Source organism: Streptomyces sp. NPDC045701, from assembly GCF_056432045.1.
On sequence record NZ_JBWKJV010000004.1, the window covers coordinates 115991 to 227385 of the forward strand.

At 73.4% G+C, this 111395-nt stretch carries 110 protein-coding genes and 3 pseudogenes (1 of these 113 cut by a window edge); 61 read left to right on the forward strand and 52 right to left on the reverse strand.

Features of this window, described 5'->3' with window-relative positions:
• Window positions 1-168 precede the first annotated feature (168 nt).
• Window positions 169-2769 carry a PP2C family protein-serine/threonine phosphatase gene (locus tag AC07DW_RS06470; protein ID WP_478856482.1) on the reverse strand — a complete coding sequence of 867 codons (2601 nt, stop codon included), beginning with the start codon at window positions 2767-2769 and terminating at the stop codon, window positions 169-171.
• Between the two features lie 79 nt (window positions 2770-2848).
• Entirely contained in the window at window positions 2849-7357 is a 4509-nt protein-coding gene (locus AC07DW_RS06475; RefSeq protein ID WP_478856483.1) for a HAMP domain-containing protein, read from the reverse strand.
• A gap of 415 nt (window positions 7358-7772) precedes the next feature.
• Between AC07DW_RS06475 and AC07DW_RS06480 the strand changes: the two genes are divergently transcribed.
• Window positions 7773-8123, forward strand: coding sequence for a PRC-barrel domain containing protein (locus AC07DW_RS06480; protein ID WP_478856484.1), 351 nt, complete (start codon window positions 7773-7775; stop codon window positions 8121-8123).
• On the opposite strand, the gene AC07DW_RS06485 is transcribed toward AC07DW_RS06480, so the two are convergent.
• Window positions 8092-8607: a MarR family winged helix-turn-helix transcriptional regulator gene (locus tag AC07DW_RS06485; RefSeq protein WP_478856485.1), complete on the reverse strand. Its 516-nt coding sequence runs from the start codon at window positions 8605-8607 to the stop codon at window positions 8092-8094. The two genes, AC07DW_RS06480 and AC07DW_RS06485, sit on opposite strands and share 32 nt — an antisense overlap.
• A 104-nt stretch (window positions 8608-8711) precedes the next feature.
• Here AC07DW_RS06485 and AC07DW_RS06490 point away from each other — a divergent pair, with 104 nt between their 5' ends.
• A complete protein-coding gene (locus tag AC07DW_RS06490) occupies window positions 8712-9878 on the forward strand; it encodes a PP2C family protein-serine/threonine phosphatase (RefSeq protein WP_478856486.1) in 1167 nt (388 codons plus the stop codon).
• A 100-nt stretch (window positions 9879-9978) separates the two neighbouring features.
• Here AC07DW_RS06490 and AC07DW_RS06495 read toward each other — a convergent pair whose 3' ends face one another.
• The 5 genes from AC07DW_RS06495 to AC07DW_RS06515 all read right to left on the reverse strand — a co-directional run bounded on the left by AC07DW_RS06495 (window position 9979) and on the right by AC07DW_RS06515 (window position 16710).
• Complete coding sequence (locus tag AC07DW_RS06495) at window positions 9979-10416, reverse strand: ATP-binding protein (protein ID WP_478856487.1); 438 nt, start codon at window positions 10414-10416, stop codon at window positions 9979-9981.
• 269 nt (window positions 10417-10685) lie between these two features.
• Window positions 10686-11348 carry a DUF5825 family protein gene (locus AC07DW_RS06500; protein ID WP_478856488.1) on the reverse strand — a complete coding sequence of 221 codons (663 nt, stop codon included), beginning with the start codon at window positions 11346-11348 and terminating at the stop codon, window positions 10686-10688.
• 44 nt (window positions 11349-11392) lie between these two features.
• Window positions 11393-13306, reverse strand: a complete 1914-nt coding sequence (locus AC07DW_RS06505) for a RiPP maturation radical SAM C-methyltransferase (RefSeq protein ID WP_478856489.1) — start codon at window positions 13304-13306, stop codon at window positions 11393-11395.
• Window positions 13307-13450: 144 nt separating this feature from the next.
• Entirely contained in the window at window positions 13451-15349 is a 1899-nt protein-coding gene (locus AC07DW_RS06510) for an alpha/beta hydrolase family protein (protein ID WP_478856711.1), read from the reverse strand.
• A gap of 62 nt (window positions 15350-15411) precedes the next feature.
• Window positions 15412-16710 carry an MFS transporter gene (locus AC07DW_RS06515; protein ID WP_478856490.1) on the reverse strand — a complete coding sequence of 433 codons (1299 nt, stop codon included), beginning with the start codon at window positions 16708-16710 and terminating at the stop codon, window positions 15412-15414.
• 492 nt (window positions 16711-17202) lie between these two features.
• On the opposite strand from AC07DW_RS06515, the pseudogene AC07DW_RS06520 reads away from it, so the two are divergent.
• The 3 genes and pseudogenes from AC07DW_RS06520 to AC07DW_RS06530 form a co-directional block, all read left to right on the forward strand.
• A pseudogene (locus AC07DW_RS06520) lies at window positions 17203-17337 on the forward strand (RICIN domain-containing protein); the annotation flags it as partial.
• A 162-nt stretch (window positions 17338-17499) separates the two neighbouring features.
• Window positions 17500-18126, forward strand: coding sequence for a hypothetical protein (locus AC07DW_RS06525; protein WP_478856491.1), 627 nt, complete (start codon window positions 17500-17502; stop codon window positions 18124-18126).
• A gap of 369 nt (window positions 18127-18495) precedes the next feature.
• On the forward strand, window positions 18496-19233 hold the full coding sequence (locus AC07DW_RS06530; protein WP_478856712.1) for a S1 family peptidase: 738 nt from the start codon (window positions 18496-18498) through the stop codon (window positions 19231-19233).
• A 139-nt stretch (window positions 19234-19372) separates the two neighbouring features.
• Here AC07DW_RS06530 and AC07DW_RS06535 read toward each other — a convergent pair whose 3' ends face one another.
• Window positions 19373-19504 (reverse strand): hypothetical protein, encoded by a 132-nt coding sequence (locus AC07DW_RS06535; protein ID WP_478856492.1) that lies wholly within the window; start codon window positions 19502-19504, stop codon window positions 19373-19375.
• Window positions 19505-19873: 369 nt separating this feature from the next.
• Window positions 19874-20626, reverse strand: a complete 753-nt coding sequence (locus AC07DW_RS06540) for an alpha/beta fold hydrolase (RefSeq protein ID WP_478856493.1) — start codon at window positions 20624-20626, stop codon at window positions 19874-19876.
• A gap of 173 nt (window positions 20627-20799) precedes the next feature.
• On the opposite strand from AC07DW_RS06540, the gene AC07DW_RS06545 reads away from it, so the two are divergent.
• The 5 genes from AC07DW_RS06545 (at window position 20800) to AC07DW_RS06565 (ending at window position 26681) form a co-directional block, all read left to right on the forward strand.
• Window positions 20800-21162, forward strand: a complete 363-nt coding sequence (locus AC07DW_RS06545) for a tetratricopeptide repeat protein (protein ID WP_478856713.1) — start codon at window positions 20800-20802, stop codon at window positions 21160-21162.
• A 368-nt stretch (window positions 21163-21530) separates the two neighbouring features.
• Window positions 21531-22424 (forward strand): alpha/beta hydrolase, encoded by an 894-nt coding sequence (locus AC07DW_RS06550; RefSeq protein WP_478856494.1) that lies wholly within the window; start codon window positions 21531-21533, stop codon window positions 22422-22424.
• A 66-nt stretch (window positions 22425-22490) separates the two neighbouring features.
• Window positions 22491-23753 carry a serine hydrolase domain-containing protein gene (locus AC07DW_RS06555; RefSeq protein WP_478856495.1) on the forward strand — a complete coding sequence of 421 codons (1263 nt, stop codon included), beginning with the start codon at window positions 22491-22493 and terminating at the stop codon, window positions 23751-23753.
• A gap of 207 nt (window positions 23754-23960) precedes the next feature.
• The gene (locus AC07DW_RS06560; protein WP_478856496.1) at window positions 23961-25370 is read left to right on the forward strand and encodes a serine hydrolase domain-containing protein; all 1410 of its coding nucleotides are present in this window, start codon (window positions 23961-23963) and stop codon (window positions 25368-25370) included.
• Window positions 25371-25493: 123 nt separating this feature from the next.
• Complete coding sequence (locus AC07DW_RS06565; RefSeq protein ID WP_478856497.1) at window positions 25494-26681, forward strand: spore photoproduct lyase family protein; 1188 nt, start codon at window positions 25494-25496, stop codon at window positions 26679-26681.
• Window positions 26682-26753: 72 nt separating this feature from the next.
• Here AC07DW_RS06565 and AC07DW_RS06570 read toward each other — a convergent pair whose 3' ends face one another.
• Together AC07DW_RS06570 and AC07DW_RS06575 are read right to left on the reverse strand one after the other, a co-directional pair.
• Window positions 26754-27962 carry an alpha/beta hydrolase family protein gene (locus AC07DW_RS06570; RefSeq protein WP_478856498.1) on the reverse strand — a complete coding sequence of 403 codons (1209 nt, stop codon included), beginning with the start codon at window positions 27960-27962 and terminating at the stop codon, window positions 26754-26756.
• A 325-nt stretch (window positions 27963-28287) separates the two neighbouring features.
• A complete protein-coding gene (locus AC07DW_RS06575; RefSeq protein WP_478856499.1) occupies window positions 28288-29031 on the reverse strand; it encodes a hypothetical protein in 744 nt (247 codons plus the stop codon).
• A 511-nt stretch (window positions 29032-29542) separates the two neighbouring features.
• Between AC07DW_RS06575 and AC07DW_RS06580 the strand changes: the two genes are divergently transcribed.
• A complete protein-coding gene (locus AC07DW_RS06580; RefSeq protein WP_478856500.1) occupies window positions 29543-31366 on the forward strand; it encodes a serine/threonine-protein kinase in 1824 nt (607 codons plus the stop codon).
• 50 nt (window positions 31367-31416) lie between these two features.
• Here the strand turns inward: AC07DW_RS06580 and AC07DW_RS06585 are convergent, their stop codons facing one another.
• From AC07DW_RS06585 to AC07DW_RS06595, 3 genes are read right to left on the reverse strand one after another with little or no spacing between them, the layout of a single operon-like run.
• A complete protein-coding gene (locus tag AC07DW_RS06585) occupies window positions 31417-31974 on the reverse strand; it encodes a hypothetical protein (protein WP_478856501.1) in 558 nt (185 codons plus the stop codon).
• Window positions 31971-32648, reverse strand: a complete 678-nt coding sequence (locus tag AC07DW_RS06590) for an RNA polymerase sigma factor (protein WP_478856714.1) — start codon at window positions 32646-32648, stop codon at window positions 31971-31973. The genes AC07DW_RS06585 and AC07DW_RS06590 overlap by 4 nt, the downstream gene beginning before the upstream one ends.
• 22 nt (window positions 32649-32670) lie before the next feature.
• Complete coding sequence (locus AC07DW_RS06595; RefSeq protein WP_478856502.1) at window positions 32671-33159, reverse strand: sortase-dependent protein; 489 nt, start codon at window positions 33157-33159, stop codon at window positions 32671-32673.
• A 199-nt stretch (window positions 33160-33358) separates the two neighbouring features.
• Here AC07DW_RS06595 and AC07DW_RS06600 point away from each other — a divergent pair, with 199 nt between their 5' ends.
• A complete protein-coding gene (locus tag AC07DW_RS06600; RefSeq protein ID WP_478856503.1) occupies window positions 33359-33826 on the forward strand; it encodes a hypothetical protein in 468 nt (155 codons plus the stop codon).
• A 220-nt stretch (window positions 33827-34046) separates the two neighbouring features.
• On the opposite strand, the gene AC07DW_RS06605 is transcribed toward AC07DW_RS06600, so the two are convergent.
• A complete protein-coding gene (locus tag AC07DW_RS06605) occupies window positions 34047-35339 on the reverse strand; it encodes an SWIM zinc finger family protein (RefSeq protein ID WP_478856504.1) in 1293 nt (430 codons plus the stop codon).
• Complete coding sequence (locus AC07DW_RS06610; protein WP_478856505.1) at window positions 35336-38398, reverse strand: DEAD/DEAH box helicase; 3063 nt, start codon at window positions 38396-38398, stop codon at window positions 35336-35338. The genes AC07DW_RS06605 and AC07DW_RS06610 overlap by 4 nt, the downstream gene beginning before the upstream one ends.
• 257 nt (window positions 38399-38655) lie before the next feature.
• Here AC07DW_RS06610 and AC07DW_RS06615 point away from each other — a divergent pair, with 257 nt between their 5' ends.
• The 4 genes from AC07DW_RS06615 to AC07DW_RS06630 all read left to right on the forward strand — a co-directional run bounded on the left by AC07DW_RS06615 (window position 38656) and on the right by AC07DW_RS06630 (window position 40954).
• On the forward strand, window positions 38656-39762 hold the full coding sequence (locus tag AC07DW_RS06615; protein ID WP_478856506.1) for a fatty acid desaturase family protein: 1107 nt from the start codon (window positions 38656-38658) through the stop codon (window positions 39760-39762).
• Between the two features lie 84 nt (window positions 39763-39846).
• Window positions 39847-40029 (forward strand): hypothetical protein, encoded by a 183-nt coding sequence (locus tag AC07DW_RS06620; protein ID WP_478856507.1) that lies wholly within the window; start codon window positions 39847-39849, stop codon window positions 40027-40029.
• Between the two features lie 137 nt (window positions 40030-40166).
• On the forward strand, window positions 40167-40709 hold the full coding sequence (locus tag AC07DW_RS06625; protein WP_478856508.1) for an MOSC domain-containing protein: 543 nt from the start codon (window positions 40167-40169) through the stop codon (window positions 40707-40709).
• Window positions 40710-40759: 50 nt separating this feature from the next.
• A complete protein-coding gene (locus tag AC07DW_RS06630; RefSeq protein WP_478856509.1) occupies window positions 40760-40954 on the forward strand; it encodes a hypothetical protein in 195 nt (64 codons plus the stop codon).
• 35 nt (window positions 40955-40989) lie between these two features.
• Here the strand turns inward: AC07DW_RS06630 and AC07DW_RS06635 are convergent, their stop codons facing one another.
• From AC07DW_RS06635 to AC07DW_RS06650, 4 genes are all read right to left on the reverse strand, one after another.
• On the reverse strand, window positions 40990-41853 hold the full coding sequence (locus AC07DW_RS06635; protein WP_478856510.1) for a hypothetical protein: 864 nt from the start codon (window positions 41851-41853) through the stop codon (window positions 40990-40992).
• Window positions 41854-42029: 176 nt separating this feature from the next.
• Window positions 42030-42371 carry a hypothetical protein gene (locus AC07DW_RS06640; RefSeq protein WP_478856511.1) on the reverse strand — a complete coding sequence of 114 codons (342 nt, stop codon included), beginning with the start codon at window positions 42369-42371 and terminating at the stop codon, window positions 42030-42032.
• 187 nt (window positions 42372-42558) lie between these two features.
• The gene (locus tag AC07DW_RS06645; RefSeq protein WP_478856512.1) at window positions 42559-43158 is read right to left on the reverse strand and encodes a class I SAM-dependent methyltransferase; all 600 of its coding nucleotides are present in this window, start codon (window positions 43156-43158) and stop codon (window positions 42559-42561) included.
• A gap of 149 nt (window positions 43159-43307) precedes the next feature.
• On the reverse strand, window positions 43308-43985 hold the full coding sequence (locus tag AC07DW_RS06650) for a dienelactone hydrolase family protein (RefSeq protein ID WP_478856715.1): 678 nt from the start codon (window positions 43983-43985) through the stop codon (window positions 43308-43310).
• 543 nt (window positions 43986-44528) lie between these two features.
• On the opposite strand from AC07DW_RS06650, the gene AC07DW_RS06655 reads away from it, so the two are divergent.
• The gene (locus tag AC07DW_RS06655; protein ID WP_478856513.1) at window positions 44529-44942 is read left to right on the forward strand and encodes a roadblock/LC7 domain-containing protein; all 414 of its coding nucleotides are present in this window, start codon (window positions 44529-44531) and stop codon (window positions 44940-44942) included.
• A gap of 92 nt (window positions 44943-45034) precedes the next feature.
• Entirely contained in the window at window positions 45035-45946 is a 912-nt protein-coding gene (locus tag AC07DW_RS06660; protein ID WP_478856514.1) for a DUF6397 family protein, read from the forward strand.
• Window positions 45947-45969: 23 nt separating this feature from the next.
• Here AC07DW_RS06660 and AC07DW_RS06665 read toward each other — a convergent pair whose 3' ends face one another.
• Window positions 45970-47034, reverse strand: a complete 1065-nt coding sequence (locus AC07DW_RS06665; protein WP_478856515.1) for a phosphatidylinositol-specific phospholipase C domain-containing protein — start codon at window positions 47032-47034, stop codon at window positions 45970-45972.
• A gap of 453 nt (window positions 47035-47487) precedes the next feature.
• Between AC07DW_RS06665 and AC07DW_RS06670 the strand changes: the two genes are divergently transcribed.
• Window positions 47488-49044 carry an ATP-dependent DNA ligase gene (locus AC07DW_RS06670; RefSeq protein WP_478856516.1) on the forward strand — a complete coding sequence of 519 codons (1557 nt, stop codon included), beginning with the start codon at window positions 47488-47490 and terminating at the stop codon, window positions 49042-49044.
• A gap of 97 nt (window positions 49045-49141) precedes the next feature.
• Here AC07DW_RS06670 and AC07DW_RS06675 read toward each other — a convergent pair whose 3' ends face one another.
• Window positions 49142-49675, reverse strand: a complete 534-nt coding sequence (locus AC07DW_RS06675; protein ID WP_478856517.1) for a DUF6328 family protein — start codon at window positions 49673-49675, stop codon at window positions 49142-49144.
• Between the two features lie 377 nt (window positions 49676-50052).
• Between AC07DW_RS06675 and AC07DW_RS06680 the strand changes: the two genes are divergently transcribed.
• Entirely contained in the window at window positions 50053-50727 is a 675-nt protein-coding gene (locus AC07DW_RS06680; protein WP_478856518.1) for an HAD family hydrolase, read from the forward strand.
• A gap of 16 nt (window positions 50728-50743) precedes the next feature.
• On the opposite strand, the gene AC07DW_RS06685 is transcribed toward AC07DW_RS06680, so the two are convergent.
• Window positions 50744-51070 carry a plasmid stabilization protein gene (locus tag AC07DW_RS06685; RefSeq protein ID WP_478856519.1) on the reverse strand — a complete coding sequence of 109 codons (327 nt, stop codon included), beginning with the start codon at window positions 51068-51070 and terminating at the stop codon, window positions 50744-50746.
• 164 nt (window positions 51071-51234) lie between these two features.
• On the opposite strand from AC07DW_RS06685, the gene AC07DW_RS06690 reads away from it, so the two are divergent.
• The gene (locus AC07DW_RS06690; RefSeq protein WP_478856520.1) at window positions 51235-51633 is read left to right on the forward strand and encodes a hypothetical protein; all 399 of its coding nucleotides are present in this window, start codon (window positions 51235-51237) and stop codon (window positions 51631-51633) included.
• A 218-nt stretch (window positions 51634-51851) separates the two neighbouring features.
• Here AC07DW_RS06690 and AC07DW_RS06695 read toward each other — a convergent pair whose 3' ends face one another.
• Entirely contained in the window at window positions 51852-52457 is a 606-nt protein-coding gene (locus AC07DW_RS06695; protein ID WP_478856521.1) for a cysteine hydrolase family protein, read from the reverse strand.
• 10 nt (window positions 52458-52467) lie between these two features.
• Window positions 52468-53439, reverse strand: coding sequence for an LLM class F420-dependent oxidoreductase (locus AC07DW_RS06700; RefSeq protein ID WP_478856522.1), 972 nt, complete (start codon window positions 53437-53439; stop codon window positions 52468-52470).
• Window positions 53440-53625: 186 nt separating this feature from the next.
• Between AC07DW_RS06700 and AC07DW_RS06705 the strand changes: the two genes are divergently transcribed.
• The 4 genes from AC07DW_RS06705 to AC07DW_RS06720 all read left to right on the forward strand — a co-directional run bounded on the left by AC07DW_RS06705 (window position 53626) and on the right by AC07DW_RS06720 (window position 57742).
• Window positions 53626-54366 carry a polysaccharide deacetylase family protein gene (locus tag AC07DW_RS06705; RefSeq protein WP_478856523.1) on the forward strand — a complete coding sequence of 247 codons (741 nt, stop codon included), beginning with the start codon at window positions 53626-53628 and terminating at the stop codon, window positions 54364-54366.
• A gap of 482 nt (window positions 54367-54848) precedes the next feature.
• Window positions 54849-55523: a transcriptional regulator gene (locus tag AC07DW_RS06710; protein WP_478856524.1), complete on the forward strand. Its 675-nt coding sequence runs from the start codon at window positions 54849-54851 to the stop codon at window positions 55521-55523.
• 90 nt (window positions 55524-55613) lie between these two features.
• On the forward strand, window positions 55614-56051 hold the full coding sequence (locus AC07DW_RS06715) for an SRPBCC family protein (RefSeq protein ID WP_478856525.1): 438 nt from the start codon (window positions 55614-55616) through the stop codon (window positions 56049-56051).
• Entirely contained in the window at window positions 56048-57742 is a 1695-nt protein-coding gene (locus tag AC07DW_RS06720; RefSeq protein WP_478856526.1) for a phytoene desaturase family protein, read from the forward strand. The genes AC07DW_RS06715 and AC07DW_RS06720 overlap by 4 nt, the downstream gene beginning before the upstream one ends.
• A gap of 56 nt (window positions 57743-57798) precedes the next feature.
• Here AC07DW_RS06720 and AC07DW_RS06725 read toward each other — a convergent pair whose 3' ends face one another.
• Window positions 57799-58776, reverse strand: a complete 978-nt coding sequence (locus AC07DW_RS06725; protein ID WP_478856527.1) for a hypothetical protein — start codon at window positions 58774-58776, stop codon at window positions 57799-57801.
• Window positions 58777-58964: 188 nt separating this feature from the next.
• Here AC07DW_RS06725 and AC07DW_RS06730 point away from each other — a divergent pair, with 188 nt between their 5' ends.
• Window positions 58965-59783 carry a DUF2382 domain-containing protein gene (locus tag AC07DW_RS06730; RefSeq protein WP_478856528.1) on the forward strand — a complete coding sequence of 273 codons (819 nt, stop codon included), beginning with the start codon at window positions 58965-58967 and terminating at the stop codon, window positions 59781-59783.
• Window positions 59784-60022: 239 nt separating this feature from the next.
• Here the strand turns inward: AC07DW_RS06730 and AC07DW_RS06735 are convergent, their stop codons facing one another.
• Window positions 60023-60460: a subtilase-type protease inhibitor gene (locus AC07DW_RS06735; protein ID WP_478856529.1), complete on the reverse strand. Its 438-nt coding sequence runs from the start codon at window positions 60458-60460 to the stop codon at window positions 60023-60025.
• 530 nt (window positions 60461-60990) lie between these two features.
• Between AC07DW_RS06735 and AC07DW_RS06740 the strand changes: the two genes are divergently transcribed.
• The gene (locus AC07DW_RS06740; RefSeq protein WP_478856530.1) at window positions 60991-61575 is read left to right on the forward strand and encodes a carbonic anhydrase; all 585 of its coding nucleotides are present in this window, start codon (window positions 60991-60993) and stop codon (window positions 61573-61575) included.
• A gap of 83 nt (window positions 61576-61658) precedes the next feature.
• Complete coding sequence (locus AC07DW_RS06745) at window positions 61659-63164, forward strand: SulP family inorganic anion transporter (protein WP_478856531.1); 1506 nt, start codon at window positions 61659-61661, stop codon at window positions 63162-63164.
• On the opposite strand, the gene AC07DW_RS06750 is transcribed toward AC07DW_RS06745, so the two are convergent.
• On the reverse strand, window positions 63137-63346 hold the full coding sequence (locus AC07DW_RS06750; protein WP_478856532.1) for a hypothetical protein: 210 nt from the start codon (window positions 63344-63346) through the stop codon (window positions 63137-63139). The genes AC07DW_RS06745 and AC07DW_RS06750 overlap by 28 nt on opposite strands.
• Window positions 63347-63532: 186 nt before the next feature.
• On the opposite strand from AC07DW_RS06750, the gene AC07DW_RS06755 reads away from it, so the two are divergent.
• A complete protein-coding gene (locus AC07DW_RS06755) occupies window positions 63533-63997 on the forward strand; it encodes an SPW repeat protein (protein ID WP_478856533.1) in 465 nt (154 codons plus the stop codon).
• A 130-nt stretch (window positions 63998-64127) separates the two neighbouring features.
• On the opposite strand, the gene AC07DW_RS06760 is transcribed toward AC07DW_RS06755, so the two are convergent.
• On the reverse strand, window positions 64128-65843 hold the full coding sequence (locus AC07DW_RS06760; RefSeq protein WP_478856716.1) for an ATP-binding SpoIIE family protein phosphatase: 1716 nt from the start codon (window positions 65841-65843) through the stop codon (window positions 64128-64130).
• A 692-nt stretch (window positions 65844-66535) separates the two neighbouring features.
• On the opposite strand from AC07DW_RS06760, the gene AC07DW_RS06765 reads away from it, so the two are divergent.
• Both AC07DW_RS06765 and AC07DW_RS06770 read left to right on the forward strand, forming a co-directional pair.
• Complete coding sequence (locus AC07DW_RS06765) at window positions 66536-67828, forward strand: MFS transporter (RefSeq protein ID WP_478856534.1); 1293 nt, start codon at window positions 66536-66538, stop codon at window positions 67826-67828.
• 211 nt (window positions 67829-68039) lie between these two features.
• Entirely contained in the window at window positions 68040-70316 is a 2277-nt protein-coding gene (locus AC07DW_RS06770) for a catalase (protein WP_478856535.1), read from the forward strand.
• 16 nt (window positions 70317-70332) lie between these two features.
• On the opposite strand, the gene AC07DW_RS06775 is transcribed toward AC07DW_RS06770, so the two are convergent.
• From AC07DW_RS06775 to AC07DW_RS06785, 3 genes are read right to left on the reverse strand one after another with little or no spacing between them, the layout of a single operon-like run.
• A complete protein-coding gene (locus AC07DW_RS06775) occupies window positions 70333-70917 on the reverse strand; it encodes a cupin domain-containing protein (RefSeq protein WP_478856536.1) in 585 nt (194 codons plus the stop codon).
• Window positions 70914-72137 carry a cytochrome P450 gene (locus tag AC07DW_RS06780; RefSeq protein ID WP_478856717.1) on the reverse strand — a complete coding sequence of 408 codons (1224 nt, stop codon included), beginning with the start codon at window positions 72135-72137 and terminating at the stop codon, window positions 70914-70916. The genes AC07DW_RS06775 and AC07DW_RS06780 overlap by 4 nt, the downstream gene beginning before the upstream one ends.
• On the reverse strand, window positions 72130-73299 hold the full coding sequence (locus tag AC07DW_RS06785; RefSeq protein WP_478856718.1) for a type III polyketide synthase: 1170 nt from the start codon (window positions 73297-73299) through the stop codon (window positions 72130-72132). The genes AC07DW_RS06780 and AC07DW_RS06785 overlap by 8 nt, the downstream gene beginning before the upstream one ends.
• A 292-nt stretch (window positions 73300-73591) precedes the next feature.
• Between AC07DW_RS06785 and AC07DW_RS06790 the strand changes: the two genes are divergently transcribed.
• The 5 genes from AC07DW_RS06790 to AC07DW_RS06810 all read left to right on the forward strand — a co-directional run bounded on the left by AC07DW_RS06790 (window position 73592) and on the right by AC07DW_RS06810 (window position 76537).
• Window positions 73592-73813, forward strand: a complete 222-nt coding sequence (locus tag AC07DW_RS06790; protein WP_478856537.1) for an acyl-CoA carboxylase subunit epsilon — start codon at window positions 73592-73594, stop codon at window positions 73811-73813.
• 3 nt (window positions 73814-73816) lie between these two features.
• The gene (locus AC07DW_RS06795; protein ID WP_478856538.1) at window positions 73817-74359 is read left to right on the forward strand and encodes a metallophosphoesterase family protein; all 543 of its coding nucleotides are present in this window, start codon (window positions 73817-73819) and stop codon (window positions 74357-74359) included.
• Window positions 74360-74377: 18 nt separating this feature from the next.
• Entirely contained in the window at window positions 74378-75238 is an 861-nt protein-coding gene (locus AC07DW_RS06800; protein WP_478856539.1) for a hypothetical protein, read from the forward strand.
• A 60-nt stretch (window positions 75239-75298) separates the two neighbouring features.
• Window positions 75299-75598 (forward strand): hypothetical protein, encoded by a 300-nt coding sequence (locus AC07DW_RS06805; protein WP_478856540.1) that lies wholly within the window; start codon window positions 75299-75301, stop codon window positions 75596-75598.
• A 126-nt stretch (window positions 75599-75724) separates the two neighbouring features.
• Window positions 75725-76537 carry an SAM-dependent methyltransferase gene (locus AC07DW_RS06810; RefSeq protein WP_478856541.1) on the forward strand — a complete coding sequence of 271 codons (813 nt, stop codon included), beginning with the start codon at window positions 75725-75727 and terminating at the stop codon, window positions 76535-76537.
• 19 nt (window positions 76538-76556) lie between these two features.
• Here the strand turns inward: AC07DW_RS06810 and AC07DW_RS06815 are convergent, their stop codons facing one another.
• Window positions 76557-77462, reverse strand: coding sequence for a helix-turn-helix domain-containing protein (locus AC07DW_RS06815; protein ID WP_478856542.1), 906 nt, complete (start codon window positions 77460-77462; stop codon window positions 76557-76559).
• Window positions 77463-77545: 83 nt separating this feature from the next.
• Complete coding sequence (locus AC07DW_RS06820) at window positions 77546-77779, reverse strand: DUF397 domain-containing protein (protein ID WP_478856543.1); 234 nt, start codon at window positions 77777-77779, stop codon at window positions 77546-77548.
• A gap of 164 nt (window positions 77780-77943) precedes the next feature.
• Between AC07DW_RS06820 and AC07DW_RS06825 the strand changes: the two genes are divergently transcribed.
• A complete protein-coding gene (locus AC07DW_RS06825) occupies window positions 77944-78420 on the forward strand; it encodes an ATP-binding protein (RefSeq protein WP_478856544.1) in 477 nt (158 codons plus the stop codon).
• Between the two features lie 93 nt (window positions 78421-78513).
• On the opposite strand, the gene AC07DW_RS06830 is transcribed toward AC07DW_RS06825, so the two are convergent.
• The gene (locus AC07DW_RS06830) at window positions 78514-78750 is read right to left on the reverse strand and encodes a hypothetical protein (RefSeq protein ID WP_478856719.1); all 237 of its coding nucleotides are present in this window, start codon (window positions 78748-78750) and stop codon (window positions 78514-78516) included.
• A gap of 33 nt (window positions 78751-78783) precedes the next feature.
• On the opposite strand from AC07DW_RS06830, the gene AC07DW_RS06835 reads away from it, so the two are divergent.
• From AC07DW_RS06835 to AC07DW_RS06850, 4 genes are all read left to right on the forward strand, one after another.
• Window positions 78784-78972 carry a hypothetical protein gene (locus AC07DW_RS06835; RefSeq protein WP_478856545.1) on the forward strand — a complete coding sequence of 63 codons (189 nt, stop codon included), beginning with the start codon at window positions 78784-78786 and terminating at the stop codon, window positions 78970-78972.
• The gene (locus tag AC07DW_RS06840) at window positions 78969-79259 is read left to right on the forward strand and encodes a hypothetical protein (protein WP_478856546.1); all 291 of its coding nucleotides are present in this window, start codon (window positions 78969-78971) and stop codon (window positions 79257-79259) included. The genes AC07DW_RS06835 and AC07DW_RS06840 overlap by 4 nt, the downstream gene beginning before the upstream one ends.
• 539 nt (window positions 79260-79798) lie before the next feature.
• Window positions 79799-80263: a hypothetical protein gene (locus AC07DW_RS06845; RefSeq protein WP_478856547.1), complete on the forward strand. Its 465-nt coding sequence runs from the start codon at window positions 79799-79801 to the stop codon at window positions 80261-80263.
• Between the two features lie 72 nt (window positions 80264-80335).
• Window positions 80336-81337, forward strand: coding sequence for a DUF3048 domain-containing protein (locus AC07DW_RS06850; RefSeq protein WP_478856548.1), 1002 nt, complete (start codon window positions 80336-80338; stop codon window positions 81335-81337).
• A gap of 25 nt (window positions 81338-81362) precedes the next feature.
• Here AC07DW_RS06850 and AC07DW_RS06855 read toward each other — a convergent pair whose 3' ends face one another.
• From AC07DW_RS06855 to AC07DW_RS06865, 3 genes are all read right to left on the reverse strand, one after another.
• On the reverse strand, window positions 81363-82223 hold the full coding sequence (locus AC07DW_RS06855; RefSeq protein ID WP_478856720.1) for an aldo/keto reductase: 861 nt from the start codon (window positions 82221-82223) through the stop codon (window positions 81363-81365).
• A gap of 85 nt (window positions 82224-82308) precedes the next feature.
• Window positions 82309-83199, reverse strand: a complete 891-nt coding sequence (locus AC07DW_RS06860) for a LysR family transcriptional regulator (protein ID WP_478856549.1) — start codon at window positions 83197-83199, stop codon at window positions 82309-82311.
• 59 nt (window positions 83200-83258) lie between these two features.
• Window positions 83259-83657: a helix-turn-helix domain-containing protein gene (locus tag AC07DW_RS06865; RefSeq protein WP_478856550.1), complete on the reverse strand. Its 399-nt coding sequence runs from the start codon at window positions 83655-83657 to the stop codon at window positions 83259-83261.
• A 284-nt stretch (window positions 83658-83941) separates the two neighbouring features.
• Between AC07DW_RS06865 and AC07DW_RS06870 the strand changes: the two genes are divergently transcribed.
• Window positions 83942-85489 carry an MFS transporter gene (locus AC07DW_RS06870; protein ID WP_478856551.1) on the forward strand — a complete coding sequence of 516 codons (1548 nt, stop codon included), beginning with the start codon at window positions 83942-83944 and terminating at the stop codon, window positions 85487-85489.
• A 279-nt stretch (window positions 85490-85768) separates the two neighbouring features.
• Window positions 85769-86047, forward strand: a pseudogene (locus tag AC07DW_RS06875) (pyridoxal phosphate-dependent aminotransferase); the annotation flags it as partial.
• A 1-nt stretch (window position 86048) separates the two neighbouring features.
• Here AC07DW_RS06875 and AC07DW_RS06880 read toward each other — a convergent pair.
• The 4 genes from AC07DW_RS06880 to AC07DW_RS06895 form a co-directional block, all read right to left on the reverse strand.
• Window positions 86049-87896, reverse strand: a complete 1848-nt coding sequence (locus AC07DW_RS06880) for a transglycosylase domain-containing protein (RefSeq protein ID WP_478856552.1) — start codon at window positions 87894-87896, stop codon at window positions 86049-86051.
• A 245-nt stretch (window positions 87897-88141) separates the two neighbouring features.
• Window positions 88142-88390: a hypothetical protein gene (locus AC07DW_RS06885; protein ID WP_478856553.1), complete on the reverse strand. Its 249-nt coding sequence runs from the start codon at window positions 88388-88390 to the stop codon at window positions 88142-88144.
• A gap of 196 nt (window positions 88391-88586) precedes the next feature.
• Window positions 88587-89276, reverse strand: coding sequence for a formylglycine-generating enzyme family protein (locus AC07DW_RS06890; RefSeq protein ID WP_478856721.1), 690 nt, complete (start codon window positions 89274-89276; stop codon window positions 88587-88589).
• A gap of 72 nt (window positions 89277-89348) precedes the next feature.
• Window positions 89349-90317, reverse strand: a complete 969-nt coding sequence (locus AC07DW_RS06895; RefSeq protein ID WP_478856554.1) for a helix-turn-helix transcriptional regulator — start codon at window positions 90315-90317, stop codon at window positions 89349-89351.
• 106 nt (window positions 90318-90423) lie between these two features.
• Here AC07DW_RS06895 and AC07DW_RS06900 point away from each other — a divergent pair, with 106 nt between their 5' ends.
• The gene (locus tag AC07DW_RS06900; protein WP_478856555.1) at window positions 90424-90831 is read left to right on the forward strand and encodes a DUF3224 domain-containing protein; all 408 of its coding nucleotides are present in this window, start codon (window positions 90424-90426) and stop codon (window positions 90829-90831) included.
• 109 nt (window positions 90832-90940) lie between these two features.
• Window positions 90941-91411 (forward strand): hypothetical protein, encoded by a 471-nt coding sequence (locus tag AC07DW_RS06905; RefSeq protein WP_478856556.1) that lies wholly within the window; start codon window positions 90941-90943, stop codon window positions 91409-91411.
• A 129-nt stretch (window positions 91412-91540) separates the two neighbouring features.
• Here the strand turns inward: AC07DW_RS06905 and AC07DW_RS06910 are convergent, their stop codons facing one another.
• Entirely contained in the window at window positions 91541-92005 is a 465-nt protein-coding gene (locus tag AC07DW_RS06910) for an SRPBCC family protein (RefSeq protein WP_189552384.1), read from the reverse strand.
• Between the two features lie 320 nt (window positions 92006-92325).
• Between AC07DW_RS06910 and AC07DW_RS06915 the strand changes: the two are divergent.
• The 6 genes and pseudogenes from AC07DW_RS06915 to AC07DW_RS06940 form a co-directional block, all read left to right on the forward strand.
• Window positions 92326-92604: pseudogene (locus AC07DW_RS06915) on the forward strand (response regulator transcription factor); the annotation flags it as partial.
• A gap of 112 nt (window positions 92605-92716) precedes the next feature.
• Window positions 92717-94087 (forward strand): S1 family peptidase, encoded by a 1371-nt coding sequence (locus tag AC07DW_RS06920; RefSeq protein WP_478856557.1) that lies wholly within the window; start codon window positions 92717-92719, stop codon window positions 94085-94087.
• A 101-nt stretch (window positions 94088-94188) separates the two neighbouring features.
• Entirely contained in the window at window positions 94189-94596 is a 408-nt protein-coding gene (locus AC07DW_RS06925) for a hypothetical protein (protein WP_478856558.1), read from the forward strand.
• Between the two features lie 177 nt (window positions 94597-94773).
• The gene (locus AC07DW_RS06930) at window positions 94774-95013 is read left to right on the forward strand and encodes a hypothetical protein (RefSeq protein ID WP_478856559.1); all 240 of its coding nucleotides are present in this window, start codon (window positions 94774-94776) and stop codon (window positions 95011-95013) included.
• The gene (locus AC07DW_RS06935; RefSeq protein WP_478856560.1) at window positions 95013-95387 is read left to right on the forward strand and encodes a toxin Doc; all 375 of its coding nucleotides are present in this window, start codon (window positions 95013-95015) and stop codon (window positions 95385-95387) included. The genes AC07DW_RS06930 and AC07DW_RS06935 overlap by 1 nt, the downstream gene beginning before the upstream one ends.
• A gap of 157 nt (window positions 95388-95544) precedes the next feature.
• Window positions 95545-96135, forward strand: coding sequence for a phospholipase A2 (locus tag AC07DW_RS06940; RefSeq protein ID WP_478856561.1), 591 nt, complete (start codon window positions 95545-95547; stop codon window positions 96133-96135).
• A 36-nt stretch (window positions 96136-96171) separates the two neighbouring features.
• Here the strand turns inward: AC07DW_RS06940 and AC07DW_RS06945 are convergent, their stop codons facing one another.
• A complete protein-coding gene (locus AC07DW_RS06945) occupies window positions 96172-96717 on the reverse strand; it encodes a VanZ family protein (RefSeq protein WP_478856562.1) in 546 nt (181 codons plus the stop codon).
• Window positions 96718-96880: 163 nt separating this feature from the next.
• Between AC07DW_RS06945 and AC07DW_RS06950 the strand changes: the two genes are divergently transcribed.
• On the forward strand, window positions 96881-97069 hold the full coding sequence (locus AC07DW_RS06950; RefSeq protein WP_478856563.1) for a DUF6381 family protein: 189 nt from the start codon (window positions 96881-96883) through the stop codon (window positions 97067-97069).
• Window positions 97070-97163: 94 nt separating this feature from the next.
• On the opposite strand, the gene AC07DW_RS06955 is transcribed toward AC07DW_RS06950, so the two are convergent.
• On the reverse strand, window positions 97164-97592 hold the full coding sequence (locus tag AC07DW_RS06955) for an Asp23/Gls24 family envelope stress response protein (RefSeq protein WP_478856564.1): 429 nt from the start codon (window positions 97590-97592) through the stop codon (window positions 97164-97166).
• Between the two features lie 295 nt (window positions 97593-97887).
• Between AC07DW_RS06955 and AC07DW_RS06960 the strand changes: the two genes are divergently transcribed.
• The 3 genes from AC07DW_RS06960 to AC07DW_RS06970 all read left to right on the forward strand — a co-directional run bounded on the left by AC07DW_RS06960 (window position 97888) and on the right by AC07DW_RS06970 (window position 99012).
• Window positions 97888-98091: a cold-shock protein gene (locus AC07DW_RS06960; RefSeq protein ID WP_478856565.1), complete on the forward strand. Its 204-nt coding sequence runs from the start codon at window positions 97888-97890 to the stop codon at window positions 98089-98091.
• 158 nt (window positions 98092-98249) lie between these two features.
• Complete coding sequence (locus tag AC07DW_RS06965) at window positions 98250-98621, forward strand: hypothetical protein (RefSeq protein WP_478856566.1); 372 nt, start codon at window positions 98250-98252, stop codon at window positions 98619-98621.
• A 43-nt stretch (window positions 98622-98664) separates the two neighbouring features.
• Entirely contained in the window at window positions 98665-99012 is a 348-nt protein-coding gene (locus AC07DW_RS06970) for a DUF6233 domain-containing protein (RefSeq protein ID WP_478856567.1), read from the forward strand.
• Window positions 99013-99189: 177 nt separating this feature from the next.
• On the opposite strand, the gene AC07DW_RS06975 is transcribed toward AC07DW_RS06970, so the two are convergent.
• On the reverse strand, window positions 99190-100092 hold the full coding sequence (locus tag AC07DW_RS06975; RefSeq protein ID WP_478856568.1) for a S41 family peptidase: 903 nt from the start codon (window positions 100090-100092) through the stop codon (window positions 99190-99192).
• 130 nt (window positions 100093-100222) lie between these two features.
• On the opposite strand from AC07DW_RS06975, the gene AC07DW_RS06980 reads away from it, so the two are divergent.
• Both AC07DW_RS06980 and AC07DW_RS06985 read left to right on the forward strand, forming a co-directional pair.
• Window positions 100223-100726 carry an FBP domain-containing protein gene (locus AC07DW_RS06980; RefSeq protein ID WP_478856569.1) on the forward strand — a complete coding sequence of 168 codons (504 nt, stop codon included), beginning with the start codon at window positions 100223-100225 and terminating at the stop codon, window positions 100724-100726.
• Window positions 100727-100834: 108 nt separating this feature from the next.
• A complete protein-coding gene (locus AC07DW_RS06985; RefSeq protein WP_478856570.1) occupies window positions 100835-101125 on the forward strand; it encodes a DUF3040 domain-containing protein in 291 nt (96 codons plus the stop codon).
• Between the two features lie 147 nt (window positions 101126-101272).
• Here AC07DW_RS06985 and AC07DW_RS06990 read toward each other — a convergent pair whose 3' ends face one another.
• Entirely contained in the window at window positions 101273-101698 is a 426-nt protein-coding gene (locus tag AC07DW_RS06990) for an Hsp20/alpha crystallin family protein (protein ID WP_478856571.1), read from the reverse strand.
• A 532-nt stretch (window positions 101699-102230) separates the two neighbouring features.
• On the opposite strand from AC07DW_RS06990, the gene AC07DW_RS06995 reads away from it, so the two are divergent.
• Window positions 102231-103640, forward strand: a complete 1410-nt coding sequence (locus AC07DW_RS06995) for an RtcB family protein (protein ID WP_478856572.1) — start codon at window positions 102231-102233, stop codon at window positions 103638-103640.
• Window positions 103641-103662: 22 nt separating this feature from the next.
• On the opposite strand, the gene AC07DW_RS07000 is transcribed toward AC07DW_RS06995, so the two are convergent.
• From AC07DW_RS07000 to AC07DW_RS07015, 4 genes are read right to left on the reverse strand one after another with little or no spacing between them, the layout of a single operon-like run.
• Entirely contained in the window at window positions 103663-104118 is a 456-nt protein-coding gene (locus AC07DW_RS07000; RefSeq protein ID WP_478856573.1) for an archease, read from the reverse strand.
• Window positions 104108-105979 (reverse strand): IclR family transcriptional regulator domain-containing protein, encoded by a 1872-nt coding sequence (locus AC07DW_RS07005; protein ID WP_478856574.1) that lies wholly within the window; start codon window positions 105977-105979, stop codon window positions 104108-104110. Before AC07DW_RS07005 ends, AC07DW_RS07000 begins: the two co-directional genes overlap by 11 nt.
• A gap of 5 nt (window positions 105980-105984) precedes the next feature.
• The gene (locus tag AC07DW_RS07010; RefSeq protein WP_478856575.1) at window positions 105985-106578 is read right to left on the reverse strand and encodes an RNA polymerase sigma factor; all 594 of its coding nucleotides are present in this window, start codon (window positions 106576-106578) and stop codon (window positions 105985-105987) included.
• Window positions 106575-106844 (reverse strand): hypothetical protein, encoded by a 270-nt coding sequence (locus AC07DW_RS07015; RefSeq protein WP_478856576.1) that lies wholly within the window; start codon window positions 106842-106844, stop codon window positions 106575-106577. Before AC07DW_RS07015 ends, AC07DW_RS07010 begins: the two co-directional genes overlap by 4 nt.
• A 476-nt stretch (window positions 106845-107320) precedes the next feature.
• Between AC07DW_RS07015 and AC07DW_RS07020 the strand changes: the two genes are divergently transcribed.
• The 3 genes from AC07DW_RS07020 to AC07DW_RS07030 all read left to right on the forward strand — a co-directional run.
• A complete protein-coding gene (locus tag AC07DW_RS07020) occupies window positions 107321-108259 on the forward strand; it encodes a GNAT family N-acetyltransferase (RefSeq protein ID WP_478856577.1) in 939 nt (312 codons plus the stop codon).
• Window positions 108260-108427: 168 nt separating this feature from the next.
• Window positions 108428-108871 (forward strand): MarR family winged helix-turn-helix transcriptional regulator, encoded by a 444-nt coding sequence (locus AC07DW_RS07025; RefSeq protein ID WP_478856578.1) that lies wholly within the window; start codon window positions 108428-108430, stop codon window positions 108869-108871.
• 192 nt (window positions 108872-109063) lie between these two features.
• A protein-coding gene (locus AC07DW_RS07030; RefSeq protein WP_478856579.1) for a hypothetical protein crosses the window boundary here: on the forward strand, window positions 109064-111395 show its start. 2357 nt of this gene lie beyond the right edge of the window; the window shows 2332 of its 4689 coding nt (coding positions 1-2332); its start codon is at window positions 109064-109066; its stop codon lies beyond the right edge, outside the window.

The following is a 111395-nucleotide window of genomic DNA, read 5'->3' on the forward strand; positions in this document are numbered from 1 at the left end:
AAGACACGGTCTCGGGGGGGGCGGGGGAACCACGAAGCGGCCTGTTCGACTTTTGTACCCCCTCCTTTTGTTCTGTCTGGCCGTCGGGTCGTTCCCCGGCCGGGCACGGACCGGACGGCAGGCTCCGACGACGCGGCCCGCGGCCCGCGGGGCCGCGGGGACGGCGTGTCACACCACCTGGATACCGATGAGACAGGTGTCGTCGTCGGTGTCCGACTTGCTGTGTGTGAGCAGACCGTCGAGCCGCTGCTCGAGCGTGGTGGTCGGTATGCGGGCGTTGGTGAGCAGCTGGGCCAGGGAGTCCTGGACGGACTCGTCCCGGCGCTCCACCAGACCGTCGGTGTACATCAGCAGGGTGTCGCCGGGAGCCATCTGCAGCTCCTCCTCCTCGTAGGAGGTCTCCGACACCGCGCCCAGCAGGATGCCGCTGACCGTGCGCAGCGTGGTCGCCTTTTGGCCCCGGATGAGCACGGGCGGCAGGTGGCCCGCCCGCGCCCAGCGCAGGGTGCCCTTTTCCGGGTCGTACAGGCCGCACACCGCCGTGGCGGTGACGGGTTCGGTGAGGTAGTGCGCCACCAGGTTCAGCCAGGACAGCAGCTGCCCGGGTCCTGCGCCGGTGATGGCCAGACCGCGCATCGCGTTGCGCAGCACCACCATGCTCGTGGCGGCCTCCATGCCGTGACCCGCCACGTCGCCCACGCACAGCATGACCTGCTTGGAGGGAAGGACGACGGCGTCGTACCAGTCACCGCCCACCATGGACTCCGACTCCGCCGGCCGGTACCGCACGGCGATCTGCAGTCCCGGGCTGTCCAGCGGCGCCTGGGCGGGCGGCATGATGGCGTGCTGCAACTGAAGGGTGAGCCGGTTGCGTTCGGCCGCCTGCTGCTCGGTCTGGGCGAGCTGGTCGCGCGTCGCCGCCAGCGCCACCTCGGTCCAGTGCTGCGCGGAGATGTCCTGGTAGGCGCCGCGCACCGCGAGAAGTCGCTGGTCGGCGTCGAGCACGGGCTCGGCGATCACCCGGATGTGGCGGGTCACGCCGTCGGAGCGCTGCAGCCGGAAGGCCGCCGACGCCGCCCGCCGGTGGTGCAGCACCCGGCGCAGGAAGCGCCCGATGGACACGGCGTCGTCCGGGTGGGCGTGCGCGGCCAGCTCTTCGAGGGGCACGGGACGTGTCGTGCTGTGACGGCCGTAGAGGTCGAAAAGCTGGTCGTTCCAGACGATCTGCCCCGTGACGACGTTCTCCTCGAAGCCGCCGATCCTGCCGAGGCGCTGAGCGTGCTGGAGGAGGTTCGCCAGGCGCGCCGACTCGTCCTCGACGCGCCAGATGAGCAGCACGCTGCTGCCGTGCCTGCTGACGCTGATGTCGGCGACGGCGTCCAGCGGCACTTGATCGACCAGGGCGGTCAGGGTCATCCGCCGGGCGCGGAACGGTTCGCCGGTCGCGTAGACGCGCTCTATCTTCTCGAACAGCTCGCTGCCGCCTATGGCCATGGGGTAGGCCTCGAGGAGCATCGCTCCGCTCACGGCGCTGCGCGGCCGGCCGGCCGGGTCGACGAAGTGGCTGTTGACGTGGTGGATACGGAAGTCGGCGAGCTGGCCGTCGGACTCCAGGCAGGGAGTCAGGACCAGTGCCGGGTCGTACAAGCCTTCGGCCAGGTGTACCAGCTCGGACAGGTCGGGGGTGGTCGTCCAGGCGTCCGCGGAGGGGGAGAGGGCGGAGCCCGGCCGGCCTTCGAGGGTGTGGGCGCACAGCTCGGCCAGTGCCTCGATCTGCCGCTCGATCTGCGGCGGTTGTGACTCCAGGCGTCCGGGCCAGCAGATCTCCAGGATCCCGTGGACGCGTCCCCCGGTTCCCGCCGGAACGGCGACGCGCCCGCCGGCCGGGTTGTCGGCCCAGCCGATGGAAGGCAGCCCCAGCGCGGACTGCGAAGCCGCCCGCACGGCCTGCCGTTCGCTCAGCGCCTGACGGGCCAGGGTGGACACGCCCGGCGGTACGTAGCGCCAGCGGACGGCCTCGTCGGCGGGGAACCCGGCGTGTCCGGCCAGGGTCAGTGACGCGTCGGAACCGGCCGCCCACACGGCCACCGCGACGGCCCCCAGGGGGGTCAGGGCGTGGTCGAGCAAGGACTCCGCGACCGCTTGGGTGTCTCCCGCCGCCAGCGCGCCGCTCTCGGCCGTGCGCAGCCGTACGCCGACCGACGCGCCGTCCTCGGCGTCGTCCTCCTCGGGGTTCCGCGCCTCACCACTGGTCCGCCGGACGAAGCCGGTGGCGACCTCGGTGACGTGGTCCCGTGCCGCCTGGTTGACGATGTCAGCCGCCAGCTCCAGCTGCGACAGCCCCGACTCCTCGGCGAGGGCGGCCAGCTGCTGGGCGGCGACCGTGGGGCCGCACTGGAGCCGCTCGATCAGCACGCCCTTGGCGAGTTCGATCAGGGCACGCCCGTCCGCCGCCGCCTGTGCCGCCCGGATCTCGCGGCGCAGCCGCTCGACCGTCGCGGCCAGCCTGCCGACGCCCGTCGTCTCCCTCGCGGAAACGGCCGGCGCCACCGCCCCGTCGCCGGCGCCCCGTGCCGGGAGCAGAGCGTCGCGCGCCGGCTCCTGCCCGCAGGGGACGACCGCGGAAGGCAGGACGGCGCCGCTCACGACATCCGTCTCCGGCGCCGTACCGGACCGGACGGGCAGGTGGGGCCCGGACGCGTCCGGTCGTCCCGACGACAACGTCCCGTTGTCGTGGGCGGACTGCCCGAGGTGTTCAGGAGTGCTCATTGTGGTGCTGACTCCTCGGTCGGAAGCGGACGGCGGGGGTGCGGGAGGTGCCGCGGGCCGCACGGGCCCGCGGGCGGACTCACGCCGGGAGCCAGCGCCCGATGCAGGCGATGAGGTCGTTGGCGTCCACCGGCTTGGTGACGTAGTCGCTCGCTCCCGACGCCAGGCTCTTCTCCCGGTCGCCCGGCATCGCCTTGGCCGTCACCGCGATGATGGGCAGCTGGGCGTAGGCCGGGTCCTCCCTGATCGCGGAGGTCGCGGCGTAACCGTCCATCTCGGGCATCATCACATCCATCAGGATCAGGTCGATCTCGGGGTGCTCACGCAGCGCCTCGATCCCCTTGCGTCCGTTCTCGGCGTGCAGGACCTCGATGCCGTGCAGTTCGAGGATGCCACTGATCGCGTACAGATTGCGGGCGTCGTCGTCCACCACCAGCACCGTACGCCCGGAGAGGGCGCCGTCGACGGGCTGGGAGGGCTGCTGGCGGGTCTCCTCGGCACGCACCAGCGGCAGCACGTCCCCCGGCTCCTCCGCCGACAGGTGCAGGGCGATCCGCTCGCGCAGCTCGTCCAGGCTGGAGATCAGCTCCAGCGGCCGGGTGGCCGAACGGGACTGCAGCTTCTCCTCCTGCGCCCGCTCCAGGCGCCGGCTGTTGTGCGCCAGGACCGGCACGGTCGTCCCCGCCGCGTCCCCGTCCATGGCGTCCAGGAACCGCAACGCCGCGTCCTTGGGCATGTCGAGCTCCAGGACGACGCAGTGGAACGGCCCGGCGGCCAGGCTCTCGGCCGCCTCCTGCGCGCCGACCGCGGTGATGACCTCGATGTCCGCCGTACGCTTCGGCAGGTCGTTGTTGCCGGAGAGGTCGGCCACCGCGCTCTCGGCGACCAGGGACAGCAGGCCTCTGCTGCGCTCCTCGACCACCAGCAGCCGCCGCTTCTGCCGCGGCGCCGGGGCGGGGCGGACCGCCGGGTTGTTCAGCGCCGGGTCGAGGGCGTGGTCCAGCGCGGTCCGCGACGGTCCCACCGCCACGGTGCCGACCTCCCAGTCGGCCCGCGTCACGGGCAGGTACAGGGTGAACGTGCTGCCGCGGCCCTGCGTGCTCTCCGCGGTGACCGCTCCACCGAGCAGGTGCGCGATCTCCCGGCTGATGGACAGCCCGAGACCGGTGCCCCCGTACTTGCGGCTGGTGGTGCCGTCGGCCTGCTGGAAGGCGCCGAAGATGGCCTCCAGATGCTGCTCGGGGATCCCGATGCCGGTGTCCTTGACGCGGAAGGCCACCACCGGCCAGCCACGGTGCACCGAGGGCGGCAGCTCGTTCTCCGCGGCCATCTCGATGCGCAGTTCGACGCTGCCCCGCTCGGTGAACTTGACCGCGTTGGACAGCAGGTTGCGCAGGACCTGGCGCAGCCGGGAGTCGTCGGTCAACAGGTCGGTGGCCACGCCGGGAGCGGTGCTGAGGGTGAAATCGAGGTTCTTCTGCGTGGTCATCGGCCGGAAGGTGGCCTCGACGTAGTCGAGGAGCTGCTGCAGCGCCACCACTTCGGGGTTGATGTCCATCTTGCCGGCCTCGACCTTGGACAGGTCCAGGATGTCGTTGATGAGCTGGAGCAGGTCGGATCCCGCCGAGTGGATGATGCCCGCGTACTCGACCTGCTTCGGCGTGAGGTTGCGGGTGGGGTTCTGCGCCAGCAGCTGGGCCAGGATGAGCAGGCTGTTCAGCGGGGTGCGCAGCTCGTGGCTCATGTTGGCCAGGAACTCCGACTTGTACTTGGAGGCGAGCGACAACTGCTGTGCGCGGGTCTCCAGTTCCTGCCGGGCCTGTTCGATCTCCAGGTTCTTCGTCTCGATGTCGCGGTTCTGGGCGGCCAGCAGCGCGGCCTTCTCCTCCAGCTCCGCGTTGGAGCGCTGGAGCTCGTCCTGCTGCACCTGGAGTTCCTCGGAACGCGCCTGGAGCTCGGCCGTCAGCCGCTGGGACTCGTCGAGCAGCTCATCGGTACGGGCGTTGGCGACGATGGTGTTGACGTTGACGCCCAGCGTCTCCATCAACTGCTCCAGGAAGTCCCGGTGCACGGCGGTGAACGACGTGAACGACGCCAGCTCGATCACGCCGAGGACCTGGTCCTCGACGACGATCGGGAGCACGATCAGGCTGGCCGGGGTGGACTCGCCGAGTCCGGAGGAGATGCTGACGTAGTCGCCGGGCAGCTGCTCGACGGCGATCGTCCGCCGGCTGCGCGCGGCCTGGCCGACCAGCGACTCACCCAGCTTGAAGCGGGCGTGGTCGGTGAAGTCGGCGGGACGGCCGTAGGAGCCGACCAGCGTCAGCTCGGTGCCGCTCCTGGCCTCCTCGGCCAGGTAGAAGGCGCCGTACTGGGCCGACACCAGGGGCGTCAGCTCGTCCATCACCAGCTCCGCGACGACGGCCAGGTCCCTGTGGCCCTGCATCAGACTGGAGATGCGGGCGAGGTTGGACTTCAGCCAGTCCTGTTCCTGGTTGGCCATGGTGGTCTCGCGCAGCGACTCCACCATGGAGTTGATGTTGTCCTTGAGCTCGGCCACCTCGCCGGAGGCGTCGACGGTGATGGAGCGGGTCAGGTCGCCCTCGGCCACCGCGCTCGCGACCTCGGCGATGGCACGCACCTGCCGGGTCAGGTTGCCCGCGAGTTCGTTGACGTTCTCGGTCAGGCGCTTCCACGTGCCCGAGACGCCCTCGACCTCCGCCTGCCCGCCGAGGCGGCCCTCACTGCCCACCTCACGTGCCACACGGGTCACCTCGGCGGCGAACGCGGAGAGCTGGTCGACCATTGTGTTGATGGTCGTCTTCAGCTCCAGGATCTCGCCCCGGGCGTCGACGTCGATCTTCTTCGACAGGTCGCCATTGGCGACGGCGGTGGTGACGAGGGCGATGTTGCGCACCTGGTTCGTCAGGTTGTTCGCCATCGAGTTGACGTTGTCGGTGAGGTCCTTCCAGGTGCCCGCCACATTCGGGACCCGCGCCTGGCCGCCGAGCATGCCCTCGGTGCCCACCTCGCGGGCCACGCGGGTGACCTCGTCGGCGAACGCGGACAGGGTGTCGACCATGGTGTTGATCACCCCGGCCAGCGCGGCGACCTCGCCCTTCGCCTCGACGGTGATCTTCTGCGAGAGGTCACCACGGGCGACCGCGGTCGCCACCTGCGCGATGGAGCGCACCTGTCCCGTCAGGTTGGAGGCCATGACGTTGACGTTGTCGGTGAGGTCCTTCCAGGTGCCGGACACACCCCGGACGGTCGCCTGTCCGCCGAGGTTGCCCTCGGTGCCGACCTCGCGGGCGACGCGGGTGACCTCGTCGGCGAAGGCGGAGAGCTGGTCGACCATCGTGTTGATGGTCTCCTTCAGCTCCAGGATCTCGCCCCGGGCGTCCACTCTGATCTTCTGCGACAGGTCGCCCTGGGCGACGGCGGTGGTCACCTCCGCGATGGACCGCACCTGGGCCGTCAGGTTGTCGGCCATCACGTTGACCGACTCGGTGAGGTCCTTCCACGTGCCCGAGACGCCCTTGACGTCGGCCTGGCCGCCCAGTCGTCCCTCGGTGCCGACCTCGCGGGCGACGCGGGTGACCTCGTCGGCGAAGGCGGAGAGCTGGTCGACCATCGTGTTGATGGTGTTCTTGAGCTCCAGGATCTCGCCCCGGGCCGTGACCGTGATCTTCTGCGAGAGGTCGCCCTTGGCCACGGCCGTGGCGACCTGGGCGATGGACCGCACCTGGGCCGTGAGGTTGCCGGCCATGAAGTTCACCGAGTCGGTGAGGTCCCGCCAGGTGCCGGAGACCCCCTTGACGTCGGCCTGGCCACCGAGGATCCCCTCGGTGCCCACTTCCCGCGCCATGCGGGTCACCTCGTCGGCGAACGAGGACAACTGGTCGACCATCGTGTTGATGGTGTTCTTCAGCTCCAGGATCTCGCCGCGCGCGTTGACGGTGATCTTCTGGGAGAGGTCGCCCTGGGCGACGGCGGTCGTGACCTGCGCGATGTTGCGGACCTGGTCGGTCAGGTTGCCGGCCATGAAGTTCACCGAGTCCGTCAGGTCGCGCCAGACGCCACCGACCCCCGGCACCTCGGCCTGGCCCCCCAGCCGCCCTTCACTGCCGACCTCGCGGGCGACGCGGGTGACCTCGTCGGCGAAGGCGGAGAGCTGGTCGACCATCGTGTTGACGGTGTCCTTCAGCTCCAGGATCTCGCCCCGGGCGTCCACGTCGATCTTCTGTGACAGGTCGCCCTTGGCCACCGCGGTCGCGACCTGCGCGATGTCGCGGACCTGGGTGGTCAGGTTGCCGGCCATGGCGTTCACCGAGTCGGTGAGGTCCGCCCAGGTGCCGGACACCCCGGGGACCACGGCCTGCCCGCCGAGGGTCCCCTCGGTGCCGACCTCCCTGGCCACACGGGTCACCTCGGAGGTGAACAGCGACAGCTGGTCGACCATGCCGTTGAAGACGGTGGCGATCTCACCGATCAGCCCGTCTTCCTCGTCGGGGAGCCTCGTGCCGAAATCCCCGTCACGTACCGCTGTGAGGCCGGCGAGCAACTGCCGCAGCTCGGACTCCCCCACTTTGCCGCCCCCGCGAGAGGGCCGTGACCGCGGCACGGCACGGGAACCTTCGACCGCCGTCTCAGCCATGACCAACCTCGTTCCGCTCAGATGCCGCGACGAAAAAGACCGAACAGACGCACGCCCGGATGCCCGGGTGGCCCCATGCCACTCTTTCGACACTTAACCATTGCCGTACGACAAATACGCCGCAGGCTAACTCACGCGGCATCAGCAGGGCAATCGGACCCCAAGGCGTACAGCGCGCCGGTCATGGCCGGATCTGTAGCCTTCCCGCGCGCCCCCGCGACCGGGTCCGTCACCATGCGCCGGGACACCCCCGCGCATGAGCGGTCCTCGCCGGGGAACCAGCGGAGCCAGGAGCGCACAATTCTACTGACCAGGCCCCCGCCCGGGGCCGCACCGAGGAAACGTCATGGCCGGAAATCTGTGGGAGTACCCCTCCGTCGTCAGCCGCATCGATCACGCCCGGCTGGTCGGCTACGGCGTCGAAGCGGCCGACGGCAGCATCGGCACGGTGGACGAGCACTCCGACCAGGTCGGCGCCGCCCACCTCGTGGTGGACACCGGACCGTGGATCCTCGGCGAGCGCGTACTGCTGCCGGCCGGCACCGTGACCGAGATCGACCTCGAGACGTATACGATCCGCGTGGACCGCACCCGGGAGGAGATCAGGAACGCTCCCGGGTTCGACCCGGACAAGCACCCGGGAGACCCGGCGTACCACCGGCTCATCAGCGGCCACTACGGCGGCCCCGCCACCTGACGCACTCCGCCGTCCCGCCCTCCGCGCGCCTCTCGCGTTCCTCGACGGCGTGACGGAAGCCGTTCAGGCCCGCGGTGAGAGCGGCGCGCAGCGCCGGAGCCATGGCGTCGACCACGTCGAGCAGCGCCGCCTCCCGCCGGGCCCGCAGGTCCTGAAGGTGGGCTCGGCCGCGGGCGGAGAGGCGCAGTTCCAGTTCCCTGCGACTGCCGCTGCTCGGGGAGCGCTCGATGTACCCGAGGGCGTCGAGGCGGTCGCACAGCCGGCTCACGGAGGACGGCGCCGACCCCAGGAGCTCCCCCAGGGTGCGCAGGTTGATGGGCACGTCACGGTCCAGCACGTACAGCACGCGGAGCTGCGAGGGGGACACCGGGGCCGGTGACGTCAGGTCCCGACCCCGGTTCCAGAGCACTTCGAGCAGTTCGGTCACCTCGCGGGCGTGCGCGGCGGCATCCCGGCCCGTGCCCGTGACAGTGTCGAAAGGCATGGTGTCAACTGTGACACTTGAAGATGGCCTTGTCAGCGACGGAGACCGCGGAGGCCGTCACTTCCTTCCTTTCTCCTCTTTCTCGAACAGGTGGTGAGCGAACGATGGACAGATTCGCGGCCGTGGAGCGCGCGGTGCGCGACGCCCCGCCCCACGCCCTCCTCGAAGCGGTGAGGGACGTGCTCGCCACCCACTACACGGCCGTCTCCGTCGACCTGCTCATGGCCGACTACGCGATGACCATGCTGCAACCGGTCAGCGCCCTCCCGTACACCACCGAGCCCCTCCCCGTGCACGGCAGCGCGCCGGGGCGGGCCTTCGGGGCCCAGCAGCCCCACGTGGAGAAGCACGCCCCGGACGGCGACGTCACCGCGCACTTCCCCGTCAGCGTGCGCGGCGACCGCGTGGGCGTCCTCACGGTCCGCCTGCCCGGTGACCACTGGAGCCCGCGGTCCGAGGAGGAGCTCCAGGGCGTCGCCCAGCTCCTCGGCCGCGAGATCGTCCTCGCCGAGCGCGAGACCGACCTGTACCTCCAGGCCCGCCGGACCGGCCGGCTGACCCTTGCCGCCGAGATGCAGTGGCAGCTGCTGCCCGGCTCCTCCACCTCACGTCCCGAGTACGAGATCGGGGCGCAGCTCGAACCGGCGTACGCGATCCACGGCGACAACTACGACTGGTCCGCCTCCGCCGATCACCTCACCCTGACCGTCACCAACGGCATGGGCGAGGGCGTCGAAGCGGCCCTTCTGACCAACCTTGCGATCAACGCGCTGCGCAACGCCCGCCGGGCGGGTCTGTCGCTCGCCGACCAGGCGTGCCTCGCGGACCAGGCCGTCCACGGCCACTACCACGGGCTGGCGCACCTCGCGGTCCTCCTCCTGCGGTTCGACCTCGCGACCGGGGAGGCGGAGGTCGTGGACGCCGGTTCGCCGAGGATGTGGCGCCTGCGACAGGGGAAGGCGGAGCCCGTCGAGTTCGAGGCGCAGCTTCCGCTCGGCATGTTCGAGGACACCCTGTACACGCCGCAGCGCTTCAGTGCGCTGCCCGGCGACCGGCTGTTCTTCCTCAGTGACGGCGTGTACGACGTCGCCTCGCCGACGGGTGAACGCTACGGCGAGAAGGCCCTCATGCGGGCGATGACCGCCACCCGCCTGCTGCCGCCCTCGCAGGTGCCGCGCGCGGTGCTGCGGGAGCTGGCCGGACACCGCGGGGCCGAGGACGCCGCCGACGACGCCCTGGTGGTCTGTCTCGACTGGCGGGGCCGGCCCTAGGGGGTGACCGGACGTATCGACGTCCGCCCGAAGGACGGGCGTCGCCGGCCGGGCGGGACTCCACGGACGCGACCTGGTGCGGGCGGTGGCCGCGCCGCGCTCACCAGGGCAGGAACACGTGCACCTCCTTGCCGTCGCGCTGGAGCAGTACGTTGACCGTCCCCAGGGCCTGCACGATGTGCCAGCCCAGCCCGCCGGGCTTCCCGGCCCTCCGGGACGGCACCGGCTTCGGCGGCGCCGGGTTGGTGTCCCGCAGCATCACGTGCACCCCGTCGAACGTGCGGCGTACCCGCAGGGTGAACGGCCCGGGCGCGTACTGGATGGCGTTGGCCGCGAGTTCCGTCACCACCAGCATGATGTCGTCGCGGCTGTCGGCCTCCGCAGGCGGATCGGCGGCCGCGACGGAGTCGAGGAACAGCCCCGTCGCCAGCCTCGCGTCCGTGACGTCGCCGAGCTCCCCGTCGAAATGCGCACTGAGACCTTCGGCGATGTCGCCGTGCACTCCGTTCCAGTCGTCCCTGAGCGGTCCCGAGACCATGCTCGACCTCCCACCTGTCCGTCTGGCGTGAATTGTCCGCCTTCCCGGTCACCGGTCGTCTACTCGCGCCGGTTGCCCGTCTCACGCGACTGGCAGACGGCCGGCCTCCGCCGGGACCGGAACCCCTCTCCGGTCCCGGCGGCGACCGACGCACAGGTGCCGGCATGCGTTCCGGGGCGCCGTCACGAGTAACCGCTGAGGCGCCCGTCAATCGGCCGACATCGCGGAGCGCGGCCCCCGGGCCGCACGGGGACGCGGCCGCACGGGGATCAGATCGTCATCGACTCCTGGAGCCAGCGGTTGATCCGGTACGGCAGCCACCAGGCGAGCGGGCCCACGTCGAGGACGAGATCCTCGCCGCGGAAGTCGTCCAGGACGGCCCGGGGCACCGAGTCCGCGGGCGCCCCGGGGGCGAGGGTCTCGATGGCCCGCTCGTACTCCGGCTCGTCGGCGGTGAAGCGGCGCAGCTCACCCCAGCGCCGGTCCCGGATCTGCACGAAGCCGGGGCCCTTGCGCCACAGGCATTTGCACAGGTAGTGACCGCGCCGCCACGCGCCCAGGGCGTCGTCGGCCCCGTCGGGCCCCTCGATGCGCCGGGGTGGCTGGAGGTGACTGAGGAGCCGCCAGCCCTCACCGGACGCCGGGTCGAGACGGAGGTCCCACTCGACCAGGACCGCCCGGGCCGTCAGGTCGCGCACCAGGCACAGCGCGCCCACGGCCGCCGCGGCCCGGCCGGCGTCCGGGGTGCCCGCGAGGTCGACGACGCCCGGCAGCCGAACGCGCCGGGCGCCGAGCTGCCACAGCCGCTCGCTCTCGCCCCCGGCGGGCCCGGGCAGGGCGAGTTCGCCGAGGAACATCCCGGGCAGCTCGCAGGCTGCGGGGTCGTAGTCCCGCCAGGCGAGGACGGCGGGCGGTCCGGCGGTGGTGCTCATGGGGCGTACTCCTCCTCGGGACGCGGTCGTACGCGGGGTCGCGGTCATACGCGGACGGGCTCGGCGGGCGTGCCGGCCGCGGCGTACGCGTGGCGCATGAAGTCCAGTCGCAGCAGGTCCTCGTTGACGGCGGCGGGGGCGACGTGGACGTACTGTCCGCCGTCGGTGAAGACGATGCCCATGGCCAGCCACGAGTCCAGGACCCGCTGCACACCGGTCTCGTCACGGGCGGCGTCCGGCGCCTCGCGTGCGGCCTTCCTGGTGAGGGCGGCCGGGGTGTGCGGCTGGTCGAGGAGGCGGAAGAGGGCCTGCTCGAAGGGATCGGTGAGCTCCAGCGTCCGCCAGTCGAAGGCCCGGCGCCGGGAGACCAGGACGATCCGGTCGCCCAGGTCGGCATGGGTGAGCCGGGCGTCGGCGTGGTGCTTCTTCCACGCGCCGAGCGCGTCGTTCAGGGCGGTGACGGTCGGCTCGCCGATGCCCCGGGGCGGTGCCTCGAAGACGTAGGCCAGGTCGTACAGCTCCTCCTCCGGCAGGTCGTAGGTGAAGCGGTAGTGCTCCTCCGGGCGCAGACCGGTGAACCCGAGTTCGGGGCGTTCGAAGTACGGGCTGAAGCGCTCGATGGCGATCCGCGCCGACAGGTCGACCGGCGGGTCCAGGTGTTCCAGGGCCGGGATCTGGGCGATCACCGGCTCGTAGTCCCGCGCCGTCTCGCCGGGGAACCCGTGCAGGTAGTTCCAGGCGACGGACAGGCCGGTCTCGGCGCCGTCGCGGAGCATGCGCACGTTCTGGCAGCCGCTCACCCCCTTGTCCATCAGGTCCAGGACCCGGTGGTTGAGGGACTCGATCCCCGGCTGGACGTAGATCATCCCCGCCTCGGCGAGCGTACGGAGCTGAGGTCGGCGCATGTTCGCCTTGATCTCGATGTGCAGCCGCAGGTCGTACTCGCTGTCGATGATCCTGGGCAGCACGGTCGTGAGGTACCCCATGTCGAGGATGTTGTCGACGACGTACATGTCCAGGACCCGGTGGCGGCGGGCCAGCTCGACGATCTCCTCGTAGAAGGTGTCCGGGCTCTTGGAACGGAACTCCATGAAGGAGCCGTTGAGGCCGCAGAACGTGCAGTGGTGCTTCTCGCCCCACCAACAGCCGCGGGCGCCCTCGACGACGAGCTTGGGCTCGACCCAGTTGCGGGCCACGGAGGCGGCCAGGCGCTCGAAGTAGCCGCTGTAGTCGGGCGGCAGGATCGCGGCCGGAGGCAACGGGCGGGTGGCCATCGGATTGGCGCGGCTCTCCCCGCCGGGGCCGCGGTGGCACAGGCCCGGCACCCCGGAGAGGTCCGACCCGTCGGCGAGGGCGGTGAGCAGCCGCGGGAAGGCGGCCTCGCCCTCCCCGCGTACGACGTGGTCGACGAAGGGGAAGTTGCGGTGCACGGCGGCGCCCTGGGCCCCGTCGCAGTTGGCCCCGCCCAGCACGGTGACGATGTGCGGGGCGAGCTGCTTGACCCGGCGGGCGGCGGCGAGCGCCGCGGTGTTCTGCTGGAAGGTGGAGGTGAACCCGACGACGTCGGGGGCGTACTCCACGATCCGCCCGGCGATCTCGTCGACGAACTCCGGGACGGCGTGGTGCAGTGCCAGGGTCATGGACATGCGCGACTTCTTGAGCTTCCCGCGCATCACCGCGGTGAACTCCTCCTCGCGCCAATGGGGGTCGTCGTAGAGGGCTGAGGAGAAGACCCAGTCGCCGCAGCCCATGAAATAGGAGGAGAGGGCGTAGTACTCGTAGTCGTCGCCGCTGAACTCGGTGCGGGCGGTGATCCAGTCGGTGAACGCGAGATTGGCGTGCAGGACCTCGGCCTCGGCGCCGGGCACGCGCTCGTCCACGCTCCGTTTGAGTATTCCCAGGGCGAGGGACGGGAGGTCGATGGGCGACCAGGGCATGTTGACCAGCAGGACACGCATGTCGGCTCCTCGGGGATAAGGGACCGGCCGGCCCGGCGGTGCACCACCGGGCCGGCCGGCGGGGGTCAGTCCTCTTCCGCGTCCTCGGCGTTGCGGAACGGGACGGTGACGGTGATGCCGACGCTCGGCTTGCGGTTCTCCTCGTCACCCGCGAGCGGGTCGTTGTGGATGATGTCCTTCTGCATGGGACCTTCTCCTCTCCGTGGTGCGTTCGGTGGTGCGGTGCTCCCCGTTCCGGGTGGAGCGGGGCGTCTGGGGGCGGCGCGCGGGGCCGCGCAGTTCCCGGTCGAGGAAGGCCACGGCGCGGCGCAGTACGGCGACGTGGTCGCCGCCGTCGTAGCCGTCGTGGCCGGAGTCGAGCCACATCGCCTCGTGGCGGACCCCGGCGGCGCGCAGCGCGGCGAGGTAGCCGCGGACCTGACCGGGCGGGCATTTGGCGTCGTGGGTGGCGGCGGCCACCAGCAGCGGGGCACGGACCGCGGTCGCGTAGTGGATGGGGGAGCTGCGCGCGTACCGGTCGGGCACCTCGTCGGGGGTGCCGCCGAAGAGCCGTTTGTCCAGGGCGCGCAGGGCGGGCGTCGTCGTGCGGTGGGCGGCCGCGCAGTCGGCGACGGGTTTGACGGCGACCCCCGCCCGCCATAGGTCCGGGCAGGTGCCGAGGGCGAGCAGGACGAGGTAGCCGCCCCAGGAGGTGCCCCACAGCCCCACGGCGTCGGGGCGGATCAGCCGACGGGCGACGAGGTCGGCCCGGACGGCGGCCAGGTCGTCGACCTGGGCGAGGCCGACGCCCCGTCCCGGGGCGCGCCGCCAGCGGGGCCCGTACCCGGTGGAGCCGCGGTAGTTGACGCGCGCGACGGCGAAGCCGGACGCGACGAGGGAGTGGACGACACCGTCGTAGGCGTCGCGGTCGTGGTCGGCGGGGCCGCCGTGGACCAGGAAGACGGCGGGTGCGGGGGTTCCGGTGGACCCGGTGGACCCGGTGGACCCGGTGGGTCCGGTAGCCCTGGTGGGTCCGCCGGGCCCGGCGGGTCCGATGGGTCCGATGGGTTCGACGGGCTTGGTGGACCCGGTGGTTCGGCCGGGCTCTTCGGGCAGGCTGAGCAGGGTGTGTACGGGGCCGTCCGGCCCGGGGGTCCACAGGTCCCGGTGCGTGCCGGGGACCCGGCCGGCGACGGTGGGCAGCGGCGGGAGCGGTGTGCCGCGCGAGGAGTGCAGCCTCGGCGGGTGACCGGTGTCCGTCCACAGGTAGTGCAGGTCGCCGCCGCGGCGGGTGGCGGCGTCCAGCAGGGTGCCCGCCGGGGTGGGGACCGGGGTGAGGGTCCGGTCGTCGAGGCGGGCGCGGTGCAGGGCGGAGCGGCCGTGGCGGTCCTGCCGGACCAGTACGGAGCGGCCTTCGGCGTCCCAGCGGGCGGTGATCTCGGTGTCGAAGGCGCACCAGTCGTGGGTGACGGTCCCGGTGCCGGGCCGCCAGGTCTCGAGGACGTACCGGTCGTCGCGTTCCCGGACCAGGAGGAGTTCCCCGGCCGGACCGGCCGGGGCGAAGCCCAGGGCCCAGAGGCGGCCGGAGCGGTCGCCGCCCCGCAGGACGGCGCGGACGGTGCCCCCGGCGGTGAGGACGGTGACGCCGTCGGCCCGGCCGAGCGCGAGCAGGTGGCCCCCGGGCGTGATGCCGGTGAGGGTGGCGTGGCCGTCGGCGTGGGCGACCGTGCGGGCGGTGCCGCCCCGCCGGCCGAGGTGGACCGTGGTGGTGCCGCCGTTCCCCACGGCCAGGGCGACGGTGCCGTGGTCGCTCACCGCGAGACCCCGGGGGAGCCCGGAGGGTACGCCGGTCAGCCCGGGCAGGTCCGGACCGCCGCCGAAGGGCTGGAACCGCCAGTGGCCGCGGCCGTGTTCGTCCTCGTCGAACCACCACACGTGCGCATCCCGGTCGATGGCGCCGTGCAGGGTGCCGCGCGGACGCCGTGTGACCTGCCGGGCCCGGCGGGTGCCGGCGTCCCAGGTGAACACCTCGCAGCGGCCGTCGGCGTCGGCGGTGAAGACCATCCGGGCCGGGTCGGCGGCGCACACCTCGGGCAGCGCGGCCCGGTAGACCTGGTAGCCGCCGGTCACCCGGCCACCTCCACCGCGAGGCCCCCGCGCACCGAGCGCCGGGAGGTGTGCGCCGCCAGCAGGGCGAGTACCACCCCGCACGCCAGCGCGGGCGCGGTCGTGGACACCCGGTCGGCGAGCGCCCCGGCGAGTACCGGCGCCGGCGCCGCGCCACCCGTCGTGGCGGTGGCCAGGACCGCGCCGGTACGCGCCTGCAACTCCGGAGCGGTGACCTGGAGCGCGCGGGCCTGGAGCGCCACGGAGGCGACCGGCATCAGCAGGCAGACCAGGGCGAACAGCACCCCGTACGCCCACGCTCCCACGATCGGGGCCAGCGTGGCCGGCGCGACCGTGAGCGGGACGAGCAGCCAGGTCACGCCGATGACCGCAGGCGGGGCGCCGAATCGTTTCGCCAACCCGGGGGCGGCAAGCGCCCCGGCCAGCCCGGCGGCGCCCGAAGCGGCGAGGACCGCGCCGAGGACGGCGCCGCCGTGACCGTCGCCCTGGAGGGCGAACACGGCTCCGAAGTAGAGCGTCACCACGACGACGTTGACGGTGGCGCTCCACACCAGGAGCAGCCGCAACGGCGGGGAGGATCGCACCAGCCGCAGCCCGGCCGCCCCCTCGCGCAGCAGGTCCTTCCCGCGTCCGCGGGGCGGGTCCTCCGCAGGTACGCGGGACGCGGCTGCCGCCCGTCCCCGGGACGCCGGCGCGGTGAGGTCCGCCCGCATCGCCCGTACGCACAGGGCGGTGACGACGTAGGACAGCGCGTCGGCGAGGAACGGGAGCGCGCGGGCGGCCTGGTAGAGGGCGCCGCCCAGGGCCGGGCCGACGATCAGCGCGCCCTGGTCGGCGGCGGCCAGCCGCCCGATCGCCCGAGGCTGCTCCGGCCCCGAGCAGATCAGGGCGACCGTGCCGCGGGCGGCCGCCTCGAAGCACGCCGTGGCCACCCGTTCGGCCAGGACGGCGGCGAGGAGCAGTCCCAGTGGCGGATCGCCGGCGGCCAGTGCGAGGGTCACGCCGCCCATCGCCACGGCGGAGACGGTGGCGGACCCGAGCATCACCCGCTTGCGCGCGCCACGGTCGGCCGGCACGGCGACGAACGGCCCGAGGAGGAGCCCGACGGCGGTGGAGACGCCGGCGATCAGCCCGACCACCTGGGCCGAGTGGCCGAGCCCGAGGAGGAGGAGCGGAAGAACGGCCCCCGACGCCTGGGTGCCCACACCGTCGGCGGCGTTGGCCCACCAGAGGAGCCTGAAGTCGCGTGCTCCCGACCGGGAGGGGGACGGTGGTGCGGTTGACGCGGGCCGTTCCACGGAGCACCTCACCGACTTGGCGAAAGCGTGCAGGAAGTGTGTCGGAAACGAAACGAGCGGGATCCTAATCACGCCCCGATGAGCGCCACAAGACGTCATTGCGGGTGGCTGAATTCGTGCAGCGGGGCGGCCGGGAACGCCCGCTGGGTGAGGCGGGGAAATGAGGGGAGATCATTCCGTCGGCTGGCGGGAAAAGACTCCACCGGCGCAGGCGAAAAGCGGAACCCGCCGGGGGGACCGGCTGGAAACAGCGGTCCGGCCGGTGTCGTGAAGGTGTCGGCGGTGCCGACCACTCGACAGTCGCCTGCGCGTCCCTTTCGGCCGAGAACGTTCGTCGCAGTCGCAGTCGCAGTCGCAGTCGCAGTCGCAGTCGCGGCTGCGTCGTCGCCGTCGCCGGCGCTGCGGTTGGCCGCCGCTGTCGCTCAGGTCGCCGTGGACGTCGGTCGAGTCGCATCGCCGTCGGTGGCATCGGCGTCCGGTGAGACCGCGCCCACCCACGACCTGGTGAACATCACCGCCGACAAGTGCCTCGACGTCACCGGGAACTCGTCGGCGGACGGCACCCGGACGCAGATCTGGAGCTGTACCGGTGGGGCCAACCAGAAGTGGACCCACCACGCCTCCTGAGCCGTCATCCGGGACGCCCGCTTCGCCCCCCCCCGGCTGGCGGCCGAGCTGTCCGATCCACCGGTCACCCTGTCGATCGGTCACCGCCCAGCGCACCCACTGACCCACGACACGGGACGCGTCAGGACACTCACCGCGAAACCGGCCCTGCGCGCCTTCGCCGTGAGCCTCTTCCGCGAGCGCGGCCGGCGGGCCGCCGAGGGCGGTGTGCTGCCGCTCCACACGGCACTGTGCGGTCTGGAACCGTTCGCCGTCCCGGCGGCCCGCCGGCATGTGGCCGGCGAGATGGAGCACCTGCTCACCGTCGACCCGGCCGTGGCGCTGGCGCACACGCTGCGTGCCGGTGTACCCGACGAGTTGGGTTCCCGGAGGAGGGCGAGCGGTGGCATACGGGCGACTGGGCGGAAGTGCGGGACGGCGCTGCCGCCCTGTTCATGGTGGGGGCGCGGCCGGGCGGTGGCCGTGGAACGCGAGGGGATGCGGGCGTTGTGGGCGGACGGGACGTACGACCACCGCAAGCCGTGGCACACCGGTATCCGGTGGGAGGACGGCGCGTTCGTGACCACCCCGTTCGCAGGGGGCCGGCGGGTCCGGTCCCTGACGGAGCCGGCCGACCGGGAGACGGTGCTGTTCCCCGGCGACGACCGGGCGGCCGTCCGCCCGGCGGTCGACGCCCGTTCCACCGACCGCCCACGGCGTGATCGGTCGGGCGGCCGATCCGCGGGGCGGGCTCACATTCTTCGGCATTCGATGACGCGAACCGAAGATTATCGTTTCTGCATTCCCTGACACGCATATCTACGCGGATAGCCGGTCCGGCGAAGAGGGGTGGCGCCGGGCCTGCTTGGTATCCGGCGGTGCTGCGCTCGACGCGGGGCCCGTCAGTCGGGCAGTGTGTGCCGGTAACTGCTCGGCGGCATGACAAACGGCGTTGAGCAGGGCAGACGCCTGCGATTCATCGACGTCCGAGGCCGGTTGGCAAACTTTCGCAACTCAACCTCTTGCGGGGGTGACGACCCGTCTGCCACATTCACCACAGCCGAAATGGCATGCACGCGACAGGCTTACCCCGGCCTGAGTGTGCGCCTCTGCCGCATACCTATGCGGCGCTTGTGTCCTCACCGAGGACGTTCCCACCCCCACACAATGGAGACGAACGTGCGAATAGCCAGACTGGCCCCTGCCCTCGCGATCGCCGCCCTTTCCGTCCTGGGGCTGGCTCCCACGGCGTCGGCGCAGGCCTCGCCCGCCCCCGGCGCCCCGGCTGTCGCGCCCGGCACCGAGGTCCAGCCGATCATCGGCGGCGGCTACGCCAGCAACGCCCCCTGGGCGGCCCGCCTGTTCTCCAACGGCCGGCAGACCTGCAGCGCGACGATCATCGCACCCACCTGGATCCTCACCGCGAAGCACTGCGTCGGCGGCGGCGGACTGTCGTTCCGGATCGGCAGCCTCGACCAGACCACCGGCGGCACCGTGGCCAACGGCATCAGCGTGCAGAACCACGCGTCCGCGGACCTGTCCCTGGTCCGGCTCGACCGCTCGGTGTCCGGTACCTACGCCCGCCTCGGCCAGCCGGGCTCCGTATCGGTGAACCAGACCGTGCAGGTCTACGGCTGGGGCGCGACCTACCAGTGCGGTTCGGAAGCCAACTGCCAGTCCCAGTACCTCAAGGTCGCCGACGTCGTCGTCACCGGCGCCTGCCGCGACGCGTACAACGGGTCCGCCATCTGCGCCCGCCGCGGCAACGGCATCACGGCGGGCGGCGACTCGGGCGGCCCCATGATGGCCAACGGCCTGCAGGTGGGTGTCGCCTCGACGAGCGACCGCCAGACCACCACCGCGTACACGAACGTCACGGCGTACCGCTCCTGGATCCAGAGCATCGCCGGCGTCTGACGCGTCACCGGCCTGCCGTCGGTGCTCGGCGCAGCGTGAAACCGACGCAACCCGTAACCGACGCGACGTGAGACCGCCCTCCACCGCGCCGCGGTGGAGGGCGGTGCCGTGCCGGCGGCGCGCTCGTGGACGCCGCCGGTCACCCGTCGCTCTCGCCGCTTCCGCCGGTGGAGCGCCGCCGCGCCCGGGTCACCGCCAGCACACCTCCCGCGATGGCGATCACCGCGATGGCCAGGGCGATGCTGACGCCGCCCTCGGTGTCCCAGTACACGTCCTCGAGGCTGATCAGCAGCCGCCTCGTCCACGACCAGGGCCAGCCCGACCCCGTACGCCAGCCCCATCCAGGCGCGCGCCCGCGCGGAACGCTCGACCAGCCCGGCCGCGCCCACCGCCACCAGCAGCAGGATGCCCCACACGTAATGGTGGAGGTGGACCCCACCGGCCTGGACGTCACCCACCCCGGCCACATCGATGTGGATGAGCCAGGTCAGCAGACGCATCCCGCCGAAGGTGAGGGCGAACCCCCACCAGGCCAGCACGAAACCGCGCCGTTCGGGGGAGATGCCGGGCAGCAGGCGCAACCAGGGGGACGGTCGGTCGGTGTCCTGGCGCTGCGAACCACCGGACGTCCCTGTCGTCTTCACGCATGCCCTCCTGCGGTGAACTGCTCGATCAGCGCGGCCACGGCGCAGGGCGCGCTGTAGTGCGCCGCGTGCGCGGCTCCCCGGACCTCGGCCGCGCGTCCGTCGACGACCACGTCGGCCACCCGCCGGGTCCAGTCCCTGGAGGCGATCGTGTCCCCCGCTCCGCGCACCACCAGGGTCGGCGCGACGACCCGGGCCAGATGCCCCTCGAACGACTCGGCCGCGTCCCGCAACGCGTTCCGGAAGGAGGCGGCGAACCGCAGGGGGCCGGTCACCAGATAGTCGCTCGCCGCCAGGCCGATCAGGGAGAGCGGTTCGCGGGGTGCGTCCGCCAGGAGCCGCCCGCACTGCCGCCAGCCACCGGCGCCCGGTTCCAGCGCCGGACCGACCATCACGATGCGGCGGACCAGGTCCGGGTGGCGGGCGGCGAAGGCCGCCACCACCTGGCACCCCACCGAGTTGGCGACCAGCAGGCTCGGTCCCAGGGCCAGTCCGCGGTGCCAGCGTCGCAGTGAGGCGGCGAGTTCGCCCACGTGCGGTGCGCGGCGCACGACCGCCCGCGACCGCGCGTTGCCCGGCAGGTCCGGTACGAACACGGTCACCCCGCCCGCCGCCAGCCGCCGCGCGAGCGGCACGAAGTACCGTCCCGAGAGCCCCAGCCCGTGCACCAGCACCACATTGGGGGAGCCGGTACGCGGCGGTGGCCCGAACCTGCGGGTGAAGATCCCGGCGTGTGTCGACTGTTCCATCCTTCCACCATCCCCCGCCACGGCCCGTTCACCGCCCGGGCCACGCATTCGGCGCAGGGCGGGCGGCAGGGTGGCGGGGCGGCCGCGCTCGCGCCCGATGCCGCCCGGCCGAACCCGTGGAATATTCAACCATCGGTCGCGGTTGACGGCGCCGAAGGAGGTCACCAGTGGACATGACCCACGGCGTCTCCAGCGACGCCTACTACGGCCACGGGACACCGGCGGAGCGCTGGGAGCGGGCGCAGCTGTTCTTCGAGGCGAAGGACTACGCCGTCGCGGCACGGGTGCTCGGCGGGCTGGTCGAGGAGGTGCCCGAGCAGACCGGGCCTCGGCTGCTGCTGGCTCGCGCCTACTACCACTCGGCTCAACTGCGGCGCGCGGAGAGCGAGTTGCGAACCATCCTGGAGCGCGACCCGGTCGAGCACTACGCCCGGATGATGCTGGGCCGCACCCTGGAGCGCCAGGGGCGCACCGAGGAGGCGCGGTCCCACCTGCGCGTCGCCTCGGCGCTCGCCGGTGACTTCGGGGACGTCTGAGGCGTACGGCGCGAGCGGGTCCCGGCCGTAGCGACACCGCCGCCCGGCGGGCGCGTACCCCGAAACCGGTGTCGCGCCCGCCCGATTCCCCCGGCCCGGGGCACGGACAGCCCTCCACCCCTCCGCCGCAGGCCGGCACACCTGCGGCTCCCGTAGCTCCCGCGGCCCGACAGGACGACCGAAGGCGAGAACGAGGGTGCTCGGTGACAGGGCGACGCCCTACGCCCTTGATGACGATCCGAGCCCCGTCGGTCCACCGCGGTATGGCCGGGAGGACGGTCCGAGGCCGCCGATCGGTGCGAAACCCGGGCCGGATGCCCGACAGTCGGCGGGTGATCCCGGGCGCGGCGGCCGACAGGATGACTGACATGGATCCCGAACTCGAAGCGTTCATCCCGCTGTTCCCTCAAGTCAACCTGACCGACCCCGTGTCCGACCGCGAGAGCTTCGCCGAACTGGCGGCCAGGTTGCCACCCCCGGACATCCCGGGCCTGGAGGTCGAGGACCGTACGGTACCCGCCGATCCGGACGTGGCGGTACGGATTTACCGTCCGCGGCACGCCCGGGGCGCCGTCGTCTGGCTGCACGGCGGGGGGTTCGTCATGGGGAACCTGGACACCGAACACCCGTGGGCCGCACGACTGGCCGCGGGATCGGGCGCGGTGGTGGTCTCGGTGGCGTACCGGCTGGCCCCGGAGAACCGGTTCCCGGCCGCCCTGGAGGACGCCCACGCCGTACTGGCCTGGACGGCCGAGCACGCCGCCGGGCTCGGCATCGACCCGGAGCGGATCGCCGTCGCGGGCCACAGCGCCGGCGGCTGCCTCGCGGCCGGCCTCGCCCTGTACGCCCGCGACCGGCAGGGCCCGCCGATCCGGTTCCAGCTGCTCAACCAGCCCGGGCTCGACGACCGGCAGGAGACCTGGTCGCAGCGGCACTTCACCGACACGCCCTGGATGAACCGCGACCGGATCGCCGCGACGTGGCGCCACTACCTGGGCTCCACGCCCGCCACTCCGTACGCCGCCCCCGCGCGGGCCACCGACCTGTCCGGCCTGCCGCCCACGTACATCGCCACCGCCGAACTCTGTCCCAACCGCGACGAAGGCATCACCTACGCCCTGCGTCTGCTGCAGGCGGGCGTCCCGGTCGAGCTGCACCAATGGCCCGGCACCTTCCACGGCTCACAGGCGATCCTGTCCGCCGAGGTGTCACAACGGCAGATCGCCGAACTCGGCGCCGTCCTGCGCCGCGCCCTGGCCTGAGGGCCCGCACTGCCGAGGCGCGGGGAGGGTCCCCGTCGCACTCATCGATCAGGAAGGACACATGTCATGAGGATCGCACTGGCGCTGTGTGCGAGCGTGGCCGCGCTGAGCGTGTGCGCGGGCACCGTGGCGGCCGTTCCCCCGTCCTCCGGGACGCGGACCGCGACGGCCGGCAGCACGAGCCCGTCGAGCGGCGTCGACCCCGTGCAGCTGGGTTCCGCCCTGGACGGCGTCCACCGCGCCGGCATACCGGGCGTGTTCGCCGAGGTGCGCGACGCGGACCAGGTGTGGCGCGGGGCCTCGGGGGTCGCCGACCTCCGTACCGGACGTCCCGTCACGGCCGGCATGCGTCACCGCGTCGGCAGCATCACCAAGACCTTCACCGCCGCCGCGGTCATGCAACAGGTCGAGCGGGGCCGGATCCGGCTCGACGCGCCGATCGGCCAGTACCTGCCGCGACTGGTCCCGGGGGAGCGCGGCAGGAGAGTCACGGTCCGGATGCTGCTCAACCACACCAGCGGCATCCCCGACTACATCCCGTACGCGTTCCCGTCCCTCCAGGGGTTCCCCTCCGACGTGTCGGCCAAGAGCCTGGACGACAACCGGTTCAAGCGCTTCCGCCCGGCCGAACTGATCGAGCTGGGGCTCGCGGCCCCTCCCGCCGGCGAGCCCGGAGCACCCACGGGCGTGTACTCCAACACCAACTACGCGCTCCTCGGCCAGCTCCTGGAACGGGTGACCGGCGACACCGCCGAGGAGTACATCACCCGGAACGTCATCGAGCCCGCCGGACTCCGGCACACCGGGTTCCCGGCCGAACCGCGTATCAAGGGCCCGCACTCACGGATGTACGAGGCGCTGTGGGGCGTGCTCGACCCGCCGCGCGACTACAGCGTCTACAACATGTCCTGGGTGATGACGGGAGCCGGTCTCGTGTCGACCATGGAGGACCTCAACCGGTTCTACGGGCGGTTGCTCGACGGCAGGATCGTCGGCCGCGACTCACTGGCGCAGATGCAGCGCACCATCCCGGTCCGCGCCCTGGACGGGACGACCATCCACTACGGTCTGGGCCTGCACAAGGTCGACCTGGGGGAGTGCGGCACCTTCTGGGGCCACGACGGCACGGTCTGGGGAGCCGGGACGATGTCCCTGACGCGGGCCGACGGCCGGCGCCAGATGTCCGTCGCGATCAACCTCATGCGGTGGAACGCGCCGGACTCCTCCGGACAACCGCGGCACCACCCCATCGACGACGCGCTGTCGACACTGCACCGGCAGGCGTTGTGCGGCGACCGGCCGGAAACCGGTGTGCCGCACACGCGCTGACAGCGAGCACCGGTGGGAGCGACGAGCCGGCTGGCGCGGCGCGCGTCGTCCGCCGGCTCGTCGTCCGCCGGAGCGGGCGCACCTGACAAACGTCATCAATTCTCGTGCGCGTGATCGGACTTGAGGTGGAGGAGCCGACACCTGCCGCGCGGCGAGGATGGCGGGAGCGCGCACGCCCGTGTGCCGTCGACCGTGCAGGGAGAGACCATGGACCCGACCCTCCGTCCCGCCCGCCCCGCTCCGCGCCGAAGGCCGCGCCCCGTCGTCCTGACGTCGAGTGCCGTCCTCCTCTCGCTCGTCACCGGCGTGCTGCCCGCGCACGCCGCCCCGGCCGGGCCCGCTGCCTTCGCCGGGCCCGCCACAACGCCCCGGACCGCCGCGACGGCCGCCGTCGCCGGCACCCCCGGCCACGGTCCGGACCGCGGGGCGTTGCGCACCGCCCTCGAAGCCATCCACCAGGCCGGCATGTACGGAACCTACTCGGCCGTCCGCAACGGCTCGGCACAGTGGCGCGGGGGCGCCGGCGCGGCCGACCGGAAGACGGGGCGTCCGGCCCGCCCCCAGCTGCGGCACCGGGTCGGCAGCATCACCAAGACGTTCACCGCCGTCGCCGTGCTCCAGCAGGTCGAACGGGGACGCATCGCGCTGGACGCGCCCATCGCCCGCTACCTGCCCGGGCTGATACCGGGCGAACGCGGTCGCGGCATCACCGTCCGGATGCTGCTCAACCACACCAGCGGCCTGGGCGATCACGTACTCGGCGCGTTCCCCGGCCTGGTGGAGGACCCGGGCAGGGCCCTGGACGCGAGGCGTCTGCACCGGTTCGTCCCGGAAGAGCTCGTACGCCTCGGACTCGCCGCACCCGCGCCGGTGCCGCGCGGCACCTACGCGTACTCCAACACCAACTACGTGATCGCCGGGTTGCTGCTGCGCGAGGTGACCGGACAGGAACCCGAGCGCTACATCACCTGGCAGGTGATCAACAAGGCCGGACTGCGGCACACCTATTTCCCCCGGACCCCGTATCTCACCGGCCCGCACGCCAAGATGTACGAGTCGATGTACGGCCTCATCGAGCCCGCCCGCGACTACAGCGTCTACGACATGTCGTGGTGCGGTACCGCCGGGTCACTGGTGTCGACCGTCGACGACCTCAACGCCTTCTACCGCCGGTTGCTGAGCGGCGGGCTGCTCGGCCGGGCGGCGCTGGAGGCGATGAAGACCACGGTCCCCGCGTACGAGCCGCCGCCCGGCGAGCAGGTCGCCCTGCGCTACGGCCTGGGCCTCTACACGATGCGGCTCCCCGACGGCCGGTGGTACTGGGGCCACGACGGAGGCGTCTTCGGCGCCGGCACCTGGGCCCTGTCGACGGAGGACGGGCGCCGCCAGGTCGCGATCGGCTACAACCTCATGAAGTACCAGCGCTTCGACGAGCAGGGCAGGCCGCTGCACCACCCGATCGACGAGGCGATGCTCCGGTACGTCACCACCGCCCTCGGCGGCACCGTCAAGGGCGCCCGGCGCCCGGCCCCGGCCGGCGGGCTCCTCGTGGCACCGTCGTCCGCCGTCTCCGACGCCCTCCGCCGCCAGGCGTCCGGGGCCCCGGCACACCGGTGAGGCGTACGGTGACGTCACCGTACGCCCCCACCCGTTCACCGACCGTTCGGGGTACGCCGGCGACCGCTCGGACACGGTGCCGACTCTCGTAGGGTGGAGGGGTAACGACAGACCGGAGCAGTCATGCCCACCCCCCACCCCCTCGGCAACCCCACGGACGAAACCCCCGACGCGCTGTTCGGCCTCGACGAACTGCGGACGGGGCCAGAGCCCCGTTCCTCGGGAAAGCCGCTGTTCCGCGACTCGGCCGAGGCCCGGCGGATGCTCGCGGTACGGGAGATCCACGCGGAACCGGGAGCCGCGGCGTCCCCGCGCGGCAAGCAGATCCTCGCCGCGTTCCCCGACGCGGAGGTCCTCCCCGTCGACTCGCACTGGCGCATCCCGGACCTGCACGGCAACAGGGGCAACGCCGAGCGCTGGGTCCGCATCAAGAGCACGGTCCTGGTGCTGGGGGAGAAGAAGACCCTCACCGTGCGACCCAACGGCCGCTCCGCCGACTGGATCGCCCCCGGGGCCGCGAACGGCTGCGCCATGGCCTGCGCGTACTGCTACGTTCCCCGGCGCAAGGGCTACGCCAATCCGATCACCGTCTTCACCAACATCGACCGCATGATCGCCCGGCTGCGGCGCCACGTCACCGAGCAGGGACCCAAGCGGGAGCCCAACCAGTGCGACCCGGCCGCGTGGGTCTACGACATCGGGGAGAACAACGACGCCTCCGTCGACGCGTTGATCAGTGAGAACACCGCCGACCTGGTCCACGCCTTCACCCAGTGGCCGACGGCCAAGGCGTCGTTCGCCACGAAGTTCGTCAACCCCGACCTCCTGCTGCTCGACCCACGCGGCCGGACACGCATCCGGTTCTCCGTGATGCCACCGGACGACTCGCGGCTCCTGGACATCCGTACCAGCCCCGTAAAGCAACGGATCGCCGCCGCCGGCGACTTCCTGGAGGCCGGGTACGAGGTGCACTTCAACCTCTCTCCCGTCGTGGTCCGGCCCGGCTGGGAGCAGGCGTGGGCCGAGCTGCTCCAGCACATGGACGACGTGCTGCCGGCCGCCGTGAAGGAGCAGGCGGCGGCCGAAGTGATCATGCTGACCCACAACCGGGACCTGCACGAGGTCAACATGGAGTGGCACCCGCGCGCCGAGGAGGCGATCTGGCGCCCCGACCTGCAACAGGCCAAACGCTCCGAGAACGGCAGCTGGAACGTGCGCTACCGCAACGCCGTCAAGGCCGAGGCGGTGGAAACCGTACGCCGCCTCGTGACGGCCCACGCCCCCTGGCTGACCATCCGCTACGCCTTCTGACCCGCCCGGGCGGCCGACCGGCCCGGGCGGCGGAGCGCCCGAGCCGTGTCGGCCGTCACCGCTCGGGTGCCGTCACCGCTCGTGGTGGTTGAACCGCACCTCCGGGTTCTCCGCCGTCGGGCCGTCGAGGACCGGCCGGTGCCGGTCGCGCAGGTGGAGGTCGAAGAAGGCCCCCGTGTACGTGCGGACGAGACCGATCGCGCGGTCGGCACGGATCGTCGGCTGAGCATCGGGGTACGGCAGACGCAGCTGCTCGAAGAGGACGGGCAGGTCCGAGAAGGTGAAGTGGTGCGTCCCCGCCACGGCGAGCCACCGCTTCCAGCCGTCCAGGTTCCGCCACGCGGCTTCCCAGGTCACGTCCTCGCCCCCCGGCTGGTGGGCGGCGTCGCCAGTTCCGAGCATCATGAACGGCCGACCCCCGAGCCCTCGCTCCGGTACGGGATCCCCGAAGGCGCCGTCCATGTTGACGCCCGCCCGGAAGCGGTCGTCGTGCACCATGGCGGAGGCCGACGCCGCGCCACCCAGCGAGTGACCGGCCGCGCCGACGCGTCCGCGGTCGATGAGGGAGGCATGCGGCCAGGCGGGGCGCGGGCCCGTCAGCCGGTCCAGGACGAACGACAGGTCCCGCGCGCGGTTGACGGTCGCCTTCCGCATGTCTTCCTGCGTCTCGGCCTTCCGGCACGCCACACAGGTGAGGATCCGGCCGCCCGGGAACACGGTTCCGGTCGCTTCATAGGCGTGGTCCACCACGGCCACCACATAGCCGCGGCTCGCGAAGTCCTCGGCGAGGGTGGTCAGGGTGAACCGGGGTGCCCCGAAGCCGGGGGAGAGCAGGACCAGCGGATACTTCCCGGGCTCCGGCCTGGCCCGCACGACGCTGTGGGCCCGCGTCGCGCCGAGCCTGTCCACCAGCGACTCGTCCCGCACCCCGACGTCCTCCAGCAGCAGCCGCGCCTCACGCCGGTCCACGTACGGGGAGGGCGGGCGCGCCGTGGACCGCGCGGGGTAGTACACGTCCACCATGAGCTCGCGCGGCCGGTCGGGCACCCAGAGGTCCTGCCGGGAGCGGTCCACGAGGTGGAGGGCCGACCGGCCGACCTCCGCCTCCCCGGTGGGCTCCGGCAGCAGCAGACCGGATGCGGGGGCCTGCCGAACGGTACCGGGGACGGAGGCGACGGCCTGGCCGGACGGTGCCTGCGCGTGAGCGACCGGGGCGGCCGAGGCGACGGCGAGGGCGATCACCGCGGCGGTGGCCGGACGCAGCATACGTAACGTGTTCATGGCGAAGACGGTAGGCAGCGCCCGGGCCCGCCGTCGTCAGCCGCAGGTGCCGCGCCCGTACGACCAGGGGCTGATCTTCACCGTTCCTCGGTCAGGCGACATGGTGCACACGCCACGGACGCCCGGCTGCCGGGCGTCAGTCCGTGCTGACCCGGTCCGACCTGCCGGCCTGGTCCATCAGCCGGCGGACGTGGTCGGCGACGGGAAGGGCGGTGCCCCCCGCCGCCTTCCCGGCTCACCACCCGAGGACCGCGGCGCGGCAGGTCCGCAGGCCCCCACCCGGCGGGCCGAAGCTCCCCGCCCCGACGTGTCCGCGCGCTCGCCCCTACGCCACCGGCCGGCCGGCGGAGCCCCAGGCCGTGGTGAGACCCTCCAGCCACGCGGGCGGCAGTTCGGCGGCGTCCCACTCCTCCCACAGCGGCGACGGCGCCGCGGCGAGTCGTTCGAGCACGGCGACGCTGGTGGGGGAGTGCATGAGCGAGTAGCGGCCGTGGATCGCGATGGTGCCGCCGGGCCCGTACTCCGCGTACAGCCGTTCCAGGTGCGCGCGGTGGGACGAGGCGAACTCCGCGAGACGCCCCGGGTACGCGGCCCTCTGCCTGGCGCTCATCGTGCCGAGCACGGCGGTGAGCACCTGCTCGGAAACCTCCGGATCGAGCTCCGACTCGGTGGTGAACGAGAGGTAGATGGGTACGACCGCCACCTTCGCGCGCTCCACCTGCATCCTCCGTACGGGCGTCCGGACCTCCGCGGCGGGTGCCGACGGATCGGAGGTGACGGCGTGCCGCAGCGCCCGTTCGGCGAGGTCGCCGAGTGCGTCGGTGACGGCCTGGCTGCCGTCCAGCCAGCCGGCCTCGTACAGCTCGCCCTTGTCCCCCGGCGCGCTCCGCCCGATGGTCCCGGCCTCCTCGTGCGCGAGGGCCAGTGCGCCGGCCTCGACCAGGCCGATCAGTTCCTCCGCGTCGCCGGTGTAGACCCCGGCCCGGCCGAGGAGCTGGAGGAGCGTCTGCTTCGCGTTGAGCACGCTGATGGCGTCCAACTCATGCCGTCCTGCTTCGGCGGCGTTCACTGGGTCCTCCTCATCGCCTGGCCGTGTGGTGTGCGCGTACACGGAACGCTCCGGTGGAGGGTCCAACGTCCGGTGGGCGTGCGGAGATCCCGCCGGGGCCCGGACCTGCGTGCGCCCGCGCTCGTTCCGGGGCGGTGGGAGCCTCCTCGTCGCACCTCATCCCGTCTCGTTCGTGTCTCGCCGTCTCGCCGTGTTCGCCGTGCGGTGACCGCTTCCGCTCACCCCTCGATGGCCACACCCTCTCACGGCACGGACGTCCCGCCCGGAACCATCCGGGTGCCGGACTGTCATGTGCCGACACCGCCGCGCGCAGGCCTCCGCGAGCTGTGTGCCCTCCGGCGGGTGCGTCCATGCTCCCGTGGCGGCCGCCCGCCGTCCGGCTCTCCCCCCGGCGCAACGGAGCGGTACCCACCGCTGGTTGCGTGGCGCCTCGGTCGCCGGCGGTGACGGCCGCCCCCGGCATCCAGGCCGACGCGCGTGCGGGTGCGCGCCGCGCCTACGATGACCGGTCATGAGCATGAGCGAGGGCGGCAGACCACTGGTCGACGCACGGTTCGAACTGGTCTCCCGCCTGGGCAGCGGCGGCATGGGTACGGTCTGGCGGGCGCGCGACGTCGCGCTGGACCGGGAGGTCGCCCTCAAGGAGGTCCGCCCGCCCGACCCGGCCGTCGAGGAGGCCGACCCCGGCCTCGCCGCGCGGCTGCGGGAACGCGCGGTACGTGAGGCCAGGGCGCTGGCCCGGCTGTCGAACCCGCACGTCGTGACGATCCACCACATCGTCGAGCCCGCCGACGGGTCGCATCCCTGGATCGTCATGGAGCTCGTCGAGGGATGTTCCGTGTACGACCGGCTGGCGCGGGGCCCCATGCCCGTGTCCGAGGTGGCCAGACTCGGGCTGGAGGTCCTGTCCGCGCTGCGCGCCGCGCACGCGGCGGGGATCCACCACCGTGACGTCAAGCCCGCGAACGTACTCCTGCGCCCCGACGGCAGTGCCGTCCTGACCGACTTCGGCATCGCCACGCTGTCCGAGACCACGTCCCGGCTCACCTCGACCGGCGACCTCATCGGCTCCCCGGAGTTCATCGCTCCCGAGCGCGTGCGCGGCGAGGAGGGCAACCCGGCCTCCGACCTGTGGTCGCTCGGCATGCTGTTGTACGTGGCGGTCGAGGGCCACCACCCGTTCCGGCGGGCGACCAGCCTCGCGACCGTGGTCGCCGTGCTGGACGACCCGATCCCGCCGCCGGTCAGGTCAGGGGCGCTCGGCCCCGTACTGGACCGGCTGCTGGTCCGCGACCCCGCGCAGCGGCCCGACGGCGGGGAGCTGGAGCGCCTGCTGCGGCAGGCCGCCGCACGCGAGGCGGGCACGGCCCCCGCGGACGGTTCGCGGCCGGACTCCCGGCCGGGCGACCGGCCCCCCGCCACCACCGGACCCCGCGACGCCGTCCCGTTCGCTCCGCCCGGTCACGCCACCGCGCCCGGCCGCGCCGCCCTCGGCCGCGCCTCGGCCACGCCCGCCCACGGGCAGGCCGCGGCGCAGCACGGGCAGCACCCCGCGTACGCGGGACCGCGGGACCACCACGCCCCCTGGACCCCGCGGACCACCGGGCGAAGGGGGGCGTTCGGACCTCCCGTACCGCCCGGCCGCAGGTCGGCGGGCCGACGTGCCGTCACCGTCTCCCTCGCCGCGGCGGCGACCGCGCTCCTGGTCGTCGCCGCCCTGAACTGGCCGACCGGCGCGAACACGGGCGACGAGGGCAAGGGCAAGGACACGACGGCGTCGTCGAGTCCTGCCCCGCGCACCCCGGCGTCCGGCGGACCCGGCACCACGCCCGGCACCGGAACTGCCCCGTCCGCCGGCAGCGCCGGTGCCGCCACCCAGGGCACGCTGCTCACGACGGCGAACATCCGCACCGTCCTCGGGGCGTTCCGCGAGGCGAGCGGCAACCCGCAGGTCAAGGAGGTGACGTTCTACGAGGACTACGCGCTGGCCGACATCCCCACCGGGCCGGCGGCCAGGACGTACGACGAGTACCAGTACCGTGACGGGGTCGCGACGCGCACCGGGCCCGGCGGTGGAATCGACCCCGACGCCCCGGACGAGCAGCCGTTCGACGCCACCGCCGTGGCCTGGGACACCCTCCCCGCGCTCATGAAGCGCGGGGAGAGGGAACTCGCCGTGGACGACCCCACCACGCGGTACGTCGTCGTCGGTCGATGGACGTTCAACGCCGACCGGCCGACCGTGCGTTTCTACCTCTCCAACGCGTACACGCTGACCGGCTACCTCGCCGCCGACACCCGCGGCAAGGTGGTGTCCTCCCACCCGGCGTCCTGACGCCGGTCCGCTCGCCGTCCAGGTGGACCGAGGCGAAGCGGACGGGTCCCTCAGGCGCCGGGGCCCGTGGAGGGTTCCGCCGACCGGTTGATGGGCATGGTGACGCTCGGCCGGGGGCTGGGCGTCGCGCTCGGGGTGGGACCGGCAGCCGTGTCCGCCGGCGTGCCGGGCGTCGCCTCGGCCGCCGGGTCCGGCGTCGCGTCCGTCGGGCCGCCCGGAGTCGCCTGTGCCGTCGTGGGCGGGCTCGGGACCGGGTGCGGGGGTGGGCCCGGCGAGCCCGACGGGCTCGGGACCCGGCTCGGGGGTGGTGACGTGACGCCGGGCGGCGGCCCGGCCGGGGGCGCTGGGCGCGGGTCCGCCGGAGCGGAGGAGCCCAGGGTCAGATGGACGGTGCCGGCGACGACGACCGCGGCCACGAGGGCGGCCGGATACGCGAGGCGGCCCCGAAGGCCCGCCGCCCGCCACGGCCACGGCCACAGCCGCCCGCCGGCCCGCCGGGGCGGTGCGGCCGGGCGCAGGTCCCGTACGCCCACCGACTCGGCCCGGGCGCCGAGCGCCTGACGGAGCCGGCGCTCCACGAGACGTTCGCGTTCCCCGCCGGCGCTCATATCCGTCCCTCCAGAATCCGTTCCAGCGCGTCAAGGGCGCGGCTGGCGTTCGACTTGACGGCCCCCCGGCTGATCCCCAGGGTCCGGGCGATCTCCGCCTCGCTGAGGTCGGCCCAGTACCGCAGTACCAGCACCTGGCGGCGGCGCGGGGTGAGCCGGCCCAGGGCGGCCAGCACCTCGCGGTGCGCCTCGTCCATCACGACGTGCTCCTCGGCGGAGGGCACGTCGGCCGGGGCGGGCGGCGCCCAGGCGCGGGCGGTCCGCCGCCGCCTCAGCACCGAACGGGAGGTGTTGACGACCGCCGTGCGCAGGTAGCCCAGCGCGTTGTCGACCTCCGTGACGTGCTCGCCGTGCCGCCGGTAGAGGGCCGTGAAGGCGTCCTGGACGACGTCCTCGGCGGTGGCGAGGTCATCGACGAGGAGCACGGCCAGCCGCACCATGCCGAGACGGTGGGCGTGGTAGAGGTCGGTGACGGTGGGCGGCGGGGAAGCCGCGCCGCCGTACGGGCCCGTGACCGGCCGGAGGTCCGCACGCGGACGGTCGGCGGGCGGGGCCGGCTGCTCGCGGCGCGGCAGCAGTTCGCGGAGTGCCGCACGCACGCCCCACCCGCCGCCGGGCCGTACCCGTGGGAACACGGGCTGGGCCGGGCGGAACGGCAGGGCGTGGTGCGGCACGGGGGTCCTCGGGTCGAGCACGTCAGCGGGAAGCGCGCCGCCGAACGGCGAACAGGGTCCCGGCCCCGAGGGCGACGAGCCCCGCCGCGCCCGCGCCCATGGCGGTGTTGGTGGCGCCGGGGCCCCCAGTCTGCGCCAGCTCGGGCCCGGCGGAGGGCTCACCGGTCGCGGGCCGGCCGGTCGGGGGCTGTGCGGTACCGGGGGTGCCGCCCCCGTCCGGGGCGGGAGCGGCGGACGGGACGGCGCTCGGCGGGAGGCTGGTCGCCGGGGCCGGCGCCGGCGTCGCGAGCGGTACGGCACCGGGCGTGGCCGACGGCACGGCCCTCGGCGCGCTCGGCGGTACGGGACTCGGGGTGGCCGGCGGTATGGCGCTCGGCGCGCTGTCGGCGACCGGCGACGGCACGGGCGATGGCGTCGCGCTCGGTCCGGCCGCCGCCCAGGACGGCACGGCTGTCGCGGCCAGTGCGCCGGTGACGGCGGCGGTGACGACTGCGCGCTTCAGGTGGGACACGGTGGTTCTCCCGACTGGGTCCGGGGGCGCGGGTTCACGCCCTTCACCCCGCACGACGTGCGAGTGGCCGGGAGGTTGCCGCCCACCGCGGGAATCTTTTCGCCGGGGCCGGTCGAGGCGCGTGTCCGCGCCGGTGCTAGGAATGGGGCGGGGTCGCGGTACGCGGCCCGATCCGTTGCACACCGTGGGGGATTGCCGCGTGTACGTCGAGAAGCTGCCCTGGAAGTGGACCGCCTTCTGCGTCGCGGTCTACCTCGTCATGGTGGGCCGGCTCGGTGCGGACGCCCTGCCCGAGGACCTGGGTCTCTGGCTCGGGGTCTCGGCGGCGTTCCTGCTGGTGCTGGTCCCGTGCGTCGCCGTACCGCTGTCGAAGCGCGTCTACCACCGCATCCGCGTCGACCCGGCCGCGGGCGTCCTGCGGGTGGGCCGCGAGCGCATCGCCCTCGCCGACGTGGACCCCCGGTCGGTACGGGACGCCCGCGGGAGCGGCCGCCCCGACGCGCTCCCCCAGGGGAAGCCGCGCCTGGTGGGCGGCGGTTGGGCCGTACCGATGGGCATGGACAGCGTCACCATCACCACCCGGCGGGGGGAGGCCCTGACCATCGCCACCCACGACCGCGGCGCCCTCCTGGACGCCCTGCGGCGGGCGACGGCCTCCGGTACCTGAACCACGTCCCGGACCCCGCCCCGTTTCCGCCGCTGGGCGCCGTGCGGCGCGTGTACCGGCCGGGTGTCCCGGCTGCCGGGTGGACGCCGTCCGGGTGGACGCCGGGCGTGGTGCCGGTGGTCGGCCGTCGGATGCCGGCCGCTGCGGGGCCACCACCCGGGGGCGGCCCACCGGGCATGGCCGAACAGGCGCTGCTCCCGGTGGGCCGCCCCCGGCAGCGTCACGCGTCGTCCGCCAGGGCGCCCGCCAGGGCGGCGGCCGGGTCGGGGTCGGGCGGGCCCACGGGTGCCCAGCGGCCGGCCTCCTCGCGGTACGGCCACCATCGGCCGTTCCGGTCCAGGCGGAGCTGTACGTCCGCCCCCGCCACCGTCCAGCACCCCGGGCCGTCCGCCCGCAACGCCGGCCGCTCGTCGTCCTCCCAAGCGGCGGCGAGCACCGCCTCGGCCCGCGCCCGCTCCTCCGCGCCGGGCGTCAGGTCCCCGTCCAGCACGCCCAGCGCATCGGCGCCGCCCAGCCGCCACGCACGCGTGGCGACGTCCAGGCCGGCGCGCCCGCGCCCGGCCCCGGCGGCCAGCCGGTCCAGCGCGGCCGGCGTCCACGTCCCCGAGGCGGCCAGCCGTACCGCGTCCTGTTCCGCCGTCAGCGGTGCCTCCACCGGCCGGTCCTCATGGCCGGCCGTGAGCGCGTCCGCCAGCATCCGGTACGCCCGCGCGGCCGCGTCCGCCGCCAGCGTCTCCAGCGCCGCCGGGTCGACGCCCGGCGCGGGCCGGGTCTCGGTGTCCAGCGAAGGCGGCTTCCCGGGGGCCGCCGGCAGCGGAGGCGGCGCCGGCAGCGGCGGAAGGATGTCCCGCGCGGCGAACGCCTCGTCCGCCCGTACGCCCTCCGGCCCGTCCGCGTCGCCCGGCGCCGCATCCTCGTGGCGGCCGGCGCTCCCCGCCCGCGCGGTACTGCGCTCCTGCAACTCGTCGAGCAGCCACTGTTCCCCCCGGCCCCGCAGCAGGAAGAGCACGAACGGATCCTGGTCCAGCAGCCGTGCCACCTGGTAGCACAGGGCCGCCGTGTGCGGACAGTGGTCCCACGCGTCGCACGCGCACTCGGGCTCCAGGTCGCCGATGCCCGGAAGCAACTCGACGCCCGCCGCGGCGGCGTCCTCCACCAGGTGCGGCGGCACGTCCCGGTCCAGCAGGGCGGCGATGTGTCCCGCCCGGTCCACCGCCATGTCCAGGAAGCGGTCCCACTCCTCCTCGGTCAGCTCCCGCCACAGCACGTCGCTGCGCTGCGCGGTCCCGTCCCGGTCCCGCACGACCGCGGTGATCCGCCCGGGCCGCACCGACACCGCACCGACGGCCCCCTCCCGTGCCTGCTTGCGGCCCCTCTTCAACTGCCCGCCGTCGAGCGCGGTGTCCTCCAGGGCCTTCAGCCACGCCCGGCCCCACCACGTCTCGGCGAAGCCCCGGCCCTGCGCGGGAGGCAGCGCCGCGAACGTACGCTCCCCGCCCCCGTCACCACTCATCGCGTGCCCCTTCGCGTGTCCTGCGCGTTCCGTGCGTTCGGTGTGTCCCGCGCGTGCTCCGTCCCGCGGAGCCGCACGAGCTCCGCGAGCTCGTCGTCGGTCAGTTCGGTCAGCTCGGTGAGTGCCCCGTCCCCGCCGGAACCGAGCACGGCGTCGGCCAGCTCCTTCTTGCGCACCAGCATGTCCGCGATCCGGTCCTCGATCGTGCCCTCCGCGATCAGCCGGTGCACCTGGACGGGCCGGGTCTGGCCGATGCGGTACGCACGGTCCGTGGCCTGCGCCTCGACGGCAGGGTTCCACCAGCGGTCGTAGTGCACAACGTGTGCCGCGCTGGTCAGGTTGAGCCCGGTGCCCGCCGCCTTCAGCGACAACAGGAAGACGGGAACCTCGCCGGCCTGGAAACGCTCGACCATCGCCTCCCGCTCGGGCACCGGAGTCCCGCCGTGCAGGAACTGCGTGCGTACCCCCCGCGCCGCCAGGTGCCGCTCCAGCAGCCGGCCCATGCGCACGTACTGCGTGAACACCAGCACGCCGGCCTCCCCGGCCAGGATGGTGTCGAGCAGCTCGTCCAGCAGCTCCAGCTTGCCGGAGCGGCCGGCGATTCTCGGGTGCTCCTCCTTCAGGTACTGCGCCGGGTGGTTGCAGACCTGTTTGAGGGCCGTCAGCAGCTTGACGACGAGTCCTCGGCGCTCCATCCCGTCCGCCTCCGCGACGGCCGCCAGGGTCTCGCGGACGATCGCCTCGTACAGGCCCGCCTGTTCGGAGGTCAGCGACACGGAGAGGTCGGTCTCGGTCTTCGGTGGCAGCTCCGGGGCGACCCCGGGGTCGGACTTGCGGCGGCGCAGCAGGAAGGGCCGTACCAGAGCGGCCAGTCGCTGGGCGGCCGCGGGATCGGCGCCCTGCTCCACGGCGCGGGCGTACCGGCTGCGGAAGGTCCCCAGACGGCCCAGCAGCCCGGGGGTCGTCCAGTCGAGGACGGCCCAGAGTTCGGAGAGGTTGTTCTCCACCGGGGTCCCGGTCAGTGCCACCCGCGCCTTGGCGCCGATCGTGCGCAGTTGCCTGGCGGTCGCGGAGTACGGGTTCTTGACGTGCTGCGCCTCGTCGGCGACCACCATGCCCCAGGGCACGCGCGCGAGGAGGGCGGCGTCGAGCCGCATCGTGCCGTACGTGGTCAGGACGAACTCGCCGTCGCGGAGGTCCTCGAGGTCCCGCCCCGAGCCGTGGAAGCGGCGCACGGGCGTACCCGGAGCGAACCTCTCCACCTCCCGCTGCCAGTTGCCCATGAGGGACGTCGGACAGACGACCAGGGTGGGGCCGGCCGCGGACGCGTCGGTCTGCCGGTGCAGGTGGAGGGAGATGAGGGTGATCGTCTTGCCGAGGCCCATGTCGTCGGCGAGACAGGCGCCGAGACCGAGCGAGGTCATCCGGTGCAGCCAGTTGAACCCGCGCACCTGGTAGTCGCGCAGGGTCGCGGCCAGCGCCGCCGGCTGCCCGATCTCCTGGCCGCCCGCGTCCGGCCGCCCGCCCTCCGGGTCGGCGATCCGGTCGCGCAGCGTCTGGAGCCATCCGGACGGCTGCACGTCGACCTGGTGGCCGTCCACCTCGGTGGTGCCGGTCAGTACGGCGCCGAGCGCGTCGATCGGCGTGAGCTTGCGGTCCCGGCGGTCCCGCGCGCGCCGGGCGTCCTCCGGGTCGACCAGCACCCACTGGTCGCGCAGCCGCACCACGGGGCGGCCGGCCTCGGCGAGCCGGTCGAGCTCGGCCCGGGTCAGCTCCTGGTCGCCCACCGCGAAGCGCCAGTCGAAGGCGAGGAGCGCGTCGGCCGAGAGGAACGACGGCAGTCCCGGCCCGCCCCCACCGTCCTCGTCGTTCCGGTCGCTGCCACCTCCGACGCCCCTCCCGTCCCTGCCGCCCCGGCCGTTCTCGTCCGGTGGCCCGATGACGGCCCGCGCGGTCAGCGAACGCGCCAACTGCCTCGGCCAGTGCACCTGTACGCCGGTGGCGGCCAGCGTCCGTGCCGCCTCGCCCAGCAGCTCGGTGACCTCCTCGTCGGCGAGGTCCAGGGCGTCCGGTACCGAGGCGGACAGCAACGGCGCGAGCGGCGGCCAGGCGCGCGCGGCGCGACGCAGCGCGAGGAGCGCGTCCAGGCGGGCCCGCGGACCGAAACCGTCACCGGCCGAACCCGACCACACCTCGGCGGCGTCGGCCACCAGCGAGGGGTCCCTGACGCTGTGCATCTGGAGGACGGCGCGGAACGCCGGGCCCGCGGGCGTGTCCATCCCCGGCGCCTCGACGCGCAACGACAGCCGCACGCCCGCGTCATGACCCGCCGCGACGTCCGCCGCCCAGGTGCGCTGCTCCGGCACGTACTGCGGCTCGAACGCGGCGAACGCCGGCCCTCCCACCGCGAGCGGCGCCGCGGGCGTGCGGGGCAGCGCGTCGGCCACCGCGTCCAGGAAGGAGAGCAACAGCCGCTCAGGGGCGGCCAGGAGGACCGTCCCGTCCTCCGCGGTGCCGACGGGCACCGCGTGGGCGGTCGGTGGCATCGAAGCGGCGAGCGTACGCACCCGGTCCAGATCCCCGGCGGTGAGCGGGCCGGCCCGCCAGGCGTCGTGGCCGCTGCCGTCGAGGCCGGGCAACATCAGTCCCCTGGCCGCCAGTTGTAAGGCGAGGAGGGCCGCGGACCCCCAGAACGCGGTGGCGGAGGAGGCCTCGGGAGAGCGTCCTGCCCGGGTGAGCAGCGGCAGCGCCTCACGGACCGGCATCAGCAGCGCGCGCACGGCGGCCGGACGTGCGTCGGCGGTGACCACGGGCAACTCCTCGACCGGTCCGCTCCCGAGACCTTCGGGCACGCCGAAGACGCCGGAGCCCGTCTCGCCGCCCGGCCGGGGCGAATGGTGACCCGGGCCGTCGGCCGGGGGCGGTTCGGCACCGCCGGGCAGTTGGAACGCGAAGCGCCCGGCACGGGGCGGGTCGGCGGGCAGGAAGAGCGGTGAGCAGCGGGCGAGCAGGGGCACGTCGGGAGCCGGGTGGGGCGTTGCTTCGGGAAGCTGGTGCACAGCGCTGACGCATTCCTCAAATTTGACTAGCGGGAGTCGAAGCGCCGAGGGTACTCGATGGTCCCTGCTCGGCGAGGGTGGATTTCCCGTGACATAGGCCACTTCGCGTCCAGGCTGTGGGTAGCGCCACCCCAGTACCCTGGGAAGCCCCACCCCACGTCCGGGTGGTGGTGCCATGGCTCTGGGCCCCTGCTCATCCGTAGGTTCATCAGGTCGGCGCGTGTCCGCGTACGAGACCACATCAGACCGGAGCACCCATGCCACAGGCCACATCTGCCCTCACGATCCCTCGCCCGGCGGTCACGGACACCGCCGCCGCGGTCGCCGGCGCCGTCCCGGTCGGCGGGCGCGGCTCCCGCAGTGAATTCGCGCCCCTTCTCCGTACGATCAAGGAGCAGGGCCTGCTGGAACGGCGCACCGGCTGGTACGCGACCGGCATCGTCGTGAACCTGCTCGCCCTTTCGGCGGTCGCCGCCGGCCTGGTGCTGTTCGGGCACTCGTGGTGGTCGCTGCTGCTCGCGCTGCCCCTGGCGGTGCTCTCCGCCAGGGCGGCCTTCTTCGGTCATGACGCCGGGCACTCGCAGATAAGCGCGGACAGGGGCAGGAACCGCCTCATCCAGTTGCTGCACGCCAATCTGCTGCTCGGCATGAGCCAGCAGTGGTGGAACGACAAGCACAACCGGCACCACGCCAACCCGAACCACGAGGACAAGGACCCGGACGTCGCTCCGGACGTCCTCGTCTTCAACCGGCACCAGGCGGTGGGACGCACCGGTCTGCGCGGCTGGGTGGCCCGTCACCAGGCGTGGTTGTTCTTCCCGCTGACCACGCTCGAAGGACTCGCCCTGAAGGTGTACGGCTTCCAGGCGCTGTTCTCCAAGGACGGACCGCGTCAGGCATCGCGCGAGCGCCTGATCGAGGGCGGTCTGCTGTTCGCCCACGTGGCCGGATACGCCGCCCTTCTGCTGAGCACCATGCCGGTGGGTCAGGCCGTCATCTTCGCGCTCGTGCACCAGATGCTTCTGGGCCTCCACCTGGGCATGGCCTTCGCGCCCAACCACAAGGGCATGGAGGTGCCCGACCCGGACGGCGAGCCCTGGGGCCACCTGCGCCGGCAGGTGCTCACGTCCCGCAACATCCGGGGTGCCGCACTCACCGACTGGCTCCTGGGCGGCCTGAACTACCAGGTCGAACACCACCTCTTCCCCAGCATGCCCCGCCCCCACCTGCGGCTGGCGCAGCCCGCCGTGCGCGCCCACTGCCGCTCGCTGGGCATCCCCTACACGGAGACCGGCTTCGTCGACTCGTACCGCCAGGCGCTGGGGCACCTGCACGACGTCGGCCGACCGCTCCGCACGGCCTGAGCGGCGGGGCGCGGAACCGGCAGGCCCCGTCACGCGTTCACCCACCAGGAAGCGGCCGTCGCCGGCCGTCAAGGAGGCATCGACATGTCGACAAGAACGAAGATCGTCATCGGGGGAGTGGCCGTGGGCCTTCTCCTGTGGCCCCTCATCGGGTTCTGGATGTCCCTGCTGGTGCTGATCGGCGTTCCCGCCATCGCCTACCTGACCCTGGATCCGGGACAGCGCCGGCGCCTGCGCCGCGTCAGCCGCAAGGAACTCGGCCGCTGACCGTCGGCCCGAGGTGCGGACCGCCGACGAGGCACTGACGGGCGGCGGCAGGAAACCCGCTGCTCGGCCGCCCGGCCGGTCCATAACAAGTGATCATGGTGATGGTACGCGATACCGGCGCGACGGAGGGGGCTCGGATGCGCGGAACGGTCACAGCGGTCAGCAGCAACGGCGAGTACACGTTCACCAAGCCGAACCGGCCGGAAATCACCCTGCTGGCCGGGCTCGGAGTGGAGGGGGACGTGCACGCGGGCGTCACCGTCAAGCACCGCTCCCGCATGGCCCAGGACCCGACGCGGCCCAACCTCCGGCAGGTGCACCTCATCCATGAGGAGCTGTTCGAGGAAGTGGCCGGGAAGGGCTTCACCGTCCGGCCGGGCGACCTCGGCGAGAACATCACCACGCGGGGCCTCGACCTGCTCGGCCTGCCCGTCGGCACGCTGCTCCGCATAGGCCCCGAAGCGGTCGTCGAAGTCACCGGACTCCGCAACCCGTGCCTCCAGGTAGACGCTTTCCAGGAGGGCCTGCTCAAGCAGGTCGTCGGGCGCGACGAGACGGGCTCCGTCGTCCGCAAGGCCGGGATCATGGCCGTCGTGACGACCGGGGGACCCGTCCGGCCGGGCGACGCGGTCACCGTCGAACTCCCGAACGGCCCGCACCGTCCCCTCAAAAGGGTCTGAGCGGCGCGTCCCGGGGTACCCGCCCGGCCGGAACGCCGGAGGGAGACACCATGGACGATGACAAGCGGCTCGAAAGCGCGGGCGAGGACGGACCCGGAGTCCCGAGGGACCTGCCCGACGAACAGGCGGGCGGCGCCGACGATCACTGGGACCCGGACATGTCCCGTGCGACGGACGGCGAGGACGGGGATACCCCCGCCGAGGACACACTCGCGGACGGCGAACCCGAGGAACCCACCGGCTGAACTGCCCCCGGACCCGCCGACCCGCCGGCCGCCCGTCAGGCGGGACGTACCGCCATCGCGTCGAGAGCGGCCAGCAAGGACGGCAGGTTCGGCCCGCGGCCGACCGGCAGCACCTCGCGGGGCAGCTCGTCCAGCAGGACGAAGGCGATGTCGTCCGTCCGGGCGACGACCGACCAGCCCGGCCCGTCCGCCCGCAGCGTGCGCGCCCCGCCGGGCGCGAAACCCGACCTGACCCGGCCCGGCGGTGGCGGCTCTTCCAGGTAGCGGTGCAGCGCGGCCAGAACACGACGCAACGGGTCGTGCGAGTGGTCCGCGGGCTCGGCCGCCCCGGGCCGCTGCTCGTCGGGCGCCTCCGGCGACCCGGACGGAGCGTCGCCGGCGTCCGTCGGCACGAAGGCGTCCTCGCCGAGCTGCTCACGCCAGAAGGCCCACTGGAGGGCGACCTCGTCGGCGCCCATCCGGCGCTGCGCCGGACCCCACTGGCCAGGATCCGGAGGCGTCAGCGGCCGGGACTCGCCGGGCTCCGTCTCCGGGTCGTGCGGTGCGGGCACGTGCGGCGCGGCGACCGCCAGGGCGAGGGGCCAGCCCGGCAGGGCGGCGACGACACTGCGCTCGTCGGGCGACAGGTCGTACTCCATGCCGCAGTCCCACGAGGCGATCGCCACGGCGACCAGCGACACGTCGTCGACGACGACCGTCCACCGGGCCCCCTCGCCGTCCTGGCCGAACACCAGCCCGTACCCCTCGGCGTACGGCTCCAGCCCCAGGGCCGCACACGCCTCGGGGTAGTCGTCACCGAGCAGGCTCGGGAACTGCGCGGGCGTCAGCAGCACGGCGGTGAGCACATACAGCGCGTCGTCGTCCACCACACCCGCGTCCACGGGTTCCGTCCCGGTCATGGCCGCCTCCCTCCCACGTTCGTCGGCGCACCTTAACCAGCGAGTAACCCACACGTCGAGGGTCCGGCCGCCCGGACCGGGACGACGCCGGCAGGCGTCAGCACCCACCAGCACGCGGACCAGCACACAACGGCACGACACAGGACCGACGCCGTCAGGGCACCGGCGGGCCCGGCTCAGGCGGCAGGCAGGCCCATCAAGCTGCGGGCCACGGTCTGCGGGGACTCGTCGCGCTCGCGGGCGAGCGCGATCACCGCCCGGCACGCCAGTTCGCTCACCCCGAAGGACAGCGCCTCCGGCGACACCCAGCCCGCCGCCTCGTCGACCCCCTCCTGGTCGTCGTCCGCGCACGCGGCCACGTAGACCGCGGCGGCCTCGAATATGTTGTGCTGACGGGCGCCGCCGGACCGCCCCGGACGTCCCCCGTCCCCCTCTTCCGAGCCCGAGGCCGGACCGGGGCCGAACGATCTGAACGACGACCTGCAGAAGCTGAAGAACGTGCGGAGTCCGTTGAACACCGGGCCCACCTTCCCGCTGCGCGGCGGCACTCGCCACCGGTCTTCCGACGCTGGACCTCCAACGTAAGGTCCGGCCCGCGCCCGCAGAAGAGGACGGCGAAGGGACGCCCTCCCCGTCCCGCCCCCTGCTGTCCCGCTCCGCCCCCTGCGTCCGCCCCTTGCGCCGGTGACGGCGCGATGCGGTCCGTCAACCTTGGCGTTCGGCGACGGCGAGGAAACGGTCGTCCTCGTCCACGTACGAGATCATGTGCCACCCCGCCGCGGCCAGCAGCGGCCGCAGATTGGGCTCGGCCCGCAGGTCGTCGGGGGCGAGCCGCCGCCCGTGGCGGGCGGCCAGCGCCGCCCGGCCGACCGCGTGGAACAGCACCAACCGGCCGCCCGCCCGTACGACCCGCGCCAGCTCCCGCAGATCCTCGACCGGCCGGGCCAGGTGCGAGACGAGCCCCGCGCCGAAGACGGCGTCCAGCACCCCGTCGCGGAGCGGCAACCGCCCCACGTCACCCAGCAGCAGCGCCCCGCTGTCCGCCCGCCCGGCCCGTACCGCGGCGGCCAGCATGGCCGGCGTCAGGTCCAGCCCGACGACCGTGCCCCCGGCGCCCACGGCCGCACGCAGGTGCGGCAGCGCACGGCCCGTACCGCATCCCGCGTCGAGCACGGCGTCACCGGGCCGCAGTCCCGCGTCGGCGACGGCAGTGGCGAACCTCGGTCCGTCGTCCGGGAACCGCGAGTCCCAGTCCGCCGCGCGGGCGGCGAAGAACTCCTGGACGTGCGTGTGGTCGTCGGCCATGGGGACATGATCCCCCACACCCTCACGGACGGTGCGGGCACGCGTGCGAGCGTGCCCGATCGTTCACGCCGGTCAGGCCGTGACCGAACAAGCCACCGGAGCCGTACGCGTCCTCCTCGGCATCGTCCTCGAAGCCGGACACGTACGGGTCAGCCGCGCGGCCCAGGGCTCCCCTTCCCGGACTCCGTCCCCATCCGCAGGAACCAGTCGCGTGCGGCGTCCGCGGCCTCTTCCAGCGTTCCGGGCTCCTCGAAGAGGTGGGTGGCCCCCGGGACCACACGGATCGTGCACGGAGCGGTCAGCCGCCGCGCCGCCTCCTGATTCAGCCGCAGCACCTCGTGGTCATGACCGCCCACCACCAGCAGGACCGGTGCGCGTACGCCGGCGAGCGCGGCGCCCGCGAGATCAGGGCGACCGCCACGCGACACCACGGCACGCACCGACTCCGTCCTCTCGGCCGCCGCCACCAGCGCCGCCGCCGCCCCCGTACTGGCGCCGAACAGCCCCACCGGGAGAACGCCGGTGCCGGGCCGGCCGTGCAGCCAGTCCACCGCCGCCGTCATTCGCCGCCCGAGCAGGGGTATGTCGAACCGCAGCTCGGCGGTCACCATGTCCGCGCGCTCCTCCTCGGCGGTGAGGAGGTCCAGGAGCAGGGTGCCCAGGCCCGCCTCACGCAGGACACCGGCCACCGCCCGGTTGCGGGGGCTGTGCCGCGAACTGCCGCTGCCGTGCGCGAAGGCCACCACCCCCCGGGCCTCCCGGGGCAGGGCGAGATCCCCGGCCAGTGTGACCCCACCTGCGGGCAGGGAGACCGCCTGTGACGCCATCGCCATGGATCCCACCTCCCGTGCCGGTCCCACGCCACGAGGTCGAACGCCCACGAGCATCGCGGACCGGCCATCGAGTACCCCTCCGCCCGGACCGGATAACCGCCACCGCACGACACTGCGACGCGGGCCGCCCCCGTGACACGTCACCCGCAGGCTGGATCGCGCCCGCCGGTGGGACTCCCGTGCGACGAGAACAGCCACACTCAAGAAACGATCGCGTCCCCCGGACCGGGTGCCCCGCTCAAGCCCCACCGGTGCGCAGGACGTGTCGCCCGCACTCGACCTCGACCGCGGCCCGCCGGCCGCCCTCGGCGAGGCACGCGACCGCGGCTCGGGCAAGGAAGTGCCGGTACGGTTCGTCAGGCACCCGGGGACGCGCGCACCCAGCCCGGACGCTCGATCCGGGTCCCGAGGCACCGGCCCCACGCCGTGACAGGCCCGTCCCGCCGCCGCACGACCAGCAGGAGTGCTTGCCCTGCCCACGTCCGTGCGCAAGGCTTACGTGACAGCGGGGAACGTGCCAAACGGGGAGGACCGGACATGGCTCTGGACAAAGGACTCGACTGGCTCCTGGACGACCTGACGAAACGGGTCGAGCACATAAGTCACGCACTGGTGCTGTCCAACGACGGCCTGGTGACCGGCGCGAGCACCGGACTCGCCCGCGAGGACGCGGAGCACCTCGCCGCTGTCTCCTCCGGGCTGCACAGCCTCGCACGAGGATCCGGCCGGCACTTCGGGGTGGGCCGCGCACGCCAGACGATGGTGGAGTTCGACGAGGCGATGCTCTTCGTCACCGCGGCGGGCGAAGGCAGTTGCCTGTGCGTCCTCAGCGCGGCCGAGGCCGATGTCGGCCTGGTCGCCTACGAGATGACGCTCCTCGTCAACCGGGTCGGCGAGCACCTCGCCGTGGCCGCCCGGCAGCCCGGCGAAGCGGCCCTCACCGACCGCTGACCAGCGCCGACCTGCAACGACTCGCGTCCGGCCCAAGGTTTTCCACAGGCCGGACGCGAGCCGCCCCCAACGCGCTACCTTCGTGACACAGCGTGATCGAGTCTCACGGGGGAGCCGCCATGTCGGTCAAGGAAGCAGTCACCGCGCACACCGTCGCCTACGGGCGCGCCGCGCACCAACTGGAGCTGCGGAAGAACGAGTTCGACCTCGCCGTCCAGCTGGGCCACGTACGGACCGTGCCCGGCGCCGACGGCGGGAGGCCCCGGGTGGCCGCGGACGAGATCGAGCGGCTGCGCGCCGCGCCGGACTTCCCGGCCGGTCTGCGCGACCGCGTCCGCACGGTCGGCACGAAGGGGGCCGCCGAGCTCGCCTCGATCACCGCCGACCGCTTCACCAGACTGGCCAGGACCGGGCACCTCGGTCCCGTCGCGTTCTACCTCAACCGCTACCGGGCCGTCGTGTGGCTCTACCTCGCGGGCGAGGTGCGGGAGTTCGCCGAACGACACCCGGAGCTGCTCACCGGCAGGCTCCCCGCCCCGCTACGCGCCAGGCTCGACGGGGGCGAGGACGTCCGGGCGCGCAACTGGCGGGCACGACGACTCGGGCTCCTGCTCCGCCGCGCCGACGACCCCTGGGCGGCCGCGGCGGCCATCGCGTCCCTCCTGCCGCCCGACCAGGTCGCCGAGGTGGCCGGCGATCCGTACGAGCGGGCACACCTCGACCTGCTCCGCCCCGTCCTGGTCAACGCACGGCCCGAGTCCCTGGCCGCCCGGGACATCATCGACCGTATCCAGCTGGCCGACGACCCGGACGAAGTCCTCTGGCACCGGATGAGTCTCGCGCTGGCGCTGGAGGAGGCCCGGGCACTCCGGCCCGCCCCCTGTCCGGAAGCCGTTGGTCACCGGCCGCCGCGTGCCCCACGCCGGCCCGGCCGCACCGGGCTGCTGAACCGCCTGCGACCGGGCAGGCGCAGGGTGCCGCGAACCGTCGCGGTCCGGTTGTGACCGACGCAGGGGCGCGCCGGGCGTCAGCCGCGTGGCAGGACCGTCGAGAGCACGCCCGGCAGCGGATACCAGTCGGCCGACACGATGCTGGCGTGCCGACCGGCGAGCAGCGCGACGCGCTCCCGGGCCTGCGTCTCGGTCGGGTTGGTGCCGTCGATGGCGGGCGCCACGTCGTGGGCGTCCGTCATCACCACCAGGTAGTGGCGGCTGTCATACCAGGCGGTGTCGATGGAGCCACCCGCATAGGCGGCGGCATCACCGTCGAAGACGACGAACCAGGGCCGTATGGAGGCGTCCGCGTAGCGGGTGCGGGGATCGCCCGCCGCCGCATGGTGCACCGCGGGAAACGCGGCGGCCTCCCGCAGCCGCCCGCCGACGGCCAGGTTCCGCAGATGTGTGGCGTACTCACGATCGGTCCACAGGGTGTCGAGCGGGTTGTCCTCCTCGACGGTGCCAGGGATGAGTTCCACCACGAACTTCCCCGCCATCGCCGAACGGGCGGGCCAGCCGCCGGCCCGTGCGGCGGTGTCGAGATCCGGGTGGCCGCCGGCCAGATCCGCCGGCCGGAAGAGCGCGTCGCCCAGCCGGGCGGTCAGCAGCGCGTCCAGCGCCGCCGGGCCCCGGCCGCTGTTGGCCTGGAAGCCGTCCTTCAGCTCGAGTTTCAGCAGGACGGGCCGGTGTCCCGGATGGGCGTCATGCCACGCCCGGATGTCCGCGAGGCATCCACCGAGGTCCTGGTTCCTCGGCTTGCCGCGCAACTCACCGGCGTGTGTGGCGTTCACGCAGTTGTTGTCGTTGCCGAGGGGGTTGCTGTGGGAGACACGCCACGATCTGCCGAACGCGTTCGTCCACACGTCGATCTCCAGCATGCCCGCTCCGGAGTCCAAAGCGTCGGCCAAGTATGGGTATTTGACCTTCTCATACGCGTTGTGGACGCCCACCCCGGTGGAGTCCGCATAGGGCAGTCGCTCCGGATCGGCGGACGCGGAGGCGGTGGAGTGGCCCAGGCCCGGCGCGGCTCCGAGCGAGAGAGAACCGGCCAATACGGCGGACGCGGCTGTCAGCGCGGTACGCGACACCTTCATCATGAGCCCCCTGCTCCGGGTCGGCGTCCATCAAGTCGACCGCAGCGTAGGGCAGTTGTCTGAACGAGGGGAGACCTCGCGGCTGCGGTCGTGCGAACGGGACCACCCGGCACCGACATTCGAGAAGCACACCGGTGTGCGGTCGCCGCGGCCGTGGCGCGGGCACCGACCGCCGTTCCAACGAGCGGCGTCCGGAGTGGTCGTCCGGGCCTCCGTCGGTGGACCGGGGCCAGGGGCAGGCCCACAACCAAGGGGGCGGGGGGAGGGGGAGGGGGTGGGGGGAGGCCCCCCAGCGCCTCCCGCATGGGACACCCACTCACCCCCCACCCACCCCCCGGGCCGGACGGCCGGCGAACGTCCGGAGCGCCGGCCACCGCCGGCGAAGAACGTGCCGTTCCTGGTGTTCGGGTGGTCCGCCCGCGTGCGCCGGAGGCCCGGGGCGTGCACCATGGCCGCATGCTGCTGGCCCGACTCGCGGAGGTCTCCCACCAGGTCGCCGCCACCTCCGCGCGCTCCGCCAAGATCGCCGCACTGGCCGATCTGTTCTCCGCGACCACGCCCGATGAGGCCCCGCTGGTCATCGCCTATCTCGCGGGACGGCTTCCTCAGGGGCGGATCGGCATCGGCTGGAGCACCCTCAAGGTGCCCGTTCCGCCCGCCGCCGGCCCCACGCTCACGGTCGCCGACACCGACGCGGCCCTGACCGCGCTCGCCGGGGTCGCCGGTGCCGGGGCACAGGCGGAGCGGCAGCGGCTGGTGCGGGAGCTGATGGGCGCCGCCACCGAGGCGGAGCAGCAGTTCCTGCTGCGGCTCCTGACGGGCGAGGTCAGACAGGGGGCGCTGGACGCGATCGCTCTCGAAGGTGTGGCCAGGGCGGCGGCGGCGCCCGCCGCCGACGTACGGCGGGCCGTCATGCTCGAAGGGTCCCTGCCCCGCGTCGCCCAGGCGCTGCTCGCCGAGGGACCTGTTGTGCTGGAGCGGTTCCAGCTGCGGGTGGGCAGCCCCGTCCATCCGATGCTGGCCCACACGGCCAAGAGCGTGACCGAGGCCATCGCCGCGCTCGGACGCTGCGTCGTCGAGGAGAAGCTCGACGGGATCCGCGTCCAGGTGCACCGCTCGGGCGACGACGTGCGCCTCTACACCCGGTCGCTCGACGACATCACCGACCGGCTCCCGGAGGTCACGGCCGCCGCCCGTGAGCTGCCGGGGGACCGGTTCGTCCTGGACGGCGAGGTGATCGCGCTGGACGCCGCCGGCCGGCCCCTGCCGTTCCAGGACATCGCGTCCCGCGTCGGCTCCCGCGTCGACGTGGCGACCGCGGCTGCCGCGCTGCCCGTGTCACCGGTCTTCTTCGACGTCCTGGCCGCCGACGGGGCCGTTCTCGTCGACCTGCCCGGCCACGAGCGGCACGAGGCGCTGGCCAGGCTCGTGCCGGCCCCGATGCGGGTACGGCGCACCGTCGTCGAGGATCCCGGGGATCCGGAGCAGTCGGCCGCGGCCGAGGTGTTCTTCGCCGAGACGCTCCGGCGTGGCCACGAGGGCGTGATGGTGAAGGCGATCGACGCGCCGTACAGCGCGGGTCGCCGCGGCCGCTCGTGGCTGAAGGTCAAGCCTGTGCACACCCTCGACCTGGTCGTCCTGGCCGCCGAGTGGGGCCATGGCCGCCGCACCGGGCTGCTCTCCAACCTTCACCTGGGCGCCCGGGCCGCGGACGGCACGTTCGTGATGCTCGGCAAGACGTTCAAGGGCCTGACGGACGTGATGCTCCGGTGGCAGACGGAGCGGCTGCGGGAGCTGGGGGTCGAGGACGACGGCTTCACCGTCCGCGTCCGGCCCGAGCTCGTCGTCGAGATCGCCTACGACGGTCTGCAGCGCTCACCGCGCTATCCGGCCGGGGTGGCGCTCCGGTTCGCCCGGGTGCTTCGCCACCGCCCCGACAAGCCGGCGGCGGAGGCCGACACGATCGACGACGTCCTGTCGCGCGGCGGCCCTCCGCCGCCCGGAGCGGTCTGACCGCGGCGGGCACGGCCGGCCGGCGGGCGCGTCGGCCAGTGAGGTCGCCCCCCATCGCCGGGTACGCCCGCCGTACGACGTGTCCGGCGACGGATGTTCAGTCGTCCAGGGTGGTGTACCGGTAGCGGGCCCACAGCGGCAGGACGAACCAGCACACCACGTACCAGCTCACCACCCCCGTGACCAGCCAGGGGACGAACCCGTCGTGCGTCGCGACCCGCAGTACCAGGAACAGCGCCGATATCAGCGTCGCCAGCAGCAGCACCAGCCCGGTGAATGTCAGCCGCGACGCCCACACCACGGCCTGCGGCTTGATCCGCCGCCCCGACACGATGCGGTGGAACGCGACCGGCCCTATCAGCGCCCCGGTCGCGGAGGCGCCCAGCGCCACCGTCGCGATGTAGATGGTCTTGTCGGTGCTGGACAGTTCGGCGAACTTCGGTGTGAACACCACCGTGAGCAGGAAACCGAAGAGGATCTGCACGCCCGTCTGGGCGACGCGGATCTCCTGGATCAGCTCGGCCCAGCGCCGGTCCGCGCGTTCGTCCGGCGTCTCGTCGCGCCCCCGCTGGCCCGCCCCCGCCGTCCCGCCGCCGTTCCCGGACGTACCCCGCTCGTCTTGCTCTGGCATGTTGTCCTCCCGGTCCGCCCCTCAGTGTTCTTCTCCTAACCCGGGACGACCGGATCAAGCGCCGGGCCCGCTTCCGTACGGCACCCGAAGGAACTCGGCGGGTGTCGGGCCCCCGGAACGCGACGGACCCGCGCGCGGCGCTCATGCTCGTACGACACCTGAGGGAGTGACTGGACTTGAGGGAGAGACCGGGGCGTCCCGCGCGCCGGTGAAGGCGAAAGCGGAGTGGCGGTCCTCGCGGTCCTTCCGTGTCGGCGCGGATCACCGGAGCGAGGCCGGTGGGTGCTCCGCACTCGTCACCGGAATCGAAGGTTAAACCTCAAGTCCAGGGTGAGACTTGTGACGGACGAGCACGGAGAGATCTGAACGGAGAGGTCATGACACGAGCGGCGGTCTTCGACGTCGACGGCACACTTGTGGACACCAACCACCTGCATGTGACCGCGTGGTGGGAGGCGTTCCGGCAGGCCGGGCACGACGTCCCCATGCATGCCGTCCACCGAGCGGTGGGCCTGGGGTCGCACGACCTGATCGCACGTCTGCTGGGCGAGGACCGGGACAAGGAGCAGGACGACGCGATCAGCGCCGCCCACAAGACCCTCTACGGAACGTACTTCGACCGGCTGCCCGCCTTCCGGGACACCGGCCGCCTGCTGAAGACCCTCGCGGGCGACGGCTGGACGGTCGTCCTGGCCACGTCCGCCGGCGGGGGAGAGCTGTCCGCGCTGCTCCGGGCCATCGACGCGGACGACGCCATCACGGCAACCGCGAGCGCGGACGACGTCGAGGAGGGCAAGCCCGCACCGGAACCGGTGCTCCACGCGCTGGAGCTGGCGGGAGCGCCGGCCGGGGGTTCCGTCTTCGTGGGCGACACGGTCTGGGACATGAAGGCCGGCACCCGCGCGGGCGTCACCTGTGTGGGTCTGCTGTGCGGAGGCATTCCGGCCGCGGACCTGACGGAGGCGGGGGCCGCCGTGCTCTACGACGACCCCGCCGACCTGCTGGCGCACCTGGACCGCGGCCCGCTGGGCGGGGCCGCCGCCGGGGGCTGAAGGCGCGCCGGACGCGTCACTTACCGAGCTCGCGCTGGAGCTCCGACTTGTTCATGGAGGACCGGCCCTGAACACCCTTGCGCTTGGCCTCTTCGTAGAGCTGGTCGTACGTCGGGCCCTTGGGGCCGCTGCTGCCGGACCGCTGGCCGCCCCGCTTGGAGGAGGACATGTCCTGCTTGGACGTCTTGCTCGCGGTCTTGGACTCCCCGGAGCGGGCCCGCTCCTTGTTCACCGTACGGGCCGCGATCTCCTCGGCCCGCTTCTCGCTCGCGCCACGCTTTTTGGAGCTGTCCTTGATGTGCTCGTACTGCCGTTCACGCTTCGGGCTGGATCCTGCCGGCATGCGTTCCTCCTGACGGTTCCTCTTGCGGACCCCCCTGCTGCTCCTCACCCTCGTACCAGGCACCCCCCTCCGCAAACGCGCCGCGGAAGATCCTGATTGGCGGGCCCGCAGCGAGGTATTCGTGCCAGTACCGGTAGTCGACCGGACCCGAGGAGTGGAGCGACGTGGGAAGCAACGGAACAACGAAGAACCATCCGGTGGACTGCGACGTCACCGTGCAGCTCAGTGACTGCGGCCGCGAGGACGCGAGGGCCGTCTTCGAGGCGCTCGACCGCGTCTTCACGGGCTGCGACATGCCCTCGCCGGGCCCCGAACAGGCTCATGACCACGAGCCCACCGTGTGGATGGCCACGTTCGACAGTTCGGCCCGTCGGGATGAGCAGCCCGGCCCGCCGCCTCTCGGCGCGCTGGTCACCGCCGTGCTGACGGGTGACCACCAGGCGGTGGGGGAGGTGGAGAAGGCGATCGGTGGGCTGTTCGAGGTGCGGTCCGCCACGTCGGTGTCGGGCGAGCACGAGAGGGAAGCGCGTATGCTGCTCGCGTCCCGCCGGGTCACCGGCTGACCGCGACCGCCGGTCAGGTCACGCCGCCAGGCGCCACGAGGAGCACGAGCTTCCTGAGCCACGGCGGTGCCGTCGACCACGACGGTACGAAAGGCGGCACGAGGCCGCGGCCCGCACATCGCGGGCCGCGGCCTCGTCACGCTCGCCTCGTCACGCTCGCCTCGTCACGCTCGCCTCGTCACGCTCGCCTCGTCACGCTCGCCTCGTCACGCTCGCCGTCACGTCCGCGCCCCTGTGAGGGAGGCGAAGTCGATCTCCTTCGCCTCCACCGTCCGGGCGCTCATGTTGCGCCGCATCATCTCCAGAGCGGCGTCCGCCAGCGACTCGTGGATGTGCGCCACCGCGTCCGTGGGCACTGTCACCTCGATGTGCCGGATGTGCGCGTCGAGCGCCGAGTACAGGACGCACTGCTCGGTCACCTGGCCGCACAGGACCAGGTGGTCGACGCCGAGCTGCGCCAGCAGATACGCCAGCGGCGTCTCGTAGAAGATCGAGTGCCGCGCCTTCACCACGAACAGGGAGGAGTCGTCCGGCTGGACGGGTTCCACCAGTTCGGCGTGGGGGCCCTCCAGCGCGGTGCGCAGAATTTCGCCGTGGTGCGAGCGCCACTCGCCGAAGTTGTCGTTGACGTAGATCACGGGGACGCCGTGCTCCCTGGCCTTCGTGAGCAGGTCCACCACGACGGGCAGGGCCTCGCGCACCGAGGGCAGGAGCAGCTCGGCGTCCTGGTGCTCATAGGTGTTGATCATGTCGATGACGACGAGCGCGGTGCTGCCCGCAGCGTCCTGTGCTCGCCCCGGCGCACCGGTCTTTGACGTACCCATGCCGCCCGCCTCAGCCGAACGCGTCGCGCAGCGCGGGGAGCAGCTTCTTGGCCGACCAGTCCAGGAAGGCCGGCTGCGAGTCGCCGCCGATCTGGACGAGCGCGATCTCGGTGAAGCCCGCGTCGGCGTACGGCTTCACGGCGGCCACGAAGTCGTCCGGGTCGTCTCCGCAGGCAATGGCGTCGGCGACGTCCTCGGGCTTGACGAACCGCGTCGCCGCGTCGAACGAGTCCGGATGCGGGAGCTCGGAGTTGACCTTCCAGCCGCTGCCGAACCACCGGAACTGGTCGTGCGCACGGCGTACGGCGGCCTCCTTGTCCGGGTCGTAGCAGACCGGCAGCTGGCCCACCCGGGCCTTGCCCTCGCCGCCGTACCGGTCGAAGGCCTCGAGCAGGTCGCCCTTGGGTTCCGTCGCGATGACGAGGTCGGCGAGACGCCCGGCCAGCTCGCAGGACCGCCGGCCGGAGACGGCGAGACCGATGGGTGGCGGCTCGTCGGGCAGGTCCCACAGCTTGGCCGATTCCACGTCGAAGTGGGCGCCGTGGTGGGTGACGTGGCCCCCCTCGAACAGGGCCCGGATGATGTCGATGGCCTCTTCGAGCATCTCGTGCCGTACGTCGACGGAGGGCCAGCCGCCGCCCACGACGTGCTCGTTCAGGTTCTCGCCGGAACCAAGTCCGAGCCGGAACCGCCCCTCGGACAACAGCTGGAGCGTCGCGGCCTTCTGGGCGACGACGGCCGGGTGGTAGCGGAAGGTCGGACACGTCACGTACGTCATGAGCGGAATGCGCGAGGTCGCCTGCGCGGCGGCGCCGAGCACGGCCCAGGCGTACGGCGCGTGGCCCTGCGAACGCAGCCAGGGGAAGTAGTGGTCGGACGTCACCGAGAAGTCGAAACCCGCTTCCTCGGCCTGGACGACATGGTCCACGAGGGCGCGGGGCCCCGCCTGCTCGGTCATCATCGTGTATCCGATTTGCACCATAAACTCGCGATTTCCCAGAAGATCTCATCGAAAACATGCGCGCATCGCCGAGGCTCCCGCCCGGTATACACGGCATGTATACACCGTGTGTAGAGTGCGAGGCGTGTTCGGCCGGCGCCTGCCGGTCGAACCCCTCCACCCACCACGGAAGAGAGATCCTCCATGCCGTTCGGCAAGAAGTCACCGATGCGTCGCAAGGCCGCCGCCTCCGCCCTGGCCGTGGTCCCCTCGCTCGTCCTGGCGCTGGGCGGCTGCTCCGCCGACCGGGTGGCGCCGGCCGGTGCCAGGTCCGCCGCCAAGGGGGAGGCGGGCCCGGTGGACTGCCGGAAGCTCACCTGCATCGCGCTCACGTTCGACGCGGGGCCCGGCAAGGACACGCCCGAGCTGCTCGACATCCTGAAGGAGAGGAAGGTCCCCGCCACCTTCTTCCTGCTGGGCCGGAAGCACGTCGACCGTTACCCCGACGTCGTACGCCGGATCGCCGCCGAGGGGCACGAGGTGGCCAACCACACCTGGAGCCACCGGATTCTGACGGACCTGGAACCCGAGGAGATACGCCAGGAGCTGTCCCGCACGCAGAAGGCGATAGCGAAGCTCACCGGCCGCAGGCCCACCCTCATGCGCCCGCCGCAGGGCCGGACCGACGACACCGTCTCCGGGATCAGCCGCGAACTCGGCCTCGCCCAGGTGCTGTGGAGCGTCACCGCCAAGGACTACTCGACCACGGACTCCGCCCTCATACGGCAGCGGACGCTCGACGGCGCGAAGAAGGACGGCATCATCCTGTTGCACGACATCTACGACGGCACCGTCCCGGCTGTGCCCGGAATCATCGACGAGCTGAGGGAGCGCGGCTTCACCTTCGTCACCGTGCCGCAGCTGCTCGCCCCCGCCACGGCGGAACCCGGCACCGTCTACAAGCCGTGAGCCCAGGTCGGGCAGGGTGAAGTGGACCACACCGGGGAACACTCCCCGATGGTTGACCGTTCATCCGGATGTGGTGCAAAGGGGCCCGTGTCCCCGGCCTCGGGCCGCGAGATGACCGCCCTTCGCGCCACGGCGAAAAGCCCCGGCTGGCTTCCCCCCGTCCAGTCGGGGCTCCGTCGTTCCCCGCCCGTCACGGCCCGCCCCCTGGCCGCCCGCCCGTCACGGCCCGCCTCCTCCCTGCCCGCTGTCACGACCCGCCCGTCACCCGCCCCCTCGCCGCCCGCCCGTCACGATTCGCCACGTCACCCACTGCCGTCACGCAACGCCGCCCTCGTCCCGCGCGTTCCCGCCCGCCGTGCGACGCTGCCTCCACAGGACGCCACGCGCAGGACGCAACCCACAGGACGCGCCCCCGACGCCGGGCGCCCCTGAGCACGTCACCCGCCGGACGCAGGAAAGCAGAGTCCAAGGAGAGCGCCGCGATGACGCAACAGGCCCGGGAACTCCTCGAAGCCACCGCACAGGCACTCGCCCCGCAGCAGGGCGCCAACCGGCTCGTCGCCGCCATCGCCGACGGCACGGCCGGCCGGGTAGCCATCGGCACCCTGGCCCTGGAACAGCGCCACATCATCGCCTCCGACCGCCGGTCCTTCCTCCACCTGGCCGCCCGCGCCGCCCCGCGCCCCCACGGCACGACCCTGTTCACGACCCTCGCGGAGGCCGAGGCCCTGGCCCAGGACCGCCTGGGCGCGCTGCTGCACGGCTGCGGTCTCGACGAGGTGACGGCGGAGGCGTACGAGCCCGAGGCGGGCTGCCAGGCCTACCCGGCGTACGTCGCCTGGCTCGCCCTCAACGGCGACCCGGCGGACGTCGCCATCGCCCTGCACGCCAATTTCGCCGCATGGGGCGGCTACTGCGCGACCATCGCCGGGGCGCTGCGCACGCGCTACGGGTTCACCGACGAGGCCTGCGGCTTCTTCGACTTCTTCGCCCTGCCGGCGCCCGCCCTCCTGGACCAGGCCGTCGCCGCCGTGCAGGAGGGACTGGACGGCGGGCACGTCACCATGCCGGCCGCGCTCCGCTACGGCAGGCTCCTGCAGTCCTACGAATCGATGTTCTGGGACACGCTGTCGCCCCGGGCGACCGGGCACCCCTGACGCAACCGCCGCAGGTGGCGCGTTCGCAACAGCCGGATGCGGGTACCCGCGCTGCGTTCGTTCCCCGACAGGCGGACAGCGGAGGCTTCCATGGCCGTGCGGCACCAGTTGATCAAGAGGCCCCCCGAAGCGGTGTGGGCCGTCCTCGAAGACGCGTCGCGCTACAGCGACTGGGTCGTCGGCACCTCCTCGTCCCGGCCCAAGAAGGGCGACTGGCCGCAGACGGGCTCGGCCCTCGAGTACACCGTCCGCCTGGGCCCCTGGACGGTCGACGGCGAGACCGTCGTACGGCTCTACGACCGGCCCAGGTGCCTGGAGCTGGAGGCCAAGAGCGGCGCACTGGGGACGGCCAGGATCGCCATAGAGGTACGCCCCTGGGGCGACGAGACGCTCGTCGTCGTCGACGAACACCCACTGCGCGGTCCCGGCGGGCTGCTGCACAACACCGTCATCGACGCCCTGCTCCAGCTGCGCCACCGTGCCATGCTCCGCCGACTCGCCGACGTGATCGAGGGGGAGACCAGGTGACCTCCGGCCCCGTCCTGCCGGCCGCGGAGCCCGACACCGTCCCGGACGCCGTGGTCATCGGGGCGGGCCCCAACGGCCTGGTGGCCGCCAACCTGCTCGTCGACGCCGGCTGGTCGGTCGAGGTCCTCGAAGCGCAGGACGAGCCGGGCGGCGCGGTCCGCAGCGACCGCGGCGTGCACCCGGACTACGTCAGCGACGTGTTCAGCGCCTTCTACCCGCTGGCGGCGGCCTCCCCGATCCTCTCCCGGCTCGGCCTGCACGAGGAGGGCCTCCGCTGGAGCCACGCGCCGCGCGTGCTGGCCCATCCGCTTCCCGACGGACGGTGCGCGGTGCTCGACCGCGACCGTACGGCGACGGCGGCCGGGCTGGAGAAGTTCGCGCCCGGCGACGCCCTGGCGTGGGACCACCTCTGCGACATCTGGGACCGGCTCGGCGCCGACATCGTCGACGCGCTGTTCACCCCCTTCCCGCCGGTGCGCCCGACCGCGCGGCTGGCCGCCCGGCTGCGCGCCGCGGGCGGGCTGCGGCTGGCCCGCATGATGGCGCTGCCCGTGCGCCGCCTGGCGGAGGAGGAGTTCCGCGGCGAGGGCGGCCGGCTGCTGCTGGCCGGCAGCGCCCTGCACGCGGACCTGGCCCCCGAGGCGGCCGGCAGCGGCGGGTTCGGCTGGCTGATGGCCATGCTCGGCCAGGCCCACGGCTTCCCCGTGCCGGTCGGCGGGGCGGGCGCGCTGACCGACGCCCTCGTACGCCGCCTCCGGCGGCGCGGCGGCGTGGTGCGCTGCGGCGAGCGCGTCGTGGAGGTGACCGTCCGCTCCGGGCGGGCGGTGGCGGTCCGCACGGCCGCGGGGGAGACGGTGCCGGTGAACCGGGCGGTCCTCGCCGACGTGGCGGTGCCCGCGCTGTACGGAGACCTCGTCGCCCCCCGGCACCTGCCGTCCCAGCTGCTCGACGACATGCGGCGCTTCCAGTGGGACTGGGCCACCTTCAAGGTCGACTGGGCTCTGTCCGGACCGGTCCCCTGGACGGCCGGCGAGGCGGCGGCCACCGCCGGCACCGTACACGTGGCCGACGGCATGGACGACCTCACCCGCTTCTCGGCCCAGCTCTCCATGCGTGAGGTACCGGACCGGCCGTTCCTGCTGTTCGGGCAGATGACGGCCGCCGACGCGTCCCGCTCCCCGGCGGGGACCGAGTCCGCGTGGGCCTACACCCACGTGCCCCACCGGGTGCGGGGCGACGCGGGCGACGACGGCTTCACCGGCACCTGGGACGCCCGGGAGCAGGAGGCGTTCGCCGACCGGGTCGAGGCCCAGGTCGAGCGCTTCGCGCCCGGATTCCGCTCCCTCGTCCGCGCCCGGCGGATCCTCGCCCCGCGGACTCTCGAGGCGATGGACGCCAACCTGTACCACGGCGCGGTCAACGGCGGCACCACCGCCATGCACCAGCAGCTGTTCTTCCGGCCCGTACCCGGTACGGGGCGGCCCGAGACCCCGGTGGAGGGCCTCTATCTCGCCTCCGCCGGCGCCCACCCGGGGGGCGGTGTGCACGGCGCGCCCGGCGCCAACGCGGCCCGCGCCGCCCTGCGCAGCTCCCGCCCGCTGCGGCGCGCCCTGAGCCGCGCGCAGGCCGCCCTGGCGGGCCGCGGCGCCCGCGCCGTGTCCGGCCCCGAGGACCTGCCGAACTCCGAGTGACCGCACACGGCGGGGCCCCGGACGTGTCCCCGCCCGGCGGGGCACCGGCACCGCGATCAGGCGCCGGTGGGCCGCCGCCCGCTGCGGGCGGCCGTGTCCCGGGCGTGGCGGCGGGCCTCGCGTGCCGCCCGCTCGGCCTCACGCAACCGCCGGTGCGCGGCGCCCACGGCCTCGTCCGCCGTACGCCGCGCCCGCTGGGCCTCCTCCAGCTCGGCCGCCAGCGCGTCCGCCCGCCGGGCCGCCTCCCGCAGGCCGTCCTCCGCCCGGTCCTTGTCCGCCCGGGCCCGGTCCCGCTCCTCTTCCCGCGCGCGTGCCGTGTCCTCCGCCCGCCGGATCTCCTCCCGCAGCGCCCGCCGTTCCCGCTCCCGTTCTTCCCGTTCCCGCTCCTCGCTCTCCCGCCGCTGCGTCTGCTCCAGCTCCGCTTCCCGATCCCGCCGCCCCCGCGCCGATCGCCCGCCGGGGGTGCGGCGCTCCGGAGCCGGCGGAGCCTCGGGCTCCTTCCCGCGTCCGTCCACCCGCCGACCGGGCTGCCGCTCGGGCGGCGCGACGTCCGTGAGCGCCGCGTCGAAGCCCACGGGGGCATTCAGCGGTTTCACCAGCCGCCCCGACGCCCATTCGCGGGCCGCGGCCGGGTCCGCGAGGACCGCGTGCAGCGTCGCCTCGACCTCGTGCTGGACGTCGTCCCCGACCGGCTGCCCGGCGTCCGCCGCGAGTTGCCGCGCCTGCCGCGCGAGGGCCGCGACCACGGCGTGCTGTTTCCGGCTGAGCTCCCGCAGGCGCTCCCCGTCCAGCTCGTGGTGGGCGCGGCGCAATCCGTCCCCCAGAGCGGACAGCGACCGCGCCTCGTCCGGTCGTTCCCGTACGAGCAGATTGCTCACCCAGGCGGCCAGGGTCGGTCGGCGCAGCGATCGCACGGCGTCGGCGAGTGCCCGGTCCCCGGCCTTCCGCGCCTCGGCGACACGCGTGTTCCGGGCCGCGGTGAAGCGGTCGGGGCGCAGCGCGTACAGCTCTTCGATCACGCTCTCGAGGTCCACGGCTCTCCCGCTGGGGCCCGGTCCGGCAGTGCGTCGTCCTTCCCCTCACCACATATGACCAATATGCCCAATTTAGAACTAGTGGGGATGTTTTCTCCCAAGGGATGGCGGTCACCCGCCCGTGTGAGGGGTCACCAGACCCAGAGGCGGAGAACTCCGCAGGAACGACGGAATCCTCGGGAGGATGCATGATCACCCAGGCACAGATCCCGGCCGTGCTCGACCATCCGGTGTACGACGCGACCGGCGACAAGATCGGCGAAGCGAAGCACGTGTTCGTCGACGACGCGACGGGTCGGCCCGACTGGGTCAGCGTCAAGACCGGCTTCTTCGGCTCCGGCGAATCGTTCGTACCCATCCACGACGCCAGTGTCGTCGAGGACCATCTGGAGGTCCCGTACCCCAAGGGCAAGGTCAAGGAAGCCCCGCACGTCGACATCGACGCGGGAGGCCACCTTTCGGCCGAGGAGGAGCGGCGTCTCTACGACTACTACGGCATCCGCTGGGACGGCACCCTGGAGCAGGACGAGCGGGCCGGGGGCATCCGGTCCGGCCGTGCCGCGGGCGCCGATGCGCCGGCCGGCCGGGCGGGCACGGCGGGTGCGGCCACCGGACGCGCCCGTGACGACGCGATGACCCGTTCGGAGGAGGAACTGCACGTCGGAGTCGAACAGCTCCAGACCGGCAAGGCGCGGCTGCGCAAGTACGTCGTCACCGAGGAGGTCCAGCAGACCATCCCGCTGCGGCACGAGGAGGTCGTCCTCGAGCGCGAGCCCGTCACGGAGGCCAACCGCGACGCCGCTCTCTCCGGGCCGGAGATCACCGAGGCCGAGCACGAGGTGACGCTGCACGCCGAACGGCCCGTGGTGGAGACCGAGGTCACCCCGGTGGAGCGGGTGCGGCTCCGCACCGAGGAGGTCACCGACGAGGAGACCGTACGGGGCCAGGTGCGCAAGGAGCGGATCGAGGCCGAGCTTCCCGACGAGGAGACCCGAAAGGATCGCTGACGGCCGGCGGACCGTCCTGCTCCGAGCGGAGCGGCCTGGTCCGCACAGGCGCTCGTTCGCGCCTTTTCATCGCGTCGGGTCGTATACGAACGCGGGCTCGGCGACATCCGCACCCGGACCCGTTGCGGTCGCCCGTGTGCAGGGCGGGCGAGGCGTCCGGGCGGTCGGGTGACAGGGAAAGGCCCGCACGGCCCCTTGTGGGACCGTTCGGGCCTTTCCGGTGTGCTGTACGGGCGGGCCTAGAAGGAGAAGACGCTGGAGCCCTCGGCCTGCATGACGCAGGAATTCGCGTACATTTGCTCGAAGTTCACGCGCCGGCCTTCCCAGGTCCCCTGCGCGGTGACGACGATCGGGTCGTAGATCTTGATGCAGGGGCGGGTCTCCTCATCGCCCAGCGCGTCGAACCTGCCCTTGGCTGCCCGCAGTTCGGCACACGCCTGCTGCGGTGCGGGGTGCGTCCCGCCGGCGGTCGGGTTGCAGCTGAGTGTCACGGCCCGCAGCGGTACGGCGGTGGCCGCGTTCTCCCCCTGGGCGACCGTGAGTACCAGGGCCGTCGGTGCGTAGAGCCGCGGCTCGGGCGCGGCGGCCTCCGCGGCGGCCCCCGAGGCGGTCATGGGTCCGAGGACCCCCGCCGTGGCCAGACCGCAAATGACGGCGCGCCTTACCAGTGTCCGCATGACAGGAAACCTTTCAGTTCGATTGGGGTTCGTTCCGGGCGGTGCGGCAGCCACATTGCCCTGCTCGGCCTGTTGACGCACATTCAGGGACGCTTTTCGGTTTGGTCTGTTATTCAAGCGCTGACGCGAAACTGATTCCCGCAGGGGATGTCCGTACCGGCCGATGCGTGGTCACCAGCGCTTCGCGGCGTGCCGGGAATGGTTCAAAGGTGCACCATGCGTAGAAACGTGCGAGGCGTCGGTGGCCAAGACGTCCGAAACGCGTTGGCAACGCGAGGGGGTGTGATCCGGCCTGTCGTCTCGGCGTGCCGACTTAAAAGGACCTTTCATCGAAAGGTAATGTCCCGGCAAAGTTGACGACGTTGCTGTCATGCATGATCGTTAGGGCACCGCACCCCGGTACCCGCTCCGACAGCGCTGCGGAGACCCCGTGGTGTGCGTCAGCCGTACCCCCCACCTGTACGACCGACAATGACCCGACCACACCGCGTCCCGAGCCCCCACGGCCGGCGCGCAGGAGGCAGGCCGCCATGAAAAGCCTGATCGACAACGCCCGCACGTTCCCCGCACGCGTTGCCCAACAGCCGGACGAGTACCGCCGGCTGGCCGCCGGACAAGCGCCTCAAGCACTGTTCATCACCTGCTCGGACTCCCGGGTGATCCCCTCCCTCATCACCGGTGCCCGCCCGGGCGAGCTCTTCGAGCTCCGCACCGCCGGCAATGTGGTGCCCCGCTACGACGAGACACGCCCCAGCGCCGAGACCGCCACCGTCGAGTACGCGCTCCGCGTCCTCGGCGTCCGCGACATCGTCGTGTGCGGGCACTCCCACTGCGGCGCCGTCGGCGCCCTCGTGCGCGGTGACGACCTGTCCTCGCTGCCCGCCGTGCGCGGCTGGCTCGAGCACTCCGTACCGGTGCCACCGGACACCAGCGATCTCGCCCGGGCGGTGCGCCGCCACGCCGTGGCACAGCTCGACGCGCTCCGCGGCTACCCGGCCGTGCGGGATCTCCTGTCCCTCGGACAACTCTCGCTGCACGCCTGGTACTACGAGATCGACACGGGTGCCGTCAGTGTCCACCGGCCGGAGCTGGGCGGGGAGTTCAGGCCCCTCTGAGGAGGTCGCCGCACTCCGCCTCCCCCTCCGCCCCGTCCGCCGTCCTCCGGGACGGCGGACCACATCTTGAGGAACCCACCCACATGTCCACCTCGTTGAAGAACCCCACTGTGGTGCGCCGGGACATATTGGCGTCGCTCGTCGTCTTCCTCGTCGCCCTGCCGCTCTGCGTCGGCGTGGCCGTCGCCTCCGGCGTACCCGCCGAACTCGGCCTGATCACCGGCATCGTCGGCGGCCTGGTCGTGGGAGCCCTGCCCGGAAGCTCCCTCCAGGTCAGCGGACCCGCCGCGGGTCTGACCGTGCTGGTCTACGAAGCGGTCCAGGAATTCGGCCTGGGGGCGCTCGGCGCGATCGTCCTCATATCCGGGCTGCTCCAACTGCTGCTCGGTGCCCTCAAGTTCGGTCGCTGGTTCCGTGCCATCTCCGTCGCCGTGGTCCAGGGCATGCTCGCGGGCATCGGCCTCGTCCTCGTGCTCGGCCAGGTGTACGCGATGGCCGACACCGAGCAGCCGTCCGGGGGCCTCGCCAAACTCGCCGGCCTGCCCGGGCTGGCCGGCTCCGTCCTCTCCGGTGGCACGGCGCTCACCGCGTTTCTCGTGGGTGCCGGAACCGTGGCGGTCCTCGTCCTGTGGCCGCGGCTCCCGGCCCGTGCCCGCGTGGTCCCCGGACAGCTGGTCGCGGTCGCCCTGGCCACCGGGGCGACGGTCGCGTTCGACCTCCCCGTCGCCAAGGTCGAGGTCCAGGGGCTGCTGGAAGCGGTGCGGCCCCCCGGCCTCGGCGACTTCGCGGACGTCGCCTCGGTGGCGGCGATCGGCACCGTCCTCGCCTTCACGCTGATCGCCTCGGCCGAGAGCCTGTTCAGCGCGGCGGCGGTGGACCGGATGCACGACGGGCCGCGTACCAACTACGACAAGGAGCTGATGGCCCAGGGCATAGGCAACACCGTCTGCGGGGCGCTCGGCGCCCTGCCCATGACGGCCGTCATCGTGCGCAGCGCGGCCAACGTCCAGGCCGGCGCGCGCACGTCCCTCTCGCGGATACTTCACGGGCTGTGGCTACTGCTGTTCGCGGCCCTCCTGCCCGCCGCCATCGGCGTCATCCCGCTCGCCGCTCTCGCCGGCGTCCTGGTGCACGCCGGGTGCAAGCTCGCGCCCGTGAAGGATCTGGCTCCGCTGTGGCGCGAGCACCGCGGAGAGGCGGTGATCCTCGTCGTCACCGCCATGGCCATCCTGGTCACCAACCTCTTCGAAGGCGTGGTGCTGGGCCTGCTGCTCGCGGTGTGCAAGAGCGCCTGGGAGACCTCCCACCTCCATGTCGAGGTACGGGAACTCACCGGCGGCCGCATGGTCGCGAGCCTCACCGGCAACGCGACCTTCCTCCGGCTGCCCCGGATCCTCGAGGAACTGGAGGGCCTTCCCAGTGACCGGCCCGTCGAACTGGACCTGTCCGGGCTGCGCCACCTCGACCACGCGTGTCGCATCGCCCTGGAGAACTGGTCGCTGCGCCACAACGACGCCGGGACGGAACCGGTGCGGATGCTGCCGCCCGAAGGGATCCCCGCTCAGCTCTCGTCGGCGTCCAGCACGTAGCGGATGACGGACGAAGGCGTCAGCCGGTCGTGCTTGACGACGGCGACGCTGTCGCTCCCGGTACGGGTGTCGGTACCGGGAGCGGTGTCGTGTCCGGCGGCCCGGGCGGTCGCGGTTCCCGCGGCTCCGGCGGTGAGCAGGACGCCGGTGGCCGCGGCCACGGCGGTGGCTCGGAGGTTCATGCGCGCTCCCTCTCGGTCGTGGTTCGTCGTTCGGTGAGCCCTGCCGAGATCAACGACATCCGGGGGGAGAAGTGGCGGGCTCCGGTGGGAGGGGACCGGCGCGTCCCGCTGTTGACCAAAAGGGGTGAAAGTAGTTCTATGGGAGATAAAGGGCAGATAAGTCTTCCACAGGAGGCGGGCCCCGCGATGACCACCCACCCGAGCATCGAGCAACACCCCGACGTGGCCGAGATGCGCTCTCGGTTCGAGCGGGCGACCAGTACCCCCCGTGGCCAGGCGATCGAGACTCTGGGCCTTCTCACGGGTCTCTACTTGGCGGCCTCGCCGTGGATCGTCGGCTTCAACGGCCTCACGACTCTCGCCGTGAGCAACCTGATCACCGGCATCGCCTATGCGCTGTGCATGGGCGGGTTCGGCTCGGCGTACGAGCGGACCCACGCCATGGCCTGGGCCGCGTGCGCCATCGGCGCGTGGACGATCGTCTCTCCCTGGGTCGTGGCCGGCAACGTCGACACCACCCGCAGTGTCGTCAACAACATCATCGTCGGCGCGTTGGCCCTGCTGCTCGGCCTGGCGATGGCCGCGTCGGCCATGGCCGACCGGCGTTCCGGCCGCTCCCGTTCCCGCGGTCGCGGTGGCCCCAGGGAATGACGGCACGGAGCCGACCCGCTCGACCCAAGGCCCCGGCGCCCCTCGTGCCGGGGCCCTGCCCACGCCGACCGACGACAACGCGACGAGCGTGCGGGGCGTCAAGGACCGGGCGAGACTTCACGGACACGACCTAGGGGGCGGCCGGTCCGGCGATGTCCTGCTCGGCCCAGACGACCTTGCCGGTGGGCGTACGGCACGAACCCCAGCGGCGACAGAGCATGTTAATCAGTTGCAGGCCCCGCCCGCCCTCCGCGCTGAGCGGCGCGTGCTGGATCTGCGGCAGGTCGGGGCCGGTGTCCGACACCTCCACGCACAGCCGCTCGTGACGGACGAGCCGTAGCAGGTTCGGGCCGCCGCCGTACCGGAGCGCGTTGCCGACCAGTTCGCTCACCACCAGTTCCGAGACCTCCACCAGGTGGGACAGCGACCAGCTCTCCAGCTGGGCCCGGACCAGGCGACGCGCCTCACCGGCGGCCGAGCCGTCCGACGGAAGGGGACGGACGAACAACTCGCCCTCGGTGAACGCCCGGGACTCCGCGACGAGCACCACGGCGTCGTCGAACCGCCGGCCCGTGACCTCGTCCATCTTCGCCCCCGGCACGGCGCAACTCTCGGACAGGGCGGGCTGCGGACCCCGGACCGCCTCCCGCAGGCGGCCCAGCTGCGTCTCGATGTCGTGGACCCGGCTCTTGACGAGGCCATCGGTGTACAGCATCAGCCGGCTGCGTTCGGGGACCCGTGCCGTCACCGGGTCGTACGGGATGACGCCGGCACCCAGCGGCGCCCCCGCGGGCACGTCCATGAACGACGCCTCCCCGCCGGCGTCGATCAGCAGCGGCGGCAGGTGCCCGGCGCTGGCCAGCCGGAACGTCCGATCCGCCGGGTCGTACACGGCGCACAGACAGGTGGCGACCTGGTCCTCCTCCAGGTCACGGGCGGCGAGGTCCAGCCGTGCCAGGACCCGTTCGGGCGCGATGTCGAGGCCGAGCAGCGTACGGGCGACCGAGCGCAGCCGTCCCATGGTCGCCGCCGCGGCCAGACCGTGGCCCATGACGTCACCGACGACCAGTGCGGTGCGGCCGCTGGGCAGGGGGACCACGTCGAACCAGTCCCCGCCCACGCCGCCCGGGTCGGCGGCGGGCCAGTAGTCCGAGGCCACGCGCAGTCCCGGCGTGGACGGCGCGGTCCGGGGCAGCAGGGCGCGCTGGAGGGTGACGACCGTCTCGCGCTCGCGGCTGTAGAGACGCGCGTTGTCGATGAAGACCGCCGCCTTGGAGGCGAGCTCCCAGGCCAGTGCCAGATCGGTGGGTGTGAAAGGGCCCCGGCGGCCGGCGCGGACGAAATCGGCGGCCCCGAGCAGCACACCGCGGGCGATGAGCGGCACCGCCATGTAGCTGTGCACGCCGGAGCTCCGCATCAGGCGTGCCGCGCGGGGGCTCGGGGCGATCGACTCGTACTGGTCCGGCGCGATCCGGCTCACCAGCACCGGCCGGCGGTCGGTCAGGCACTGGTAGACGTACTTGGGCGTCGGCTGGACGGTGGTCAGCTCACCGACGGGGTCCGGCTCCAGGTGCCGCAGCCGGTCGACCACGGACACGGCCATGGCGCGGGTCAACGGTACGCCGGTGCCGCGCACCCGGTCGCCCTCGCCTCCCCGCAGCACCGAGTCCAGCAGGTCCACCGCCGCGCCGTCCGCCATCCTGGGCACGGTGAAGTCGGCGAGCTCCTGGGCGGTCCGCCCCAGGTCCAGCGTGGTGCCGATGAGGTCACCGGCCTGGTTGAGCCACTCCAGCCGGCCGCGGGCGGCGGCGACGGAGCCGACGGCGGTCGCGGCGCGCCGCAGCATCCGCGTGGCACGCAGCGAGTCGATGCGCGCACCGAATCCGCCGCCTCCCCGCCTGCGGTTGTCGTCCACGTCGTGTACCTCTCCCCACGGCGCCGCCGGGCCCCTGGAACACCCGATTGTGCCCTGTCCCGGCCCCGGCGGCCCGCCGGGGCCCGCGCTCGGGCCGGCCCGGCCCCGAAGCCGCCCGGGTGCGACGCCGGCCGAGGGTGCCGCCCACGGTCCCGAACCGTCCCGCGCTCTCGTCCCCCACCAGGCTGCTCACCCTTTCGGGTGAGGGCCTGGTGCGCCACCCGGAGGGCGCCCCGGAGCACCGGAACGCTCACGGACCGGAACGCGCCTGCCCGCCGGAGCCGCCCCGGCCGGGTGCGGGGGCGGGAACATGACCTGCGGCGCCCCCGTGCGCGAGTGCGCCGCGACCCCGGCCGCCACCCCGTGCACATCGGCCGGCGGCTCGGCGATGAGCACCTCGGCGGGCGCACCCGAGGCGGCCACCCCGCCGTCCCGCAGGACGAGCAGGGCCCAGGCCGGAACCGTGCCCCGCGAGGTGTCGCACGTCCGGTCGGCGGCGTGGCGGCAGGGAGCGAGCCGGCCAACCGCCTTGCGGGCGACGGCCGGTGAGGCCGCGGAGGATCACACGAAGCCGTAACGCGCGGCACGTGTGCGGGCCCGTCGCACCGGGGAGGGCCGTGATCATGACAGAGACTTCCGTCCCCGCGCCCGCCACGGCCCGCCGCCCCGTGCGGCAACTGCTCGCCGCCTCCGTGGGCAACGCCGTCGAGTGGTACGACTGGTACGCCTACACCTTCCTCGCCACCTACATCGCGGGGCAGGTCTTCCCGAAGGAGTCCGGCAGCTCCCTCGTCCCCCTGCTCTCCACCTTCGCCGTCTTCGCGGTCGGGTTCTTCATGCGGCCCGTCGGCGGCCTGCTGATGGGCGCGGTCGCCGACCGGCACGGCCGGCGTGCGGCGCTGACGGTCACCATCCTCCTGATGGGCGGCAGCAGCCTCCTGGTCGGCCTGACACCGACGTACGCCGCGGCCGGTGTCCTCGCCCCGGTAATCCTGGTGGTCGCGCGGCTCCTCCAGGGGCTGTCAGTCGGCGGTGAGTTCGCCGCCTCCACCACCTTCCTCGTCGAGTCGGCCGGACCCGGCAGGCGCGGCCTGTTCTCCAGCTTCCAGTACGTCTCCACGACCGTCGGCCAGCTCGCCGCGTCCGGCATCGCGGCCGCACTCGTCGGCGGGCTCGGGGCGGACCGGATGGAGGGCTGGGGGTGGCGCGTGCCCTTCCTCGCCGGAGCCGCCTTCAGCCTCGTCGGCTTCTGGATCCGGCGCGGGGCCGAGGAAACCCTCCGCCCCCCGTCCGAAGGCACCGGCCGGGCCCGCCCCGGGCTCTTCGACGCGCTGCGCCACCACCCACGCGCGTCCCTGCTGATCTGCGGCATCACGGCCGGCGGCACCCTCGCCTACTACACCTGGACCTCCTACCTGCCGACGTACGCCGAACTCAACGCCGGCATCGACAAGGCCGACGCGCTGCTCGCCGGAACGCTCTCGCTCGGCTTCTTCGCCCTGCTCCAGCCGGTCGGCGGACTGCTGTCCGACCGCTACGGCCGCAAACCGCTGCTGCTGTTCTTCGGAGTCGGCTTCGCGCTGCTGGCCGTGCCCCTGCTGCGCGCGGTCGGGGACTCCCTCGGTTCGCTGCTCCTGGTCCAGTGCGCGGGCATGGTCCTGCTCACCGGGTTCACGTCGGTCTCGGCAGCGGTCAACGCGGAGGTCTTCCCCGCTCGGGTGCGGGCGGCCGGCATCGGGTTCCCGTACTCGCTGACCGTGGCCCTCTTCGGCGGGACGGCTCCCTACGTGGGGACGCTCCTCAAGGAGGTGGACCACCCCGGCCTGTTCCCGTTCTACGTGTCCGCCCTGTGCCTGGTGTCCGCCGCCGTGTACCTGCGGCTGCCCGAGACCGCCCACCGGGAGCTGGAGCGCTGACTCCGCCGGCCACGTCGGACGAACACATGACCAAAGTCCGTGCTTCCCGCAACGACATGGGGGTACCAGGGCGGTCATGACCGCTCGCGGACCGGTGACCGGAGCCGACCGGCCGGTGTGTGCCGATGGACGGATGTCCGCCACGCATCCGTTACGCCCCGTCCCGCGACGGTCATGGCTGAGAAGTCCCAGTCCCGAGCACGGAGGAACCATGCCCAACCCCAACCCGCTGAAGGCCGCCGCCGAAAAGCTCACCGCCCCCCTCCACGACGGTGGGCCGGCCGAGGGCGTCCCCGGCGCCCCGGCGCCGGAGCCCGCGCAGGTCGACGAGCCCACCGAGGTACGCGACCCCCTGCCGCCCAAGCCGGACCAGGGCGAGCCCGCCCCGTACTCGCCCACCGGCCGCGACACCGGCAACCCGCCGCAGACCCGTGCTCAGGACGGCCCGTACCTCACCACGGCCCAGGGAACCCGGCTGTACGACACCGACCACTCGCTCAAGGCGGGCCCCCGCGGCCCGGTCCTCCTCCAGGACCACCACCTGCGCGAGAAGATCATGCACTTCGACCACGAGCGCATCCCGGAGCGCGTCGTCCACGCCCGCGGCGCCGGCGCGCACGGAGTGTTCCAGGCGTACGGCACCGCCGAGGGCGTCACCAGGGCGGCCTTCCTGCGCAAGGGCGTCGAGACCCCGGTCTTCGTGCGGTTCTCCACCGTCCTCGGCTCGCGCGGCTCCGCGGACACCGTCCGCGACACCCGCGGGTTCGCCACGAAGTTCTACACCGAAGAGGGCGTCTTCGACCTCGTCGGCAACAACATCCCGGTCTTCTTCATCCAGGACGCCATCAAGTTCCCCGACGTGATCCACGCGGGCAAGCCGCACCCCGACCGGGAGATCCCGCAGGCCCAGAGCGCCCACGACACCTTCTGGGACTTCGTGTCGCTGCACACCGAGGCCCAGCACCACACCATGTGGAACATGTCCGACCGGGGCATCCCGCGTTCGTACCGCACCATGGAGGGCTTCGGCGTCCACACCTTCCGCCTCGTCGACGCCAAGGGCGCCACCACCCTGGTCAAGTTCCACTGGAAGCCCAAGCTCGGAGTGCACTCCCAGCTGTGGGAGGAGGCCCAGATCACCGGCGGCGTCGACCCCGACTTCCACCGCCGCGACCTGGCCGACGCCATCGAGGCCGGCGCCTACCCGCAGTGGGAGCTGGGCATCCAGACCTTCCCCGACACCCCCGAGCAGACCTTCGAGGGCATCGACCTGCTCGACCCGACGAAGATCGTGCCCGAGGAGCTCGCCCCCGTACAGCCCATCGGTCTGCTCACCCTCAACCGCAACCCGAGCAACTTCTTCGCCGAGACCGAGCAGGTCGCCTTCCACGTCGGTCACCTCGTGCCGGGTATCGACGTCACCGACGACCCGCTGCTCGCCGGGCGGCTCTTCTCGTACCTGGACACCCAGATCACCCGGCTGGCGGGACCGAACTTCAACCAGATCCCGATCAACCGGCCGCACGCCCCGGTCAACGACATGCTCCGTGACGGCTTCCACCAGCAGGCCGTGCACAGCGGGGTCGCCCCCTACAAGCCGAACTCGCTCGACGGAGGCTGCCCCTTCTTCGCCGGCGCCGGCGCCGGCGCGTACGTCGAGACCCCGGTCGAGGTGCCCGCCGCGCGAAAGGTCAGGGAGGCCCCGGCCAGCTTCGACGACCACTTCAGCCAGCCCAGGCTGTTCTGGCTCAGCATGTCCCCCGTCGAGCGGGAGCACATCATCACCGCCTACACCTTCGAGCTGGGCAAGTGCTACGACAACGCCGTCAAGCAGCGCCAGCTCCAGGCCCTCGCCAACATCGACGCCGAGCTGTGCGCCCGGGTCGCCGAGGGTCTCGGCCTCCCCGCGCCCGAACCCACCCTGCCGCCGGCCGACGTCATGCCGAGCCCCGCGCTGTCCCAGGTCGGCCACGAGTGGCCGGCCGACGGCCGCATCATCGGCATCGTCGCCGACGGCACCGGCGACCTCGACGGCGTCCGGACCGTCCGCCAGGCCGTCCTGGACGCGGGCATGGTGCCGCTGGTCGTCGCGCCGGCGGGCGGGAAGATCGGCGCGGACGGCTCCGACCCGGTCACCGTGCAGCGGACCTTCGCCACCGCGCGCTCCGTCGAGTTCGACGCGCTGATCCTGGCCGGGGTGCCCGCACCCGGCGGCGACGCGTACGGCGCGCGGGACGCCAAGGCCGGTGACGCCGGACAGGCGGCCACCGCCCTCGATCCCCGCCTCCTGCTGATGGTGTCCGAGGCCTACCGGCACGCCAAGGCCATCGGCGGCTGGGCGGGCGCCGAGAGCGTCCTGGAGGCGGCCGGCGTACCGGTCGGCGCCCCCGGCGTGGTGACCGGCGACGACGGGGAGGGGGTCCTCGCGCAGATCACCCGACTCCTGGGCCGCCACCGCGTCTGGGACCGCTTCCCCGCCGCCGCCTGAGCGGACGCCCGGGCGATCAGGGACCGGCCTGCGGCCCCCGGTGCGCGTCGTGCCGCAGCGGCGTGAGCTGCTCGATGTCGTAGCGGCCGCGCAGCGCGGCGATCGCCGCGTGGTCCGGGGGCCCGTCCCGGTCGAGGATCGCGATCAGCTCCTCGAAGTACCGCTCGTGGTCCGGGGGAGGGGACGCCTGGAAGAACATCCTGGCGGGCGCGTCCGTACGGTTGGCGAAGGCGTGCGGACAGCCCGGCGGGACGACGATCACCGTGCCCGGCGTGGCCCGGACGGTGCGCCGGCCGGACGGTGACTCCCAGTGCCGCCAGTCGTCGCCCGTCCGTACCCGGGGTTCGAACGCCAGGACGTCCAGTTCCCCGTCGAGGATGTAGAACAGCTCCTCGCTGCGGGCGTGCACGTGGGCCCCCACGTCGAACCCCGGGGGCACCACCACCTCGAAGCTCGACGCCGCCCGGGAGTGCTCACCCGTCACCTTGAAGGTGACCTCCTGGGCGGGGGACCGCAGAGTACGCCCGTGCCCCCTCGGCACCAGCAGCCCGTCGGGGGCGTCGGCCAGCAGAGCCGCCGGCGCCCCCTGATGCGCGGTCACCAGGTCACCGGAAGGGACTCGGGCCCGCGGATGAGTGCCCCGCGGCGGAACCGCACCTCCTCGACCGGGACGGCGAAGCGCAGGTCGGGGAAGCGGTCCAGGAAGGCGTCCACCAGCAGTTCGGACTCCATCCGGGCGAGCATGGCACCCACGCAGAAGTGCGGCCCGTACCCGAACGCCACGTGCGGGTTGGGGTTCCGGTCGAAGTCGAGCGACTCGGGCGCGGGGAACACGTCCGGGTCACGGTTGGCCGCCAGGTACGAGACGTACACCGGCTCGCCGGCCCGGATGCGCACCCCGGCCACCGTCACGTCCTCCAGGGCGATCCGGGACAGCCCGACGGCGCTGCGGTGCGGGATGTACCGCAGCAACTCGTCGATGGCGCGCGGGCGGATCCCCGGCTCGGCACGCAGCCGTGCCATGTGCTCCGGGTGGGTGAGCAGCACGAACAGCATGTTGCCGCAGTTGTTGGTGACCGCCTCGCCGCCGATCTGGATCAGCAGCGCGAGCCCCACCGCCTCGGAGGCGGTGATCTCGCCGTTCGCCACGGCCGTACCCAGCAGCCCGATGACGCACTCCTCGTCGCCGTCGTCGCCGTCTCGCGGCTGGCTCAGTAGGTCGGCGAAGTAGGCGCACATGTCCTCCTTGGCCCGCTGGCTGCGCTCGACGCCGTGGGCGGAGGACAGGATCAGGTTCGTCCAGTCGTGCATCCGCGGCCGGTCGATCGCCGGCACACCCATCAGCTCGCACACCACGGCCAGCGGGAACGGGCCTAGCAGCCGCTCGGTGAAGTCGGCCGGCGGCCCGTCGGCCAGTAGTTCCTCGACCAGCTCGTCCAGGAGCTGCCGGGCCCGCTCGCGCAGCCGCTCGACGCCGCGCGTGGTGAAGGCGGGCGCCACCGCCCTGCGCAGCCGGGTGTGGTCGGGCGGATCCTCGAACCCCACCGCCCCGTCGACCGGGATGAAGTGCGGAGCCAGCCGTGTGACGTCGTTCTCGACGACCAGCTTGCGGCTGAAGCGGGGATCGTTCGTCACCGCTCTGACGTCGTCGTAGCGCGTCACGAGCCAGGCCCAGCCGTCGCCGTTGGGCAGCTTGATCCGGGTGACAGGGCCCTCGCGCATCAGCTCCGCGAGCACCGGGTCGAACTCCACCCCGAACAGGTCCAGGGCGGGCCAGTGGCGCACGGGCGGCAGCGCCGCCGCGGTCGTCGTCTCATCCAACACGGGTCGATTCCTCCGCCAGGGCATGGTCCGGTACGTCGGTGATCACGCGGGTGCCGAGGCGCTCGGACGCGCGGTCGGAGACGGTCCAGCGGCCGAGCGACATCTCGGCCGTGATGCCGGGGCCGAACCCCGCGAGCAGACCGCGCGCCGTGGGGTGCGCGCTCCCCTCGTCGAAGAGCCGCCGCAGCGCGTCCAGGACGACGGCGCTCGCGATGTTCCCGTACTCGGTCAGCGTGGCCCGGCTGAAGCGGAACGCCTCGGCGGGCACGCCCAGGAATGTGCTCAGGTCGTCCAGGATCCTCGGACCGCCCGCGTGGATGATGTAGAAGTCCAGGTCCGAGGCGTCCCAGCCGTGCTGCCCCGCCAGCTCCTTGAGCGCCGGCGCCAGGGGTTCCATGGTGCCCGGCACCCGCTTGTCGAGCTTGAAGTGGAAGCCGGTGGAGCGCACGTCGTAGGCGATCCACTCCTCCGTGTCCGGAACCAGGTACGAGCCGTTGCGTTCCAGCGTCACGCCCGTGCCGCCCTCGCCCCGCATCACGGCGGCCGCGAGGCCGTCGCCGAACAGGCCGTTGGACAGCAGGTTCCCGACGCCGAGGTCGGTCGGCTGGTAGCACAGCGAGCAGAACTCGCACGCCACGATCAGCGCGTTCGCCTTCGGGTAGGCGGTGCAGAAGTCGTGCGCCCGGTTGATCGCCGCGCCGCCCGCCGCGCAGCCGAGCTGGGCGATGGGCACTTGGCGGGTGTCGCTGCGGAAGCCCATGGTGTTGATGAGCCAGGCCGTGAGCGACGGCATCATGAAGCCGGTGCACGAGACGTAGATGATCACATCGATGTCCGCGGCCCGGAGTTCCGCGTCCTCGAGCGCCCGGTTGATCACCGCGGGCACCCGGGCCTTGGCCTCAGCCTCGTATATCTGGTTCCGCACCTCGAATCCGTCGTGTCGCAGCGTTTCCTCGATGGGGCGCAGGAGGTGCCGCTTCTGGACGCCGGTGTTCTCCATCAGCCGCAGGGCGAGCTGCAGCTGCGGATGGTCCGCGTGAATGGTCCGTGCCAGGTCGAGCGTCTGCTGCATCGTGATGACGTGCTCGGGGACGGAGACCGCCGGTCTGCACAACGTGGCCATGGGGTAAGCCCTTTCGTCGCGTTTGCACTCAAGAATCCGTGACGGGCGACCGTCGCGCGCGTCGAAGGAGACCCGGCCGGTTACGTCGAACCGGTGACGCGGCACCACCGGAGCCGGGGGCACCGCCGCATCGGTCGCCCGGCATATGCCGCCGGGACGCCGCGGACCGGGCGAACGCCCCGCGCCCCCGAGGAGCACACCCGCTGCCGGTACGCCAACGCCGGGAGTTGCGCCCGGCCGGGACACGGACCCTTACGGGGACCATCCGTTCCCCCGGACGGGGGAGCACCGGGTGCTCCGCCGGTAGGGGGCGGCGGAGCATGAACGAATGCCCCTCCACCTCCGCATCGTGCACGGTCGCCCCACCCCCACCGAGCTCGCCGCCCTCACCGCCGTCCTGACCGCACTCGCGTGCCGGACCGGGGCGGATGGCTCCCGGACCGGCTCGGCGTCGCGCCGGGCGAACTGGGACCGCGGCTGGCGGGCCCACCCGGCCCCCGGGTCGTGGCGCGCCCGCTTCGGCCTCCCGTCCCGCCACCCGCACCATTGAGGGGTGAAGCCGACCAGCGACGTACGACTCCTCCTGACCTCCGACACCCACCTGCCCAAGCGGGCCAGGCACCTGCCCGCGGAGCTCCTGGCGGCCGTCGAGGCCGCCGACGTGGTGCTGCACGCCGGGGACTGGGTGGACGTCGCCACCCTGGACCTGCTGGAGGCCCGTGCCGCGCGGCTGCTGGGCGTCCACGGCAACAACGACGGGCCGGAGCTGCGGGCCCGGCTGCCCGAGGTGGCGCGGGCCGAGCTCGGCGGGCTGCGGTTCGGGATCGTCCACGAGACCGGTCCCGCGCAAGGCCGCGAACGCCGGTGCGAAGAGCGGTTCCCCGACCTGGACGTCCTGGTGTTCGGGCACAGCCACATCCCCTGGGACAGCACCGCCCCCGGCGGGCTGCGGCTGCTCAATCCCGGCTCGCCCACCGACCGCCGGCGCCAGCCCCACTGCACCTACATGACCGCCGTCGTCACCGGGGGCCGACTGGCCGGGGTCCGCCTGCACCGCCTGCCTCCGCGCCACCCGGTGGGGCCCGGCGCCCGGTAGAGCGGATACGGTGCTGCTGTGGTGATCGACAGGGAGGAAACGGCCGGGACGGCGCTGCTGCTGGCGGCCGCCCCCGTCGGCAGGGGACGACTGATCGACGCGGTGGGCGTGCTCCCCGCGCTCGCCGCCGTACCGCCGGGCGCGCTGACCGGCACGGCGGCCGCGACGCTGGTCGAGCTGGCGGACCCGCTCGACCCGCAGGCCGTGCTCACCCGTGTCCGGGCCGCCGTCGCCGCGCCCGGCCCGCTCTCCCTGTACATCGCCGGGCAGCTCCACCTCGATCACCGGCAGCGCCTGCCGCACCTCGCCCTGGCCCGCACCGCCCCCTCCACCCTGCGCTACACCGCGCTGCCCTGGCACTGGATCGCCGGCGAGCTCAAACTCCGCCGCCCCGGCACGACCACGGTCGTCGTCGACCTGGTCGCCGACGACCCGACGTGGCGCCAACTGGCCACCGACCGCGGCCTCCTGGCGCTCTGCCACGGTGTCCGGGTCTACGGCAGGGTCGTGCCCCCTCCGGCGCGCAGGACGATCGCGAGCCCCGACTACCTCAAGGCCTGCGCGGCGATCTGGCGCAGCGGCGCGCGCCCGTCCCTGGCGGCACTCCACGAGCAGGTCGTCGCGCAGAGCCCGCCCGCGCCGGGTGCGGCGCCCGGCGGCGCGCTGGTGTTCGCCGCCGACTTCCCGCCGTCGCGGGCACCCGCGCCCCCGCCGTCCGTACTCCCGCCAACCGCCCCGCCGGCGTACACGCCCGGGCCGGCACCCGTACCGGAGGTCCCGCCGGCACGGCAGGAGAGCGGCGACGATCCCCTGCCGGCCATCCTCGCCGCCGCCGAGTCCGGCCGGCACGGTGAGGCGGCGCAGGCCGCCGAGGCGTGAGAGCGGCACGCCCACCGCACCCACGGCTCCGGCTCGCCCCAGGCGATCCACTGGCTGGAGGTGCGCGCCGATCTGGCCCGCCTGGCCGGGGACCCGGCGGCCAGCTGCCGGCTGTGGATGGTCGCCGCCGAGGCCAGGCTGGCCCGCCGGCAGACCCTGGACGACCCCGAGGTCGAGGGCGCCGTCGACCGCGCCCACCACCAGTGGGAGCGGCTCCGGGACGCGGAGGCGGCCCGCGCCCTCGCCCCGGCCCTGATCGCCCTCCGCCGCCGGGTGCCGGGGCGTCAGCGCGGAGCGCTCCAGGTGCTGCAACGCCGGCTCGAACGCTGGCACGACACCACGGAAGATGTCATGCGCTGACAGCTTGGCCGAAAGACGTGCTCATTGGCCGCTCTTACGGTCATTCTTCGTACCGGCGGGCCGACTCTCCCTACCATGTGCCTCTCGTAAGAACGACCTGACGGCACCCGAGCGGATGAGGACTGGATGGCAGGCGAGTTGTGGAGCCCCGCGGAAATCGACACGACCGTGCCCAGCGTGGCGCGCATGTACGACTTCTTCCTGGGCGGCAGTGACAACTACGAGTCCGACCGCGAGGCGTGCGAGCTCCTGCTGAAGCAGGTGCCGAGCACCAAGACGCTGGCGGTGAACAACCGGCGCTTCCTGCGCCGGGTCGTGCGCGTGCTCGCCAAGGAGTACGGAATTCGCCAATTCATTGACCACGGGTCCGGCCTGCCCACTCAGGACAACGTCCACCAGGTGGCCCAGGCCGTCGACCCCGACGCCTCCGTCGTGTACGTCGACAACGACCCCATCGTGCTGGCGCACGGCCGTGCCCTCCTGGACGAGAACGACCGGACCGCGGTCATCCAGGCCGACATGCGCGACACCGACGGCATCTTCGGGAACGAGGAGACCAGGCGGCTGATCGACTTCAGCCGGCCGGTCGCGGCCCTGTTCGTGTCGGTGATGCACTGCATTCCGGACGAGGACGACCCGGGCGCGCTGATCCGGCGGGTGGCCGAACGCCTCGTGCCGGGGAGCTTCCTCGTCGTGTGCCAGCTCGTCAGCGACCGTCCGGAGATCCGCACCTTCGTCACCGACTTCATGGCGGAGGCCACGGACGGCCACTGGGGCCGGGTGCGCGAGGAGCACGAGGTGGCCGGGTTCCTCGACGGCCTGGAAATCCTGGAGCCGGGCCTGGTGGAGGTGTCGACCTGGCGCCCCGACAGCGACCTCGCCCCCACCCAGCAGACCGACGAGTGGGTGGAGTGGGGCGGCGTCGCCCGGATCGGCTAGCCGTCGTCCGGCGCCGCCGTCAGGCGTAGCGCCGGATCCGCTCCTCCAGCAGCACCAGGGACTCCTTCGGAGTGAGAGCGCAGGCCCCCAGTCTGTCGAGCATGTCGCGGTACTGCTCGACGGTCTGGGGTTTCTGGCTGAAGGTGCTGTCCGTCAAGTGCTCGATGTAGACGGCGTCCTTGAGATCGCCCAGCGCGAACCGCAGATACGTCACGCCCGTCCCCACGCCCACGGAGGCGGTGACGTCCAGCGGCGCGACCTGCACGGTGACGTGGGGCCGCCGCATCAGCGCGACGAGGTGCTCCAACTGCTCCCGCATCACCCGAGGGCCGCCGACCGTGCGCATCAGCACCGACTCGTCGATCACCGCCCACAGCCGTGGCGCGTCCGGCTGGTCGAGCTGCCGCTGGCGTTCCCGCCGCAGGTCCACCCGGCGCCGCACCTCGTGGGGGAGGAGCCGGGCGGGGCCCGACTCGATCACCGCACGTGCGTAGGACGGGGTCTGCAACAGGCCCGGCACGTAGAACGGCTCGTAGGTGCGGATGATCGCCGCCGCTCCCTCCAGCGCGACCAGTGGCGTGAAGAAGTCCGACAGCACGTCGCTGAAGGACCGCCACCAGTCGGTCCGGCGGGACTGGGCGACCAGCCGCTGGAACTCCGTGACCAGTTCCTCGTCCTCCACGCCGTACAGCCGCAACAGCGCCTCGGCGTCGGCGGGTTTGCACCCGTGGCGGCCCAGCTCGATCCTGCTGGTCTTCGACCGTGAGAAGCCGAGGCGCTGGTCGACGTCCGCGGGGTCCAGCCCCGCGTGCACGCGGAGTTCGCGCAGTTTGCCGCCCAGGATCAGCTTCAGCGCGGTCGGGTTGTTCTCGACCGCCCCCAGGGGCCGGACGAACAACGACGGGCTCCGTTCCGTTGCGGTCATCTTGGCGCTCCTGCTCTGTGAGGACACGACAGTATCCAGCACGGGTCCGGCGAGCCAGAGCGCGGGGCGATCCGGTGGCCGGATCAGTCCAGTACGGAGTCGAAGTCGCCGTCGCGGGCACCCGCGACGAAGGCGGCTATCTCGTCGCGCGTGTAGATCAGCGCCGGCCCGTGGGGGTCACGGGAGTTGCGGACGGCGACCCGGTCACCGGGCAGCTCGGCCAGCTCCACGCAGTTTCCCGTGGCGTTGCTGCGCCTGCTCTTGGTCCAGGTGACCGGTCCCAGGGCCCCGGCCCCCATACCGTTGAAGAACTCCACAACCACCAACCCCTGCCGTTTCGTTCAGGCGTTCCAGACAACCTTGAATGCAATCCCAGATGCAATTGCATTTTCCGTGCGGACCCGACGATACTCGTTCCAGATCGCCTGCCGCACCGTCGAACACCGAAGTCTGCAGGGGGACATGCCCAGTGACGGCTCACATGTCGGCCTTACCGCGTACGGACACCGCGCTGCCGCGCGACGAGAGTCTTGGCGCCTTCGCAGCCTGCGGGCTCGGCGGGAGCCCGAGGAGCGCCGGTCAGGCGCGGCGGTTCGTCAGAGCCACGCTGGCCTCCTGGGCGCTGCCGTCGCTCGTGCCGGACTTGACGCTGATCGTCAGTGAACTGGTGACCAACGCCGTTCAGCACGGGCTGGCCCCGTCGTCGTCGCCGCCCTCGGACAACCCGGTCTGGCTGGGGCTCTTCCGCTACCCGGACGTCGTGGTGTGCGCTGTTTCCGACCCGAGTTCCGAACCGCCGCGACCGCGCCCCGCGCACGACACCGCGGGGAACGGCCGGGGGCTCGGCCTCGTCGACGCCCTCAGCGCGTCGTGGTCCTGGGACCCGGCCCCGCTGTGGGGCAAGACCGTCTGGGCGTCCCTCGCCCTGCCCGGCGGTCCCGCCCGGCCCCCCGCCTGACCCCCCTCCTGGCCCGGCCCTGTCGGCCGCTCCCTCCCGGAACGGCCGGCCCGTACGACGCCCTCCTGCGACGTACGGTCCGGTGGGCTCGCGTCAGTTCTGGACGCCGGCCGAGAGGTTCTCGGAGAGGACGTCCTCCAGGATGTGCGACAGGGCGCTGTCGCCCCTGACCGCCGTGGAGTTCTCCGCGCACTGCTGGTTCTGCGCGTCGTTGATCAGGTCCTGGACACCGATGTTGATCAGCAGGATGTTCTGGACGTCGCCCTCGACCGGCGGGCCCGGCGGCCGGGCCGTTACGCGCCACAGCGCCTGATACGCAAAGTGACCCAGGGGATCCGGGAGTCACGACGACGCAGGACGAACATGATCAAGAAGGTTCTGGCCACGGCCGGCGTCGCCGCCGCCGTCCTCGGCGTGTCCGCGCCGATGGCCGCCGCCGTGGGCGACGACGGTGAGTTCACCCTTTCGCCGCAGCCGGGCGGCGGCGGACGGGACGCGTTCGGGGGGCGGGGGAATGACAGCGGGCCGCAGCGGTCACACATGGCGACATGAACGATTCCGCAGTGGACGAACAGGTCGTCGAACGGCTCGTGCCGGCATGGCTGGAGGAGGCGGCGCGCCACGACGCACGGGCCGCCGAAGAGGCGCGGGAGGGGTGGCGGCGGGGCGGCCTGTCCGCCGACGCCGCCCGAGAGCTGGCCGACTGGGTGACGGCGCGGGTCACCGACACCGGCTTCAACGAGGACGAGGGGCCCGCCCCCGACGGGCCCGTACGCATCAGCGTCGCCGACAAGGCGGCCGTCCACCGCTGGCTCGCCGCGCAGGGGTACGACGTGTGACGGCTGCCGCGCGTCGGACGCGCCCGGTACGGCGGGGGCGTCACCCGAAAGGGGCAGGCGGTCCGTGTCCCGGCCGAGTGCGGCGCGTTCGGCGACCGTCCGCCCGCGAACCGGCGCCCGTGCGCCGTGCGCACCCTGCCCTCGGCGTCCTGCTGCCGCCGGTCGGTCCAGTAGCCGACGGCGTCCCGGTCGGGTACCGCGTCGGTGGGGGTGTGCGGCGCGTTGAGAGCCCGCTGGGCGTCGCCAGGCAGGGAAGCACCAGGCCGCGCGCGGCCCAACCGGTGCACCCGGCCGGCGCCCACGACGTTTCGTCGTCCATCTCCCGGACGGCGGCCATGAACGCCCCCGTCACGGGGTGCAGCACACCGCTCGGACTCGTGAGGTGGTCGGTGTGCGTCATGACGCCAGGGTGCGACAGACGTGCCCGGCGCCGGCATCCGCGCGCACCAAGTGCCCGGCACCCGGCGTCGGCTTGGTGTGTACCTGACGCTAGAGTGCGGTGCCTGATCCACTGGCGTACGGAGGAGGGGGGGCGGCGCATGAGCGCGCAACTGCGCGAGGCGGCGGGGGAGTTGGCAGCCGTGCTGTGGCGGGAACACACCGTCTACCGCGAGCGGTCCGGAGGCGTTGTCATCCGTGGCGAGCACGTCAAGCGCTGGATCAGCCTCGCGCCCGCCGGAGGCAGGGACGAGATACTGCTGCGGGCCGGCCGCATCCTGGACGGCGGGACGACCGCCCCGGCCCGCTCCGAAGCCGTCATGCCGCTCGCCGCCGGAACGGCGGAGCTCGCCGCCGCGTGCCGGCGCCTGCTCGCGGAGACGGCCGCCGAAGCCGCAGAGGGCGCCGGAGCCGGGCGGAAGGCGGCGAGAACCAGACCTGTGCGCCCCGGCTCCCGCCGGTCCGCCCGCAAGGGGCGGCACACCGGTGCCGGCTCCTGGGTCGTCCTGCTGTGCCTCGCGGGAGTCGTCGCCTACCACCTGTGGAGCATTGGGGCGATGCCCTGACGCTAGCCCGGTCCCGGACTGTTCCGGCGCCGCCTTTCATGGTGCACTTGAGACAGGCAGGGAGCGGGACCTATGAGAGTGCGACGCAGGTCCGGACGGGCCGGCGCAGCCGTCGCCGCCGTGGTGTGCGCGACGATGACCGCCGGTCTCCACGCGTGCTCGGGGGCCGGGACCACCCCCCGGCCGCCGCCCGGGACGTCCGTCGTCCCGAGCCCGCCCGGACGGGGTGTCTCGCCCTTCACGGGGCTGCCGGCCACACCCTCACCGGTACTCGCCATCAAGATCGACAACGTCCGCCCGGCGCGGCCGCACACCGGCCTGGGCGCGGCGGACATCGTCTACGTCGAGCAGGTGGAGTCGGGCCAGACCCGGCTGCTCGCCGTCTACTCGTCGCGGCTGCCCTCCCGGGTGGGGCCGGTGCGCAGCGCACGCGAATCGGACCTGGAGCTGCTGCGCCAGTTCGGCCGTCCCGCCCTCGCCTACTCCGGCGAGCAGTCCGCGCTCCGGCCGCTGATCGACGCCGCCCCGCTGTTCGCACTGGCGCCGCGCGACGCCCCGCGCGCGTACCTCCGCGGCCGGGATCGACCCGCCCCGCACAACCTCTACGTCCGGCCCGAACGCGTCCTGGCCGCCGCCCCGCAGGCCGGTCGGGCCAAGGACATCGGCTTCCGCTTCGGCGCCGCGCCCTCGGCCGGCCGGCCGGTGAACGAGCACACCGTGCGGTACCCGGCGGCCCGGTACACCTTCACCTGGTCGGCCACCGGCAAGCAGTGGCTGGTCGCCATGGACGGGACGCCCGCCCGCGGTACGGACGGCGAGCGGGCCGCGGCCCGGACGGTCGTCGTCCAGAACGTCGAGGTCCTGGCCTCCCGCTTCCGTGACCGGGGCGGCAACGTCACCCCGTACACCCGCACGGTGGGCTCCGGAACGGCACTCGTCCTGCGCGACGGCAGGGGACACGACGCGCGGTGGAGCCGTCCCTCGGCGGAGGGTCCCACCACCTTCACCACCCCTGCCGGAAAGCCCCTCACCTTCACCCCCGGACAGGTCTGGGTCGTGCTCAAGGGCCGGTGACGCCCGCCGAAGGCGGCAGGCAAGGTCAGCCCGCCGCGGTCAGGCGGGCCAGCTGGCCCGGGGTCAGCGTCAGTCCCGCGGCCAGGGCGCAGTCCCGCACGTTTTCGGAGCGGCGGGCCCCCGGGATCGGCACGACCCGGGGCGACAGGGCCAGCATCCAGGCCAGGCACACCCGCTGGGGGCTCACGTCCAGCTCCCCGGCCACCTCGTGGAACGCGCCGTGCCGCGATCCCAGCGCCCCCGCCTCACCCATGCCGCCGAGCGGACTCCACGGCAGGAACGCCAGCCCCAGCCGCTCGCACAGCTCCAGTTCCGGCAGGCTGCCGCGGAAGGACGGCGAGAACTGGTTCTGCACGGCGACGAGCCGCTCGCCCAGGATGCCGTGGGCCAGCCGGATCTGCTCCGGGTCGGCGTTCGAGACGCCCACCGCCCGCACCTTCCCCGCGTCGCACAACTCCTTCAGGGCACCGACGGACTCCGCGTACGGCACCGCCGGGTCCGGGCGGTGGTACTGGTACAGCCCGATCGCCTCCACCCCCAGCCGCCGCAGCGACGCGTCGGCGGCCCGGCGCAGGTGCTCCGGCGAGCCGTCGAGCGCCCAGTCGCCGTCCGGGCGGGTGTGACCGCCCTTGGTGGCGACCAGGACGTCCGAGGTGTCGCCTCCGTACGCCGCCAGCGCCTTGGCGATCAGCGTCTCGTTGTGGCCGGGGTCGGTGGCGTCCAGGTGGTAGGCGTCGGCCGTGTCGATCAGGGTGATGCCGGCGTCCAGCGCCGTGTGCAGGGTCGCGATCGCCTGCCGCTCGTCGGGCCGTCCCCGTACCGACAACGGCATGGCGCCGAAGCCGATCGCGCTCACCTCCACGCGTCCGATCCGGCGGGCGGGCAGGGAATGCTGTGTTCGTGTCACTGTCACCGCTCCAGCCTCGGCGCCGGGCTCCTCACTGTCCAACACCGGCTGCTGATGACAGCCATCAGCCGGGCCGATCGCCCCCTTCGGGCAGCGACGACAGCAGTGCCCGCACGGCCGCCGACGGCCGGGTGTGGACCGGCCACGCCACGGACGCCTCCCACAGGGCGTCCGACGCCGGGACGAGCCGCCGCAGGCCACGGGCCTGCTCCTTGTCCGCCGCCGAGTGCGGCACGAACGCCACCGCCGTCCCGCGGCCCACGGCTTCGAGGAGCTTGTGCACGTCGTCGAGCTGCATGGCGAGGGACCGCCGGACACCCGCGGCCTCGAACGCGGCGTCGGCCACCCGGCGCGACCCCCAGTGCGGGTGCAGGTCCACGAACACCTCGTCCGCCAGCCCCGCGAGGTCCACCGGCTCCGCCCGGTCCGCCAGCGGGTGCCTAGACGCGCACAGCAGCACCATCGGTTCCCGCGCGAGCGGCCGCAGCCGCAGCCCCGCGGTGTCGCCCGGACCGGCGACGAAGGCCACGTCCAGGCGGCCCTGCCGCAGCCGCTCCAGCAGCACGGCCGACCCCGCCTGCTCCACGTGGACGTCCACCGAGGGGTGCCGCGCCCCGAACTCCATGAGCGTGCCGAACGGGTCGGCCGCGCCCATGCACTGCTCGGTCCCCACCCGCAGCGTCCCGCCGACCAGGCCGCGTACCGCCGCGACCGCCTCGCGCGCCGCCGCCGCGCTGTCCAGCGTGCGCCGGGCCTCCCGCAGCAGCGCCCGGCCGGCCTCCGTCAGCTCCACACCGCGCGCCGTACGGAGGAACAGCTCGGTACCGAGCTCCCGCTCCAGCGCGCGCACCGACGCGGACAGGCCCGACTGCGCCAGATGCAGCCGGGCGGCGGCCCGGGTCACGTTGCCCTCCTCCGCGACGGCCACGAAATGTTCCAGATGCCGAAGCTCCACGTCGGGAAGTCTAGGGACAGCCGCCGGCCCGGGCGGCGCGCGGCCCGGGCCGGCGGGGCTCAGGCCGCCAGACCGAGCCGCGCCTGCCGGGCGCTCGGGCGTGCCACCGGCGCGGTCCGCACCCGCAGGACGGCGGTCTCGCTCACGGCGGATCCGTCGCCGGCGGGGGCGGCGACCCGCCCGGTCACCGACCGCCGCGTCCGCACCGGACGGGTCAGCTCGGCCTGCCCCAGGGCCAGCAGGTCGGCCAACCCGAGCCCGAGGGCGCGGGCGACGGCCGCGAGGACCTCCGACGAGGCCTCCTTACGGCCGCGTTCCAGCTCGGAGAGGTACGGCATGGATATCTTGGCCGCCTCGGCGACGTCCTTGAGCGTGCGCTGCTGAGCCAGGCGCTCATGACGCAGGACGCCACCGACGACATGCCGCCACAGGGGCTCTACGGGTATGTGGTTGTTCATCCCCACAGACTAGGAGCGCCGGCCCCCCGGTGACCCGCCGTGCGGGCGAGCGCCGTTCCGCTCACGGTGGAATCGGCCGGTGGTCGCACCGGTCCGCCGGACCTCCCGCGTCCGCTTCGCGTACGGAGGCGGCGGGGCGCGCCCCGCCGCCGGTCCGCCCCCGGCGTTCCGTGCGCGTGATCGACTGGTCGGGTCCGGCAGCCGGACTTACGGTCGAACGGTGGACGGAGGCGTCCTTGACGCTCCGTGACCGTCAGCTGACCCTCCGACGAGGGGCGCGTGCCATGACCGGATCCCACCAGACCCCCGCAGCCCGGACCACCACCTCCGAACGGGGCGGCGGCAACGCGATGGCGCTCCTGGTCATCGCCTCGTGCCAGTTGATGGTGGTCCTCGACATCACCATCGTGAACATCGCTCTGCCGCACATCCAGAGCTCGTTGCACTTCTCGACCACCAACCTCTCCTGGGTGGTCAACGCCTACACGCTGACCTTCGGCGGCCTGCTGCTGCTCGGCGGACGCGCGGGCGACATCCTCGGCCGCCGCAGGGTGTTCATCTTCGGTGTGCTGCTGTTCGTCCTCGCCTCGTTGCTCGGCGGGCTCGCCCAGAACTCCGGACAGCTCCTCGCCGCCCGCGCGCTCCAGGGCGTCGGCGGTGCCATCGCCTCGCCGACGTCCCTCGCCCTGATCAGCACCACGTTCAAAGAAGGGCCGGCGCGCAACCGGGCGTTCGGCGTCTTCGCCGCGGTCTCCGCCGGGGGCAGCGCCATCGGGCTGCTCGCGGGCGGTCTCCTCGTCGAGTGGCTGGACTGGCGCTGGGTGCTGTTCGTCAACGTGCCGATCGGGCTGCTCATCGCCCTCGCCACCCCGAAGTGGATCAGGGAGTCCGAGCGCCACCCCGGCAACTTCGACGTCACCGGGGCGCTGACCTCGACCCTCGGCATGGTGCTGCTGGTGTACGGGTTCATCCGGGCCGCGCAGGACGGCTGGAGCGACCCGATCACCGTGGGGTCCTTCGCGGTGGCCGTGGTGGTCCTGGCCCTGTTCGTCTTCGTGGAGCGGCGCTCCCGGCAGCCGATCACACCCCTGCACATGTTCGCCGACCGCAACCGGGCGGGCACCTACGCGATCATGCTCAGCCTCGCCGCGGCGATGTTCGGCATGTTCTTCTTCCTGACCCTCTTCGTGCAGAACGTCCTCGACTTCAGCCCGCTCCGGGCGGGCCTGGCGTTCCTGCCGGTCAGCGCGATCATCGCGGTCGGCGCCGGACTGGCCTCCCAGCTCCTGCCCAGGTACGGCCCCAAACCCTTCATGGTGACCGGAGGGCTGCTCGCGGCGGCCGGCCTCGCCTGGCTGACCCTGACCGACGTCCACTCCACCTACCTCGGCAGCGTGCTGGGGCCCCTGCTCGTCTTCGGCCTCGGCATGGGCATGGAGTTCGTCTCCCTCACCCTGATGGCGCTGTCCAACGTCCCCGTCCACGAGACCGGAGCCGCTTCCGGGCTGCTGAACGCCACCCAGCAGGTCGGTGGCTCACTCGGACTGTCCATCCTGGTCACCATGTTCGGTACGGCGAGCACCCACGAGGCGGAGAAGCAGGTGCCCGCCTTCCTCTCCCAGGCCGGCCCGGCGGAGCGGCTGCGGTTCCAGCGCACCGGGGAACTGCCACCCCCCTGGGCCGACCAGGTCCTGACGTCCGGCGTCTCCGCGGCGTTCGTGGTCGCGGCCGTCTTCACCGCCGTCGCGGCCCTCGCCGCCCTGCTCGTCATCCAGGTGCGACCCTCCGACATCGAGCGCCTCAAGGGCGGCGTGGGCCCGGGCGGCATGTGAGCCCCGGCATACGGCGGGAAGACCCCGGCGGACCCGTACCCCGCCGCCTGGAATCGCCGGGCATGGATGCACACTCCGCACGGCTCGCCCGACGACCCGAACCCGCTCCGCAGGCTCTCCCCGGAGCAACTGTGCCGCCGCACCAGCATCAAGTGGCGGGCCTACCCCGACGACGTGCTGCCCCTGTGGGTCGCCGAGATGGACGTGCCGCAGGCGCCGAGCCCGTCGCACGGGCGGTCACCGACGCGATCGCCATCGGTGACACCGGTTACCCGCTGCGTCGACGAGAACCGGCGGCTCCTGGCCGGCCTGGTGGCCGAGCACCTGCCGGACGTGCGGCACCCGCCCGGCGACGGCACGTATCTGGCGTGGCCGGACTGCCGGGCCCCCGGCCTGGGCGACGACCCGGCCGCAGCGCCTTCCTCGAACGCGGCCGGGTCGCGCTGCACCCAGGGCCCGCCCTTCGGCACCGGCGGCGCCTGCCACGCCCGCCTGAATTTGGCCACCTCGCCGGAGGTGCTCACCGAAGCGGTCCGGCGCATGGCCGCCGCCCTGTGACCTACTCGGCCCCGCGCGCGGCGGGAGTGCCGGTCATGTACGCCGACCACACCCGCAACGGCAGGAAATCGGCCCGGTCCGACGTGCTCCCGCCCACCCCGTTCATCGGCAGCAGCCCGTCCGTGCCGGGCCGGCTGCGGAACACCGTGACGGCGGTGGACAGTCGGCCGGTGTAGCCGACGAACCAGGACGCCGGCACCCGGTCCCCGGCACCGGTCCGGCCGGCCGCGACCGGGGGCAGGCTGCGGATCGCGTCCGGCGTCATGACGTCCACCGCCACGTCCCGCAGCGCGTCCGCGACCTCACGGGCCACCCGCTCGTCCAGCGCCCGCCGGGCGGCGGGCCGCTCCAGCCCCTCCAGCGGCGTGCCGAAGTGGCTGACCGCGGTGACGGAGTACGGGTCGGTCTGCCGCCCGCCGGCGGCGAACGTGGCGTACGCGCCGGCCATCCTGATCGCGCTCGGTGTCGAGGTGCCGGCGGAGAACGACGGCTCCAGCGGCGCCATGCTCAGCGGCAGGAGGCCCGAACCGACGGCGAGGTCCCGAACCCGGTCCAGCCCCACCGCCTCGCCCAGCCGGCTGTAGAGGCCGCTGTCGCCCCGCACCAGCGCCCGGCGCAGTGCGCCCGGCGCGCCGGCGGCCGGACCGGCGCCGTGTTCGAGCGCCGCCGCCATGACGAACGGGGTGAACGCCGACCCCACCGGTACCCCGGCCGTGTCGGCGTTGTTGGTGAAGTGCTCGGTCGCGTCGGTGCCTCCGTACAGCGCCAGCACCGCGCCGTCGCCCGGGCGGATCGACGCCGCGCCGATCTCCACGTCCCGGTCGGCGATCCGGCGGGCCGGGTCGAGCGACGTCTGCCGGACGTCCTCCACCGTCTTCCGCAGCCGCTCCACCTCCCGCTTGTCGAAGGTGGTGCGGATCCGGTAACCGCCCCGACCCAGTTGCTCGGTGGTCAGCCCGGTGCGGTTCTTGATGTACTTGTCGGCGACGTCCACCAGGTAGCCGATCTGGCCGGACATGCTGGTGGACACCGACTCCGGCCGGGGCTCGGGGAAGACGGTGTACGTCGCCCGCTCCCGGGCGGACATGTACCCGAGCTCCACCTGCCGGTCCAGGACGTACTCCCACCGCTCGACGGCCCGGCGGTGGTGGGCCGCGCTCAGCGAAGGGTCGTACAGCTCCCCGCCCTTGAGCAGCGCGGCCAGCAGCGCGCCGCGCGAAGGGTCGAGGTTCTTGGCGTCCATGCCGTAGTACGCCACCGCCGCGGCCTGCACACCGTAGGCGTTGCGGCCGAACCAGCTGGTGTTGAGGTACCCCTGGAGGATCTCCTGCTTGGACAGGGACCTCGACAGCTTGACCGACAGGCACAGCTCGCGCAGTTTGCGGTCGAGGGTCTGGTCGGGAGTGAGGTACGTGTTCTTCACGTACTGCTGTGTGATGGTGGAACCGCTCTGCACGTCCTGGCCGCGGGCCATGTTCACCACGGCCCGTGCCACTCCGCGCACCGAGAACCCGGGGTCGCTGTAGAACGTGGCGTTCTCGGTGGCGATCACGGCGTTCTGGAGGGACGGCGGGATGTCGGACAGGGGCACGTTCTGCCGGTTGACCGGCCCGACGCTCACCATCTGGGTGCCGTCCGCCCAGTAGTACACATTGGCCTCGGCCCGCGCGTCGGCGTTCACGTCCGCGATCTCGACCGTGGAGTACACGTACCCCACCAGCGCGACGAGGGCGGCGAGGCCGATCAGTGCCGGCGCGAGCACCTGGCGCCACGACGGGACCCAGCGGAGAAGGCCCCGCCGGTTGCGGCGCGGGTAGTCGACGCGGAAACGGCGCCTCCGGCCAGGCATCCGGCCCTCCGGCGGCACGTTCTTCGCCGGCCCGTGCGGCGCCCACGTCGTGCGCCCCCAGCGACGCGGCACGGCCCATCGCCCCCTTCCGTACGGTGACTCGCTCGTCACCTACTACGGAACGTGGCGGTCACCCGTTCAGGCGGGCGTGGGGGAGGGGTTTTTGCTCGTGGCGGGTTCCGGGTTACGGGTTCCGGGTTACGGGTTCGGGGTTCCGGGTTCCCGGCGTGCTCCCCGGCGGGTTCTCAGCCGCCGAGGGGCAGGCCGGCGGGGAGGCCACCGAGCAGGGCGCCGCCGACCGGCAGGGGGGACGCCTGGCCCGGGGAGTCGGGGGAGGTGCTGAGCGGCCCCGTGCTGTTGAGGTTCGTGACGACCGGAGCGCCGACCGACGCCGGCGGCTGCTCGCCGGCCGCCGCCGGGCCGGCGGCGGCGACGCTCGCGCCGGCGATCGAGGCGCACACGGCGATCAGGCGGGTGCGAGGGTGTCGGGACATGGCGTGCTCCTGTTGCGTGAGGGAGGAATCCGGCCGGATTCGCGGCTGGAATGTGCAACGAACCGGACCGGCCGACGACACGGCTCCCCACCGCGCCGGCCCGGCGGGCACCCGGGGCGCCGACGGCGTCCCCGGCGGAACACGGCAGGCGCGCGTGCGGGACGTCGCGGGCCGCGCGGGACTTCGCGGCGCGGGCTCAGAGGGACCGTGCGACGCGGAACCCCACATCGTCGATCCGCAGGGTCGGATGACTGCGGCGGCGCACCGACGCCCGGCAGCTCCAGCGCTCGTCGAACCACCCTCCGCCGCGCAGCACCCGGTAGGTGCCGTAGACCTCGGGATCGTAGAAGTCCCAGCACCACTCCCACACATTGCCCAGCATGTCGTGCAGGCCCCACGAGTTGGGCTGCCTGCCGCCCACCTCGCGCATCCGCTCCACGGAGTTGCCCCGGTGCCAGGCGATCTCGTCGAGCTCCCCGTAGCGCGCGCCGGTGGTGCCGGCGCGGCACGCGTGCTCCCACTCGGCCTCGGTGGGAAGCCGGTACCCGTCCGACGAGGCGTCCCACTCGACCGCGTCGTCACCGAGGACGCGGTACGCGGGCGTCAACCCCTCGCGCGCGGACAGGGCGTTGCAGAACCGGACGGCGTCCCACCACGAGACGCCCTCGACCGGGAGCCGGTCACCGTGGGCGCTGCTCGGCCGCCGCCCGGTGACGGCCGCGTACCGCGCCTGGGTGACCGGGTGGACGCCCAGCCGGTACGAAGCCAGGTCCACCGGCCAGCTGCGCCCCGTACGCCGGTCCGACAGCGTCACCCGCCCCGCCGGGACGGACACCACCCCGGCATCCGCGTCCCCGGCGCCCCTTCCGTCCGCGTCCCCCGCCATGTCCCCCGCCCCGCCCACGTCCATATTCCGGTGATCCGGTGATCGTACCGGCCGGATGCGCGCCACCGGGGCTCATGGCACCGCGTACCGCTCCGCCAGCACCGCGACGGCCTCGGCGACCGCCCGCCGCAGCTCCGGGGGGCCGAGCACCTCCGCCTCCGTGCCGAGCCGGAGCAGGTCCCCGACCGCGACGGCCTCGCTCTCCACCGGCAGCTCCACCCGCACCCAGCCCTCCTCGTCGGGCGGCCCCGCCGCTTCGAGGGCCCGCGTCGCCACCGCACCGAACTGCATCGGCAGCAGCCGCTGGGCCCGGGGCGAGATCCGCAACAGCGCCGTCCCGCGGTGCAACGCCGCCTCCAGGCGGCGGGTGGAGTCCTCCCAGTAGGCGGCCAGGTCGAACCCGGCCGGCGGGTCGAAGGTCTCCGGGGCCGGGTCCACGGACAGGAACCGTGTGATCCGGTAGGTCCGCACCGCCTCGTCCGCCAGCGCGACCAGGTACCAGATGCCGCCCTTGAGGACGATGCCGAGCGGCCGCAGCTCCCGGCGCGCCTCCCCGCCCCGGCGCCGGTAGTGCGTGCGCAGCACCCGCCGCTCCCACACCGCCCGCGCGATCGCCCCCAGGTGCGGAACGGGGTCGGCGTCCCGGAACCAGGCGGGCGCGTCGAGGTGGAACCGGTCCCGCACACGCCGTGCCTGCTCGGCGAGTTCGGGCGGGAGGGCGGCCTGCACCTTCAGCTGCGCGGTCGTCAGCACCGCGCCGAGCCCGAGGTCGCGCGCGGGGCCGGGTGCTCCGGCGAGGAACAGCGAACTCGCCTCGGCGTCGGTGAGCCCGGTCAGCCGGGTGCGATACCCGTCCACCAGGCGGTATCCGCCGTCGGGCCCGCGATCGGCGAGGACCGGGACACCCGCCGCCCCGAGCGCCTCGATGTCCCGGTACACCGTGCGGACCGACACCTCCAGCTCGTCGGCGAGCCGGGAGGCGGTCATCCGCCCGCGGTTCTGGAGCAGCAACAGCAGGGACAGAAGCCGGTCGGCGCGCATGGCGGCATTGTCCCCCCGTACCTGACAGAAGGTGTCAGGTACGAGGGCCACGCTTGGTCACACACCGCGGGCGCCCGGCCCGGAGCGGTCGATCGAGAGGACAGCCATGCCTACGCGGACCACCGGACACTTCACCTTCGCCGACTGGCGGGAAAACCCGCTGGGGCCTGCCGACGCCCACCCGAGGCTCGCCCACGCCTCGGTCACCAACACCTTCTCCGGCGGCATCGAGGCCACCGGGACGACGTGCGTCTACACCATCGCCTACACCACGGAGAAGACCGGCACCTTCACCGGCATGGAGCTGCTGACCGGCCGGCTCGACGGACACGAGGGCACCTTCGTCGTCGAGGAGCGCGGCACCTTCGACCCCGACGGCAGCGTCCACTGCGCGTTCGAGGTCGTGCCCGGTACGGGCACCGGAGCGCTGACCGGCCTGCGCGGAACGGGGACCTTCACCGCTCGGCACGGTGAACCGGCGACCGCGTACCACTTCGCCTACGAGCGGGGCTGACGCCCTCCCGTACCGCCCTGAACCGAACGCGTTGACCGGCTCCCGGCGCCGACGTAGGGTGCACCACACCCATCACGCCGATCGTCCGCCGGGTGTTCCCATGGTGCTCATGGCTTCCGCGACACATGCCCGCCGCCGGGCCGCCGCCTTCGCGGCCCCGGCCCTGCTGGCCGCCGGTCTCGCGCTCACCGTGTCCGCGTGCGTCTCCGGTGCCGCTCCGGCGGGCGAGGGAACGACCGGACCGGCCGCCCGGTCCGCCGCCGTGTCCCTCGAACTCACCGGCGCCTCGCTCGCGAAGGCGGTGGAGTCCCAGGCCACGGCCCAGGGCGCCGCGGCGCGGCAGGCGCCGGCGCACGGCGCCCGCCCGGACGTGTGCACCGCGGACCCGGCCGACCGGACCGCCTGCCGGAACCCGGGCGGCAAGATCGACCCCCGGGGCGGGGACGTGGACGGCGACGGGGTCTTCGAGCCGCACGAGCCGGTGGGCCCCGGCCACCGCGACCCGCGCGCCTACGACGGTGGCAGGACGTCCGGCGAGACGCAGTGCGCGTGGCTGCGCTCCCGGGGCATCGACTGCTGACCCCGGCCGCGCCGCCCCCGGACAGGCCGCCGCCCGCGTCCCCCTACAGGCCGACGCCGGCGCCGGGCGGCGCGGTACGGCGGTGTCGCCGCACCGGCCGGCCGGCGCCGGCGTCGGTCCGTACGGGCGTCAGTGGTCGCCCGGCTTGATCCGGCCGCGCCAGCCGCCGGACTCGCCGCCCTGACCCTCGATGAAGTCCTTGAACCGCCGCATGTCACCCTTCACACGCCGGTCGATCGTCCCGGTGAGATCGGCCGCCTTCTCGGCGACGCCGCTGGTCTCGACGTCCATCACCAGTTCCACGCGCGTGTGCGTGTCGTCCAGGCGCTGGAAGCTGACCACACCCTTCTGCTGGGTGTCGCCGCTGATGGTCCTCCAGGCGATCCGCTCGTCGGGCAGCTGGTCGACGATCTCCGTGTCGAACTCGCGCCGCACCCCACCGATCTTCGTCTTCCAGTGGTTGTGCCGGTCGTCGACCTGGACGACCTCCTCGACGCCCTCCATGAAGCGCGGGAACTCCTCGAACAGCGTCCACTGGTTGTACGCGGTGTGGACCGGGACGTCGACCTCGACGGATTCCTTCACCTTGCTCATCTGCGCCTCCTTGTTACCGGTCTGCGGCGCGGCGATACCGCGCACGTCGGCCGGTGGTGCGGGTACCCGTTCAGGCGGATCCATGCGTACGGGATCGGCGGGGCCACGTGTGACGCGCCCCGCCCTCCCCGCTCCGAGGGGAGCGGGGCACGTCGTACCCCCCCCGCCGGTGGACTCGGCCCCGGACGGTCCCGGGCGGCACCTTCACGTCGTGTCCCTCGTACCAGCCGCTGTCCACGAGCGGGCTGTGGCGGCTCTCGTCGCCCCAGGCGTAGAACGTCTTCCACGACTGGGGCCACCGGCCGTTGCCGCCGACGTCCAAGGACTCCGGGCCCGAGCGGCTGCTCGCGGCGGTCGCCGCGGTGGGCGGCGGTGACGCGCTCTTCGCCCCCAGCGTCACCCGGCGGCTGGTCGAGGCGTTCGCGCAGCGGGATGCCCCGCCGTCGCGCGACCCCCGCCGGACCCGGCCCGGTTGACCGGCCGTGAGACGGAGGTGCTGCGGCTGACGGAGCGTGGCCTCGGCAACCACGAGATCGGCCGGCGGACTCTTCATCAGCGAGGCCACCGTCAAGACGCACCTGAACCGCGCCAGGAACAAGCGACGGGGCTGGTGACACCCGGAGGCGGCTGACCCGGTGAACCGAACGGTGCGGCGGCACGTATGGGAGGACGACCTTCTGTTTCGCACCGGTACGGCATTGGGGGCCATGGATGAAGCACGGGCGGCGCACCCTCCGGCGGGCCATCAGGCTGGCGGCTGTCGGGGGACTGCTCTGCGGCGGGCTGATGGTGTCGAACGCGGTGGCGGGCGAGCCGGCGCCGACGGGCGGCCGCCCGTCGGTCGACGCCGCCCCGCCCGCCGGAGCGGCGTCCGGGCTCGTCGCCCGGCTGGGCACGTCGCGTACCGCCGGGAGCTGGATCGGGGCGGACGGCCGCCCGGTCGTCGCCGTGACCGACGACGCCACGGCCGCCGAGGTACGGCGGGCGGGAGTGCGGGCCGAGGTCAAGCGGCACAGCATGGCGGACCTCCGCTCGGCCACCGAGATACTGGAGCGTGCCCCCAGGGTGCCCGGCACCGCCTGGACGGTGGACTACGCCGCCAACCAGGTCACGGTGTACGCGGACCGCACCGTGTCCGCCGGCGACTGGTCGCGCATGTCCGGCGTCGCGGACCGGGCGGGCGACTTCGTCCGTATGCGGCGGACCGGGGGCGCCTTCACCACCAGGATCAATGGAGCGGTACCCATCTTCAACGGGACCGGCCGCTGCTCGGTGGGGTTCAACGTCACCGACGGGCGGGACAACTACCTGCTGACGGCCGGGCATTGCGGTCCGGTCGGCACCCCCTGGTTCCGCGGCACCGCGGGCGACGCACGACTCGGGACGACAGTCGCCCGCACCTTCCCGGGCAAGGACTTCTCCCTCGTCCGGTACGACGACCGCGGCGCGTTCGACGGCGGTAACGCCGTCGACATCGGCCAGGGCCGGAGCGTGCCGGTGGTCGGCGCCGCCGAACCGGTCGTCGGCCAGGAGGTCTTCCGCAGTGGCAGCACCACGGGGCTGCGTTCGGGCCGGGTGACCGCGCTGAACGCCACGGTGAACTACCGCGAGGGCACGGTCGGCGGGCTGATCGCGACCACCGTCTGCGCCGAGCCGGGGGACAGCGGCGGCCCGCTCCTCGCCGAGGGACTGGCCCTGGGAGTGACCTCGGGCGGCAACGGCGACTGCGTGGCGGGCGGCATGACGTTCTTCCAGCCCGTGCCCCCGGCGCTGACGGCTCTCGGCGTCCGGATCATCGACGGGCGCACAGCCGCCGACCGGAACACCGCCGCCGCTCCTCCGTCCGCGCCCCCGCCGGGCGCACCGTCCGCCGCCGGAGCCGCGCCGCCCGCCCAGGCCGTCGCGCCGCCGGGGGGCACGGGCCGGCGGCCGGTCACGTCCATCGTCGAGGCGCGCCGACTCGTTCCCGGTCTGGGCGTCATCGGGGTGAGCCTGCTCGCCCTGCTCGCCGTCGGCCGGCTCCTCGCCGAGCGCGCCGACCGCGACCACCTCCGCGCGCACTACTCCCAGCACTGGGGTTGACGCTGGACGGATTATCCGGTTCGTGTCGAATAATCAGGTTATCGACCTTCGTGCTTATGGTGAGGCCGCTGAAGCCACCCCCTAGCCTGGGAGACATAGCAATGGGTCAGTCCGCACGTACCTGGGGCGCCGTCATCTCCACCGCCGCGCTGATCGCCGGCTCGGTCGGAACGGCCGTCGCCGTCTCGTCCCCGTCCTCCGCGCCGAAGAAGCCCGCGGCCACCGCCGCGCACACGACCGCGACGGCCGACGCCACGGTCAAGAGCGTGCGCGCCTGGCAGCAGTTCCGCATCCGCGGCGTGGTCAAGAGCCTGCCCCCGGGCAGCCGCGTCACCCTCCAGCAGAAGCAGCACGGGCGCTGGACGACGCTCCCCGCCTCGATGAACACGACGTCCCGCTCCACCTACAGCATGCGCGTCGTGCTCGGGATGAAGGGCCACAACAAGCTGCGTCTGGTGGACAGCCGCAAGCGGGTCGTCTCACCCGTCATCAACGTCTGGGTGCGCTGACGCCGGCCGCCCCACCGCGGGCGGCCCCCCCCCGGCCACCGGGCTGGACGCCGCCTCGGCGGCGCGGGCCCGGCCGGGAGGGGCCACGCGCCGGCGCCCATCCGTACGGCCGGGTGCCGCGGAAGGTCCGGTCGCCGCGCTGGCCGGTGATGGTACCTAGTAGGTACCATCACCGGTATGCCGTCCTTGAACATCACCTTCACCGACGAGGAGCTGGAGGAGGTCCGCGCCGCGGCGGCCGCTGAAGGCAAATCGCTCAAGCAGTACGTCCACGACCTCCCCCTCCGCGAACGGCAACGGCGGCAGTTCGTCCGCTACGCCGTCTCCTGGGGCGAGGCCCACCGCGCCGAGTTCGACGAGGCCTTCCCCGACGAGATCCCCCGGGCCGGGGCGCGGCGGGGAGGCGCGGCCGCCTGATGGTGTTCTACATCGACGTGCCCTGGCTCCTCGACGTACAGGAGCAGGCCGTGCCGGAAGACGTGTCCGTCGCGGACTACTCCGCCCTCGTCGCGGCCGTCGCCCGGCACAAGACCCGCATCCCGCGCCCCACGACGGCCGAACCCGACCCCGCGTGGCGCGCGGCGGCCCTCCTCCACACCCTCGTACGCCTCCAGCCCCTGCCGCACCGCAATTCCCTGTACGCCTGCCAGGTGGCCGTCGCCTACATGCATGCCGCCGGCGAGGGCATCGACGCCCCGTACGGAGCGCTGGTCGAGCTGGTGCGCGACATCCAGGCGGCGAAGGCCACGGTCTACCAGGCGGCGGACCGCCTGCGCGGCTGGCGGATCTGACCCGCCGACAGGCCCCGCACACGCGTGGGGAGTGGCGGGCCGTGCCCACCGGGCGATCCATGCCCCGTACAGGCTACTTACGGCAACCTCGCACCCGGCTGATCGTTTGCAGTCCTGGGCGTACCCCTTCGCCCACGACCGACTCTCTGGAGGCCCGATGCGCCGGAAGCTCTCGACGGCTGTCGCCGCGCTCGCGTTCGCTACCACCACCGCTCTGAGCGGCGTCGTCGCCGCGGCCGGCCCCAGCGCCGCCGCCGACCCGATCCCGGTCGGCACCGTCCCGGTCGACCCGCTCCCGATCGACCCGATCCCGGTCGGCATCGTCCCCGTGGGCGGCGTGCCCACCGCCACCGCTCCCGCCCCGGTCCACGACCCGGCCGTACGCGCGGAGGCGGACCGGGTCATGAACCTCACCTACCGCGAGTTCGCCCGCACCCCGCGCGTCGCGCCGTTCGACTGGACGACGGACGGCTGCTCCGTACCCGTCGGATTCGCCCCCTACAGCCAGGTGTTCCGCCCCGCCTGCGTGCAGCACGACTTCGGTTACCGGAACTACGGCGCGCGTCACGAACTGCGGCTCAGCCCGACCCGTGAGGCGAAGAACTGGATCGACGGCCGGTTCCGCACCGAGATGGAGCGGATCTGCCAGGACACCTACGTCACCACCGTGGCCAACCTGAACTGCGTGAACGCGGCCCGCTCCTACTACGTGGCCGTCAGCCTGGGGGGCGACGGGGCGTTCTTCTGACGGCCCGTCCGGCCGGGCGGGCGCGTCGGTGGTGCGCTACCGCTCGGCCGGCGGCACCCCCGGCCCTCCGGTGAAGCGGTGCCACCAGTGGTGGCGCCTCGGGTGCACCGCCCGGCCGAGCCGGCGGCCCAGCAGCAGATAACCCAGCAGCGCGCCCGACGTGTTGAGCAGGACGTCGTCGACGTCGAAGGCCCGCCCCGTGATCAGGGCACCCTGGACGAGCTCGACCAGCAGCATCACCAGCGCGGTGACCACCGCCACGCGCACCAGCCCGCGAGCGGGGGGCACCAGCACCGGCAGCAGCACACCGAACGGGACGCCGAGCAGGACGTTGCCGCCGAGCTGCTTGAGGGTGTCCCGGAAGGCCGGCTGCGCGAGGTAGTCGCGGATGGAGTCGCCCGGCCGCAGATTGGTGTGCGTCATCGGCTCGGAGGCGGCCGATGGTTCCAGGGTCAGCCTGGCCAGTACCACGGCGAAGGCCACCATCGCCGCGAAAGCGAGCAGCATGGCCGCCACCCGGCCCCACCGGGGCGCTCCCCGTCCGTCCCGTTCCGCTTTGCCGCGCAGTTCCGTCCGCGCCATCACAGGCCCCCAACTCAGGTCGGTCCGCTCCAGCTTCCGTTACCCCCGAAGGGGGAGGGCACGCCCTGTGACGATGTGTGACCGTCCGGGATGCGGATGCGGGAAGGCTCTGTTTGTCTGATCTGGCCCGGCCCCAGCGGCCCCACCCGACGGAAGGATCACCATGAGCACCGCGGACGAACCCGGCAACCGGATCAGCCAGATGCGCGCCAAGGCGCAGGAACTGGAGCAGGCGGCCGAGCGCGCCACCGACCCGCAGGACCGTCAGCGGCTGCGGGACAAGGCCCGCCGGCTCAAGGAGCAGAGCGAGCAGGAGCGCGGCATGGCCGGCGGAAACGTCGACCCGATGTAGCGCTCACCGCGGAGCCCCCGCGATCGCGCGGTCCGCGCGGTCGCGCAGGGGCGTGTGCGGCGGACGCCCCGGGGCGGTCGGCGGCCGCCCCGGCCTAGCGGACGCGTCCTTCCGGTTCCTCCTCGTCGTCGTCCTCGGGCAGGTGGACGTCGTCCACGGCGATGTTCACCTCGACGACCTCCAGGCCCGTCATGCGCTCCACCGCCTCCACGACGTTCTCGCGCACGGCCCCGGCCACGTCCACGATGGGGACGCCGTACTCGACGACGAGTTCGAGATCGACGGCGCTCTGGCGCTCGCCGACCTCGACCTTGACGCCGCGCGTGATGCTCGCGCGCCCGCCCGGTACGCGGTCGCGCACGGCCCCGACGGTACGGGCCAGGCCGCCGCCCAGAGCGTGGACGCCGTCCACCTCTCTGGCCGCCATCCCGGCGATCTTGACGACCACGCCGTCCGCGATGGTCGTCCTGCCCCGCGCCGCCGGGTCGGCAGCGGGACTCCTCGAACCGCTCGGCTCCGTCATGAGGAAGCCACCTCCTCGGGTGCGAAGGATCGGGGAAGTTCCCCATCTCAGCGTGCGCCCGGCACACCGCCCCCGCCACGCGGGACACCGTGCGACACATCGTGTGACACGCGCCGTCCGTGTGCGCTGCGTAGCGACATGCGCACGCTTCGGGTACGGTCGAGGGCAGAGAAGTCGTGGTTCCGAAGTGTGCGCCCGTGATCGCGATCACGGGCGTTCGTGCTGTCACACCCCATGTCGGGCCCGCACTCTCCGGGCCCGCACGGTGCGGGCCGTTCACTCATAGGAGGCCGATATGGCTACCGGAACGGTCAAGTGGTTCAACAGTGAGAAGGGCTTCGGCTTCATCGCCCAGGACGGCGGCGGACCGGACGTCTTCGCCCACTACTCCAACATCACCGGCGGCGGCTACCGCGAGCTGCTGGAGGGGCAGAAGGTGACCTTCGACGTCACCGAAGGGCGCAAGGGCCCACAGGCGGAGAACATCGTCTCGGCCTGACGCCCCGGCGGGGCGGCCACGGACCGTGCGGAGCACGGGCACCGGCGCGCGGCGCCGCCGTGGCCGCCCCGCGGTCGTTCCGGGTGGTCGCGGCGCGCCGCTCCGTTCCGGGGGTGCCGGCCCCCCGCCGCCAATCGAACAGGCGTATGATTCTGGCCATGGCCGGATACCGCTTCCCCGACGACCTGCGCGCCGCGCAGACCCGCCTGCACCGGGCGACCGCCGAACTCGCCGCCCTGTGCCGCAAGCTCCCCTGGAGCGTCGAGCCCACGCCCGGGCGCCCGGGCACCGAACACCCGCACACCGGGCAGGTCACCGCCGGCCGTCCGGAGAGCCCCGGGTGGACCGAGGAGGAGAAGAGAGCGGTGGCGCGGCTGCGCACGGAGTGCGTCGAGCTGTCGCTCCGCATCAGCACCCACGCCCACTGGTACGCGTTCGAAGCGGAGGAGCGCGTACGGGCGCGCGCCGAACTGAAGGCCGTCACCCGGCGGACGGCGACGCCGCCGCGCGACACCACCGAAGCCGCCTGACCCGTGACCCCGCCGACGACGTCCGACAGGACAGGACAGGACCGTGTCCGAGCCACTGCCGTCCCCGTACCCGCCCGACGACGAGCGGCTGGCCGCCATCGAGGCGTACCTGACCGTGCAGATCATGCACGTCAGGCAGCAGCGCGCGGCGAAGGCCCGCGAGCGGGAGATCCAGCGGCGCACGGCTCCGCCGGCCCCTCCGCCGTACCGCATCCAGCGCAGCCTGGACGCCACCCGCACCCCGGTGAAGGTGCACATCGGAACCTGCGCGCTGGCCGGCCGGGGCGCCGCCGGGGCGTCGCGGGAGACGGCGCGGCGCGCCCTGGCGGACCAGGTGGAGGCGTGCGCGGTGTGCCGTCCCGACACCGAGCTGGGCGTCATCGAGGGCTAGGGAGTGGCCGGAAAGTATCGGCGTCCGCCCGAAGGGCGGGTCGCCGCGGACCGGGTGAGACGTCACGGACACGATCCAGGCGGTCACCGCACCGGAGGGGCCCCGGCCGAGGACGGTCCGGCTCCGCAGGACCCGCCGCGGGTGCGGGCCGGCGCGGGGGCCCGGGAGCCCGGGCCCTCAGGCGCCGGACGCGCCGAGCGAACGCAGGGCGGCCTTGTGCGCCGCGTCGAGGGCCTGGTCGGCCGGGACGGGTACGTCGGGGACGACCCCGACACCCTCCCAGTTCGTGCCGGTCACGGTGTTGACCGTGCGGGCGGTGGGGACCGTCACGAGGACGTGCTCGGCCACCGGGTACCGGGCGGTGGGATGGGCGCCGCCGCGGGTCGTCTCGCCGTACACCGTCGCGCGGCCGTGGGCCTGGAGGGTGTACGCCACGTCCTCGCCGCCCGAGAAGGTCAGGGCGCTGGTCAGCACGTGGACCGGCCGGTCCAGGTAGCGCGGGCCGGGGAGGTGGGCGATGGTCCAGAACTGGCGGGTGGAGTCGGTCGAGCGGTCGTAGATGTCGTTGAGGTGCAGCTGGTCGTCGGGGAAGAAGTAGCTGCACCACATGGCCGCGCCCTCGGGTGCGCCGCCCCGGCAGTCGCGGAGGTCGAGTATCAGGGCCGAACTGAGGGCGACCAGCTCCATCGCCGCGCCGATCGCCCGGCCGCCCTCGCCCGCGTCCGCGACGCGCCGGATGTCGATCAGCCCGATGCCGCCGTCCAGCCGCTCGAAGCGGCGGATGCCCTGGTTCTCCGCCCTGAGCAGTTCGAGGAAGGCCGACCGGCCCTCGTCCCCGGCCGCCGGGTCCATGTCCTGCGGCTCGTCCGTCCACAGCAGCCGGAGGTGCTTGTCCGGGCAGACCTCCTGCAGGTGGGCGGTCACCGCCTCGCAGAGCGCCGGGCCGTCCAGGCCGTCGTACTCGCCGGAATCGAGGCGCCGGCGGATCGCGGCGTCGATGGGCGCGGTCTTCCCGGGGAAGACGTATCCGGCGATGATCCGGTCCAGGGCGCGGGTGATGATCTCTGCGTTCGTGGGCATGACCGGTCATGCTAGGCCGCCAACCCCCCTTTCCTTGAACGCTTTTACCGGGCACGGTCGACCGCCCACGCTGTACGGCGGGCGGTTATTGAGGTGCGTCACGGCCGGCCCCTGCGTAGGGTCGACGCCCGTGGAACCGCTCAGTGAGAAACAGATCCGCTCGTCCTTCGTGAACTGCACCAAGGGCGAGGCCATGCGGCTGAAGCTGCCCGCCGACTTCGCCGGCCTGCCGTGGGACGACCTGGACTTCCTCGGCTGGGTGGATCCAGGGGCTCCGCTCAGGGCCCATCTCGTGCTGCCCCGCGCGGACGGTCCGCTGGGGATCACCCTGCGCGTCCCCGCGGTGGGACGGACCAGTGCGGTGAAGTCGAGCCTCTGCCAGATCTGTCTCACCGGACACGCCTCCTCCGGGGTCACCCTGCTCGCCGCCCCGCTGGCGGGCGCACGGGGGCGCGAGGGCAACACGGTCGGCATCTACGTCTGCTCCGACCTGGCCTGTCCCCTGTACGTCCGCGGCAGGCGGCAGCCGAAGCTGCGTTCCGGACGGTACGAGGAGTCCCTCACCGTCGAGGAGCGGATCGCCCGCATGGCCGGCAACCTGGACGCGTTCGCGGCCAAGGTCACCGGCGGCTGAGACGCCGCCCCGGGCCGGCCGGGACGGATGGGGCGGGATGCGGGAGAATACGGAAGTGGAGCGTGGTTTCTCCCGCGCGTGAGTCCATCCCATGAAGCAGGTGCTGCCATGGAACACGAATCGGAAGCACGCATCATCGGACGGATCGAACGAGGGCTCACCAACGACGATCCCGACCTCGCCGCCCGGATGAACACGCTCAACGCCCAGTTCTCCGGGGAGGGCGGGAGCGGCGAGCCGCCCCCGTTGCGCCCGGGGCGGAGCCGTCGCACCAGGACCACCCTGGTGCTGGTGGTCATCGCCCTCGTGGGACTGCTCCTCACGGCGATCCTCAACGCGTCGTCGAGCGAGACCCCGACCCCGCCCAGCAGCTTCACCCCGGCCGCGTCCCCCTGGTGAGCGGTCCGGTGCCACGGCTCCGCCGGGGGGACCGGTCGTCAGGGGGGCCGCCGGGCCCGCGCGGCCACCGCGGTCCCCTCCGGGGGCGGTCGCGGGACGGCGCGCGCCGGTGGGCGCATCCCGGGAAGGGCGCGCCCACCGGGGGCGTCAGGACAGCAGCTCCTTGCGGTCACCGCCGGTGGTGATCTCGATCTTGCGCGGCTTGGCCTGCTCGGCGAGCGGGATGCGCAGGCTCAGCACTCCCGCGTCGTACGTCGCCTCGATGCGCTCCGTGTCCAGGGTCTCGCCCAGGAAGACCTGGCGGGTGAAGGTGCCGGTGGGCCGCTCCGAGATCACCGGCTCGACGCCCTCGCCGCCGGTCACGGGCCTGCGCTCGGCCTGGACGGTCAGGACGTTCCGTTCGACCTTCAGGTCCACCGTGTCGGGGTCGACGCCGGGCAGGTCGAACATGACCCGTACCGAGCCGTCCTCGCGCCAGGCGTCCATGGGCATCGCCGCAGGACGTCGCGCACCGTCGAAGAGTTGCTGGGTGAAGCGGTCCAGCTCACGGAAGGGGTCCGTCCGCATCAGCATCGAGTCGTCGCCTCCTCGTGGTCGTCATCCATAGCCGTGGCGAGGCAAGTGCGGTGACTTGCTCGACATTTATATAGCTCGCACCAGGCAAGTTGACAAGTGGAGACTCAAGTTACCTGCCTTGCCCGGTCACCCCGGCACCCTCCTACGTCGACGGCCGCCCGGCGAGGTCGTCCAGAGGCCCGCATGGCCTCGGGGTGGGCACCCGTCGGCAGCCCACGCTGCCGCTGGGGAGCAGCGTCGCCCCGGCGAACGGGACCGGGACGGACAGGCCGGGCACGGCGAGATCCTCGGGCCGGTCCCGCTCGTTCCCGCCGGCCCGACGCCCCCGGGCGCCCACCCGCTCGGCCCGGTCGCGCAAGTCCTGGTCGTCGTCATGTGATCGCCTGGCGCACGAAGCCGGCAGCCACCTGATCGGGCCCCGCGCGCCCATGGCGGGCGGACGCGTTTACCCCGGGCGGCGCGGGAAACGCGGCACAGGTGCCGGGGGGACGCCCGGTGCCGGGGGAGGCCGACCGCCCGGGAGGCTGTGATGGAGTACGTCGAAGAGGGCCCCTACCGGTTCCGCATCGCGCCACGGGGCACCATGCGCGTCCCGGGCGTGGTGTTCGCGTCCCGGGCGCTGCTGCGGGACGCGGAGAAGGCACTGGACCAGGTCGTCGACGTGGCGACGTTGCCGGGCATCGTGGACGCCTCGTACGCCATGCCCGACGTCCACTGGGGTTACGGCTTCCCCATCGGCGGAGTGGCCGCCACCGACGTCGACGACGGCGGTGTGGTCTCGCCCGGCGGCGTCGGGTTCGACATCTCCTGCGGCGTGCGGCTGCTCGCGGCCGACTGCGACCGGCGGACCCTGGAGCCCGTGCTGCCCTCGCTCATGGACGGACTCGGCCGCGTCGTCCCGCGCGGCGCCGGCCCGGGAGGGGTCTGGCCCGTGACCGGCGCCGGGCTGGATCGGATCCTCCGGGGCGGTTCGCGGTACGCGGTGGAGGAGGGCCACGGCGAGGAGCGGGACCTGCGGCGCTGCGAGGACGGCGGAGCGGTCGCCGACGCGGACGCGGAGCGGGTGGACGAGCGGGCCCGGGAACGGGGACTCGGCCAGGTCGGCAGCCTCGGCTCGGGGAACCACTTCCTCGAGGTCCAGCAGGTCGCCGAGGTCTACGACGCGCCCGTGGCCACCGCGTTCGGCCTCGCCGCCGGCCAGGTGTGCGTGATGATCCACTGCGGCTCGCGGGGGCTCGGGCACCAGATCTGCTCGGACCACGTCCGGCTGATGGACCGGGCCATGGCCCGGTACGGGATCACCGTCCCCGACCGGCAGCTGGCCTGCACCCCGGTCGACTCGCCGGAGGGCCGCGCCTACCTGGGCGCGATGGCCGCCGCCGCCAACTACGGCCGCGCCAACCGGCAGCTGCTGGCCGAGGCCGCCCGCCGCGTCTTCCGGCGCGAGGCGGGCGCGCGCCTCACGCTGGTGTACGACGTGTCCCACAACCTCGCCAAGATCGAGACCCACCAGGTGCGCGGTCGGCCGCGCCGGCTGTGCGTGCACCGCAAGGGGGCCACCCGGGCGTTCCCGCCCGGCCACCCGGAACTGCCCGAGGACCTGCGCGCCGTGGGCCAGCCGGTGCTCATCCCCGGCACCATGGGGACCGCCTCGTACGTCCTCACGGGCGTTCCCGGAGGCGGCGCCTTCCACTCCACCTGTCACGGGGCGGGCCGGGTGATGAGCCGTCACCAGGCCGCCCGCACCGTCGGCGGCAAGCAGCTGCGGGAGCGGCTGGAGGCGGACGGCATCGCGGTGCGCCCGGTGTCGTGGCGCGGCCTGGCGGAGGAGACCCCCGAGGCCTACAAGGACGTCACCGAGGTGGTGGCGGCGAGCGAGGGCGCGGGGCTGTGCCGGAAGGTGGCCCGCCTCGTCCCGCTCGGCGTGGTCAAGGGATAGCCGTCACCCCCGCCCGGCCCGCTCACACGTCGACCGTCACCGCGCACGACCACCCGTAGGGATCCGGGGCCAGGTACAGCTCGTGCCAGGACACGGCCTTCGGCACGGCGCCGGTGATCGGCACCGACGCCACGTCCGTCACCGCCATGCGGACGTCCAGCCCGCCCTCCACCGTCTCCACCTCGACGTCCACCGGCACGTCACCGTCCACCTCCAGTCGGAACACCACCTCGTCCAGCAGCGCGGCCAGCAGGTCGTCGTCGCTGCACTCCGTCACCTGCACCTGCCGTACCGCGGTCGCCCGCTGCCCGGAAAGGTCCGCGAAGCACTCGACCATGCCGAGCACCGCCTCCACCAGGCACTGCTCGCGGCTCCCGCCCCACGCCTCGACGCGCACGTCAGCCGTGTGCGGCACCGTCCGGTGCCCGCTCGCCCCGGGGCGGCGGACCCATGTGTCGTCGTCCGTGTCACCGGCCATGCCGACCGCGTGCCCCTCCCGCCCCGCCCGCATGCCTCCCGAGCGGCACCGGTTGCCCCGCACCGTCCGGAACGCCCGTACGGGCGGAGGTCTCCGCACCGTCGTCGCCCCCGGTCGCGCCGCGGCCGTCCCCGGGCGGGTCCTCCGCGAGCAGCAGGGTCGCCAGGAGGGCCGCCGAGCGGTTGCTCAGCGCGTCGGCCGCTTCGAGGAGCCGGTGCTGTCGCGTGAGGGGCAGGGACAGCGCCACGCACCCCGCCCGCCCGGCCACCGTGAGGGGGAACGCGACGCACACCTCGTCGTCGGAGTACTCGAGCAGGTCGAACTGGGCCGCCAGCGGCCCGTGGTGGTCGAGGGCCTGGAACAGATGGCGGTGGTCGGTGATGGTGCGGGACGTGAGCGGGAGGGGCCGGCGCCGGTCGAGGTGATCCATACGGTCCTCGAAGTCCAGCTGCGCCAGCAGGCTCTTGCCGACGGCGCTGGCGTGCGCGGCCTCGCGGAAGGGCACCCACTCGCGTACCGCCGGCGCGCCCGGCCCGGCGGCGTACTGGGTGATGCGCACCTCGCCGTCGGTGTAGCGGCTCACATAGACCGCGGCGCCGACCCGGTCGCGCAGCTCGGAGAGGACCTTCCGCAGGGCGTTCTGGCGCTCGGTGCCCCCGTGCTCGGCCCAGACCCGCAGGAGCGGTCCGGCGGTGTACGTCCCCGGCTCCGGGACCGCCACCAGCCGCTGCTCGGACAGCCAGGTCAGGAGGCGTTCCAGCGCCGGCGCCTCCATGCCGGTGTCCCGCGCGAGCCGGACGGCGCTCATCGGCCCGTCGGCGCCGCCGATGGTGTGGAGCACGTCCAGGACGCGCATGGCCTCCTGCCAGCGCTGGGCCGACTCGTGCGCGGACGGCACCTGCCGGGCGAGGTCCGTCAGGGACGGGGACCGCATCGGCGACGGGGTCCACAGGCTGCTGCGCCCGGCGTGGCCACCGGGCACCCACAGGCGGCCCGCCGGGGCGGGCCCGAACGCGGGCGCGCCGGGCAGCGTCGCCGGGGCCGTCCCATGGGCGGGGACCGGCGCCGTCCCCCGCCCCGGGGCGGACGCCGCTGCCGGGCGGTCCGCCCCGGGGAGGGGGACCGGTGCCGACGTCGCGGGACCCGGATCCGGCGCCGTCCCCGGCGGGTCGGGGGGCGGGGCCGGGTCCGCCGGAGCGGCTGTACGCGCCGCCCCTGCCGGACCGGCGGGGTGGTCCGTGCCCGTGGCGGATGTCGTGGTGGCAACGATCCGTACCGGCGGCGCACCCGCGCCGGGCGGCCCCACCCGGTCGGGCTCCCCGGCCGCGCGGCCGGCCCCGGGGCGGGTGGGGGGCCCGTTCCCGGGCGACGCGGTGAGCGGCCGTCCGAGGGCGGCACGGACCTCGTCGGCGAACTCCGGGTCCTGCGCCGGGGCGCCCCGCCACGTCTCTCCGGCGGCGACGGCCGGGCCCAGCAGCGCCCGGGCGTCGCCGTGCCCGTACCGTGCCGCCTCGGCCACGAGGAACTCGGCGTCCTCGCGGCCCTCGTCCCCGAACCGGCGGTGGACGACGACCGCCAGGCGGAACAGCGCCCCGGGATGGCCCTGTTCGCCGGCCCGGCCCAGCAGATCCCCCGCCGTGGCCAGCTCGTCGCGCCGCAGCGCCTTGGTGCCGAGCCGGTAGAGGGAGTTCGCCAGGGCCCGCTCCTCCTCCGACTCCTCGTCGCCGGAGGAGGGGCCGCAGGTCCCGTACGGCCGGTCCCAGAAGTCCCCCGTCCCCTCCAACTCCCTCAGCAGTTCGGTGAGCCCGGCCGGAACCGGCGGTTCCGAGCACTCGTCCCGGGGACCGTCGTACCTGCTCACATCACTCACCTGATTCCCTTTCCGTGCACCGCCGTGTCCGTCCGCCGCTGAGGGCGGCAATGCCGTCCGAGCCTGCGCCGCAGCTCGACGACCGCCTTGTGCCGCTGGACCCGCAGGTTCTCCAGCGATATACCGAGCACCTCGGCGATCTCCCCGTCCTCCAGCCCCCGGGCCTGCAGTTCGACGATCCGCCTGCGTGAACCCGGCGCCATCTCCTCGATGGCGGGCACCACCAACTCCTGGAGCACCCGCAGGTCCCCGGCCGGCGCGGGCGACCGCCGCTCCTGCAGGCGGGTCAGCACGGCGTCCGCCACCAGCACCGACCGCTCCCGGCGGAACGTGCTGACGGCCAGGTTGTGCGCCGCCCCGAGCAGGTAGGCCATCAGGCGCTCGCCGGGCACGACCCGCCCCGTGACGCACGCGCGGGCGACCCGCAGGAACGCCTCCTGTGCCACGTCCTGGCCCTGGACCAGCGAGATGCGGAAGGTCCGGCGCAGGGCGTACGGAGCCTGCTCGATGTACGCCGGATAGATCTCCAGCAGGCGCCGGCCGAGGTTCCCCGGCAGCCCGAGTGGCTCGCCGGGCGGTACGTCGTTCACCACAGGCCGCTCTCCTCGCGGCCCCCGTCCGGGGCGGGCCGCACCGTCCAGACGGTCAGCGCGCTGCCGTCGGCCGCCTCGTACCGCACCACCCGGGGGACGCGGCACCCGCACGGCCGCTGTGCCGCTCCGCGGGCCGCGCCGATACCCGCACCCGGCGTGCGCCGGGCCGGCCGCCTCCGGCGCAGGCGCCGCACGGCGTCCAGTGCCTGCGCCGCGCCCAGCGCGGCCGTGACCCATCCGACCCAGTCCAGGGACGACGTCATGCAAGGGCTCCCGATCTTCCGTGAGAGAGCGCGGCGCGGTGTGCGCCGTCACCCTTGGACGCCTCGGAGCGCGGGGACATTAACGCGTGATCACAAAAGGTTCGAAGATGCTCGCCCCCTAGCGGATAGTGACACCGTCCTGTCGGGTCAGGACCGGATATGACCGTCGGCGTCAGGTCGCGGAGCGGCGTCGTACACAGAAGTCATGGGCGAGGAGAAGACGTGGTGGCATCCCGGTGAGATCGTTCCCCGGCGGGATCCACGAGCATTCACGAGTGCGACCGCGGGGCCGGTCACCGCTGGAGCACCGACGTGAAAGGCCACCGCTCCCCACCCCTGCCGCCGGCTGCGCGGCGGCTCGTGGTCGGTGAGGACGGAGGCGCACCAGGACGGCCCAGCGGCCGCCGCGCGAACGGAACCGGCCGGATCGGGCCGGGGGTATGGCCCGTGACGATTCTTCTGACTAAGGTCAGACAATGGACGCGACGCAGATCGAACAGGTGCGACGGTTCACCCGCACGGTCACCGAGCGGGTGGGGGTGCTCCACGACCACTTCCTGGGCCGCGACCGGCCCGTCGGCGAGGCCCGGTTCCTCTGGGAGATCGGGGAACACGGGCAGGACGTACGGCGGCTGCGCGAGCGGCTCGGGCTCGACTCCGGCTACGTCAGCCGACTGCTGCGCTCGCTGGAGGCCGACGGGCTGGTGACGGTCGAACCGCACGTTCAGGACCGGCGTAGGCGCACCGTCCGGCTCACCGCCGCCGGCCGTGCGGAGCGTGCCGTACTGGACGGGCGCAGCGACGAGCTGGCCGGCGCCCTCCTGGCGCCGCTCAACGACGGACTGCGTGCCCGGCTGGTCGCCGCCATGGCCGAGGTCGACCGGCTGCTCACCGCCGCGACCGTCACGCTGGACGACGTCGATCCGGACGACCCCGACGCCCAGCGGTGCCTGCGGGCGTACTTCACCGAGCTGGCGGAGCGCTTCGACACGGGGTTCGACCCCGCGCGGAGCCTGCTGCCCGACGCGGGCGGGCTCCGGCCGCCGCGAGGGGTGTTCCTGGTCGCCCGGCTGCACGGCGAGCCCGTCGGCTGCGCCGGACTGAAGCTCCCTGCCGACGCCCCGGCGGAGGTGAAACGCATGTGGGTCGCGCCGCGGGCCCGCGGTCTCGGTCTCGGCCGCCGGTTCCTGGCCGAGCTGGAGACGCGGGCGGCGCGGCACGGCTCCCGCGTCCTTCGCCTGGACACCAACAAGGCCCTCGAAGCGGCGATCCGCCTCTACCACGCGTACGGCTTCCAGGAGGTCCCGGCCTTCAACGACGAGCCGTACGCCGACCACTGGTTCGAGAAGCGGATCGCACCGGCCGGCGACCACCCCCCGCAGGCCGGTGGCGCCCGGGGCGGCGGCCAGGCGTAGTGGCGGTACACGTCCGGGCCACGCGGCCGGGCCTCCCGCCTCCACCGTCGAGGACCCGGACTCCTGGACGTCCGAACGGGCCGGCCGCGTCGCCTCCGCCGTCGTCGACGCGCTGACGGCCGACCGACGGCGCGGCTATGCTCGGAGCCCCCCGCCATCCGAGGAGCCATGACCACCCCCGCACGGAACCTGCCCCAGCTGCTGATCGAGGCCAAACGCTGGTTCGACGAGGCGTTGCAGGAGAGCATGCGGGCGGCGGGCGAACAGCCGGTGACCGCCGCCCAGGGCGCGGTGTTCGCCACCCTGGACGACGAGGGCACCACCATCTCGGAACTGGCCCGCCGGATCGGCGTCACCCGCCAGACCGTGCACCAGGCCGTCCACGGCCTCATCGGAATGGGCCTGCTGGAGCAGGTTCCCGACCCCGGCTCCGCCCGCAGCCGCCTGATCCGCACCACCGCCGAGGGCGCCCGCGTCCACCGCCGCGCCCTGGCCACGCTGGAGGTCCTCGAGGAGCAACTGGCGCGGCGCATCGGCCAGGACGCCGTCACCGGCCTGCGGGCGGCCCTGACGGCCCCCTGGGGCGAGCCGCCCCTGATCCGCGCGCCCTGACCGCACCGGCACGCCCGGCGCGCCGCACCGCCAGCGTCCGCAGCCGTCCCACCGCCCGTACGTCGGGCGTCGGCCGCACCGCCCGTGCGAGGACCGTCACTCGGGGCCGCAGTGCCCGGCTCCGAGCGGGTGCCCGCCGCCCCGGCGGATCGGCACCCGGCGGTGTCAGTGGCCCGTGCCAGGATGCCTTGCATGATTGTCGCGCTGCCCACGACGCCCCTCTCCTCCACGCTGTACGTCGACTGGGTCCTGGCCCGGGACCCCGCAGCCGCGCCCGCCGCGCGGGAGTCGCTCGACGCCGTGGGCAAGGGCCTTCCCATGGCCCGGGAGAAGCCCGGGCGATTCCTGGACGGCGTCGCGATACGCGCCCGACAGCTGCCGCCGGCCCATCTGCCGTGGTTCTGGGACACCGTGGGCCACCGGCTCACCGCCGCGCTCCGTGCGCCGCGCCACGCGGCCCGGGCCTACGGGGAGGCCAGGAAGGCCGAGCGGGAGCACGCCCTGGCGGTCGACCCGGACTTCCACCGGGCCAACACCCTGCTGTTCGCCCGCGCGGGCGCCCTGCCCGCCACGGAGCTGACGGCGTATCAGCGGTGGCTCGCGGCCGGTTTCCCGCCGAAAGAGGCCCATGAGGAGTACGTCCGGCTGCTGACCGTGTGGGCCGCGTCCCCCGGCGACCTCCCGGCCGATTTGGCGCGCCGGGTGCGGGCCTCGGCCCGGTCGGCGGCGCTGGGCACCGACGAGGAGGCACGGGTCCTGGGCGCGGTCCTTTCCCGGGCACGCGGAAAGGCCCTGCCGGACTCCCTCCTGGACGCGGCTGCCGCCGTACTGGCCGAACACCCGCGGAACGACGAGGTGAACGCCGCCCTCGTCGACCTCTTCCCCACCTCCAGGAGCGACGCCGGCCCCTGGCTGCGGCTGCTGATCCGCTCGGGCGCGGCCGAGGCGCTGGCGGCCGGCCGGATCGTCCCCGAAGGCGGACACGCCGCATGGCTGGGCCGGTACGCCGGCGACTACGCCTTCCGCCCGTCGGGCGGCGGGATCGTGCACCAGCCGATGCCGCCGGAATTGTTCGAGCTGGTCACGCTGCTCGCCCCACGGCTGCGCGCGGCCGGGGACCCCGTGCGCATGCACAGGACCAAGTGGCACTACACCGGGCTCGACGCGGACCTGCTCGACGCCTGTCTCGCCGAGGGCATCCCCGTGGAGGACCCGGGCGGGCGCGTGGGCCTGCGGTTCTGGGGCGACCGGTCGCGCCGCGACCTGAAGGCCCTGGCCGAGGACCCGGTCTTCGGGCCGCGTCTCGAAGGCACCGTCCACGAGGAGCTGCTGCGCGGGCACTTCTCCGGTTCCCGCGCGGCCGGTACGGCGATCACCCGGCTCCCCGCGAACTCGGGCATCGCCGCCGAGGTGCACCGCCGGGTCGACCGGCTGCTCGACGCGCTGCGCGGCGGCGGGCTCGGCGCCGCCGACGAGGCCGTGGCCGAACTGGCGACCCTGCTCGACCGGCCCACCGCGACCGCGCTGGACGGCATCGAGGAGGCCCTGGCCGCACTGGACCTGGTGGGCCCGCTGGCCCGCACGCTGCGCGCCGGGCTGCCGGACGAGCTGGGCTGGCCGGCCCTCGACGACGTGCTCGCCGACTTCGCGCGGTCCGGCGACGAGGTCACGGGCGTCACCTGCACCTGGCCCGTGCTGACCGTGTACAGCCGCACCCGGGCGGTCGCCGTCGACCACGCCGGCCGACGTGCCGACCGCGCCTTCACCGTCCCGGACGACGCCACCACGCACTCCGCGCACTTCGCCGGCGGGCACTTCCTCGTCGGCTGGACCACCACGGGGGCCGGGTACGCCGAGCACGCCTTCTGGACCGACCGGCCCGAGCACGTCTTCGCGCCCGAGAACGTCCTCGGCATCATCCCGTTCGGCGGCTCGATCAAGGGCGGCCTCGGCTTCCACTTCGCGACCGCAGGCGGTGACGGGCGCCACGACGGGGAGCGCGTCCTGCGCCCCGGGGGCCGCGAGGGCATCGGCGGGCTCGACCTCCAGATGTCCGACGGGCACCGGATGTGGAGCTCCGACACCTACGCGGAGGGGTGGGCCCGACTCGACCCGGCCACCGGCGCCCGTACCCGGGACACCACGCTCCCGGCGTTCCACACGTCCGGCGCAACACCGCCGGGCACCGCCCTGTTCGCCCGGGCCTCCACCCTGGCACCGCTCCCGCCCGGCGCCCCCGCCTCCCCGCTGGGGCAGGCGGGCCACCTGACCGGCTGCCGGGTCTTCCACCGCACGGACCACCGCACCCCCGCCCCCACCGAGTTCGTCCTCCAGGGCATCGACGGACGCACCGCCACCTGCCGGGTCTCGGAACAGGGACAGGAACCCTGGGGCATCGTCCGTATGCCGGAGGGCGGCGAGGACGGCGTCCTCGCCGAGGAGGCGAGCATCCGCTGCCACGCCTCCCACGACGGCTCGCTGCTCTGGGAAGTGCACGGCTTCCCCGCCCCCAACGTCCCCCGCC

Coding starts and splice junctions, on each gene's coding strand:
- AC07DW_RS06675 (WP_478856517.1), bottom strand. CDS start 49,675: ATGCCAGAGCAAGACGAGCGGGGTACGTCCGGGAACGGCGGCGGGACG.
- AC07DW_RS06485 (WP_478856485.1), bottom strand. CDS start 8,607: ATGCCTTTCGACACTGTCACGGGCACGGGCCGGGATGCCGCCGCGCAC.
- AC07DW_RS06960 (WP_478856565.1), top strand. CDS start 97,888: ATGGCTACCGGAACGGTCAAGTGGTTCAACAGTGAGAAGGGCTTCGGC.
- AC07DW_RS06905 (WP_478856556.1), top strand. CDS start 90,941: ATGGCTTCCGCGACACATGCCCGCCGCCGGGCCGCCGCCTTCGCGGCC.
- AC07DW_RS06705 (WP_478856523.1), top strand. CDS start 53,626: ATGCGTCGCAAGGCCGCCGCCTCCGCCCTGGCCGTGGTCCCCTCGCTC.
- AC07DW_RS06910 (WP_189552384.1), bottom strand. CDS start 92,005: ATGAGCAAGGTGAAGGAATCCGTCGAGGTCGACGTCCCGGTCCACACC.
- AC07DW_RS06985 (WP_478856570.1), top strand. CDS start 100,835: ATGGAACACGAATCGGAAGCACGCATCATCGGACGGATCGAACGAGGG.
- AC07DW_RS06880 (WP_478856552.1), bottom strand. CDS start 87,896: ATGCCTGGCCGGAGGCGCCGTTTCCGCGTCGACTACCCGCGCCGCAAC.
- AC07DW_RS06550 (WP_478856494.1), top strand. CDS start 21,531: ATGGATCCCGAACTCGAAGCGTTCATCCCGCTGTTCCCTCAAGTCAAC.
- AC07DW_RS06895 (WP_478856554.1), bottom strand. CDS start 90,317: ATGCGCGCCGACCGGCTTCTGTCCCTGCTGTTGCTGCTCCAGAACCGC.
- AC07DW_RS06505 (WP_478856489.1), bottom strand. CDS start 13,306: ATGCGTGTCCTGCTGGTCAACATGCCCTGGTCGCCCATCGACCTCCCG.
- AC07DW_RS06810 (WP_478856541.1), top strand. CDS start 75,725: ATGGCAGGCGAGTTGTGGAGCCCCGCGGAAATCGACACGACCGTGCCC.
- AC07DW_RS06470 (WP_478856482.1), bottom strand. CDS start 2,769: ATGAGCACTCCTGAACACCTCGGGCAGTCCGCCCACGACAACGGGACG.
- AC07DW_RS06605 (WP_478856504.1), bottom strand. CDS start 35,339: ATGAGTGGTGACGGGGGCGGGGAGCGTACGTTCGCGGCGCTGCCTCCC.
- AC07DW_RS06750 (WP_478856532.1), bottom strand. CDS start 63,346: ATGAACCTCCGAGCCACCGCCGTGGCCGCGGCCACCGGCGTCCTGCTC.
- AC07DW_RS06940 (WP_478856561.1), top strand. CDS start 95,545: ATGCGCCGGAAGCTCTCGACGGCTGTCGCCGCGCTCGCGTTCGCTACC.
- AC07DW_RS06850 (WP_478856548.1), top strand. CDS start 80,336: ATGAGAGTGCGACGCAGGTCCGGACGGGCCGGCGCAGCCGTCGCCGCC.
- AC07DW_RS06955 (WP_478856564.1), bottom strand. CDS start 97,592: ATGACGGAGCCGAGCGGTTCGAGGAGTCCCGCTGCCGACCCGGCGGCG.
- AC07DW_RS06825 (WP_478856544.1), top strand. CDS start 77,944: ATGTCGGCCTTACCGCGTACGGACACCGCGCTGCCGCGCGACGAGAGT.
- AC07DW_RS06900 (WP_478856555.1), top strand. CDS start 90,424: ATGCCTACGCGGACCACCGGACACTTCACCTTCGCCGACTGGCGGGAA.
- AC07DW_RS06740 (WP_478856530.1), top strand. CDS start 60,991: ATGAAAAGCCTGATCGACAACGCCCGCACGTTCCCCGCACGCGTTGCC.
- AC07DW_RS06715 (WP_478856525.1), top strand. CDS start 55,614: ATGGCCGTGCGGCACCAGTTGATCAAGAGGCCCCCCGAAGCGGTGTGG.
- AC07DW_RS06770 (WP_478856535.1), top strand. CDS start 68,040: ATGCCCAACCCCAACCCGCTGAAGGCCGCCGCCGAAAAGCTCACCGCC.
- AC07DW_RS06565 (WP_478856497.1), top strand. CDS start 25,494: ATGCCCACCCCCCACCCCCTCGGCAACCCCACGGACGAAACCCCCGAC.
- AC07DW_RS06760 (WP_478856716.1), bottom strand. CDS start 65,843: ATGCTGCGGCGCGCCGCGACCGCCGTCGGCTCCGTCGCCGCCGCCCGC.
- AC07DW_RS06480 (WP_478856484.1), top strand. CDS start 7,773: ATGGCCGGAAATCTGTGGGAGTACCCCTCCGTCGTCAGCCGCATCGAT.
- AC07DW_RS06755 (WP_478856533.1), top strand. CDS start 63,533: ATGACCACCCACCCGAGCATCGAGCAACACCCCGACGTGGCCGAGATG.
- AC07DW_RS06490 (WP_478856486.1), top strand. CDS start 8,712: ATGGACAGATTCGCGGCCGTGGAGCGCGCGGTGCGCGACGCCCCGCCC.
- AC07DW_RS06865 (WP_478856550.1), bottom strand. CDS start 83,657: ATGAACAACCACATACCCGTAGAGCCCCTGTGGCGGCATGTCGTCGGT.
- AC07DW_RS06500 (WP_478856488.1), bottom strand. CDS start 11,348: ATGAGCACCACCGCCGGACCGCCCGCCGTCCTCGCCTGGCGGGACTAC.
- AC07DW_RS06585 (WP_478856501.1), bottom strand. CDS start 31,974: ATGAGCGCCGGCGGGGAACGCGAACGTCTCGTGGAGCGCCGGCTCCGT.
- AC07DW_RS06545 (WP_478856713.1), top strand. CDS start 20,800: ATGACCCACGGCGTCTCCAGCGACGCCTACTACGGCCACGGGACACCG.
- AC07DW_RS06700 (WP_478856522.1), bottom strand. CDS start 53,439: ATGGTGCAAATCGGATACACGATGATGACCGAGCAGGCGGGGCCCCGC.
- AC07DW_RS07000 (WP_478856573.1), bottom strand. CDS start 104,118: ATGGCCGGTGACACGGACGACGACACATGGGTCCGCCGCCCCGGGGCG.
- AC07DW_RS06695 (WP_478856521.1), bottom strand. CDS start 52,457: ATGGGTACGTCAAAGACCGGTGCGCCGGGGCGAGCACAGGACGCTGCG.
- AC07DW_RS06635 (WP_478856510.1), bottom strand. CDS start 41,853: ATGACCGGGACGGAACCCGTGGACGCGGGTGTGGTGGACGACGACGCG.
- AC07DW_RS06645 (WP_478856512.1), bottom strand. CDS start 43,158: ATGGCCGACGACCACACGCACGTCCAGGAGTTCTTCGCCGCCCGCGCG.
- AC07DW_RS06765 (WP_478856534.1), top strand. CDS start 66,536: ATGACAGAGACTTCCGTCCCCGCGCCCGCCACGGCCCGCCGCCCCGTG.
- AC07DW_RS06735 (WP_478856529.1), bottom strand. CDS start 60,460: ATGCGGACACTGGTAAGGCGCGCCGTCATTTGCGGTCTGGCCACGGCG.
- AC07DW_RS06840 (WP_478856546.1), top strand. CDS start 78,969: ATGAACGATTCCGCAGTGGACGAACAGGTCGTCGAACGGCTCGTGCCG.
- AC07DW_RS07015 (WP_478856576.1), bottom strand. CDS start 106,844: ATGACGTCGTCCCTGGACTGGGTCGGATGGGTCACGGCCGCGCTGGGC.
- AC07DW_RS06555 (WP_478856495.1), top strand. CDS start 22,491: ATGAGGATCGCACTGGCGCTGTGTGCGAGCGTGGCCGCGCTGAGCGTG.
- AC07DW_RS06495 (WP_478856487.1), bottom strand. CDS start 10,416: ATGGTCTCGGGACCGCTCAGGGACGACTGGAACGGAGTGCACGGCGAC.
- AC07DW_RS06710 (WP_478856524.1), top strand. CDS start 54,849: ATGACGCAACAGGCCCGGGAACTCCTCGAAGCCACCGCACAGGCACTC.
- AC07DW_RS06990 (WP_478856571.1), bottom strand. CDS start 101,698: ATGCTGATGCGGACGGACCCCTTCCGTGAGCTGGACCGCTTCACCCAG.
- AC07DW_RS06650 (WP_478856715.1), bottom strand. CDS start 43,985: ATGGCGTCACAGGCGGTCTCCCTGCCCGCAGGTGGGGTCACACTGGCC.
- AC07DW_RS06945 (WP_478856562.1), bottom strand. CDS start 96,717: ATGGCGCGGACGGAACTGCGCGGCAAAGCGGAACGGGACGGACGGGGA.
- AC07DW_RS06925 (WP_478856558.1), top strand. CDS start 94,189: ATGGGTCAGTCCGCACGTACCTGGGGCGCCGTCATCTCCACCGCCGCG.
- AC07DW_RS06975 (WP_478856568.1), bottom strand. CDS start 100,092: ATGCCCACGAACGCAGAGATCATCACCCGCGCCCTGGACCGGATCATC.
- AC07DW_RS06665 (WP_478856515.1), bottom strand. CDS start 47,034: ATGATGAAGGTGTCGCGTACCGCGCTGACAGCCGCGTCCGCCGTATTG.
- AC07DW_RS06560 (WP_478856496.1), top strand. CDS start 23,961: ATGGACCCGACCCTCCGTCCCGCCCGCCCCGCTCCGCGCCGAAGGCCG.
- AC07DW_RS06815 (WP_478856542.1), bottom strand. CDS start 77,462: ATGACCGCAACGGAACGGAGCCCGTCGTTGTTCGTCCGGCCCCTGGGG.
- AC07DW_RS06730 (WP_478856528.1), top strand. CDS start 58,965: ATGATCACCCAGGCACAGATCCCGGCCGTGCTCGACCATCCGGTGTAC.
- AC07DW_RS06580 (WP_478856500.1), top strand. CDS start 29,543: ATGAGCATGAGCGAGGGCGGCAGACCACTGGTCGACGCACGGTTCGAA.
- AC07DW_RS06920 (WP_478856557.1), top strand. CDS start 92,717: ATGAAGCACGGGCGGCGCACCCTCCGGCGGGCCATCAGGCTGGCGGCT.
- AC07DW_RS06790 (WP_478856537.1), top strand. CDS start 73,592: ATGCCCCTCCACCTCCGCATCGTGCACGGTCGCCCCACCCCCACCGAG.
- AC07DW_RS07020 (WP_478856577.1), top strand. CDS start 107,321: ATGGACGCGACGCAGATCGAACAGGTGCGACGGTTCACCCGCACGGTC.
- AC07DW_RS06570 (WP_478856498.1), bottom strand. CDS start 27,962: ATGAACACGTTACGTATGCTGCGTCCGGCCACCGCCGCGGTGATCGCC.
- AC07DW_RS06655 (WP_478856513.1), top strand. CDS start 44,529: ATGGCTCTGGACAAAGGACTCGACTGGCTCCTGGACGACCTGACGAAA.
- AC07DW_RS06745 (WP_478856531.1), top strand. CDS start 61,659: ATGTCCACCTCGTTGAAGAACCCCACTGTGGTGCGCCGGGACATATTG.
- AC07DW_RS06965 (WP_478856566.1), top strand. CDS start 98,250: ATGGCCGGATACCGCTTCCCCGACGACCTGCGCGCCGCGCAGACCCGC.
- AC07DW_RS06630 (WP_478856509.1), top strand. CDS start 40,760: ATGGACGATGACAAGCGGCTCGAAAGCGCGGGCGAGGACGGACCCGGA.
- AC07DW_RS06540 (WP_478856493.1), bottom strand. CDS start 20,626: ATGGAACAGTCGACACACGCCGGGATCTTCACCCGCAGGTTCGGGCCA.
- AC07DW_RS06620 (WP_478856507.1), top strand. CDS start 39,847: ATGTCGACAAGAACGAAGATCGTCATCGGGGGAGTGGCCGTGGGCCTT.
- AC07DW_RS06615 (WP_478856506.1), top strand. CDS start 38,656: ATGCCACAGGCCACATCTGCCCTCACGATCCCTCGCCCGGCGGTCACG.
- AC07DW_RS06835 (WP_478856545.1), top strand. CDS start 78,784: ATGATCAAGAAGGTTCTGGCCACGGCCGGCGTCGCCGCCGCCGTCCTC.
- AC07DW_RS06950 (WP_478856563.1), top strand. CDS start 96,881: ATGAGCACCGCGGACGAACCCGGCAACCGGATCAGCCAGATGCGCGCC.
- AC07DW_RS06685 (WP_478856519.1), bottom strand. CDS start 51,070: ATGCCGGCAGGATCCAGCCCGAAGCGTGAACGGCAGTACGAGCACATC.
- AC07DW_RS06845 (WP_478856547.1), top strand. CDS start 79,799: ATGAGCGCGCAACTGCGCGAGGCGGCGGGGGAGTTGGCAGCCGTGCTG.
- AC07DW_RS06680 (WP_478856518.1), top strand. CDS start 50,053: ATGACACGAGCGGCGGTCTTCGACGTCGACGGCACACTTGTGGACACC.
- AC07DW_RS06870 (WP_478856551.1), top strand. CDS start 83,942: ATGACCGGATCCCACCAGACCCCCGCAGCCCGGACCACCACCTCCGAA.
- AC07DW_RS06510 (WP_478856711.1), bottom strand. CDS start 15,349: ATGGTCTTCACCGCCGACGCCGACGGCCGCTGCGAGGTGTTCACCTGG.
- AC07DW_RS06625 (WP_478856508.1), top strand. CDS start 40,167: ATGCGCGGAACGGTCACAGCGGTCAGCAGCAACGGCGAGTACACGTTC.
- AC07DW_RS06890 (WP_478856721.1), bottom strand. CDS start 89,276: ATGGCGGGGGACGCGGACGGAAGGGGCGCCGGGGACGCGGATGCCGGG.
- AC07DW_RS06930 (WP_478856559.1), top strand. CDS start 94,774: ATGCCGTCCTTGAACATCACCTTCACCGACGAGGAGCTGGAGGAGGTC.
- AC07DW_RS06935 (WP_478856560.1), top strand. CDS start 95,013: ATGGTGTTCTACATCGACGTGCCCTGGCTCCTCGACGTACAGGAGCAG.
- AC07DW_RS06885 (WP_478856553.1), bottom strand. CDS start 88,390: ATGTCCCGACACCCTCGCACCCGCCTGATCGCCGTGTGCGCCTCGATC.
- AC07DW_RS07025 (WP_478856578.1), top strand. CDS start 108,428: ATGACCACCCCCGCACGGAACCTGCCCCAGCTGCTGATCGAGGCCAAA.
- AC07DW_RS06995 (WP_478856572.1), top strand. CDS start 102,231: ATGGAGTACGTCGAAGAGGGCCCCTACCGGTTCCGCATCGCGCCACGG.
- AC07DW_RS06670 (WP_478856516.1), top strand. CDS start 47,488: ATGCTGCTGGCCCGACTCGCGGAGGTCTCCCACCAGGTCGCCGCCACC.